The 87,535-nt window shown below is 76.0% G+C and carries 83 protein-coding genes; 58 read left to right on the top strand and 25 right to left on the bottom strand.

What is annotated here, in order from left to right:
• The first annotated feature begins 910 nt into the window (after window positions 1-910).
• Window positions 911-1,762, top strand: coding sequence for a Fic family protein (locus AAHH18_RS10650; protein ID WP_343301599.1), 852 nt, complete (start codon window positions 911-913; stop codon window positions 1,760-1,762).
• A 21-nt stretch (window positions 1,763-1,783) separates the two neighbouring features.
• Here AAHH18_RS10650 and AAHH18_RS10645 read toward each other — a convergent pair whose 3' ends face one another.
• Window positions 1,784-2,167: an ArsR/SmtB family transcription factor gene (locus AAHH18_RS10645; RefSeq protein ID WP_283321746.1), complete on the bottom strand. Its 384-nt coding sequence runs from the start codon at window positions 2,165-2,167 to the stop codon at window positions 1,784-1,786.
• Between the two features lie 106 nt (window positions 2,168-2,273).
• On the opposite strand from AAHH18_RS10645, the gene arsM reads away from it, so the two are divergent.
• Complete coding sequence (gene arsM / locus AAHH18_RS10640; protein ID WP_343301598.1) at window positions 2,274-3,101, top strand: arsenite methyltransferase; 828 nt, start codon at window positions 2,274-2,276, stop codon at window positions 3,099-3,101.
• Complete coding sequence (locus AAHH18_RS10635) at window positions 3,101-3,298, top strand: hypothetical protein (RefSeq protein ID WP_343301597.1); 198 nt, start codon at window positions 3,101-3,103, stop codon at window positions 3,296-3,298. The genes arsM and AAHH18_RS10635 overlap by 1 nt, the downstream gene beginning before the upstream one ends.
• 64 nt (window positions 3,299-3,362) lie before the next feature.
• On the opposite strand, the gene AAHH18_RS10630 is transcribed toward AAHH18_RS10635, so the two are convergent.
• From AAHH18_RS10630 to AAHH18_RS10605, 6 genes are all read right to left on the bottom strand, one after another.
• Window positions 3,363-3,782, bottom strand: a complete 420-nt coding sequence (locus AAHH18_RS10630; RefSeq protein WP_283321733.1) for an arsenate reductase ArsC — start codon at window positions 3,780-3,782, stop codon at window positions 3,363-3,365.
• 18 nt (window positions 3,783-3,800) lie between these two features.
• Window positions 3,801-4,826, bottom strand: coding sequence for a metalloregulator ArsR/SmtB family transcription factor (locus AAHH18_RS10625; RefSeq protein ID WP_343301596.1), 1,026 nt, complete (start codon window positions 4,824-4,826; stop codon window positions 3,801-3,803).
• Entirely contained in the window at window positions 4,823-5,932 is a 1,110-nt protein-coding gene (arsB, locus tag AAHH18_RS10620; RefSeq protein WP_343301595.1) for an ACR3 family arsenite efflux transporter, read from the bottom strand. The genes AAHH18_RS10625 and arsB overlap by 4 nt, the downstream gene beginning before the upstream one ends.
• 165 nt (window positions 5,933-6,097) lie before the next feature.
• Window positions 6,098-7,690 carry a class I adenylate-forming enzyme family protein gene (locus AAHH18_RS10615; RefSeq protein WP_343301594.1) on the bottom strand — a complete coding sequence of 531 codons (1,593 nt, stop codon included), beginning with the start codon at window positions 7,688-7,690 and terminating at the stop codon, window positions 6,098-6,100.
• A 70-nt stretch (window positions 7,691-7,760) separates the two neighbouring features.
• Entirely contained in the window at window positions 7,761-9,035 is a 1,275-nt protein-coding gene (locus AAHH18_RS10610) for an L-lactate MFS transporter (protein WP_283321729.1), read from the bottom strand.
• A gap of 82 nt (window positions 9,036-9,117) precedes the next feature.
• Window positions 9,118-10,674 carry an acyl CoA:acetate/3-ketoacid CoA transferase gene (locus AAHH18_RS10605; protein ID WP_283321728.1) on the bottom strand — a complete coding sequence of 519 codons (1,557 nt, stop codon included), beginning with the start codon at window positions 10,672-10,674 and terminating at the stop codon, window positions 9,118-9,120.
• A gap of 243 nt (window positions 10,675-10,917) precedes the next feature.
• On the opposite strand from AAHH18_RS10605, the gene AAHH18_RS10600 reads away from it, so the two are divergent.
• The 5 genes from AAHH18_RS10600 to AAHH18_RS10580 are packed head-to-tail and all read left to right on the top strand — an operon-like array spanning window position 10,918 to window position 15,459.
• The gene (locus AAHH18_RS10600) at window positions 10,918-12,060 is read left to right on the top strand and encodes an acyl-CoA dehydrogenase family protein (protein WP_343301593.1); all 1,143 of its coding nucleotides are present in this window, start codon (window positions 10,918-10,920) and stop codon (window positions 12,058-12,060) included.
• A 45-nt stretch (window positions 12,061-12,105) separates the two neighbouring features.
• The gene (locus AAHH18_RS10595) at window positions 12,106-12,882 is read left to right on the top strand and encodes an electron transfer flavoprotein subunit beta/FixA family protein (protein ID WP_343301592.1); all 777 of its coding nucleotides are present in this window, start codon (window positions 12,106-12,108) and stop codon (window positions 12,880-12,882) included.
• Window positions 12,883-12,917: 35 nt separating this feature from the next.
• On the top strand, window positions 12,918-13,859 hold the full coding sequence (locus AAHH18_RS10590; RefSeq protein WP_343301591.1) for an electron transfer flavoprotein subunit alpha/FixB family protein: 942 nt from the start codon (window positions 12,918-12,920) through the stop codon (window positions 13,857-13,859).
• A gap of 5 nt (window positions 13,860-13,864) precedes the next feature.
• Window positions 13,865-15,178 carry an FAD-dependent oxidoreductase gene (locus AAHH18_RS10585; RefSeq protein WP_343301590.1) on the top strand — a complete coding sequence of 438 codons (1,314 nt, stop codon included), beginning with the start codon at window positions 13,865-13,867 and terminating at the stop codon, window positions 15,176-15,178.
• Window positions 15,175-15,459: a ferredoxin family protein gene (locus tag AAHH18_RS10580; RefSeq protein ID WP_343301589.1), complete on the top strand. Its 285-nt coding sequence runs from the start codon at window positions 15,175-15,177 to the stop codon at window positions 15,457-15,459. Before AAHH18_RS10585 ends, AAHH18_RS10580 begins: the two co-directional genes overlap by 4 nt.
• Before the next feature lie 60 nt (window positions 15,460-15,519).
• On the opposite strand, the gene AAHH18_RS10575 is transcribed toward AAHH18_RS10580, so the two are convergent.
• Window positions 15,520-16,344, bottom strand: coding sequence for a TetR/AcrR family transcriptional regulator (locus AAHH18_RS10575; protein WP_343301588.1), 825 nt, complete (start codon window positions 16,342-16,344; stop codon window positions 15,520-15,522).
• Window positions 16,345-16,650: 306 nt separating this feature from the next.
• Window positions 16,651-17,604 (bottom strand): HAD family hydrolase, encoded by a 954-nt coding sequence (locus AAHH18_RS10570; protein ID WP_343301587.1) that lies wholly within the window; start codon window positions 17,602-17,604, stop codon window positions 16,651-16,653.
• Between the two features lie 141 nt (window positions 17,605-17,745).
• On the opposite strand from AAHH18_RS10570, the gene AAHH18_RS10565 reads away from it, so the two are divergent.
• The 8 genes from AAHH18_RS10565 to AAHH18_RS10530 all read left to right on the top strand — a co-directional run bounded on the left by AAHH18_RS10565 (window position 17,746) and on the right by AAHH18_RS10530 (window position 23,905).
• Window positions 17,746-18,576: a CpaE-like family protein gene (locus tag AAHH18_RS10565; protein WP_343301586.1), complete on the top strand. Its 831-nt coding sequence runs from the start codon at window positions 17,746-17,748 to the stop codon at window positions 18,574-18,576.
• On the top strand, window positions 18,573-19,919 hold the full coding sequence (locus AAHH18_RS10560) for a TadA family conjugal transfer-associated ATPase (protein ID WP_343301585.1): 1,347 nt from the start codon (window positions 18,573-18,575) through the stop codon (window positions 19,917-19,919). Before AAHH18_RS10565 ends, AAHH18_RS10560 begins: the two co-directional genes overlap by 4 nt.
• Window positions 19,920-20,482: 563 nt before the next feature.
• Window positions 20,483-20,896, top strand: a complete 414-nt coding sequence (locus AAHH18_RS10555; protein WP_343301584.1) for a type II secretion system F family protein — start codon at window positions 20,483-20,485, stop codon at window positions 20,894-20,896.
• Window positions 20,893-21,426 (top strand): type II secretion system F family protein, encoded by a 534-nt coding sequence (locus tag AAHH18_RS10550; RefSeq protein WP_343301583.1) that lies wholly within the window; start codon window positions 20,893-20,895, stop codon window positions 21,424-21,426. Before AAHH18_RS10555 ends, AAHH18_RS10550 begins: the two co-directional genes overlap by 4 nt.
• A gap of 178 nt (window positions 21,427-21,604) precedes the next feature.
• Window positions 21,605-21,928 carry a DUF4244 domain-containing protein gene (locus AAHH18_RS10545; RefSeq protein WP_343301582.1) on the top strand — a complete coding sequence of 108 codons (324 nt, stop codon included), beginning with the start codon at window positions 21,605-21,607 and terminating at the stop codon, window positions 21,926-21,928.
• Window positions 21,925-22,503: a TadE family type IV pilus minor pilin gene (locus tag AAHH18_RS10540; protein ID WP_343301581.1), complete on the top strand. Its 579-nt coding sequence runs from the start codon at window positions 21,925-21,927 to the stop codon at window positions 22,501-22,503. Before AAHH18_RS10545 ends, AAHH18_RS10540 begins: the two co-directional genes overlap by 4 nt.
• Window positions 22,404-22,958: an Rv3654c family TadE-like protein gene (locus AAHH18_RS10535; RefSeq protein ID WP_343301580.1), complete on the top strand. Its 555-nt coding sequence runs from the start codon at window positions 22,404-22,406 to the stop codon at window positions 22,956-22,958. Before AAHH18_RS10540 ends, AAHH18_RS10535 begins: the two co-directional genes overlap by 100 nt.
• Window positions 22,959-23,071: 113 nt before the next feature.
• On the top strand, window positions 23,072-23,905 hold the full coding sequence (locus AAHH18_RS10530) for a MerR family transcriptional regulator (protein ID WP_343301579.1): 834 nt from the start codon (window positions 23,072-23,074) through the stop codon (window positions 23,903-23,905).
• A 14-nt stretch (window positions 23,906-23,919) separates the two neighbouring features.
• Here AAHH18_RS10530 and AAHH18_RS10525 read toward each other — a convergent pair whose 3' ends face one another.
• Entirely contained in the window at window positions 23,920-26,547 is a 2,628-nt protein-coding gene (locus tag AAHH18_RS10525; protein ID WP_343301578.1) for a DEAD/DEAH box helicase, read from the bottom strand.
• Between the two features lie 102 nt (window positions 26,548-26,649).
• Here AAHH18_RS10525 and AAHH18_RS10520 point away from each other — a divergent pair, with 102 nt between their 5' ends.
• The 3 genes from AAHH18_RS10520 (at window position 26,650) to AAHH18_RS10510 (ending at window position 29,569) form a co-directional block, all read left to right on the top strand.
• Window positions 26,650-27,417, top strand: a complete 768-nt coding sequence (locus AAHH18_RS10520) for a LamB/YcsF family protein (protein WP_343301577.1) — start codon at window positions 26,650-26,652, stop codon at window positions 27,415-27,417.
• Between the two features lie 124 nt (window positions 27,418-27,541).
• Entirely contained in the window at window positions 27,542-29,134 is a 1,593-nt protein-coding gene (locus tag AAHH18_RS10515; RefSeq protein ID WP_343301576.1) for a 5-oxoprolinase subunit B/C family protein, read from the top strand.
• A 96-nt stretch (window positions 29,135-29,230) separates the two neighbouring features.
• A complete protein-coding gene (locus tag AAHH18_RS10510; protein ID WP_459349113.1) occupies window positions 29,231-29,569 on the top strand; it encodes an STAS domain-containing protein in 339 nt (112 codons plus the stop codon).
• A 9-nt stretch (window positions 29,570-29,578) separates the two neighbouring features.
• On the opposite strand, the gene AAHH18_RS10505 is transcribed toward AAHH18_RS10510, so the two are convergent.
• The 4 genes from AAHH18_RS10505 to AAHH18_RS10490 all read right to left on the bottom strand — a co-directional run bounded on the left by AAHH18_RS10505 (window position 29,579) and on the right by AAHH18_RS10490 (window position 33,476).
• Window positions 29,579-30,790 carry a hypothetical protein gene (locus tag AAHH18_RS10505; protein WP_343301574.1) on the bottom strand — a complete coding sequence of 404 codons (1,212 nt, stop codon included), beginning with the start codon at window positions 30,788-30,790 and terminating at the stop codon, window positions 29,579-29,581.
• Window positions 30,787-31,308, bottom strand: a complete 522-nt coding sequence (locus AAHH18_RS10500) for a sigma-70 family RNA polymerase sigma factor (RefSeq protein WP_283321708.1) — start codon at window positions 31,306-31,308, stop codon at window positions 30,787-30,789. Before AAHH18_RS10500 ends, AAHH18_RS10505 begins: the two co-directional genes overlap by 4 nt.
• Before the next feature lie 255 nt (window positions 31,309-31,563).
• The gene (locus tag AAHH18_RS10495) at window positions 31,564-32,949 is read right to left on the bottom strand and encodes a hypothetical protein (RefSeq protein WP_343301573.1); all 1,386 of its coding nucleotides are present in this window, start codon (window positions 32,947-32,949) and stop codon (window positions 31,564-31,566) included.
• On the bottom strand, window positions 32,946-33,476 hold the full coding sequence (locus AAHH18_RS10490) for a SigE family RNA polymerase sigma factor (RefSeq protein WP_343301572.1): 531 nt from the start codon (window positions 33,474-33,476) through the stop codon (window positions 32,946-32,948). The genes AAHH18_RS10495 and AAHH18_RS10490 overlap by 4 nt, the downstream gene beginning before the upstream one ends.
• Before the next feature lie 244 nt (window positions 33,477-33,720).
• Between AAHH18_RS10490 and AAHH18_RS10485 the strand changes: the two genes are divergently transcribed.
• From AAHH18_RS10485 to mmsB, 18 genes are all read left to right on the top strand, one after another.
• The gene (locus AAHH18_RS10485; RefSeq protein ID WP_343301571.1) at window positions 33,721-36,018 is read left to right on the top strand and encodes a sodium-translocating pyrophosphatase; all 2,298 of its coding nucleotides are present in this window, start codon (window positions 33,721-33,723) and stop codon (window positions 36,016-36,018) included.
• A 61-nt stretch (window positions 36,019-36,079) separates the two neighbouring features.
• Complete coding sequence (locus AAHH18_RS10480; RefSeq protein ID WP_343301570.1) at window positions 36,080-36,511, top strand: hypothetical protein; 432 nt, start codon at window positions 36,080-36,082, stop codon at window positions 36,509-36,511.
• Window positions 36,511-37,164: a histidine phosphatase family protein gene (locus tag AAHH18_RS10475; protein ID WP_283321906.1), complete on the top strand. Its 654-nt coding sequence runs from the start codon at window positions 36,511-36,513 to the stop codon at window positions 37,162-37,164. The genes AAHH18_RS10480 and AAHH18_RS10475 overlap by 1 nt, the downstream gene beginning before the upstream one ends.
• 231 nt (window positions 37,165-37,395) lie before the next feature.
• Window positions 37,396-39,606, top strand: a complete 2,211-nt coding sequence (locus AAHH18_RS10470) for an Ig-like domain-containing protein (protein WP_343301569.1) — start codon at window positions 37,396-37,398, stop codon at window positions 39,604-39,606.
• A gap of 26 nt (window positions 39,607-39,632) precedes the next feature.
• Window positions 39,633-41,180, top strand: a complete 1,548-nt coding sequence (locus AAHH18_RS10465) for a DUF7059 domain-containing protein (RefSeq protein WP_343301568.1) — start codon at window positions 39,633-39,635, stop codon at window positions 41,178-41,180.
• A 139-nt stretch (window positions 41,181-41,319) separates the two neighbouring features.
• Window positions 41,320-42,609: an efflux RND transporter periplasmic adaptor subunit gene (locus tag AAHH18_RS10460; RefSeq protein ID WP_343301567.1), complete on the top strand. Its 1,290-nt coding sequence runs from the start codon at window positions 41,320-41,322 to the stop codon at window positions 42,607-42,609.
• Window positions 42,602-43,339, top strand: a complete 738-nt coding sequence (locus tag AAHH18_RS10455) for an ABC transporter ATP-binding protein (protein WP_343301566.1) — start codon at window positions 42,602-42,604, stop codon at window positions 43,337-43,339. Before AAHH18_RS10460 ends, AAHH18_RS10455 begins: the two co-directional genes overlap by 8 nt.
• A complete protein-coding gene (locus tag AAHH18_RS10450; protein ID WP_343301565.1) occupies window positions 43,336-44,568 on the top strand; it encodes an ABC transporter permease in 1,233 nt (410 codons plus the stop codon). Before AAHH18_RS10455 ends, AAHH18_RS10450 begins: the two co-directional genes overlap by 4 nt.
• Window positions 44,569-44,594: 26 nt before the next feature.
• Window positions 44,595-45,530: a hypothetical protein gene (locus AAHH18_RS10445; protein ID WP_343301564.1), complete on the top strand. Its 936-nt coding sequence runs from the start codon at window positions 44,595-44,597 to the stop codon at window positions 45,528-45,530.
• Window positions 45,531-45,642: 112 nt separating this feature from the next.
• Window positions 45,643-47,814, top strand: coding sequence for an HlyD family efflux transporter periplasmic adaptor subunit (locus tag AAHH18_RS10440; RefSeq protein ID WP_343301563.1), 2,172 nt, complete (start codon window positions 45,643-45,645; stop codon window positions 47,812-47,814).
• A gap of 152 nt (window positions 47,815-47,966) precedes the next feature.
• On the top strand, window positions 47,967-48,815 hold the full coding sequence (proC, locus tag AAHH18_RS10435) for a pyrroline-5-carboxylate reductase (protein WP_343301562.1): 849 nt from the start codon (window positions 47,967-47,969) through the stop codon (window positions 48,813-48,815).
• A gap of 40 nt (window positions 48,816-48,855) precedes the next feature.
• Window positions 48,856-49,854, top strand: a complete 999-nt coding sequence (locus tag AAHH18_RS10430; RefSeq protein WP_343301561.1) for a LacI family DNA-binding transcriptional regulator — start codon at window positions 48,856-48,858, stop codon at window positions 49,852-49,854.
• A 131-nt stretch (window positions 49,855-49,985) separates the two neighbouring features.
• On the top strand, window positions 49,986-51,587 hold the full coding sequence (locus AAHH18_RS10425; protein WP_343301560.1) for a xylulokinase: 1,602 nt from the start codon (window positions 49,986-49,988) through the stop codon (window positions 51,585-51,587).
• 31 nt (window positions 51,588-51,618) lie between these two features.
• Entirely contained in the window at window positions 51,619-52,374 is a 756-nt protein-coding gene (locus AAHH18_RS10420; protein ID WP_222171165.1) for an L-ribulose-5-phosphate 4-epimerase, read from the top strand.
• Complete coding sequence (gene araA, locus AAHH18_RS10415; RefSeq protein WP_283321691.1) at window positions 52,371-53,876, top strand: L-arabinose isomerase; 1,506 nt, start codon at window positions 52,371-52,373, stop codon at window positions 53,874-53,876. Before AAHH18_RS10420 ends, araA begins: the two co-directional genes overlap by 4 nt.
• A gap of 429 nt (window positions 53,877-54,305) precedes the next feature.
• Window positions 54,306-55,454 (top strand): multiple monosaccharide ABC transporter substrate-binding protein, encoded by a 1,149-nt coding sequence (chvE, locus tag AAHH18_RS10410; protein WP_222172518.1) that lies wholly within the window; start codon window positions 54,306-54,308, stop codon window positions 55,452-55,454.
• A gap of 104 nt (window positions 55,455-55,558) precedes the next feature.
• Entirely contained in the window at window positions 55,559-57,097 is a 1,539-nt protein-coding gene (gene mmsA / locus AAHH18_RS10405; RefSeq protein ID WP_222171167.1) for a multiple monosaccharide ABC transporter ATP-binding protein, read from the top strand.
• Window positions 57,094-58,275 (top strand): multiple monosaccharide ABC transporter permease, encoded by a 1,182-nt coding sequence (mmsB, locus tag AAHH18_RS10400; RefSeq protein WP_222171168.1) that lies wholly within the window; start codon window positions 57,094-57,096, stop codon window positions 58,273-58,275. Before mmsA ends, mmsB begins: the two co-directional genes overlap by 4 nt.
• Window positions 58,276-58,416: 141 nt before the next feature.
• Here the strand turns inward: mmsB and AAHH18_RS10395 are convergent, their stop codons facing one another.
• From AAHH18_RS10395 to AAHH18_RS10380, 4 genes are all read right to left on the bottom strand, one after another.
• On the bottom strand, window positions 58,417-59,637 hold the full coding sequence (locus AAHH18_RS10395) for a PP2C family protein-serine/threonine phosphatase (RefSeq protein WP_343301559.1): 1,221 nt from the start codon (window positions 59,635-59,637) through the stop codon (window positions 58,417-58,419).
• A 157-nt stretch (window positions 59,638-59,794) separates the two neighbouring features.
• Entirely contained in the window at window positions 59,795-60,964 is a 1,170-nt protein-coding gene (locus AAHH18_RS10390; RefSeq protein WP_343301558.1) for an ROK family transcriptional regulator, read from the bottom strand.
• The gene (locus AAHH18_RS10385) at window positions 60,961-61,674 is read right to left on the bottom strand and encodes a potassium channel family protein (RefSeq protein WP_459349115.1); all 714 of its coding nucleotides are present in this window, start codon (window positions 61,672-61,674) and stop codon (window positions 60,961-60,963) included. The genes AAHH18_RS10390 and AAHH18_RS10385 overlap by 4 nt, the downstream gene beginning before the upstream one ends.
• A gap of 25 nt (window positions 61,675-61,699) precedes the next feature.
• Entirely contained in the window at window positions 61,700-63,076 is a 1,377-nt protein-coding gene (locus AAHH18_RS10380; protein WP_343301557.1) for a TrkH family potassium uptake protein, read from the bottom strand.
• A gap of 111 nt (window positions 63,077-63,187) precedes the next feature.
• Between AAHH18_RS10380 and AAHH18_RS10375 the strand changes: the two genes are divergently transcribed.
• From AAHH18_RS10375 to arfA, 8 genes are all read left to right on the top strand, one after another.
• Window positions 63,188-64,366, top strand: coding sequence for an acetoin utilization protein AcuC (locus AAHH18_RS10375; RefSeq protein WP_343301556.1), 1,179 nt, complete (start codon window positions 63,188-63,190; stop codon window positions 64,364-64,366).
• 203 nt (window positions 64,367-64,569) lie between these two features.
• The gene (locus AAHH18_RS10370) at window positions 64,570-64,815 is read left to right on the top strand and encodes a helix-turn-helix domain-containing protein (RefSeq protein ID WP_222171172.1); all 246 of its coding nucleotides are present in this window, start codon (window positions 64,570-64,572) and stop codon (window positions 64,813-64,815) included.
• Window positions 64,816-65,010: 195 nt separating this feature from the next.
• Window positions 65,011-65,109 (top strand): 30S ribosomal protein bS22, encoded by a 99-nt coding sequence (locus AAHH18_RS10365; RefSeq protein ID WP_003792170.1) that lies wholly within the window; start codon window positions 65,011-65,013, stop codon window positions 65,107-65,109.
• A 389-nt stretch (window positions 65,110-65,498) separates the two neighbouring features.
• Window positions 65,499-66,845 (top strand): extracellular solute-binding protein, encoded by a 1,347-nt coding sequence (locus tag AAHH18_RS10360; RefSeq protein WP_343301555.1) that lies wholly within the window; start codon window positions 65,499-65,501, stop codon window positions 66,843-66,845.
• 16 nt (window positions 66,846-66,861) lie between these two features.
• The gene (locus AAHH18_RS10355) at window positions 66,862-67,836 is read left to right on the top strand and encodes a carbohydrate ABC transporter permease (protein ID WP_343301554.1); all 975 of its coding nucleotides are present in this window, start codon (window positions 66,862-66,864) and stop codon (window positions 67,834-67,836) included.
• The gene (locus AAHH18_RS10350; protein ID WP_283321684.1) at window positions 67,826-68,749 is read left to right on the top strand and encodes a carbohydrate ABC transporter permease; all 924 of its coding nucleotides are present in this window, start codon (window positions 67,826-67,828) and stop codon (window positions 68,747-68,749) included. The genes AAHH18_RS10355 and AAHH18_RS10350 overlap by 11 nt, the downstream gene beginning before the upstream one ends.
• Window positions 68,750-68,897: 148 nt before the next feature.
• Window positions 68,898-69,908, top strand: coding sequence for a LacI family DNA-binding transcriptional regulator (locus AAHH18_RS10345; RefSeq protein WP_343301600.1), 1,011 nt, complete (start codon window positions 68,898-68,900; stop codon window positions 69,906-69,908).
• Window positions 69,909-70,001: 93 nt separating this feature from the next.
• Window positions 70,002-71,507: an arabinosylfuranosidase ArfA gene (arfA, locus tag AAHH18_RS10340; protein ID WP_283321683.1), complete on the top strand. Its 1,506-nt coding sequence runs from the start codon at window positions 70,002-70,004 to the stop codon at window positions 71,505-71,507.
• A gap of 50 nt (window positions 71,508-71,557) precedes the next feature.
• Here the strand turns inward: arfA and AAHH18_RS10335 are convergent, their stop codons facing one another.
• Together AAHH18_RS10335 and AAHH18_RS10330 are read right to left on the bottom strand one after the other, a co-directional pair.
• Window positions 71,558-72,118 (bottom strand): GNAT family N-acetyltransferase, encoded by a 561-nt coding sequence (locus tag AAHH18_RS10335; RefSeq protein WP_343301553.1) that lies wholly within the window; start codon window positions 72,116-72,118, stop codon window positions 71,558-71,560.
• A complete protein-coding gene (locus AAHH18_RS10330; protein WP_283321681.1) occupies window positions 72,115-72,942 on the bottom strand; it encodes an HAD family hydrolase in 828 nt (275 codons plus the stop codon). The genes AAHH18_RS10335 and AAHH18_RS10330 overlap by 4 nt, the downstream gene beginning before the upstream one ends.
• 34 nt (window positions 72,943-72,976) lie before the next feature.
• On the opposite strand from AAHH18_RS10330, the gene AAHH18_RS10325 reads away from it, so the two are divergent.
• Window positions 72,977-73,282: a glutaredoxin family protein gene (locus tag AAHH18_RS10325; RefSeq protein ID WP_343301552.1), complete on the top strand. Its 306-nt coding sequence runs from the start codon at window positions 72,977-72,979 to the stop codon at window positions 73,280-73,282.
• Window positions 73,283-73,291: 9 nt separating this feature from the next.
• Window positions 73,292-73,966, top strand: coding sequence for a redox-sensing transcriptional repressor Rex (locus AAHH18_RS10320; protein ID WP_283321679.1), 675 nt, complete (start codon window positions 73,292-73,294; stop codon window positions 73,964-73,966).
• Window positions 73,967-74,054: 88 nt separating this feature from the next.
• On the opposite strand, the gene AAHH18_RS10315 is transcribed toward AAHH18_RS10320, so the two are convergent.
• Window positions 74,055-74,609, bottom strand: a complete 555-nt coding sequence (locus tag AAHH18_RS10315) for a YceI family protein (protein WP_283321678.1) — start codon at window positions 74,607-74,609, stop codon at window positions 74,055-74,057.
• Between the two features lie 164 nt (window positions 74,610-74,773).
• On the opposite strand from AAHH18_RS10315, the gene AAHH18_RS10310 reads away from it, so the two are divergent.
• The 6 genes from AAHH18_RS10310 (at window position 74,774) to ccsB (ending at window position 80,349) form a co-directional block, all read left to right on the top strand.
• Entirely contained in the window at window positions 74,774-75,307 is a 534-nt protein-coding gene (locus tag AAHH18_RS10310) for a MarR family winged helix-turn-helix transcriptional regulator (RefSeq protein WP_343301551.1), read from the top strand.
• A gap of 61 nt (window positions 75,308-75,368) precedes the next feature.
• Window positions 75,369-76,025, top strand: coding sequence for a histidine phosphatase family protein (locus tag AAHH18_RS10305; RefSeq protein WP_283321676.1), 657 nt, complete (start codon window positions 75,369-75,371; stop codon window positions 76,023-76,025).
• Window positions 76,022-76,633 carry a TlpA family protein disulfide reductase gene (locus AAHH18_RS10300; RefSeq protein ID WP_343301550.1) on the top strand — a complete coding sequence of 204 codons (612 nt, stop codon included), beginning with the start codon at window positions 76,022-76,024 and terminating at the stop codon, window positions 76,631-76,633. Before AAHH18_RS10305 ends, AAHH18_RS10300 begins: the two co-directional genes overlap by 4 nt.
• Before the next feature lie 50 nt (window positions 76,634-76,683).
• On the top strand, window positions 76,684-77,505 hold the full coding sequence (locus AAHH18_RS10295) for a cytochrome c biogenesis CcdA family protein (protein WP_459349114.1): 822 nt from the start codon (window positions 76,684-76,686) through the stop codon (window positions 77,503-77,505).
• Window position 77,506: 1 nt separating this feature from the next.
• Window positions 77,507-79,213, top strand: a complete 1,707-nt coding sequence (gene resB, locus AAHH18_RS10290; RefSeq protein WP_343301548.1) for a cytochrome c biogenesis protein ResB — start codon at window positions 77,507-77,509, stop codon at window positions 79,211-79,213.
• Between the two features lie 17 nt (window positions 79,214-79,230).
• A complete protein-coding gene (gene ccsB, locus AAHH18_RS10285) occupies window positions 79,231-80,349 on the top strand; it encodes a c-type cytochrome biogenesis protein CcsB (protein ID WP_343301547.1) in 1,119 nt (372 codons plus the stop codon).
• 31 nt (window positions 80,350-80,380) lie between these two features.
• Here the strand turns inward: ccsB and AAHH18_RS10280 are convergent, their stop codons facing one another.
• Window positions 80,381-80,791: a PLD nuclease N-terminal domain-containing protein gene (locus tag AAHH18_RS10280; RefSeq protein WP_343301546.1), complete on the bottom strand. Its 411-nt coding sequence runs from the start codon at window positions 80,789-80,791 to the stop codon at window positions 80,381-80,383.
• A gap of 76 nt (window positions 80,792-80,867) precedes the next feature.
• On the opposite strand from AAHH18_RS10280, the gene AAHH18_RS10275 reads away from it, so the two are divergent.
• On the top strand, window positions 80,868-81,209 hold the full coding sequence (locus tag AAHH18_RS10275; RefSeq protein ID WP_343301545.1) for a DUF4229 domain-containing protein: 342 nt from the start codon (window positions 80,868-80,870) through the stop codon (window positions 81,207-81,209).
• A gap of 29 nt (window positions 81,210-81,238) precedes the next feature.
• On the opposite strand, the gene AAHH18_RS10270 is transcribed toward AAHH18_RS10275, so the two are convergent.
• Both AAHH18_RS10270 and menE read right to left on the bottom strand, forming a co-directional pair.
• Entirely contained in the window at window positions 81,239-82,108 is an 870-nt protein-coding gene (locus AAHH18_RS10270; RefSeq protein WP_343301544.1) for a 1,4-dihydroxy-2-naphthoate polyprenyltransferase, read from the bottom strand.
• Window positions 82,109-82,186: 78 nt separating this feature from the next.
• Window positions 82,187-83,371, bottom strand: coding sequence for an o-succinylbenzoate--CoA ligase (gene menE, locus AAHH18_RS10265; RefSeq protein ID WP_343301543.1), 1,185 nt, complete (start codon window positions 83,369-83,371; stop codon window positions 82,187-82,189).
• A gap of 68 nt (window positions 83,372-83,439) precedes the next feature.
• On the opposite strand from menE, the gene AAHH18_RS10260 reads away from it, so the two are divergent.
• Window positions 83,440-84,504, top strand: a complete 1,065-nt coding sequence (locus AAHH18_RS10260) for a DUF3048 domain-containing protein (protein ID WP_283321668.1) — start codon at window positions 83,440-83,442, stop codon at window positions 84,502-84,504.
• 27 nt (window positions 84,505-84,531) lie between these two features.
• On the opposite strand, the gene AAHH18_RS10255 is transcribed toward AAHH18_RS10260, so the two are convergent.
• Window positions 84,532-85,512: a 1,4-dihydroxy-2-naphthoyl-CoA synthase gene (locus tag AAHH18_RS10255; protein ID WP_343301542.1), complete on the bottom strand. Its 981-nt coding sequence runs from the start codon at window positions 85,510-85,512 to the stop codon at window positions 84,532-84,534.
• A 108-nt stretch (window positions 85,513-85,620) separates the two neighbouring features.
• On the opposite strand from AAHH18_RS10255, the gene AAHH18_RS10250 reads away from it, so the two are divergent.
• From AAHH18_RS10250 to AAHH18_RS10240, 3 genes are read left to right on the top strand one after another with little or no spacing between them, the layout of a single operon-like run.
• Window positions 85,621-85,944, top strand: coding sequence for a DMT family transporter (locus AAHH18_RS10250; protein WP_343301541.1), 324 nt, complete (start codon window positions 85,621-85,623; stop codon window positions 85,942-85,944).
• Window positions 85,941-86,555: a TetR/AcrR family transcriptional regulator gene (locus tag AAHH18_RS10245; protein ID WP_343301540.1), complete on the top strand. Its 615-nt coding sequence runs from the start codon at window positions 85,941-85,943 to the stop codon at window positions 86,553-86,555. The genes AAHH18_RS10250 and AAHH18_RS10245 overlap by 4 nt, the downstream gene beginning before the upstream one ends.
• A gap of 5 nt (window positions 86,556-86,560) precedes the next feature.
• Window positions 86,561-87,511: an o-succinylbenzoate synthase gene (locus AAHH18_RS10240; RefSeq protein WP_343301539.1), complete on the top strand. Its 951-nt coding sequence runs from the start codon at window positions 86,561-86,563 to the stop codon at window positions 87,509-87,511.
• Window positions 87,512-87,535: the final 24 nt, after the last annotated feature.

Below are 87,535 nucleotides of genomic sequence, written 5' to 3'. Positions count from 1 at the left end.
CACCCGCGCCCCGAGGCCTCCCTCGCGCTCTCCGCGCGCTCCCCGCGCAGCCCCTCTCGCACTCTCGTCGCGCCGAGATGCCAGGACACGCCCGGGGTCGCGGCCGGCCACCCGGCGTGTCCTGGTTTCTCGGTGGCGGAGGGTTCGCGCGGGAGGGGCCTGCGGGCGCGCGTGCCCCCGCGCTCCTCGCGCTCCTCGCGCCCTCGCGCTCCTCGCGCCCTCGCGCTCCTCGCGCTCCCCGCGTAGTCCCCTCTCGCGCTCTCGTCGCGCTGAGATGTCAGGACACGCCCGGGGGCGCGGCCGGTCGCCCCGCGTGTCCTGGTATCTCGGTGGCGGAGCGCGCGCGTGGGAGGGGGCTGCGGGCGTGCGTGCCCCCGTGCTCCCGGCGCTCCCCGCGCTCCTCGCGTGGGCCGCTCTCGCGCTCTCGTCGCGCTGAGATGTCAGGGCACGCCCGGGGGCGCGGCCGGTCGCCCGGCGTGTCCTGGTATCTCGGTGGCGGAGGGCGCGCGTGGGAGGGGGCTGCGGGCGTGCGTGCCCCCGCGCTCCCGGCGCTCCCCGCGCTCCTCGCGTGGTCCGCTCTCGCGCTCTCGTCGCGCTGAGATGTCAGGACACGCCCGGGGGCGCGGCCGCCCGCCCGGCGTGTCCTGGTATCTCGGTGGCGCAGCGTGCGCGTGGGAGGGGGCTGCGGGCGCGCGGGACAGTCGGTGGTCACGCGCGGGCCCTGCGTGGTGCGGGCGAGCGGGTGCGGCGCGGGGTGCGGGGCGCGGCGCGGGTGCGGGGCGCTGCGCGGGCGGGCGCGGCGCGGGTGCGGGGGCGCGGCGCGGGTGGACGGGCGGTCCGCCCAGCGGTCCCCGCGCCCCGGCCCCCGGCCCGGGCCGAGGTCCCGTCCGGGGGTTCGTAGGGTGGCCCCGTGACCGGCGACCTCCTCGTGCCCCTGCTGGACCTGCCCGGCGTGCGGGACGCCGTGGACCGGGCGCGGGTCGCGTGCGAGGAGCTGCGCTGGCACGAGGCGTTCCGGCGCCGGTGGCGCGAGGTGCGGGCGGAGGCGGACCTGCGGGCGGCGCGTGCGAGCGCGGCGGTGGACGGCGCCCCGGTCCCGCTCAGCGCGGTGCGCGCGCTGGCGACGGGGTCCGGGGCGGACGCCGGCGACGGGGCGCTGCGGCTCGCGGGCGGCTCGCTGCGGGCCACGGTGCTGGCGGCGACGTGGCGCCCCGACCTCGGCGGCCCGTCGGCGGCGACGCTGCCGCCGCTCGGTCACGTCCTGGCGCGCCTGCACGCCGCGGCGGGGGCCGGGTGGCTGCCCGACGAGGACCTGGGGCGGGTGCGCGGGGCCGGGGTCGCGCCGCGGGACCTGGGCGGTCTCGGACCGGCACCCGACGGGGGCGAGGTCGCCGAGCGGCTCGCCCTGCTGACGCGCACCGTCACCGCGACCCGCGCGCCGGGGCTCGTGGTCGCCGCGGTCGCGCACGGGGAGCTCCTCGCACTGCGGCCGTTCGCGGCGGGCAACGGGGTGGTCGCCCGCGCGGCGGCCCGGCTGCTGCTGACGACCCGCGGCCTCGACCCGACGGGAGCCGTGGTGCCCGAGGTCGTCTGCGAGGCGGGTCTGCAGCCCTACCTGGCGGCGGCGGCGCGGTTCGCGACGGGGACGCCCGACGGGGTCGCCGCCTGGCTGGTCGGCTGCGCCGACGCGGTCGTGCGCGGGGCGGACGAGGGGCGCGCGGTCGCCGACGCGGTGCTGGCGGGGCGGCTCGGGGCGGTCTGAGCCCGGCGTCCTCGAGTCGTCTCAGGCGGCCGGCGCGCCCGCCAGGTGCGCCCCGAGGTGCCCGGTGAGGTCGGTGACCGCCTCCGGGACCAGCGTGTAGTACGCCCAGACGCCGCGCTTCTCGCGGGTGACGAAGCCCGCCTCGGTCAGCACCTTCAGGTGGTGCGACACGGTCGGCTGCGACAGCCCGACGGGCTCGGTGAGGTCGCAGACGCACGCCTCGCCGCCCTCGTGCGCGGCGATGATCGACAGCAGCCGCAGGCGGGCCGGGTCGGCGAGCGCCTTGAGGGTGCGGGCGGTGCGCTCCGCGTCCTCGGCGTCCATCGGCGCGCCGGTGACCGGGGTGCAGCACGCGCCCGCGCGGGTGGTGGGGCCGGCGGCGACGGGGAGCAGGTCCAGGGCCATGCCCCGATCGTAGTTCACCGATCGACCGACGTCGATATTGACAGTGGTCGATCTCTCGCGCCACACTCCAGCCATCGACACACGTCGATGGGACGGAGGAGGAGTCATGGTGCAGGACATCCGGGAGCAGGTGCGGGCGCGGTACGCGCTCGCGGCGATGCAGGGCAGCGGGGACGCCGGTTGCTGCGGGGGCGCGACGGGCGCGACGACCGCGACGGGCGCAACGGCCGCGACGGCCGCGACGGACGCGGTCGGGTGCTGCGGGCCGCAGGACGTCGTCGTCGACGACAGGTTCGGCTCGGCGCTCTACGCCGCCGAGGACGCCGCCGCGGTGCCGCCGGAGGCGCTCGCGGCCTCGCTCGGCTGCGGGAACCCGCTGGTCGTGGCCGAGCTGCGCGAGGGCGAGCGGGTGCTGGACCTCGGGTCGGGCGGCGGCATCGACGTGCTGCTCTCCGCCCGGCGCGTCGGGCCCACCGGCTTCGCCTACGGCGTCGACATGACCGACGAGATGCTCGCGCTGGCCCGCGCCAACGCCGAGAGGGCCGGGGCGACCAACGTCGAGTTCCGCCGCGGCACGATCGAGGACCTGCCGCTCGACGACGCGTCGGTGGACGTCGTCATCTCCAACTGCGTGGTCAACCTGTCGCCCGACAAGCCCGCGGTGCTGGCGGAGGCGTTCCGCGTGCTCGCGCCCGGTGGGCGGGTCGGCATCTCCGACGTCGTCGCCGAGGACCACCTCACGCCCGAGCAGCGCGCGGAGCGAGGGTCGTACGTCGGCTGCATCGCCGGTGCCCTCTCCCGTGCGGAGTACCTGAGCGGCCTGGCGGCGGCGGGCTTCGTCGACGCCGAGGTCACGTTCACGCACCCGGTGGCGGACGGCATGCACGGCGCCGTGGTGCGCGCCCGCAAGCCCGAGCAGCCCGGGGAGGCGTGATGCACCCCGACCTGTCCCTGACCGCCTACCGCCAGCACGAGCGGGAGGTCGTGCGCGACGCCGAGCTGCGGCGCCGGGCGCGGGAGTGCCCGGGCTGCGTGGTGCGCGCCCGGCGGCGGCTGCGGGCCGCGGCGACCCTGCTGGCGGAGCGGGTGGCCGGGCGCGGGCGCCCGGCGGCAGCCTGCTGCCCCGCGTGACGGACGGAGCGGGCCGGGCACCGGGCCGGACGCGCCCGGTCCCCGGCTCCGCGCCGGGCCTGCGTCAGGCGACCGGCTGCACGCCGAGCTCGTCGAGCAGCACGAGGACGCGGCGGCGGATCTCGTCGCGGATCGGGCGGACCGACTCGATGCCCTGACCGGCCGGGTCCTCCAGCGCCCAGTCCTCGTAGCGCTTGCCGGGGAAGATCGGGCAGGCGTCGCCGCAGCCCATCGTGATGACGACGTCGGACGCCTTCACCGCGTCCGTCGTGAGGACCTTGGGGCGCTCGGCGCGGATGTCGATGCCCTCCTCGAGCATCGCCTCCACGGCGACCGGGTTGATCTGCTCGGCGGGCATCGAGCCGGCGGAGCGGACCTCGACGGCGCCGCCGGACAGGTGCCGCAGGTAGCCGGCGGCCATCTGGGAGCGGCCGGCGTTGTGCACGCAGACGAACAGGGCGGAGGGCTTGGTGGCGTCGTTCACGGGGGTCTCCTCGGAGGGTCAGGCGGGGACGGTCAGGTCGGGCAGCAGGTCGGCGAGCAGGGCGCGCACGCGGCGGTCGATCTCGTCGCGGATCGCGCGCACCCCGGTGTCGGAGGCCAGGGCCGGGTCGCCGACGACCCAGTCCTCGTAGCGCTTGCCGGGCAGGACCGGGCAGGTGTCGCCGCAGCCCATGGTGATGACGACGTCGGCGGCGCGGACGGCGTCGTCGGTCAGCGGCTTCGGGAACGCCTCCGCGTCGGCCTCGAGCTCGGCGAGCAGCGGGCGGACCCCGGGGTGCACCTCGCCGGCGGGTGCCGAGCCCGCGGACCGCACGACGACGGCGTCGCCGGCGTAGTGGTGCAGGAGGGCGGCGGCCAGCTGGGACCGTCCGGCGTTGGCGACGCACACGAACAGGACCTGGGGGCGGTGCGAGGTCTGCGCCGCGGCCAGGGCGCGGGCGGCGTCGGTGAGGCGCTGCCGGGCGAACCGCTCGGTGTTGACCACCAGGTGCGACCGGACCGCGGAGGACCGCGCCAGGGCGGTGTAGGACTCGCGGACGACGGTCAGCACCGCCGCGGGGTCGCGGTCGGGGAACGCGGCGGCCAGCCGGTCCGCGATCCGGGTCAGGGCGGTCTCGGCGTCGGTCAGCCCGGTCAGCGGTGCGAGGCGCGCCGCCTCGGCCGCCGCGGGTGCGAACGAGTCCAGCAGGGTGGTGACGGCGCCGCGCAGCGCGGGCTGCACCCGGTAGTAGACCCAGGTCCCGCGCCGCTCGGAGGTCAGCAGCCCGACGTCCTTGAGCAGCTTCAGGTGGTGCGACACGGTCGGCTGGGAGACGTCGGCGACCGTCGCCAGGTCGCACACGCACGCCTCGCCGGTCGGGGAGGTCGCGATCAGCGACAGCATCCGCAGGCGCAGCGGGTCCCCGAGGACCTTGAGCGTGCCGGCGACCTGCGTCGCGGCGTCCAGGCCCATCGCGTGGTCGGCAGGCGAGGGCTGCGGGGCGCAGTCCTCGTCGGCGGCGGCGCGGGGTGTCGTCGTGGTCATGAGCGGACCTCCTGCGGTGCGGTGGTGGTGGCGGGACGAGCCGTTCCGGTGAACCAGCGCCGGCCGGCCCACAGGCTGACGTAGACGAGGCCGACCAGGACCGGGACCTCGATGAGCGGGCCGACGACCCCGGCCAGCGCCTGGCCGGAGGTGGCGCCGAACGTGCCGATCGCGACGGCGATCGCGAGCTCGAAGTTGTTGCCCGCCGCGGTGAAGGCCAGCGTGGTCGAGCGGGCGTACCCCAGGCCGAGGCTGCGGCCCGCGACCATGCCGACGCCCCACATCACGGCGAAGTACACGAGCAGGGGCAGCGCGATCCGCGCCACGTCCAGCGGCCGCGAGGTCACGGCGTCGCCCTGCAGCGCGAAGAGCAGCACGATCGTGAACAGCAACCCGTAGAGCGCCCACGGCCCGATGCGCGGCACGAAGCGCTCCTCGTACCAGTCGCGCCCGCGGCTGCGCTCGCCGATCCGCCGCGACGCGAACCCGGCGGCCAGCGGGACGCCGAGGAACACCAGCACGTTGACGGCGATCTGCCCGATCGAGACGTCCAGCCCGTCGGTGTCCAGGCCGAGCCAGCCCGGCAGCACGCCCAGGTAGAACCAGCCGAGCAGCGAGAACGCCACGACCTGGAACACCGAGTTGATCGCGACCAGCACCGCGGCCGCCTCGCGGTCCCCGCACGCGAGGTCGTTCCAGATGACGACCATCGCGATGCAGCGCGCCAGGCCCACGACGATCAGCCCGGTGCGGTACTCGGGCAGGTCGGGCAGGAAGACCCACGCCAGGGCGAACATCAGCGCCGGCCCGACCACCCAGTTCAGCGCGAGCGAGCTCACCAGGAGCCGCGTGTCACCGGTGACCGCGGCGACGCGGTCGTAGCGGACCTTGGCCAGCACCGGGTACATCATCACCAGCAGGCCGAGCGCGATCGGCAGGGAGATCCCGCCGACCTCCAGGTCGGCCAGCAGGTCGCCCAGCGCCGGGACGAACCGCCCGAGCGCGAGACCGCCGACCATGGCGAGGCCGATCCACGCCGGCAGCCACCGGTCGAGCGTCGACAGCCGGCCCCGCGTCGCCGTCAGGTCGGGCTGCGGCGCGCTCATCGGGTGGCCGCCGCGGCGGCGGTGAGGACGCGGACGCTCTGGTTCGACATGTCTCTATGTTGACACATGTCGATACAAGAGGGAACCGGCGGGACGCGCGCGTGCGGAGCAGACGTGCGCAGGCCCCGGGCGGTCAGCGCTCCCGGCGGTCAGTGCTCCCGGCGGTCAGTGCTCCCGCTGCGTGTACGCCGGCACCTGCTCGGCGTCCGCGACGGACGCCAGGGCGCGGACCTGCGCCCGGTCCACCTTGCCGGTGCCCGTCGTCGGCAGCTCCGCCACCAGCACCAGCCGCCGCGGCAGCTTGTGCCGGCCGATGACGCGCGCCGCGTGCTCCCGCAGCTCCGCCAGGTCCGGGACGGTGCCCGGCGCCGGGACGACGACGGCGGTGACCGTCTCGCCCCACACGTCGTCCGGCAGGCCGACGACCGCGCACGCCCCGACGCCCGGACCGCCCTCGAGCGCGGCCTCGACCTCGGCGGGGTGCACCTTCTCGCCGCCGGTGTTGATGACGTCGCCGATCCGGCCGCGGATGCGGTAGCTGCCGTCGGCGTCCCGGACCGCCACGTCACCGGTGCGCAGCCAGCCGGGCTCCGGGAACGCCCGCGCCGTCGCGTCGGGGTCGCGCCAGTAGCCGCTCGTGACCTGCGGCCCGGACACCCAGAGCTCCCCGGGGGCGCCGGGCTCGTCGACGTCGGCGCCCGTGGCCGGGTCGACCAGCCGCAGCCGGATGTGCGCGAGGGGCAGCCCGACGGTGGTGCCGCGGTCACGGACCCGGTCGCGCGGCACGCACGTGCACGCCGGCGCGGTCTCGGTCATGCCCCACGACTGCTGGAGCGGGACGCCGCGGTCGAGGAACCGGCGCAGCAGCGACCCGGGGAGCGGGGCGCCGCCGACCAGCGCCGTGCGCAGGCTGGTCAGGTCGAGGGAGTCGAACCACGGCGAGCGGGCCAGCGCCGCGTACATCGCCGGGACCCCGAACAGCGACGCGACGCGGTGGCGTGCGATGTCGTGCAGCACGTCGTCGGCGTCGAAGGCCCGGCGGACGACCGCCCGGCCACCGGTGGCGAGCGTGCGGAGCGTGAGGCCGTTCAGCCCGCCGATGTGCGACATCGGGGCGACCGCGAGCGTCGTGCCGCCGCGGCCCGTCCGGAACGCGGCGTCCGCGCCGACGGCGCTCCACCACAGGTTGGCGTGCGTGAGGACGACGCCCTTGGGCCGGCCCGAGGAGCCGGAGGTGAACAGCAGCAGCGCGGCGTCATCGGGGCGGGCCCCGCCGGTCGTGCCGGGGTCGTCGCCCGCGAGCAGCGCCGACCACCGCTGCCAGGAGCCGTCCACCGCGACCGGGGTGCCGGCGAGGGGGTCGTCGTCGACCTGCACGCGCACGACGTCCGGGCCGCCCCGCCAGGCCACCACGGCCTCGACGTGGGCCGGCTCGGCGACCACGGCGCGGGGCTCGCACCGGTCGAGCAGCACCGCGAGCTCGGCGGGTGCGCTGCGGAAGCCGAGCGGGACGGCCACCGCGCGCAGCGGTGCGCACGCCAGGACGGTCAGCAGCAGCGAGGCGCTGTTGCGGCCGACGTGCACCACCCGGTCGCCCGGCGCGACCCCGGCCCGGGCGAGCGCCGCCGCGAGCGTGCGGACCTGCCGCGCGAGGTCGCCGGCGGAGGTGGTCACCGTGCCGTAGACGAGGCTCGGCGTGGCGGGCTGGTGCGCAGCGACCTGCTCGAGCGCCGCGGCGGTGCTCAGGTCGACGTGCATCGGTCCTCCGGGTGCGGGACGGCCGGCCCGGCCCACGGGGGTGGGGGCCGGGCCGGCCGGGTCCATCAGGTCAGCGGGCCACGGCGGGGGCGGGCGCCGGGGCCGGGGTGGCCGCGGACATCCGCTCGAGGTGGCTGCGCTGGATGCGGCGGAACAGGGTGGCCAGTCCGACGCCGATCACGGCGAGGACGATGGCGATGACGAACGGGACGGTGAAGTCGCCGTCGCGCTCGGCCGCCATGCCCGACGCCAGGCGCGGCGCGAAGAACGCCGACACCGAGTAGGCGACGAAGACCATCGCGTAGTTCACGCCCTGGTACCGCGGGCCGAAGTTGGTCATCGTCAGTGCCGGGAAGACGCCCATGACACCACCGAAGCACAGACCCAGGCCGATGATGCCGATCGCGAAGCCGACGGTCGAGCCGACGGTCACGAGGACCAGCAGGCAGAGCGCCACGACGCCGTAGATGATCGTCAGCGCGGTGGTGTAGCCGAGGCGGTCGGAGACGGCGCCCCACACCACGCGGCCCAGGGCGTTGCAGGCGGAGTAGACCGACACGAACACGGCGGCGGTCGCCGCGGTGAGGCCGAACATGTTCTGGCCGATCGGCGACGCGTTGGACGCGATCATGAGGCCGGAGAACGCGCCGAACGCCATCATGACGAAGATCGCCCAGAACGCCGGCGTGGCCAGCGTGCGCTTCCAGGTCACCGCGAGCGCGGGGCGGCCGGCGGGCGGCGTCCAGCCGGCGGGGGCGTACCCGACGGGCGCGGCCCGCAGGAAGAACGACGCGATGACGACGACGACCGCGTAGACGGCGCCCATCCACACGAACGCCGAGCGCACGCCCGGGCCGGCGATGATCGCGTTGGCGACGGGCGCCGCGATCACGGACGCCGCGCCCATGCCGCCGGTGATGAGGCCGGCCGCCATGCCGCGGCGGTCCGGGAACAGCTTCATCGTGTTGCCGAGGCAGCCGGAGTACGCCAGGCCCTGGCCGAGGCCGGCGAGCACGCCGTAGGACAGGTACAGGGCGGTGAGCGAGGTGGCCGCGCCGGTCAGCGCGAAGCCGGAGGCGAACATGAGGCCGCCGACCAGCACGAGCCAGCGGGTCCAGCCGCGGTCGGTGAGGATGCCGCCCACGATCATCGGGATCGGGCCGACGGCCGCGTTGATGGTGAAGGCCATCATCACCTGCGGCATGGTCCAGCCGTGCGCCGCGCTGAGCGGGCCGGCGAGCACGGAGAACGCGTAGATCGCGCCGGTGCACATGAGCACGGCGACGGAGGACCAGAGCACGGCCCAGCGGTTGATGGTGGGGGGCGACGACGTCGTCGAGGTCATGGGGGGTGTGCCTTTCCGGCGAGAGCGGTTGACGCGGGAGAGGTGGTGCGGGTGGTGCGGGGGCGTGGTGCCCGGGGCCGGGTCAGCCGACGATGTCGGCCAGCCCGCCCCACTTCTCGGAGAACAGGCCGGCGGGCATGGTCCGCAGGTCCTCGGCGACGTCGGGGACGAAGTCCATCTGGTCGAGCACGTCGCGCTGCAGGTCGATCCCGGGGGCGACCTCGGTGACCGTCATGCGCCCGTCGCGCAGCTCGAGCACGGCGCGCTCGGTCACGTACAGCACGCGCTGCCCGGCCTTCGCGGCGACCTGCCCGGAGAACGTGATCTGCTCGACGTCGGCCAGGAACTTGCGGGCCCGGCCCTCGGTGACGATGCGCAGGGTGCCGTCGACGACCTCGGTCTCGAGGCCCCCGGCCGTGAACGTGCCGGCGAACACCAGCGTGCGGGCGGACTGCGAGATGTTGATGAACCCGCCGCAGCCCGCGACGCGGCTGCCGAACTTGGAGACGTTGACGTTGCCGTGCGCATCGGTCTGCGCGAGGCCGAGCACGGCGACGTCGAGGCCGCCGCCGTCGTAGAAGTCGAACTGCGCGTGGTGGTCGACCAGGGCCTCGGGGTTCCAGGAGTGGCCGAAGTCCTTGAGGCCCGCGGGCACGCCGCCGACCGCGCCGGCCTCGGTGGTCCCCAGGATCAGGTCGCTGACGCCCTCCTCGGCGGTGACCGAGCCGACGTCGCAGGGGATGCCGACGCCGAGGTTGAGCACGGCGCCGCGGCGCAGCTCCATGGCCGCGCGGCGCGCGATCACCTTGCGCTCGCCGAGGGGGATCGACGCGACGCTCGACAGCGGCACGCGCAGCTGGCCCGAGAACGACGGGTTGTAGTGGGTGTTCTCGGTCTGGAAGTGGTTCTCCGGCTCCGAGACCACGAGGTAGTCGACGAGCAGGCCGGGGACCTTGACGTCGTTGGGGTCGAGCGAGCCGGCCTCGGCCACGGACTCGACCTGCGCGATCACGATGCCGCCGGAGTTGTGCACGGCCTGCGCGATGGGCAGGACCTCCATCTTGAGGCCCTCCTTGCTCATCGTGAGGTTGCCGTGGGTGTCCGCCACGGTGCCGCGGATCAGGCCGACCTGGATCGGGAAGGAGGGGTAGAACAGCCACTCCTCGCCTGCGAGCTCGACCACCTGGACGTAGTCCTCGGTGGTGCAGGCGGACATCCGCGCGCCCTCGACCCGCGGGTCGACGAACGTGCCCAGGCCGACCTTCGTGACGACGCCCGGGCGGTGCGCGGCGATCTCGCGGTAGAGCTGGGTGATGACGCCCTGCGGGAGGTTGTAGGCCTCGACGGCGTCCTCGGAGATGAGCTGCGCGAACGCGGGGGAGGCGATCGCGATGCCGCCCATCCAGCGCTTCACCAGGCCGCGGTGGCCCCAGTGGCTCATGCCCTTGTCGCGGCGGTTGCCGACCGCGCTGGCGTGCACGACGTGCAGGGCGCTCGGCGCCCCGGTCGCGAGGAACCGCCGCTCGACGGCGGCCATCGTCTCCTCGTTCACGCACGACAGGCCGAAGCCGGACAGGGCGACGGTCGCGCCGTCCGGGATCAGGGCGGCGGCTTCCTCGGCAGTGATGATCTGGGCCACGGGCGGACTCCTTCGTCGGCAGGACGCTGCATCGCCGACTATTTCGGACCGGGGCAGTCGGTAATTGGGACCATCGTCCCCGCGGCCGTCGGACAGTTTCGGACGGCAGCAGTCGGTAATTGGGACGATGGTCCCCGGACGGGGGACCGCGCCCGGCCCACGATGGATCCAGCGCGGGCCGCGAGCCCGTCCATCCCCGGTCGCGACGACGCGCCGGCGCCACCACCAGGAGGGTGCAGCACCATGGACTTCGGCCTGACGGACGAGCAGGAGCTCCTGCTCTCGAGCCTCGACGACCTGCTCGAGCGCGAGTGCCCCGAGTCGTACATCGCGGAGCTCGACGCGACGCACACGCCGCCGACGTCGTTCCGCAAGGCCCTGCACGAGGCCGGCTTCGCCTCGCTGGGCTTCCCCGAGGAGTACGGCGGCACCCCCGTCGACGCCACCACGCTCGTGCTGCTCGCCGCGCGCGTCGCCCGCCAGGGCTTCAACAACGGCTACGGCCTCGAGCTGCTCCAGGCCATGGACATCCTCGAGTTCGGCAACGAGGAGCAGAAGCAGGAGATCCTCGGCCTGCTGGCCGACGGCGACGTGCCGTTCGCGCTCGGGTTCACCGAGCCGGGCGCCGGCTCGGACAACTCCGCGATGGCGACCACCGCCGTCCACCACGACGGCATGGTGACCTTCAACGGCACCAAGACCCTCATCACCAACGCCCTGCAGTCCAAGTACCTGCTGCTCATGGCGAAGGACCCGTCGGTGCCGGACCCGCGCGCCGCGATCTCGATGTACCTGGTGCCGATGGACGCGCCGGGCGTCTCCACGAACCGGCTCGAGAAGATCGTCTGGCACATCTCCGACTCCTGCGAGATCTTCCTCGACGACGTCACGCTGCCCGAGTCCTGCCTGGTCGGCGTCAAGGGCGCCGGCTTCAAGCAGCTCATGCGCAACTTCGAGATGGAGCGCCTCGTCATCGCCTCGCAGTGCTGGGGCCTGGCGGAGTGCGCGTTCGAGGACGCCGCCACCTACGCCGCCCAGCGCGTGCAGTTCGGCAAGCCGATCGGCCAGTTCCAGCTCATCCAGCAGAAGCTGACCGACATGGCGATCAAGATCGAGAACATGCGGAACTTCGTGCTGAAGACCGCGTGGATGCTCGACCAGGACGTGCCGCTCAAGAGCCAGGGCGCGCTGTGCAAGCGCTACTGCGCGATGGCCGCGTTCGAGGTCGCCGACGAGGCGATGCAGATCTTCGGCGGCGTCGGCGTCACCGTCGGCACCCGCGTCTCGCGCCTGTGGCGGGACATCCGCGGCCACCGGTTCGGCGGCGGCACCGACGAGATCATGGTCCACATCGCCGGCCGGCAGATCGTCAAGGACCACAGCTGAGCACCCGCTGACCCCACCGACCACCGCCTGCCGGAGGAGAACCCCATGAAGATCGTCGTCGCCTACAAGTGGGCGCCGAACCCCCAGGACGCCGAGGTGCGCCCGGACGGCACCGTCGACTGGAGCCGCGCCAAGGGCGCCGTGAGCGAGCACGACCCCGTCGCGTTCGAGGTCGCCCGCCGCCTCGCGGACGCCACCGGCGGCGAGGTCGTCGCGCTGTCCGTCGGCCCGGCGTCGTCCGACACCCCGCTGGCCCGCAAGGCCGCCCTGTCCCGCGGGCCGGAGCGCCTCGCGCTGGTCGCCGACGACGCCCTCGCCGGCGCCGGCAGCACGGCCACCGCCGCGGTGCTCGCCGCCGCCGTGCGCGCCATCGGGGACGTCGACGTCGTCGTCACCGGCCCGGAGTCCGTCGACAACGGCGACCGCCAGGTCCCGATGACGCTGGCCGGGCACCTCGGCTGGCCGGGGATCGGCAACGTCGGCGACGTGCAGGCCGCCGACGGCGGGCTCGTCGTCGAGCGCGCCACCGACCGCGGCGTGCAGGTGCTCGACGTCACCGGCCCGGCCGTGCTGGCCGTCGCCGCCGACGCCGTCGTGCCGCGCGTCCCCGGGATGAAGGACATCCTCGGCGCCGCCAAGAAGCCGACCGACGTGCTCGCGCTGGCCGACCTCGACGTGCCCGCCCCGGGTGCCGTCACCGAGGTCGTCGGCTCCTCCCGGCCGGCGCCCAGCGCGCGCGGCCGGAACGTCATCACCACCGCCGACCCGGCTGCCGCGGCCGCCGAGCTGGTCGACGCGCTGCGCGCCGCCGGCGCGCTGTGACCGCCGGACGCTTGCAGCCAGAAGGAGCAGAGACGATGAACGAGAGCACGCAGGACGTCCTGGTGCTGGTGGACGGCGACGCGGCGGTCGCGGGCCCTGTCGCGGTGGCCCGTGCCGCCGCGTCGCAGACCCCGGGCGCCACGGTCACCGCCGTGGTGGTCGGTGCGCGGCCGGTGGCCGACGCGGTCGCCGCGTCCGGCGTCGACCGGGTGCTGTGGCTGGGCGACGCCGAGGGCGCGCCCGCCGAGGCGTGGGCCGGCGCGGTGGCCGACGCGGTCGCGCAGGCCGCGCCGCGGCTGGTCGTGGCCCCGGCCCGTGACGGCGGGCGCGCGCTCGCCGGCGCGGTCGCCGCCCGCTGCGGCGCGCCGGTCCTCACCGGCGTCACCGAGGTGACGCTCGAGGACGGCGCGGTCGTCGTGCAGCGCGACGTGCACGGCGGCATCGCGGTGCGCACCGAGCGCGTCACGGGCGGCCCGGCCGTCCTGACCGTCGCGGCCGGCGGGTCCTCCGAGCCGGTCGCACCCGTCGCCGTCGAGGAGGCCGGTGCGGCCCCGTCGGCCGCCGTGCGGGTCCGCGAGGAGCGCGCCTCCGGGCGCGAGGCCGTCGACCTGGGCGGCGCCCGCGTGGTCGTCGGCATCGGCCGCGGCCTCAAGGCCCGCGAGGACCTCGCGATCGTGGAGCGGCTCGCCGCGGCGCTCGGCGGCGAGGTCGCGTGCTCGCGGCCGCTCGCCGAGGGCCACGACTGGCTGACCAAGGACCGCTACATCGGCATCTCCGGGCAGCACGTCGCCCCCGACCTGTACGTGGCCGCGGGCATCTCCGGCCAGGTGCAGCACATGGTCGGCGTCGCCGGCGCCAAGGTCGTCGTCGCGATCAACTCCGACCCGGACGCCCCGGTGTTCGCCCAGTGCGACCACGGCGTCGTCGGCGACCTCTACGCCGTCCTGCCCGCGCTCGCCGCGGCGCTGGAGGCCTGAGCACCATGGCCGACGAGCCCGACTTCGACGTCGTGGTGGTGGGGGCCGGCCCGGCCGGCTCCGTCACCGCGCACCAGCTGGCGTCCGAGGGGCTGTCCGTCGCGCTCATCGAGCGCGGCGAGGCCCCCGGGGCCAAGAACCTGTCCGGCGGCGTGCTCTACGGGCGCGTCCTCGACCAGGTGTTCCCCGGGTTCGCCGACCAGGCGCCCGTGGAGCGCCGGATCACCCGGCACGTCACGACGTTCCTCACCCCGGACTCCGCCGTGTCGCTCGACTACTCGTCGCAGCGCCTGTCCGAGCCCGTGAACGCCGTCACCGTGCTCCGCGCGAAGTTCGACCCGTGGCTCGCCGAGCGCGCCGAGGAGGCCGGGGCCTACGTCATGCCCGGCGTCCGGGTCGACGAGCTGCTCACCGAGCCCGGCACCGGGCCCGGCGGCAAGCGCGTCGTCGGCGTCCGCGCCGGCGAGGACGAGCTGCGCGCCCGCGTGGTCGTGGCGGCGGACGGGGTCAACTCGTTCCTCGCCCGCGAGGCCGGCCTGCGGGACAAGGAGCCGCTCAACCACCTCGCGGTCGGCGTCAAGGCGGTCGTCCGGCTGCCGCGTACCGTCATCGAGGACCGGTTCGGCCTCACCGGCGACGAGGGCGCCGCCCACGCGCTGGTCGGCGACTGCACCCGCGGCGTCGGCGGCGGGGCGTTCCTCTACACGAACGCCGAGTCGCTGTCCGTCGGCGTCGTGCTCCGGCTCGACGACCTCGTGGCGTCCGGCCACACGGCGGCCGGGATCTTCGACCACCTCGTGGAGCACCCCGGTCTCGCGCCCTACCTGCGGGACGGGGAGATCGTGGAGTACGGCTCCCACCTGGTGGCCGAGGGCGGGCTCGACATGCTCGGCACGCTCGCGGCCGACGGCCTCGTCGTCGTCGGCGACGCCGCGGGGCTGACGATCAACTCCGGGCTCACCGTCCGCGGCATGGACCTGGCCATCGGCTCCGGCATCGCCGCGGGCGCGGCCGTCGCGGAGGCGATCCGGTCGGGCGACGTCAGCGCCGGAGGGCTGGCCGGCTACCGGCGGCGCCTCGACGAGGGCTTCGTCGGCAAGGACCTGCGGACCTACGCGAAGGCGCCGAAGTTCCTCGAGCGCCCCCGCATGTACGGGGCGTACGGCGAGCTCGCCGCCGACCTGTTCCACGACGTGTTCAGCCTCGACACCACGCCGCGCAAGCACCTCGCGGCCGTCGCCCGGACCGCCCTCGGGCGCTCCGGGATCGGGCTCAAGGCGGTGCTCAGCGACGGATGGGCGGGGGTGCGTGCCCTGTGAAGGCGCAGACGATCCCGGAGCGGCTCGGAGCCAACCGGTACGAGGTCGACGAGGAGGAGTCCCACATCGTCGTCGACCAGGAGCTCTGCCGGACCACCGGCACGGGCAAGCGGATCATCGCGGTCTGCCCCGCCGGGGTGTACTCGGAGCGGGACGGGCAGATCGACGTCGAGTACGCCGCCTGCCTGGAGTGCGGCACCTGCCTGGCCGTCGCGGCCCCCGGCGCGCTCATGTGGCGCTACCCGCGCGGCGGGTTCGGGGTGTCCTTCCGGGAGGGCTGACGGTCCGCCGCCTCCCGGGGCGGCGGCAGGGGTGCCGCCCCGGAGGGCGGTGCCGGACGATCACGCAGCGGGCGCGGGTCCTGGTCCAGGGCCCGCGCCCGCTGCTGCGAGCTGCAGGTCCACCATGCGCTCCAGGTACGCCGGCAGCGTCGACCGGACCCGGTCGATGAGGTGCGGCGGCGTGACCAGCACGTGCATGAGCACCGACCCCTCGATGGCGTCCAGCAGGTGCACCACGGAGGTGCCCGGCGGCAGCTCCTCCTCGTCGATGGCCTGCTCGACGCGCTGCCGCTCGCTCAGCACGAACCGGGTGATCGCCTCGTGGCGCACCTCCGCCAGCGGCACCGGGAACGCGCGCGCCTCGACGTAGAGGCGCAGCATCGCCAGGCCGTCCTTACCGAGGTAGAGGTCCGCGCGGCGCTGGGCGTGCGCGACGAGGTAGTCGCGCAGGGAGCCCGGGACGGCGTCGGGCGCGGCGGCACCGGGGGGCGTCGTCGCGGGGGACGTGGCGGCGCGGTCGTCGGGGGTCGCGTCGGGTGCCGGGTCAAGGGTTGCGTCGGGCGCGGGGGTCGCGTGGCCCGCCGGCGGGTCCGCGAGTGGCGCGGCGTCGGGGGCGGTCGTCCCGGCGGCGCCCGGGGCGTCGGCACCCGGGGCGTGCGGGGTGTCCTGGACCTGGCGGAGCGCGTCCGCGAGCAGGGCGGTCTTGTTCGGCCAGCGCAGGTACAGCGAGGACTTGCCCACGCGGGCGCGCGCCGCGACCTCGGCGATCGAGAGCCCGGTCCAGCCCTTCTCGGCGAACACGTCGAGCACGGCAGCGAGCGCGCGCTGCTCGAGGTCGGGCGACCGGGGGCGCCCCGGCGGGCGCTGGTCGTCCTGGTCGGTCACCCCAGGAGGGTAGTCCTCCCGTGACGCCGGATGGCGCGGGGGTCCACGTGCTCGACGGGGGCCGGACCGGACAACGGCGCCCCGGAGGACGCCGTTGCCGAACGAGCGACCGCGAGGGGTATCAGGCGTGCAGGGTGTCAGTCGAGGCGGGTCCAGCCCGTTCGACGCGTCCTATGCGTGGACGGATCGCGCGTGGGTTCCCTCGGGTCGTTCAGTTGTGACGCCATCACACCTCACGGTGCGGTCCGGGGGAAGGCCCGGCGGCGAAGTCCCAGGTCGGAGCGCCAGGGCGCCCGCATCGCGAGATCAGCGTCCGGGAGCCGGACGCCGGGCGCGTCGGAGGACCCACTGCCCCGCCACGGCGGCGACCAGGAGCACCCCGGCCAGGAGGACCCCGACGAGCTCCGCACGCGGGCCGGCGGCCCCCGTGAGCTGGCGCAGCACCACCGGCCGGCGCCGGGCCCCCACCGGCACGTGGCGCCGGAAGCGCAGCGCCGTCCAGCCCTCGGCGGCCGCCAGGCGCGCCAGCGCCCGGTCGGGGTTCACCACGGCGCCGTGGCCCACGGCGGCGAGCATCGGGGCGTCCGTCGCGGAGTCCGTGTAGGCGGACGACCGCTCGAGGTCGTACCCCCGGCGGGCCGCCAGGTCGCGCATCGCGTCCGCCTTCGCCGCCCCGTAGGCGTAGAAGGCGATCTCACCGGTGTACCGCCCGTCCCGCACGGCCATCCGGCTGGCGATCACCTCGTCGGCGCCCACGAGCGCGGCGACCGGGCGCACCAGCTCCTCGCTCGAGGCGGACACCACCACGACGTCGTGGCCCGCCGCGTGGTGCTGCTCGATCAGCTCCAGCGCCTCGGCGTAGAGCACCGGGTCGATCGCGTCGTGCACGGACGCGGCGACGATCGCCGACACCTGCGCCACGTCCCAGCCGGCCACCATCGCGGAGAGCTGCGCGCGGACCTTCTCCGTGCGGCCCTCCGTGGCGCTGCCCAGCAGGAACGCGATCTGCGCGCCGGCGGACCGGAGCATCGCGCCGCGGCTGAGCAGCCCACCGGCCAGGAACGGCCGGGCGAACGCGGTGGCCGCGGACGTCGCGATGATCGTCTTGTCCAGGTCGAAGAACGCGGCGGGGCGCAGGCCCGGGGCGCTCCCGCGCTCCGTCGTCCGGGCCTCGGGCCTGTCGGGCAGGGGCGTGTCGTCCGGTGGGGCACCGCCCGGCGCGGGGGCGTCGGGCTCCGGTGCCGCGTGGTCCTCGCTCATCGGGTGGGGCCTCCTCGCCCGAGCCTAACCAGGCGCCGGGCCCTCCACAGGACGGCGCGGGCTGCGCCGTCCCCAGCGCGTCGGCTCGACCCCGCCGGGCCGCGCCTCCCCGACGACACCCTGGCCCCGAGGAGGTGGCAGGTGACGGTCGTGCAGGAGGTCGGGCCACGGGGAGCGCCGCCGGGCGGGCGCGCCCGGGTGCTGTCGCGCCGGCGGGGTGAGGCGGTGCCGGCCGGCCGGGCGGGGCCACCGCCGGGCGGGCAGCGCGGGGCCGGGGTGGTGGGCGTGCTCGGTGCCCGGGGCGGAGCCGGGGCGACCGTGCTCGCCGCGGCCCTCGCGCGGCGCCTGGCCCGGCGCGCACCGGCCGTCCTGGTCCAGGCGGGGCCGGGGCCGTCGGTCGACACGGTGCTCGGCGTCGAGGCCGCCCCCGGGCTGCGGTGGCCCGACCTGGCCGGCGCCCGCGGGGCCGTCGACCCGGGACCGCTGGCCGCCGGCCTCGTCCGGTGGGGCCGGTGCGCCGTGCTGGCCGCCGACGACGCGCGCCCCGGCGCCCCGGCGCCCGGTGTGCTGCTCGACGTGCTCGACGCGCTGGCACGCGCGTTCCCGTCGGTGGTGCTGGACCTCGACAGGGCGGCGCTCCTCGGCGCGGGACCGGGGGGCGAGCCGGCCGGCGCCCTCGATGTGTGCGACCGCGTGCTGCTCGCCGTCCCGCGCGACGTGCCCGGAGCCGCTGGCGCCCGCCTGCTGCACCTGGTGCTGCGGGACCGCGTCCCGCGCGTCGGGCTCGTCGCGTGCGGCCGGGCCCCGGGGGGTCTCGGCGCCACGGAGCTCGCCGCAGCCGTCGGGCTGCCGCTGGTCGGGACGCTGCCGCACGTCAGGAGCCTGGCCGCCGCGGTCGACCACGGTGCCGGGCCGGTGCTCGGCCGGTCCGCGGAGCGGGCGGTCGCCCGGGTGCTGGCGCGACTCCCGTGACCGGACCCGCGGCGCCCGCAGCCGTCGACCTCGCCGGCCTGGTGGCCGCCGTGCGGCGACGGCTCGCCGAGACCGGCGCACCGGTGGACCCCGCCGCGGTGGACCGCGCGCTGCGGGACTGCGGGCGCGTCCTCGGCAGCGCCGCGCTCGCGGAGCTGGGGCCCGTGGTGCGCGCCGAGATCCTCGGGGCCGGCGCCCTGCAGCCGCTGCTCGACGACCCCGACGTGACCGACGTGCTCGTCAACGGACCCGAGGAGGTCTGGGTCGAGCGCCGCGGGCACCTCGTGCGCGTCCCGCTGTCGCTGGGCGACCCCGGCCGGGTGCGGGAGCTCGCCGTGCGCCTCGCGGCGGCGGGCGGCCAGCGCCTCGACGACGCGCGCCCTGCTGTGGACGCGCGGCTGCCCGACGGGACGCGGCTCCACGCGGTGCTGCCCCCGGTCGCGGACGGCTGCACGCTGCTGTCCCTGCGCACGGTGCGTCCGCGGGCGTTCACCCTGCCGGAGCTGGTGGCGTCCGGCACGGTGGCCGCGCCCGTGGGCGAGCTGCTCCACCGCCTCGTGCGGGTGCGGGCCAACCTGCTCGTGTCCGGCGCGACGGGCACGGGCAAGACGACCCTGCTGTCGACGCTGCTCTCGCTGGCCGACCACGGCGAGCGGATCGTGTGCGTCGAGGAGGCCGGCGAGCTCGCGCCCCGCCACCCGCACGTGGTCCGCCTGCTCGCCCGCCGTCCGAACGTCGAGCACGCCGGTGGGGTCGACCTCGCCGACCTGGTCCGCGAGTCGCTGCGCATGCGGCCGGACCGCGTCGTGCTGGGGGAGTGCCGGGGCGTCGAGATCCGCGAGGTGCTCAGCGCGCTCAACACCGGGCACGACGGCGGCTGCACCACCGTGCACGCCAACACGGCGGCGGATGTGCCCGCCCGGCTCGAGGCGCTCGGTGCGTCCGCCGGGCTCGGGCGCGCCGCCCTCGCGGCCCAGGCTGTCAGCGCGTTCCACGCCGTGGTGCACCTGCGGCGCGACGCCGGCCGGCGCCGGGTCGCGGAGATCGGGGTGGTCGAGAGGGAGGGCGCCGAGGGGCTGGTGGTGCGGACCGCGGTCCTCGTCGACCCGGACGGGGCCGTGAGCGCCGGTCCCGGGTGGGAGGCGCTCGCGGCACGCGTGGCCGCCCGGTCGTCGGCAGCGGGCGCGGGTCGGGCGCCCGTGCCGGTAGCGCCCGAGCCGTCGCCGCCCCCGCCGCCTGCGCCCGTGCCGGCAGCGCTCGTGCCGTCGCCGCCCGCTCCGGCACCGCCCTCGGCGCACCTCGGCCCCGAGGGGACCCTGCGCGCGCGCCGGCGGCCGTCGTGATCTCGCGGGCGGCGGCACCCGCGCTCCTCGTGCTCCTCGCGGTGGTCCTCGTGACGCCCCCCGCGGGACGGACGCGCCGCCGTGCACTGCCGCGCGCAGCGGCGGCACCGCGGCGACCCGTGGGGCGGCCGGCGTGGTGGTCGCGGGTGGGCGGTGCCGGTGACCGCGACCCGTCGGAGGCGCTGGCGGCGACCGTCGTCGCGGTCGCCGCGGAGCTGCGTGCAGGACGCTCGCCGGCCGAGGCGTGGCGCCTGGGCGCGCACGTCCCCGTCGCGGCGGACGGAGTGCCGACGCAGCGGGATCTCCTGGCCGCTGTCGGGGCGCCGGGTGCGGGTCGCGGCCGGGACGGCTCCGCTGGCTTGGGCCTGGGCCTGGGCCTGGGTCCGGGTCCGGGTCCAGGTCCTCCGGGTCCTCTGGGAGCGTCGGGCACAGCGGGCGTACCGGGCTCACCAGGCACGTCGGGCTCACCAGGTGCGCCTGGCGCACCAGGTGCACCGGGAGTGCCTGGCGCACAGAGAGCACCGGGCGTACCGGGCGCACCGGGTCCACCGGGCCCGGGCAGCGTGCGGCGGACGCGGGGGCGCCCGCTCCCGGCGGCGCGGCGTCGAGCGGTCCTGCGTCGGGTCCACGCGGTCCTCGCCGCCACCCGGCTCGCGGGCGACCTGGGCGCGCCGCTCGCCGGCGTCCTCGAGGAGTGCGCCCGGTCGATGCAGGCGGACGCGGACGCCGAGACCGAGGTCCGGGCAGCGCTCGCGGGGCCGGAGCACACCACCCGGTTGCTGACGTGGCTCCCGGTGCTCGGCCTCGTGACCGGGGTCCTGCTCGGCGCCCGACCGCACGCCGTGCTGCTCGACGGCGGTGCCGGCTCGCTCGCGGCCGGGACGGGGGTGCTCCTGACACTCGCGGGGCGGGTGTGGGTGGCCCGGATCGTCGCGGCTGCGCGGGAGCCCGGTCCCGGTTCCGAGGGAGCGCGGTGACCGAGGTGCTGCTCGTCGCGCTGGTCGCGGCGGCCTGGCTGCTGGCACGGCCGGGCGCGCGACGCGTCTCCCCGCCCCGCACGAGCGACCCGGCCGTCGTCGAGGTCGAGGTGGACCTCGCGACGGCGGTGGACCTCGTCGCGGTCGCCGTCGAGGCCGGCGCCAGCGTCCCGCACGCGCTCCGGTCCGTCGGGGCCGCGATCGGCGGCAGGCGCGGCGACGACCTGGCGCGCGCTGGTGCGGCGGTCCTGCTGGGCGCGTCGTGGCCGACGGCCTGGGCCCACGCCCCGGTCCTCGGCGCGACGCTGGACGGGCTCGGCGCCGCGTGGGCGGGCGGGACAGCACCAGGACCGGCGCTGCGGACGGCCGCGGACGAGCTGCGTCGGCGTCGGGCGCGGGCGGCGCGCGACGCGGCCGGACGCCTCGGGGTGCGGCTGGTGCTGCCGCTCGGGCTGTGCTTCCTGCCGGCCTTCGTGCTCCTGGGGCTGGTCCCGGTGCTGGCGTCCTTCCTGTCACGGCTGCTCGGCTGACGTGGCCACGGTGTGCGGTCGTCGACCGCCCCGGGCGGGACGCGAGTCCTCCACAGGTCTCGCGGGATCCGGCGGTCCCCAGGTCAGGCGCGAGGGTCGGGCGGGGACGCGGGAGGGCGGACCAGAGTCGGGGACACCCCGCAGGCACCGGGTCGGCGGGGAGAACGGGAGGTACGTCATGGTGCAGAGTGGCAGGGGCCCCGGGTCGGGCGCGGAGGGCCCGGCGGGCGTGACGGGCGGGCCGCAGCAGGTCGCCGTTGCCGGGGGGCGGTGGGCGCGCGGGCAGGGGGCGTCGGCCGCGGGTCAGGGCCGACGGGTGGCGCGGGTCCTTGCCCGCCTGCGGCCGGACGGGCGCCCCGGAGACGCCGGGATGGCGACGGCCGAGTACGCGGTCGTGATGATCGCCGCAGTGGGGTTCGCCGGTCTGCTGGTGCTCATCCTCAGCAGCGCCGAGGTGCGGGAGGCGCTGCTCGGGCTCGTGCGCGACGCGCTGTCGGTGTGACCGTGCTCCGCCCCCGCCTGCGGCTCTCGCTTCGGCTCCCGCTCCCGCTCCGGCTTCGGCTCCCACGTCAGCTCCGGCTCCCGCTCCGGTACCGGTACCGGTACCGACTCCCGTCCCGGCTCCCGATCCGGCCCAGGATCGGGGCGAGACCGTGGCCGTGGAGGGTGGCCGCGTGCACCGCCGGCCTCTCGCGGCCCAGGGGCGGCCCGCCTGTCCCCGGTCGCCCAGCGCGGCGCGCCACCGCCGAGCGCGGGTCCGTCACGGCGGAGTTCGCGGTCCTGCTGCCCGTCGTGGTGCTGCTGCTCGGCGGTGTCGTCGCCGTGACGTCCACGGCCGCCACACACCTCCGGTGCGCCGACGCCGCCCGTGCCGCCGCGCGTGCCGCGGCGCTCGGCCAGTCGGACGGGGAGGTCGCCGCCGTGGCCCGACGCGTCGCTGGGCCCGGCGCCGCGGTCGCCGTCCGGCACGACAGCGGGTGGGTCGAGGTCGTCGTCGAGTCGGGGGTCGGACCGGCCCTGCCGCTCGTCGGAGGGCTGACGGTACGGGGCGCCGCGACCTCGAGGGCCGAGCCGTGACCGCCCCCGGCGCGACGCCCCGGGGAGCGGTGATCGCCGTCGGCGGCGGGTCGGCGCTCGGTGGACGTCGCGGAGCGCCGCGGGGCGGACCGCACACCGACCGCGAACGGGTCCGTGGGCTTGGTCGCGACCGCGGGTCCGCGTCGGTCCTCGTCCTCGCCCTCGTGGCCGTCACGGTGGCGCTCGCGACCCTGCTCGGTCTGCTGGCGTCCGCGCACGCGGCGCGCGGACGTGCGCAGGCTGCGGCCGACCTCGCCGCGCTCGCGGGCGCGCAGCGCGCCCTGACGGGAGGTGCCGCGTGCGGTCTCGCGCGCGAGGTCGCCGCACGGAACGGGGCCGTCCTCGACCGGTGCCACGAACTCCCCGGCGCGGTGGTCGAGGTCGCAGCCAGCGTGCCCGGGGTCTGGGGCGTCGCCACGGCTGCGGCACGCGCCGGGCCTCGGACCACGACCTGACGGGCCCTGACCGGGGGCCGGAGCGGTGCGGGCCCGGACGAGGACCCTCGTCGCCGACCCGCGGACACGCGGCCCTGGACCCTCCCACGGTGTCAGGGTGTGGAGTCGTGGACATGACCCGATCCGAGCCCCGGCTGTTCAGCATCGGGGAGTTCTCCCGGCTGGCGCGCATCAGCGTGCGGATGCTCCGGCACTACGACGACCGCGGGCTGCTCGCCCCGGCCGCCGTCGACCCGTTCACGGGATACCGCTGGTATGCACCCGACCAGCTGCGGACCGCGGCGCGCATCTGCGCGCTCCGGGACGCCGGGCTCCCCGTCGCGCAGATCGCCCGGCTCCTGCCGGTGCACGACCAGCCCGAGGTCGTGCGGCAGGTGCTCAGCGAGCAGCGGGATCGGCTGCTGTCGGACGCCGAGGACGTCCGACGGCGGATCGATCGGGTCGACCACCTCCTCGCCACCCTGAAGGAGACAGCCATGTCCATCGACGTCCGACGCACCACCGTCCCGGCCGCCACGGTCGCGGCCCTGCGGGACGTGATCCCCACCTACGCCGACGAGGGCCGGCTGTGGGAGCGCCTCATGCCCGCCCTCGGCGCGTCCGGCGCCGTCCCCGCCCCGGACGGAGCCGCGGGCGCGACCTTCCACGACGAGGGCTTCCAGGAGCACGACGTCGACGTGGAGATCTGGGTGGAGGTCGCGGCCCCCTTCGCCGGCGCCGACGGCGTCCGCTGCGTCGACCTGCCCGCGCGTGACGTGGTCGCGGCCACGTTCACCGGCCCCTACGACCAGGTCACCGCGGTCACGACCGCGCTCGGCGACTGGATCGCGGAGCACGACCTCGAGCTCGCGGGACCGATGTTCGACATCTACCGCGTCGGGCCGGGGCAGGAACCCGATCCCGCCCGGTGGGTCACCGAGGTGTGCCAGCCGGTGCGCGACCGCTGACGGAGGCGCCGCGGTCAGTCCGCCGGCGCGTGCGCCAGGACGGCGTCGAGCAGGCGGACGGCCGCGGCCTTCTCCAACGGGTTGTTGCCGTTCCCGCACTTCGGGGACTGCACGCACGCCGGGCAGCCGCTGCGGCACGGGCAGGTGGCGATCGCCTCGCGCGTCGCGCGCAACCACGTCGCGCCCAGGGCGTAGCCGCGCTCGGCGAACCCTGCGCCCCCGGGGTACGCGTCGTGGACGAACACGGTGGCCTGCTCCGTGTCGGCGTGCAGGGCGGTCGACACCCCGCCGAGATCCCAGCGGTCGCAGGTGGCGAGCAGCGGGAGCAGGCCGATCGACGCGTGCTCGGCGGCGTGCAGGGCCCCGGGCGCCGTCTCGACGGTGATGCCGGCCCGCTCGAGGACCTCCACCGGCGCCGTCCACCACACGGCGGTCGTCGGCAGCGTGCGGGCGGGGAGGTCGAGCGTCTCGGACCCCAGCACCTCCATGCCCGGGATGCGCTTGCGCTGGAAGCCCAGCACCTGGGTGGTGACGTCGACGGCCCCGAACCCCCACGTCACGGGCCCCCAGCGGCGTTCCGCGGTGGTCGACCGGATCTCGGTGCTGGTCACCCACCGGGCCCACGTCCCGAAGTCGACGTCCCTCCGGTCGACCAGCGCCACACCGTCGTCCAGGTGCAGCTCCCCGACGACGTAGGTCGCGCCCTGGTGGACGTACACGGCCCCCTCGTGGACTGTCGAGTCCGCTGCCGCCGCGTCGACCGTCCCCAGCAGGCGGCCGGTCACCGACTCGACGACGCGGACCGGGTCGCCCCCGGTACCCCGCAGGTCGGTCAGGCGGGCCGCCTGCTCGGCGTGCGTCCAGTACCAGCCGGACGGCCGGCGGCGCAGCGCCCCGCGGGCCACCAGCACGTCGAGCAGCTCGCGCGTCGCCGGCCCGAACAGGTCGAGCTCCTCCGCCCGGATCGGGGTCTCCGCCGCCGCGGCGCACAGGTGGGGCGCGAGCACGTACGGGTTCCCCGGGTCGAACACCGTGGCCTCGACCGGGGCGTCCAGCGCCGCCTCGGGGTGGTGCACGAGGAACGTGTCGAGCGGGTCCTCGCGGGCCACCAGGACGACGAGCCCGTCGGCCCCCGCGCGCCCTGCCCGCCCGGCCTGCTGCCACAGGGACACGCGCGTGCCCGGCCAGCCCGCGATGACGACGGCGTCGAGCCCCGAGATGTCCACCCCGAGCTCCAGGGCGTTCGTGGTCGCGAGCGCGCGCAGCCGACCGGTCCGGATCGCCTCCTCCAGCGCCCGGCGCTCCTCCGGCAGGTAGCCCCCGCGGTACGCGGCCACGGCGCCCGCGAGGCCGGGGTCGACCTCCCGCAGGTGCTCCCGCGTGACGGTCGCGACCGACTCGGCGGCCCGGCGCGAGCGCGTGAACGCCAGGGTCCGGGCGCCGGCGGCGGTGAGGTCGGCGAGCAGGTCCGCGACCTCCGCGGTCGCCGAGCGACGAGGCCGGTCGGGGTCCTCCGCGACGAGGTCCTCCCCGGTGCCGAGAGGACCCGATCCCTCCCGGGTGGGTCCGACCGACCCGGCGTCCGGACCCGGCGCGGGGGCCACGTCGTGCGTCGGCGCGCCGTCCGACCGTCCGTCGGGCGCGGGTCCGTCCTGCCCGACGCCGCCGTCCTGCCCGACCCCGCCGTCCTGCCCGACCCCGCCGTCCCGGTCGACGTCGACGGGGGGCTCGTCCAGCGGCAGCGCCCACGGGTCGTCCTCGGGGAGGAGCCCGCTCCACGGGCCCTCGGCCGGGGGCACCTCGGCCGGCTGCCACAGGGCCACGGTCTTGCGCCCGGCGGGGGAGGCGTCGTCCGCGACGGACACGACCTCCTCGGCGGGCACGCCGATGAGCCGCCCGGCGCTCGCGGCGGGTTCGGCGGTCGTGGCGGACGCGAGCAGGAAGACGGGCTCGGACCCGTAGACCGCCGCGACCCGACGCAGGCGCCGGAGGACGGCCGCCACGTGGGCCCCGAACACCCCGCGGAAGGCGTGGCACTCGTCGAGCACGACGTACCGCAGCGACCCGAGCAGCCTGGCCCACCGCCGGTGCTGGGGCAGCAGGGCGAAGTGCAGGAAGTCGGGGTTGCTGAGGACGACGTCCGCGTGCTCCTGGACCCAGCGGCGTTCCTCCAGGGCGGTGTCGCCGTCGCAGGTCGACACCCGCACGTCCCGCAGGTGCGCCGCGTCCAGCAGGCGGTCGAGCGCGTGCCGCTGATCGGCCGCGAGGGCCTTCGTCGGGCACAGGTACAGCACGGAGCCGCGCCGGGTGACGGACTCGATGCGCCCGGGGTCGAGGATGCCGGCCTGGGCGCGGACCGCGGACAGCGACGGCAGCCAGAACGCGAGCGACTTGCCGGACCCGGTGGACGTGGACAGCACGGTGTGCCGGCCGGACCAGGCCGCCTCGGCCGCCTCCGCCTGGTGCACCCAGGGCCGGTCCACGCCGAGCGCCCGGTAGCCGGCCACCAGGTCGGGGTCGGACCAGGCCGGCCAGTCGGCGGTGCGGCCCTGGCGTGCCGGGAGGTGGCGGACGTGCGTGAGGCGGTCCGCGCGCCGCCCTCCGGCGAGCAGCACGTCGAGCAGCCCGCCGGTGTCCGTCACGCCTCCATCCTCGCCCTTCCGCCGGCAGGACGCGGCCACGCGACGGGGCCGGGTGGCCGGGTCGCCCGGTGGCGCGGGTGGCTCGCGCGGCAGGATGGGTCCGTGCACATCGACCTGAACTGCGACCTCGGCGAAGGGCTGGGGGTCTGGACGCTCGGCGAGCCGGGGACGGACGACGCCCTGCTCGAGGTCGTCACGAGCGCGAACGTCGCGTGCGGGTTCCACGCGGGAGACCCGGCGATCATGGCGGCGCGCTGCTCGACGGCGGTGGCGCGGGGGGTCGCCGTCGGCGCGCACGTGGGGTACCGCGACCTCGTGGGCTTCGGCCGGCGGGCGCTGGACGTCCCGCCGGACGTGCTGCTGCAGGAGGTCGCGTACCAGGTGGGCGCCCTGCAGGCCGTCGCGCGGACGGTGGGCGCGCGCGTCGGGTACGTGAAGCCGCACGGCGCGCTGTACAACCGCGTCGTCGGCGACGACGTGCAGGCGCTCGCGGTCGCGGCGGCGGTGGCGCAGGTCGACCCGGGGCTGGCCGTCGTGGGGCTGCCCGGGTCGGCGGTGCTGGTGCGGGCGCGCGAGCTGGGGCTGCGGACGGTCGAGGAGGCCTTCGTCGACCGCGGCTACCGGGCGGACGGGACGCTCGTGCCGCGCGGGCGGCCGGGGGCGCTCGTGACCGACCCGCAGGAGGCCGCCGCCCGGGCGGTGCGCATGGTCCGGGAGCGACGGGTCGCGAGCGTCGACGGCGGGGACGTCGAGGTCACGGCCGCGTCGCTGTGCGTGCACTCGGACACCCCGGGGGCGGTCCCGGTCGCGCGGGCGGTGCGCGCGGCCCTGGAGGCGGCGGGGGTCGAGCTGCGGCCGGTCGCGCCGTGAGGCACGGCGCGCGCCGGGGCCGGGACGGGGCCGCGCTCCCGCGACGGAGGACGTGGTGACCGGGACGCCGAGCCCTGCGGGAGGCCCGGCGCGCGCCGGCGGAGCGGTGCCCGGCGGAGGAGCGGTGCCCGGGGACGGCGCCGTCCGCGTGGTGCGGTACGGACCGGACGCGCTGCTCGTCGACCTGGCGGGCGCCGGTCAGGTCCGGGCGCTGGACGACGCGCTGCGGTCCGCGCCGCCCGCGGGGGCGGTGGACGTGGTCCCCGCGGCGCGGACCGTGCTGCTCCGGTTCGGGTCGTCGTCCGCGGCCGACGCGGCGGTCGACGCCGTGGCGGCGGCTGCGCGGGCCGCGTCGCGGGCCACCGGGAGGCCCGGGTCGGCGGACCGGCGGCCGGCCGACGCGATGGAGCTGCCGGTGCGGTACGACGGCCCTGACCTCGCCGAGGTCGCGCGGCTGACCGGCCTGACACCCGAGGAGGTCGTGCGCCGGCACGCCGCGTCGACGTACACGGTGGCCTTCGGCGGCTTCATACCCGGCTTCGCGTACCTCACGGGCCTCGACCCCGCGCTGCACGTCCCGCGCCGCGCCACCCCGCGCGAGCGGGTCCCGGCCGGTGCGGTGGCGGTCGCCGGCGAGTACGCGGCCGTCTACCCGGCGGCGACACCGGGCGGCTGGCGGCTGCTCGGTACCTGCGACGTGCCGCTCTTCGACGTGGACCGCGACCCGCCCGCGCTGCTGCGGCCGGGCACGCGCGTGCGGTTCGTCCCCGCCGACGACGCCCCGCCCAGCACCCCTGTCGCCGCCCCCGCCCCGGTCGCACCCCCCACCCCCGCCCCGGCGGGCGTCGAGGTCCTCGCCACCGGCCCCCTCGCCCTCGTCGAGGACGCCGGCCGCTCGGGTCTCGCGGCGGTGGGCGTGGGCCGCTCGGGCGCCGCGGACGCCGGGGCCAGGCGGCTCGCGAACCGCCTGGTCGGCAACCGCGCGGACGCGGCGGTGCTGGAGGTGCTGCTGGGCGGCCTCGAGCTCGCGTTCCCGGGCGGCGGCGTGGTCGCGCTCGCGGGCGCGGAGGTGCCGGCGACGGTCGACGGTGTGCCGGTCGCCCCGCACACCGCGACGCGGGTCCCGGCGGGGGCGGTGCTGCGCACGGGGTCCGCCACGCACGGTCTGCGGCTCACGGTCGCGGTGCGCGGGGGTGTCGACGTCGCGCCGGTGCTGGGCTCCCGCGCGACGGACCGGCTCGCCGGCATCGGGCCGGCGCCGCTGCGGCCGGGGGACGTGCTGGCCGTGGGCTCCGCGGTCGGGGCCGCCGCGCAGCCGTGGCCGGACCCGCCGCGCGCGTGGCCGTCGGCGTCGTCGCCGGCCGTGCTGCGCGTGCTGCCGGGGCCGCGGGCCGACTGGTTCCCGGACGGTGCGCTCGACGCCCTGGTGGCGGCGGCGTGGACGGTCGCCCCGGCGAGCGACCGGGTCGCCGTGCGGCTCGCCGGTCCGGCGCTGCCGCGCCTGGACCGGGGCGAGCTCCCGTCCGAGGGGCTCGTGCCGGGCGCGGTGCAGGTGCCTCCCGACGGGCTGCCGGTGGTGTTCGGACCCGACCACCCGGTGACCGGCGGCTACCCGGTGCTCGCGGTGCTCGACGCGCCGTCCCGCGACGTCGCCGCGCAGCTCCGTCCCGGCGACGCCGTCCGATTCGTCCCGGTCCCGGGCCGGACGGGTCGGTGACAGCCCCGGACACGCCTGCGGGGGGACGCCCCGCCCGGTGAGCGGCGTCTGTTTGAATGGCCGCGACAGCCGAGGGGAGCCCTAGTGGACGTGAGCGTGGCCAGCAGGACCGTCGACGGCCGCACGGTCGTCGACGTCACGGGTGAGATCGACGTGTACACCGCTCCTGCGCTGCGGGAACGGCTGACGTCCCTCGTGGACGCCGGGCACACCGACCTCGTCGTGAACCTCACCGATGTGCGGTTCATGGACTCCACAGGCCTCGGCCTGCTCGTGGGCGTGCTCAAGCGGGTGCGGGGGCTCGACGGCCGGCTGCAGCTCGTCATCGACTCGGAGCGGCTGCTCAAGGTCTTCCGGATCACCGCCCTGACCCAGGTGTTCACGATCCGCGAGACCGTGGCCGAGGCGCTCGCGGACGCCCCGGCCACGGACTGAGGGACTCCCTCAGGACATGAACTGCCCCACGAGCTGGACGACCTGACCGCCCCGGACGTCCACCCAGAACCAGCTCTGCTGCTCGACGGTGATGTCGCTGGGGTACGCGTCCTCGCCGACGCACGCCGTGGACGTGCGCGGCCCGGCGACCTGCTCGAGCGTCAGGGTCTCCCGCCACGGAGCGCTGCCGCACGCGCCGGTCACGACCACGTCGGCCGCCACCGGCAGGGTGCGCAGGCGCGTCGACTCGTTCAGCCACTCGACCGCGGGCGCCTCGTGCTCGGCCTCCTCGCGGGTCATGCCGAGCGTCGCCATCCGGTGCTCGACCGTCTCCTGCGGCGTCAGCACCTGCGCGACGTCGACGGTGATCGTCCGGGCGGCGGGGTCGACCGCCGTGAGCATCGCGAAGTAGTCGCCGTCGGCGAGCGTCTCGGAGCCGTCGGCCTCGTCCGGGTCGTACCCCTCGACCTCGACCATCTCCATGCGGTTGCGGTTCGGGTCGATCAGGGGGCGCCCGCTGCCCGAGCCGCCGCCGGACGACGCGTCGTCCGCCGCTCCCGTCGGCGCCTCGCCGGGGTCGAGGCGGACCTCGACCGGGTCCGAGACGGCGGTGCCACCGGCGGTCCGCACGGCCACCGCACCGGTGTAGGTGCCGGCGGCCAGCGGGGCACCGCAGTCGTCGAGCGGGCCGCTCAGCGCGAGCTGCACCCCGTCGGCGGTCACGGTCCACGCGGGCTCGCCGGTGGTCGGCAGCAGCGCGGCGACCCGGCCGTCGCGCAGCACGGCGAGCGCGGCACCGCCGCCCGCCAGGTCCGGCAGCTCGGCGGCTCCCGGCCCGTCGACGGCGACCTGCACGCTGACGGGCCCGGCGGCCGTGCCCTGCGCGGGGGAGAGCGCGGTCACCGCGAGGTCGCCGGCGCCCTCGGGCAGCGGCTCGCCGCACACGGGCCACGCCGCGGTGCCGGGTGCGGCCGAGGTCGTGGGGGTGGGGTCGGGCAGTGCCGGTGCGCCGCGGTCGGGGAACCAGCCCGCCACGCTCGTGCCGGCGAGGGCGACCGCCGCGACGCCGGCGACGAGGCCCCCGGCCGACGCACCGCGGATCGCGGCACGGCGCCGGCGACGCCGGTGCACGATCGCCTCGACCGGGAGGGCACGTGCGCCGTGGTGCTGGGCGTCCGCGACGATGTCGGCGAGCGCCTCGGACAGGTCGTGGTCGTTCACAGCAGGTGCTCCATCTCGTCTCGGTCCTCGCGGGTCGACCCGTCCGGGGCGTTCCCCAGCGACAGGCCGAGCCGGCCGCGGGCGTCGGCCAGGTAGCGCTTCACCGCCCCGGTGCTCAGGTCGAGCACGTCGGCGATGTCGGCGACGGGGAGGTCGTCGAGGTAGCGCAGCACGGTGCAGGCGCGCTGGCGTGCGGGGAGCTCGGCGAGCGCGGCACGGACCTCCTGCCGCACCGTGACCCCGTCGGCGAGGTCGGGCAGCGTCTCCTCGGGGCCCGCGAGCCGCGGCAGCAGGTCCCGCCACCGCCGGGCCCGGCGCCGGCCGTCCACGAACGTCGTGAGGATCGTGCGGCGCACGTACCCCTCGACGGTCTGCAGGTCGACGCCCGTGCGCGTGCGCACGACCGTCTTGACCAGCGCGTCCTGCACCAGGTCCTCCGCGTCGCGGAGGTCGCCTGTGAGCAGGTACGCGTAGGCCACCAGCGCCCGCCCGCGGTCGCGGGCCAGTGCTGCGATCATCTCGTCCCCGTGCGGCACGGTCGTCCTCTCCTCGTCTTGCCCCTCACCTGCTGAGACGACCCGCGGGCCCCGGAGGTTGTGCGCCGCCGCCGGGCAGATCCGGCACGTCCGGGACGGGCGGGCGCGACCTCCCGACATCGCACCGCCGCGCCGTGCGTGGCGTCCGGGACGAGTGTCCTGCCCGGTGGACGGTCCGCGTGCCCCGTCGACGGTCCCCGTGCGCGCCCGACGCCGACCCGGCGGCGCGGCGCGGGCTCACCGGATGACGATCTCGAACGGCTCCCCGGCGACGACGACCACGGGCCCCTCGGGGACGGCGAGCGGGGTGGCGCCCTCCGGCGTCCGCAGCTCGGCGGCGGTCACCGGCACGACCGGGTGCACGGTGTAGGTGCCCGGGGGCAGCGCCTCCTCCGTGGCGGAGCCCGCCGCGTCGCACCGCTCCAGGTCGGTGCGGTCGGGGACCGGGAGCACCGACCCGGTGTCGAGGTCGACCGAGGCCCACAGGTCCGCGGAGGCGGGGCGGCTGCTCCCGACGACCACCCCGTCCTGCTCGAGCCAGTACCGGACACCGGTCCGCAGGTAGGCGCGCAGGCGTGACGGCCCCCGGTAGGTCAGGGTCGCGGGGGCGTCGAGCTCCTGACCCGCGACGACCGAGGCGACGGGGGCGGCGTCGAGGTCGAAGGCGCCGCCGGTCGTGAGATCCGGGACGGCGGCACCGCACGCGGGCTCGGCGGCCAGGCGCACGTCCTCCGAGGGAGGAGCCGGCGTCGTGACGGCCCCGTCCGCCGCGATCGTCACCGTGGCGGGCTCGCTCAGGACGCGTCGCCAGTCCTGCGGGTGCTCGGCGGCGACGGCCGCCGCGGCAGCGGTCGTCCCGTCCCCGATCGCCGACGGGTCGGGACCCAGGGGCATCACGCGCGCGGCGGCGACCACCTGGTACTCCCCGGCAGGGAGGTCACCGCCGTCGAGGCAGGAGGTCAGGGGGACGTGGGTCCGGTAGACGGACGAGGTCGTCGACGCCTCGACGTCGTACGCCGTGATCACGGGCCACGTGCCGCCGTAGGAGTCCGTCGCTGCGACGACGATCCCGTCGTGGACGACCAGCAGGTCCGGTCCGCGGTCCTCGTAGAGCCCGAAGTGCGCGCTGCGCGGTTCCCAGTCCGGTGTCAGGGCGAGCGAGGTGCGGGTCACGACCGGCACCGGCTCCCCGGGCCGGACGACCTCGGCGAGTACGGCGAGCACCGTGTCCCACCGGTCGTCCACGGGGTCGGCGGGCGGGGTGGTGACCAGGGAGCCGCAGGCCCCGAACGGCAGGCCGGGGTCGCCGGTCGGCAGCGTGGTCGTGGGTGCGGCCGGGTCGTCCGCCGTGGGCGCCGTCGAGGGGCGGGGTGCGGGCGTGGTCGTGTGCGCGGGCGGTGCGGGTGCGGGCGCCTGGTCGGGCAGCAGCGCGAGGGTGCCGCCGGTCAGGGCGAGGACGGCGCAGGTCGCCGCGGCCGTGGTCAGGGCTGCTCGGCGGGTACGCCCCCGGCGGGTGCGGGCGATGAGGTCGGCGAGGGGAAGGCCTGCGTCGGGGAGGTCGCGGTGCGCGGTCGCGACACCGTCGACCAGGTCGTCGAGCGCGCGGTGCAGGTGGTCGCTCATCGTCCGCCTCCGTTCGTGGTGGACAGGTCCTCGGTGTCGAGGTCGGGCATGCCGAGCAGGGTGCTGAGACGGGAGGCGGCGTCGGAGAGGTAGCGCTTGACGGCGCCCTCGGACAGGTCGAGCCTGCGGGCGATCTCGGGGACGGTGAGGTCGTCGTAGTGCCGCAGGACGGTGCAGGCGCGTTGCCGTGGCGACAGGGTGTCGAGGGCGGCGGCGACGCTGACCTGGTCGACCACGGTGCTCTCGGCGGAGGGGCTGGTGGCGGCGGGCGCGACGAGGTGGGCGTTGTCGCGCGAGACGCGGTCGTGGCGGTGCTGGTCGATCCAGCCGGTGAGGACGGCGCGGCGGACGTAGGCCTCGGTCCAGGTGATGTCGTGGCCGGCGCGGCGGCGGGTCCAGGCGCGCACGACGGCGTCCTGGACGAGGTCCTCGGCGCTCGCGGTGTCGCCGGTCAGCAGCCTCGCGTAGCCGATGAGGGCCGGTCCGCGGTCGCGGACGAACGCCGCGAGGTCGTCCTGCCAGCTCACCGTGCCGCTCCGTCCCGGTCGGGCAGCCGTCCGCCGACCCGTCCTCCGAGTGTCATGGCTGGTCGACGGTCCGCGGGGGGCGTTCCGTTGGGGGGCGGGTCCGGATGTCACCCGGACGGAGCAGCGCCCCTCCACCCCGCCGGCCGGGGGTTTGGTGGCTACAGTGGCGTCCTCCACGCGGCAACGGGGCGGCGTGAGGTCGGGGGCGGTCGGGGGAGGCCGTGCCCGTGTCCGAGGAGGATGCATGGTCGATCTCGGTCCGGCGAGTCTCGTGGTGGTCTGGGTCATCGCCGCCGTCGCGGTCGCGGCGCTGGTCGTGGCGGTGGTGCTGCGGCGTCAGGTGCTCGCGGCGGACGAGGGGTCCGCGGCCATGCGGTCCATCGCCGCGGCGGTGCAGGAGGGCGCGGCGGCGTACCTGTCGCGGCAGCTCAGGACGCTGGTGCTGTTCGCGGTGGTGGTGTTCGCGCTGCTGTTCCTGCTGCCGGGCGACGCGGGGGTGAAGATCGGCCGGTCGGTGTTCTTCCTGGTCGGCGCGGGGTTCTCCGCCTCGATCGGCTACCTGGGCATGTGGTTGGCGACGCGCGCGAACGTGCGTGTCGCGGCGGCCGCGTCGCTGCCGGGGGGCCGGGCGGAGGGCGCGCGGATCGCGCTGCGGACGGGTGGCGTGGTCGGCATGTCGGTGGTGGGCCTGGGCCTGCTCGGCGCGGCGGTCGTGGTGCTGCTGTACCGGGGCGACGCGCCGGCGGTGCTCGAGGGCTTCGGGTTCGGCGCCGCGCTGCTCGCGATGTTCATGCGGGTCGGCGGCGGCATCTTCACCAAGGCGGCGGACGTGGGCGCGGACCTCGTCGGCAAGGTCGAGCAGGGCATCCCCGAGGACGACCCGCGCAACGCCGCGACGATCGCGGACAACGTGGGCGACAACGTCGGGGACTGCGCGGGCATGGCGGCGGACCTGTTCGAGTCGTACGCGGTGACGCTGGTCGCGGCGCTGATCCTCGGCCGGGCGGCGTTCGGCGAGGAGGGCCTGGTGTTCCCGCTGATCGTCACCGCGATCGGCGCGCTGGTGGCGGCGCTCGGCGTGCTCGTCACCCGGGTCCGGGGCGAGGAGAGCGGGCTGACGGCCATCAACCGCGGGTTCGCCGTGGCGGCGGTCGCCGGCGCGGTGCTCGCGGCCGTGGCGGCGTTCGCGTACCTGCCGTCGTCGTTCTCGGCGCTCGCGGGCACCGCGGGTCTGGGGGACCACGGCGGCGACCCGCGGCTGGTGGCCGCCGGCGCGGTGGCGATCGGCGTCGTGCTGGCCGGCCTGATCCTGTGGGTCACCGGCTACTTCACGGGCACGACGTCCAAGCCGACCATCCACGTGGCGCGGACCTCCCAGACGGGGGCGGCGACGGTCGTGCTGTCGGGCATCGGGGTGGGCTTCGAGTCGGCCGTGTACACGGCGGGCATCATCGCGGCGGCGATCTGCGGCGTGTTCCTGCTGGCGGGCGGGTCCATCTCGCTCTCGCTGTTCCTGGTGGCGCTCGCGGGCTGCGGCCTGCTGACGACGGTCGGCGTGATCGTCGCGATGGACACCTTCGGACCGGTGAGCGACAACGCCCAGGGCATCGCGGAGATGTCCGGCGACGTCACCGAGGAGGGCGCGCAGATCCTCACGGACCTCGACGCCGTCGGGAACACCACGAAGGCCGTGACCAAGGGCATCGCGATCGCGACGGCCGTGCTCGCGGCGACCGCCCTGTTCGGCTCGTACGCCGACGCGGTGGCCGGGGCGGTCGCGGACCTGCGGATGTCGCAGGCGCCGGGCGACATCGTCCTGGCGATGACGGACTACCAGGTGATCAGCCCCGTGACCCTGGTCGGGGTGATCCTGGGCGGGGCGACGGTGTTCCTGTTCTCCGGCCTGGCGATCGACGCGGTGACCCGCGCGGCCGGTGCGATCGTGTTCGAGGTGCGCCGCCAGTTCCGCGAGCACCCCGGGATCATGACCGGCGCGGAGCGCCCCGAGTACGGCAAGGTCGTCGACATCTGCACCCGGGACTCGTTGCGTGAGCTCGCGACGCCCGGCCTGCTCGCGGCGTCCGCGCCGGTCGCGGTCGGGTTCGGCCTGGGCATCGGGCCGCTCGCGGGGTTCCTGGCCGGGGCGATCGGATCGGGCGTGCTGATGGCCGTCTTCCTGGCGAACTCCGGCGGCACGTGGGACAACGCCAAGAAGCTGGTCGAGGACGGCCGGTACGGCGGGAAGGGGTCGGACGCGCACGCCGCCGTCGTCATCGGGGACACCGTCGGCGACCCGTTCAAGGACACGGCGGGCCCGGCCATCAACCCCCTGATCAAGGTGATGAACCTCGTCGCGCTGCTCGTCGCGCCGGCGGTCGTCGCCGTGTCGCTGGGGGACGACGCGAACCCCGTGCTGCGGCTGACGATCGCGGTGCTGGCCGCCGGCGTCGCGTTCGGCGCGGTCATCGCCTCGCGGCTGCGCGCCGCCCGCGTGGACGAGGAGGCGCGCCTGGAGCGGGAGGTCCGGCTGCCGGCGTCGTGACGGCGCCCGGGGCGTGCGCTCCCGCCTCGACCGCCCGGCGGACGTCGGGCAGGCTGTCGGTATGACCCGGACCCGCCGCCCCGGCCGCCGCCTGCCCCGCACCGCCTCCCTGCTCGTGCTGCTCCCGCTGTCCCTGGCCGCCTGCTCGGGCGGCGACGACGCCGAGCGGTTCTGCTCGGAGGCCGAGGACGCCCTCGCCGGCATCGACGCCTCGGGCGCGCTCGGCGACGACCCGCAGGCGTTCGCCGACGCGATCGCGCAGCAGCGCGAGGGGTTCGAGTCGATCGACCCCCCGTCGGAGATCGCCGACGACTGGCGGACGTTCGCGACGGCGTTCGCGGAGCTGGACGACGCGCTGCAGTCCGTGGACACCACGGACCAGGCGGCCCTGGACCAGGCGCTCACCGAGTTCTCCGGCTCGGCGGACGCCGAGGGGCTCGCGGACGCGTCCGACCGCATCGGCACCTACCTGACCGAGAACTGCGAGGCGTGATGCGGCTGCACCTCGTCCGCCACGGCCAGACCGGCTCGAACCTGCGGCACGCGCTCGACACGGGGGCGCCCGGCGCCGCGCTGACCCCCGAGGGCGAGCGGCAGGCCCGCGCCGTCGGGGAGGTGCTCGCCGCCGAGCGGCTCGACGCGGTGTACGCCTCCCACCTGGACCGGGCCCGGGCGACGGCCGCGGAGGTCGCGCGCCCCCACGGGCTGGACGTCACCGTCCGCGAGGGACTGCGCGAGGTGCTCGCCGGTGACCTGGAGATGCGGACGGACGCCGACGCGGTGGAGCGGTACCTCGGCACGATGCTCGCGTGGGCGGGCGGGGACCTCGACGCCCGGATGCCCGGCGGCGAGACGGGCCGCGCCACGCTCGAGCGGTTCGACGCGGTCGTCGAGGAGATGCTCGCGACCGGGGCGGGCACCGTCGCGGCGGTCAGCCACGGCGCGGTGATCCGGCTGTGGGCGATCACGCGGGCCGCCAACCTCCACACGCGGTCGGACGTCGTGCAGGTGCTGGACAACACCGGCGTCGTGACGCTCGAGACCGGCGGCCCGACCGGCTGGTACGCGACGCGCTGGCAGGACGAGACCGTGCCGCACGACGCCCCGGCGGGCGACGGCCCGGGCGGGGAGCCGCTGCCGGTCTGACGCCGGGCGTCGCACCCCGGCGCCGCACACTACTGAGTAGCGGCCACTCAGGTCCGCGCGACGGCCACCTCAATCCGCACCCGCTCCCGCGACGGCACGGGTCGGTACCGCGGCCGGCACCACTCAGTGGCACGGGAGGTACCGGGGCCGCGTCGACGCTGGAGGCGTCCGTCGAGCCCGTCGAACCCGGTGCGTCGCCGTGCGGACCGGTGCGCTCCGTAGGACCCTCCCGTGATCCCGACCCGCCTGGTCGCCACCGCCGTCGTGGCCGCGCTCGCCGCGCCCGTCGGCGTGCTGCTCGCCCCCGCCGCCGTCGCCGCCCCGCCCTCGCTCGAGGAGACCCGGACGTTCACCGTCCCCGACCCCCGTGCGACCGGGTACGGGCTCGACCTCGACGGCGACCTCGCCGTCTACACCGGGCGCTACGACTCGCGCGGCGCGGCCGGGACCGGCCTGGTCCAGGTCGCGCGCCGGACCGGCCCCGCCGCCACCGACTGGACGACCACCGACCTGCCCGTCCCCGCGGACGTGCGGGGCTACGGCGTCTCCGTGGCGGTCGACGCCGACGCGGGACGGGTCGTCGTCGGGGCGATCACCTCGCAGCACGTCGTGGTCTACACCCGGACCGGTCCGGACGAGTGGGCGGTCGACCGCGTGCTCGAGGCCCCGGCGGACCCCCGGGTGGGCCTGGTCCGCACGTTCGGGGAGACCGTCGCGCTGGACGGCGGCACGCTCGTCGTCGGCGCGCCGAACTCGACGGTCGACGGGCGGGCGAACGCCGGCCTCGCGTACCTGTTCGACCTCGACGCGGGCACGTCGCGGCCGCTGCTGCCGGCGCCGGAGCTCGTCGTCGGCGACTCGATCGCGGGACAGGCGGTCGACGTCGCGGACGGGCGGGTCGCCGTCGGGGCCCCCCAGCTGCGGCGCACGCTGGACTTCTACGGCGGCCAGTTCCGGGTCGGCGGGGTGTACCTGTGGGACACGGCGGCGCTCGACGCGGGGCCGTCCCTGACCTCCCAGCCGGTCGGGGAGGAGATGCGCTCCGTGCCGCCCGGCAACGGCGGTGGGCCGGCGTTCGGCTACGCGCTCGCCCTGGCGGGCGGCCGGCTCTACGTCGGCTCGCCGCTCGAGGTGAACTACACCGCCGAGGACCCGGCCGACCCGGTCGGCGGCTACAACGTCTCCTCGATCGACTCGGGCACCACGACCCAGGGCGCGGTGTACGTCTACGACCCGTCCGACGCGGCGGCCCCCGCCCGGGTGGGCGGCAAGCTCATGCCGCCGGCCCACTCGTACGGGTTCGGGTACCGCGTCGACGCGACCACGGACGCGCTGCTCGCCTCGGCCTACAGCGCCGCGGACGGGCTGCGGGGCGAGGTGCACGTCCTGGACCCGGCGGCGGTCGACCCGACGGTCCCGGACGACGGCGGGCTGCTGCGGCAGACGGTGGAGCCGGTGCAGACGCTGCGCGGTTCCGACATGGAGCCCGGGGCGCGGTTCGGGAGCAGCGACATCGGCGGCGGGGTGGCCGTCTCCGGGGGCCGGGCCCTCGTGGCCGCCTTCGCGACCGGTGCGAGCGCCAGCGGCAAGGTCTACCTGTTCGACGCGGTGGTGCCGGAGCCCGTCGAGGTGGCCGTGCCGGACGTCACCGTCACCTACGGCCTGCCCGCGACCCTGACGGCGACCGTGTCCGGGCTGGTGCCGGCCGGTGCCTCCGTCGCGGTCGACGGGGTGGAGCTCGGCGGCGTCACCAGCGACGGCGCCACGGTCACGGCGTCGGTCGCCGCCGCGGCGTACGACGTGGGCGACCACGAGGTGGCGGTCGGGGTGCGGCGCGAGGCCGGCGGCGAGGTCGTCGCGACGGCGACCGCGCTCCTGCGGGTGCTGCCGGCCGCCACCACCACGACGGTCGACCCGGGGCCGGGTGCCTCACGCCCCGCGGGCGAGGCCCTGCCCGTCACCGGGACCGTCGCGGGCGAGCACGGCACGGTGCCCGGCGGCTCCGTCGAGCTGCTCGCCGCCGGCGAGGTCGTCGCGACCGCGGACCTCGGGGCGGACGGCTCGTACGCGACCGAGGTCCCCGCCCCGGCGGTCGTGCCCGGCGAGCTCGCCCTCGAGGCCCGGTACGCCGGAGACACGAACCACCTCGCCTCGTCCGCGTCGGCGAGCGTCCAGGTCCGTGCCTCCGACCCGCCGGTCCCGACGCCCGGGCCGACGGAGCCGGTCGAGCCCGTGGACCCGGTCGACCCGGTGGACCCGGTGGAACCCGTCGACCCGGTGGACCCGCCCGCCCCGGCCGACCCGGCGGGTGAGGCCGCGCCGAGCGGTCCCGCCTCGGCGGTCCTGGCGGTGACCGGGCCCGGCGGCCTCGCGGCCCTGCTCGCGGCGGCTGTCCTCGTCATCGCGCTCGGTGTCGTCCTCGTCCGGAGACGGCGCGCCTGACGACGGCGATCGGGGAGGATGGGCGGGTGCAGCCCCCCACCTCCCCGGACGCAGCCCCCGCCGACCTGCTGGACGCCCTGCGCGCCGACCTCACGGGCGCGGGCTTCACGGTCGCGGGCGTCGCCGACCTGCTCGGCCCGGTGGCGTCGGCGGCGCTGCACCGGGAGGAGGCGGTCCCGGCGCTGCGGGTCACGGCCGCCGCCACCGACCCGCGGGCCACGCTCGTCCGCGCGCTGGTGCTCGGGGTCCCCGTCCCGGCGTCCCGCCTGGCTGCCGCCCTGCCCACCCTCGGCGTCGACGGTGCGCGGCGCCTCGGGCTCGTGTCCGCCGCGGGCTCGGCCCCGGACGACGAGGTGCGGGCGCTGGTCGACCTGCGGCCCTACGAGGCCGAGGACGGCGCCGGCGCCGTGGACTGGTGGATCGCGTCGGACCTGGGTGAGCTGGCGACCGGCGGCGCGCTGCGCACCGACCACGTGCTCGGCGTCGGGGGCGCGTCCACGACGCTGGCCCAGGTGACGGCGCGCGACCCGCGCGGCCGGACGCTCGACCTCGGCACGGGCTGCGGCATCCAGGCGCTGCACGCGTCGCGGCACTCGGCGTCCGTGGTCGGCACCGACATCTCCGCGCGGGCGCTGGCGTTCGCCCGGTTCAACGCCGCGCTGGCGGGGGTGGGCGCGCTCGACCTGCGGCTCGGGTCGATGCTGGAGCCGGTCGCCGGGGAGCGGTTCGACCTGGTGGTGAGCAACCCGCCGTTCGTGATCACGCCGCGGGCGGCCGGGGAGGTGCCCACGTACGAGTACCGCGACGCGGGCCGCACCGGGGACGCCGTCGTGGCGGACCTCGTGACGTCCGTCGGCGGCGTGCTCGCGCCCGGCGGCGTCGCGCAGCTGCTCGGCAACTGGGAGGTCCGCCGGGGCGAGCGGTGGGACGAGCGGGTGGGCGCGTGGCTCGACGCGTCCGGGCTGGACGGCTGGGTGGTGCAGCGCGAGCTCCAGGACCCCGCGCAGTACGCCGAGACGTGGATCCGCGACGGCGGGACGACGCCGGACCGGGACCCGGAGGCGTGGCGCACCCGGTACGCCGCGTGGCTCGACGACTTCGCGTCGCGCGACGTCGAGGCGATCGGCTTCGGGATCGTCGTCCTGCGCCGGCCCGGGTCGCAGGGCCCCCTGCTGCGCCGGCTCGAGGAGGTCACCGGCACCGTGCGGCAGCCTCTCGGCCCGGCCATCGGGGCGAGCCTGGCCGCGCAGGAGCTGCTGCGCGGGCAGGACGACGCGGCGCTCGCGGCGGCACGGCTGCGCGTCGCGCCGGACGTGACGGAGGAGCGGTACCTGCGGCCCGGCGACGTCGACCCGCAGGTGGTGCTGCTGCGGCAGGGCGGCGGCTTCGGGCGCACCGTGCGCGCGGGCACCGCGCTCGCCGGATTCGTCGGCGCCTGCGACGGGGAGCTGACCGTCGGGCAGATCGTCGGTGCGCTCGGTGCGCTGCTCGGCGTGGACGCCGCGGGCGTGGCGGCCGAGGTGCTGCCCGCGGCGCGCGGCCTGCTCGCGGACGGCCTGCTGCTGCCCGCCTGACCGGCCGGCCGGCATCCGGCCACGGCCTCCTGACGGCCGCCCACAGCCTCGGCACAGGTGGGTGATACGACCGCTCCAGGCACCTTCCCTACGGTCCTGACCAGCCGCGACACCGCGCGGGACCGTCGTGAGGGAGAACATGCTGAGGCTGTGGAGACGCACCCGCGCCTGGGTGCGCGTGGTGGGCGTGGTGCTGCTGGTCGGTGTGGCGGGGGCGGGCGGGTACCTGCTCGCGCTGCGGGAGGAGCCGGCGCAGGCCGCGGCCCCGGCGTCGACGACGAGCGCCGTCGCCGCGAGCCTGTCGACCATCGAGCAGTCCGTCTCGGCCAGCGGCACGCTGACGCCGGCCGTGCAGGAGGACGTCGCGTTCGCCGTGAGCGGGACCGTGCAGTCGGTCGACGTCGCGGCGGGGGACACCGTCACCGCCGGGCAGCAGCTCGCCACGGTCGACACCCTGCAGCTCGACGCGGCGCTGCTGTCCGCGAAGGCCGACCTGGCGTCCGCCCAGGCGTCGCTCGCGGACGCCGAGGACGAGGCGGACGGCTCGGACGCCTCCGACGCGCAGGTCGCCGCCCTCGCCGCGCAGGTCGAGGTCGCGCAGGCGGCCGTCGACGCGGCGCAGGAGGACCTGGCCGGGGCGACGCTGACGGCACCGGTGGCGGGTCTCGTGACCTCGGTGGACCTGGAGGTCGGCGACGTCGTCGCCGGGAGCTCGGGGTCGAGCGGGTCGTCGACGAGCGGCTCGGCGGGTTCCGGTGCCTCCGGCGGGGCCGTCGGGGCCTCCCAGGGGTCCAGCGCGTCCAGCGCGTCCACGAGCAGCTCCACCGCGCAGTTCGTGATCGTCGGCACGGACGCCTGGCAGGTGTCCGTGTCGGTCGGGGAGTCCGACGTCGCGCTGGTCGACGTCGGCGACCAGGTGGAGCTGACCGTCGACGACGTGGCGGACACCGTCTACGGCACGGTCGGGGAGGTCGGGCTCGTCCCGTCGAGCTCCTCGGGCGTCGCCACCTACCCGGTGACGGTCGACGTCACCGGGTCCCCGGAGGGCCTGCACGACGGCGTGTCCGCGGACGTCTCGATCATCTACGAGCGCCGCACCGACGTGCTGACCGTGCCCGCGGCGGCGGTGACCACCGTGGACGGCCGCTCCGTCGTCACGCAGGAGGGTGCGGACGGCGAGCAGGTCACCACGGAGGTCACCGTCGGCGAGACCTCCGGCACCCTGGTGGAGATCACCGACGGGCTGACCGAGGGCGACGAGGTGCTGGTCACGGCGTTCACGCCGCGCGCCGGCACGGGCTCCGACGACGAGCAGCAGGGCGGCGGCCAGGTGCCGGACTTCTCGGGCGGGATGCCGGACTTCTCCGGGGGGATGCCGGACTTCTCCGGCGGGTTCCCGGACGGGTTCCCGGGCGGCGGCAATGGCTGAGGCCGTGCTGGAGCGCCGGCCGCCGGACCCGTCCCCGGAGGGCGCCCCGGTCATCGAGCTCGCCGGCGCCCGCAAGACTTACCGCACCGGCAGCATCGAGTTCGAGGCGCTGCGCGGGGTGGACCTCGGCATCGCGACCGGCGAGTACGTGGCGATCATGGGCCCGTCGGGCTCGGGCAAGTCCACCCTGATGAACATCGTCGGGTGCCTGGACGTCCTGACCGCCGGGACGTACCGGCTCGCGGGCGAGGACGTGGGCGACCTGGACGAGGAGGAGCTCGCGGAGGTCCGCAACCGGCGCCTGGGGTTCGTGTTCCAGCAGTTCCACCTGCTGCCGTCCCTGCCGGCCTGGCGGAACGTCGAGCTGCCGCTGGTGTACGGCCGGGTGCCGGCCGCCGAGCGGCGCGACCGGGCGGTGGCCGCTCTCGAGCGGGTGGGGCTCGGTGACCGGCTCGAGAACCGCCCGGGCGAGCTGTCCGGCGGTCAGCAGCAGCGCGTCGCGGTCGCCCGCGCCCTCGTCGGGGAGCCGGCGCTGATCCTCGCGGACGAGCCGACGGGCAACCTCGACTCGGCCTCCACCGAGGACGTGCTCGCGCTGCTGGACGACCTGCACGCGCAGGGCCGCACGATCGTGCTCATCACGCACGAGCTGGAGGTGGCGCAGCACGCGCGGCGCATCGTCTTCGTGCGGGACGGCGTCATCCAGTCCGACGAGGTGAACCCGCGATGACGTGGTCCGAGACCCTGCGCACCGGCTGGTCGGCGGTGCGCGGGCACAAGCTCCGCTCGCTGCTGACCGTGCTCGGCATCCTCATCGGCATCGCCGCGGTGATCCTCACCGTCGGCCTCGGCCTGGGCACCCAGAAGGACGTGAGCGAGCAGATCAGCGCGCTCGGGTCGAACCTGCTCATCGTGACGCCCGGGTCCTCGACGGACTCCGACGGGCTGCGCGGCGGGTTCGGCACCGGGGCGACGCTCACCCGCTCGGACGCCGAGGCGCTCGCCTCGCCGGTGAACGCCCCCGACATCGGGGCGGTGGCGCCGGAGAAGGAGTCGTCGCTGTCGGTCGAGGCGAACGACACGAACTGGACGACGAGCGTCGTCGGGACGACCGTCGACTGGCCGTCGGTGCGCTCGCGGACCGTCGCGTCCGGGGAGTTCTTCACGGCGGAGGACGACGCGTCGGGTGCCGCCGTCGCCGTGGTCGGCGCGACGACGGCCACCGAGCTGTTCGGCACCACCCGCGTCGTCGGGCAGCAGCTCACGATCGCCGACACCCCGTTCACCATCGTCGGCGTGCTGGCGGAGGCCGGGTCGAGCACGGACAGCGACCTGGACGACGTCGTCGTCGTGCCGCTGACGACCGCGGCCGACACGGTCTCCGGCAGCCTGACGCGCAGCTCCCTCACCACCGTGTACGTGCAGGCGGCGTCGGCCGACCAGCTCTCGGCCGCCTACCAGGAGGCGCAGACGCTGCTGCTCAACCTGCACGGCATCACCGACGCGGACAGCGCCGACTTCAGCATCGACAGCCAGGACGCCCTGGTCAGCACCGCCACGTCCGTGTACCGGACGCTCACGGTCCTGCTCACCGGCATCGCGGCGCTGTCGCTGCTGGTCGGCGGGATCGGCGTCATGAACATCATGCTGGTGTCCGTCACGGAGCGGACCCGTGAGATCGGCCTGCGCAAGGCGCTCGGCGCCCCGCCGTGGGCGATCCGCCGGCAGTTCCTCGTCGAGGCCGCCGTGCTCGGCCTGGCCGGCGGCCTGCTCGGCGCCGTGCTCGGCGTCGTCGCGGCCGCCGTGCTGCCCGGCCTGCTCGGCACGTCGGTCGTCGTGTCCGGCGCCGCCGTCGCCGGTTCCGTCGCCGTGGCCCTCGCGATCGGACTCGTGTTCGGCGTCTACCCCGCCACCCGGGCCGCCCGGCTCGCCCCCATCGACGCGCTGCGGTCCGAGTGACCCCCGCCCGCACCCCGAGGAGAGACATGACCACCACCACGCGCACCCGCCGGACGCTGCGACCCCGCGCCGGCAGGTCCGGCGCCGTCGGCGCGATCGGCACCGTGGCGCTGCTGACCCTGGTCGGCGCGTGCTCGTCCGGCACCGCCGCGTCCGAGGCGGCTCCGGCCGCGACCTCGGGGACCGCCCAGGACCCCGCCGCCGCGGCGGGCACGGGCCGCGGGCCGGGCGGCGGCACCAGCGGCGAGATCGCCGCCGTGTCGGACGCGCTGATGCAGGTGCAGGGCGACGACGGGCAGACCGCGGTGACGTGGGACGACGGCACGACGATCACGCAGACGGTCGCGGCGTCGCTCGCGGACGTGACCGTCGGGTCGTGCGTCGTCGTGCTCGGCGCGGGCGACGACACGGCGGCGACGAGCGTCGCCGTGAGCGCGGCGACCGACGGCGCGTGCACGGCGGGCCCCGGCGGCTCCGGCGGCGGCGCGTGGGGGGACGGCGAGCGGCCCTCGGGCATGCCGACGGACATGCCCGACGCGCCCGCGGACGGCGAGCGGCCCGACGGGGCCCCGACGGGCATGCCCGACGGGATGGTGCCCGGCGGCGGTCTGACCGCCGGGCTCGTCACCGAGGTGTCCGGCAGCACGATCACCGTGGAGAGCACCGGCATCCCGACGGGCGACGACGACGGCACGGCGGCAGGCGGCGACGCGACCACCACGACGGTCACCGTCGACGACGCGACGGCCTACACGACGACCGTCGCGACCGACGCGTCGGCCATCGCGGTCGGGCTCTGCGTGCTCGCGCAGGGCGAGGCCGACGACTCCGGGCAGGTCGCCGCCACGAGCCTGACGCTGTCCGAGCCGGGCGACGACGGCTGCACCAGCGGGTTCGGCGGCGGGTTCGGCGGGATGCCGGGCCGTCCCGGCGCCGAGGACGGGGAGGCCGCCGGTGCGTGACAGCCTGCGCCGTGTCCGCCCCCGGGTCCCGCGGCGGTGGCGGGACGGACCCGCGCGGCCGCCGCGCCCCTCGCGCCGCCCCCGCCGGCACCGGCGCGTCGTCGCGGGCGGCGTGGCCGGTGCGCTCGCCCTGCTGCTGGCGGGCGGCGGGGTGGCCCTCGCGCTGACCCGGACGTCCGGCCCGGGCTACCGGACCGCGACCGCGGAGCCCGGGACGGTGGACCAGACGGTCGACACCACCGGGACGGTCGCCTCCGCGACCCGCTCGGACCGGGCGTTCCCGGTCGCCGGGACGGTGGCGGACGTCGCCGTGGCGGTCGGCGACACCGTCACCGCGGGGCAGGTGCTGGCCTCGCTGGACCCGACCTCCCTGGAGGACGCCGTGACCGACGCGGAGCAGGCGCTCGCGGACGCGCAGCAGCAGCTCGAGGACGACATCGAGTCGCAGACCTCGAGCAGCAGCACCTCGGCCGACGCGTCGAGCGGGGCGTCGTCGGCCGGTGCCTCGGGCGCCGGGGATGCGACGGCCGCCGACGGCGCGGCCACCCCGTCCGCGCCCGCCGCGCAGACCTCGACGGGGTCGGGCAGCGGGGGCTCGGGCTCGTCGGGACAGGGCTCGGGCTCGTCGGACCCGGGCGGGTCGGGCGGCTCGGGCGGGTCGGACCAGGGCGCCGCCGCGGCTGCCGTCGCCGCGGTGACGGCGGCGCAGCGCGCGCTGCTGGCGCAGTACGAGACCGCGCAGGGGCTGCTGGTCACCGCCTCGGACGCGGTCACCACGGCCCGGGACACCTGCCAGCCGTTCCTCGACCTCGACGGGACCACGGACGGCGGGGGCGGGGACACGGGCGGCACGGACGGCGACGACGGGTCCGGCGGCACCGGCGGGTCCGGCGGCACCGGCGGGTCCGGCGACGGCGGCGCGGACGAGGCGGGCGGGACCGCGGGCTCGACCGACGGCGCCACCACCGAGGACGGCACGACCGAGGACGGCACCGCCACCGACGGCACCGCCACCGAGGACTCGACCACCGCGCAGACCAGTGCGCTCACCACCGGGTCGACCCCCGCGGTGGTCCTGGCGGCGGCCGTCACGACGGACGCCACGGGCACCGCCGACGCGCAGGAGCAGCTCGTCGCGTGCCAGGACGCGACCGCCGCGGTGCTCGACGCGCAGACCGCGGTGGACGAGGCGCAGAGCGCGCTGCAGCAGCTCGCCGCCGACCTGGACGAGGCCGTCACCGACGCGCTCGCGGCCCTGTCCTCCGGCACCGGCGGCACCGGCGGCACCGGCGGCACCGACGGCTCCGGCGGGTCGGGCACGGACGGCACCGACGGCACGGGCACCGACGGCACGGGCACGGGCACGGACGGCACGGGCACCGCGCCCACCACGGGTACGGGCGGGCAGGACGCCGGCGCGGAGGCTCCCGCCGGCACCACGTCGGGATCGGGTGCGTCCGCCTCCGGGACGTCCGCGGCCGGGGCCACGGGCGGCGGCGTGGTCGCGAGCGCCGCCGACCTGCTGGCCGACCAGGCCCGGATCGACGAGGCGGAGGCCGACCTGGCGGTGGCGCAGAGCCGGCTCGCCCTGGTGGACCTCACCACGCCGGTCGCCGGCACGGTGGCGGCGGTGTCGATCGCGGCGGGCGACACGGTCGAGGCCGGGTCGACGTCGGCGGTCATCACCGTCCTGGGCGACGACGGCTGGACCGTGTCGACCACGGTGCCGCTCACCCAGGTGGACCTGCTCGAGGTCGGGCAGTCCGCGGACGTCTCCGTGGCGACCTCGGACGCGGACCTCACGGGGACGGTGACCGCGATCGGCGTGCTGAACGCGTCGACCTCGTCCGCGGACCCGTCGTACACCGTGGACATCGCCCTGGACGTGCAGGACGCGGCCCTGTTCGACGGGTCGTCCGCGCAGGTGTCGGTCGCGGTGGCGTCGTCGGAGGACACGCTGACGGTGCCGTCCTCCGCGGTGCACCTGGACGGCACGACGGCGACGGTGCAGGTGCTGCGCGACGGCGTGGTGCAGGACGTCGAGGTGGAGCGCGGGGCGGTCGGCGCGGAGCGCACGGAGATCGTCGAGGGGCTGTCCGCGGGCGACGAGGTCGTCCTGGCGGACCTCGGCGTGGAGCTGGACCCCGGCGACGACGCGTCGAGCTCGGGGCTGACGGGCCTGTCCGGGTCGTCGAACGACAACCGGCAGCAGGTCGGAGGCGGCATGATGGGTCCGGGTGGTGCAGCCGGCGGCGCCCAGGGGATGGCCCCGCCGGGCTCCTGAGCCGCTCCCACGGACGGCGTCCGGTCCGACCCGCCTCCCCCTGCGCCGGTCGGGCCGGGCGCCCCGCGTCCCGCCCGGGGTCCGCGTGCCGGACTAGGCTCGCCCACCGACGGCCGGTGCGCGCGGCCGCGTCCCCGGCACGAGGAGCGTCCATGTCCGACAGCACGGCTCGACCGCACACGGCGGTCCTCGGCGGCGGCGTCATGGGCGAGGCCCTGGTCACCGCCCTCCTCGCGGCGGGCTGGACGGCGGACGACGTCGACGTCACGGAGCGCTCGGCGGCGCGGGCGACCGAGCTGTCGGGCCGCTACGGCGTGCGGGCGGCGGACCCGAACGCGAAGGCCGCCCGCCGGGCCGGCCTGGTGCTGGTGGCGGTCAAGCCGCAGGTGGTGCCGGAGGTGCTGGCGGAGATCGCGCCGGCGCTGCGCCCGGGGACGCTCGTGGTGTCCGTCGCGGCGGGCGTGCCGCTGGCGGTGTACGAGGACGCCCTGCCCGAGGGCACCCCGGTCGTGCGGGTCATGCCGAACACGCCGGCGCTGGTCGGCAAGGGGGCGAGCGCGATCGCCGCCGGGACGCACGCGACCGAGGAGCACCTGGCGCTGACGGAGACCGCGCTCGCGGCGACCGGCCTCGTGGTGCGGGTCGCGGAGAAGGACCTCGACGCGGTGACGGCGGTGTCCGGCTCCGGCCCGGCGTACGCCCTGTACCTGGTGGACGCCATGGCCGAGGCCGGCGTGCTGCTCGGGCTGACCCGCGAGCTCGCGACCCGGCTGGCGGTCGCCACCGTGGAGGGTGCCGGTGCGCTCGCGGCGTCCACGGGCGACCACCCGGTGGTGCTGCGCGAGCGCGTCTCGTCGCCCGGCGGGACCACGGTGGCGGCGGTGGCGCAGCTCGACGCCCACGGCGTGCGGGCGGGCGTCGTCGCGGCGGCGCGTGCGGCGTACGACCGGTCCCGGGAGCTGGGCGCGGCCGCCCGGCCCGCCCCCGGCGCGGAGCGGTAGGCCCGTCGTGGCCGGCGTCCCGGCCCGCCGCCCGCCGGCGATGAGCGACGTCGCCGCGCTCGCGGGCGTCTCGCACCAGACGGTGTCCCGGGTGCTGAACGAGCACCCGAGCGTCCGCCCGGAGACCCGCGAGCGGGTGCAGCGGGCCATCGCCGAGCTCGGGTACCGGCGCAACAGCGCGGCGCGGGCCCTGGTCACGCGTCGCTCGGGCGCCCTGGGGGTCGTCACGACGTCGTCGGCGCACCACGGGCCGACGAGCACGCTGCTCGGCCTGGAGAGCGCCGCCCGGGAGGTCGGCTACTACGTGAGCGTCGCCGCGATCGACCGGTTCGACGCCGGCACCCTGCGCGGGGCGCTCGAGCACTTCCTCGACCAGGGCGTCGAGGGCATCGCGATCATCGCGCCGCAGGTCGACGTGGCGGACGCGGTGGCGGAGGCTGCCGCCCCGGTGCCCGTGGTGACGGTGACGTCGGGGCCGCTGGTCGAGCCCGCCGCGCAGCACGCGCGCATCGTGGCGGTGGGCGTCGACCAGCGCGACGGCGCCCGCTCCGCGACCCGTCACCTCGCGGGGCTCGGCCACCGGGAGGTCGTGCACCTGGCGGGACCGCAGGACTGGTTCGACGCGCGCGAGCGCCTGGCGGGCTGGCGGGAGGCGTGCGCGGCGGCTGGTGTCGCGGCACCGGACCCGGTGGAGGTCGACTGGTCGGCGGAGTCGGGCTACCGCCAGGGGCTGCGGATGGTCGAGGAGGGGCTGCCGACGGCGGTGTTCGCGGCGAACGACCAGCTCGCGCTCGGCCTGCTGCGGGCGTTCTGGGAGCGGGGCCTGCGGGTGCCGCAGGACGTCTCGGTGGTGGGGTTCGACGACGAGGCGGGCGCGGCGTACTTCGTGCCGCCGCTGACGACCGTGCGGCAGGACTTCCCCGCGCTGGGGCGGTCGGCGATCGCCGCCCTGGTGCGGGCGCTCGCCGGCGAGGACGTCCCGCGCACCCTGCTCCCGGCCACGCTGGTGGTCCGCGCGAGCTCCGCCGCGCCGCGCTGACCGGCACGGTTGGCGAGGCCGTGTGTGAGCGCTAACATCGTGCGCGGTGACCGGCGCCGCGGACGGGTGAGCGCCGGCCGGGCACGCCACGCCCCGGGCAGAGCAGCCCGCACGAGGGACGGAGCACCGCCATGGCGCAGGAGCACGACGACGTCGCACGCGCGGCGATCACGCAGGGACGCACGTCGCTGGGCATCGAGCTCGGCTCGACCCGCATCAAGGCCTGCCTCATCGGGCCGGACCACGCGCCGCTCGCCACGGGCAGCCACGCGTGGGAGAACCAGCTCGTCGACGGGGTCTGGACCTACTCGCTCGACGCGGTGTGGGAGGGCCTGCGGGCCGCGGTGGCCGACCTGCACGCCGACGTCGAGCGCCGCCACGGCGTCCGCCTCGGGTCGGTCGGCGCGCTCGGCGTCTCGGCGATGATGCACGGCTACCTCCCGTTCGACGCGCACGGCGAGCTGCTCGTCCCGTTCCGCACGTGGCGCAACACCTCGACGGGCCCGGCCGCCGCCGCGCTGACCGAGCTGCTCGGGTCCAACATCCCGCTGCGCTGGTCGGTCGCCCACCTCTACCAGGCCGTGCTGGACGACGAGCCGCACGTCCCGCAGATCGCCTCGTTCACCACGCTGGCCGGCTACGTGCACCGGCGCCTCACGGGGCGCCACGTGCTGGGCGTCGGCGACGCCTCGGGCATGTTCCCGGTGGACCCCGCGACCCGCGACTACGACGCGCGGATGCTGGCGCAGGCCGACGAGCTGATCGCCGCGCGCCGGCCCGGGACGTCGCTGCGCGACCTGCTGCCGGAGGTGCTGGTCGCCGGCCAGGACGCGGGCCGGCTGACCGAGGAGGGCGCCGCCCTGCTCGACCCGTCGGGGGCGCTGCGCCCCGGCACGCCGCTCTGCCCGCCCGAGGGCGACGCCGGCACCGGCATGGTCGCGACCTGCTCCGTGGCGCCCCGCACCGGCAACGTCAGCGCGGGCACCAGCATCTTCGCGATGGTCGTGCTCGAGCAGCCGCTGGAGCGGGTGCACCACGAGCTCGACCTCGTCACGACGCCAGCGGGCGACCTGGTCGCGATGGTGCACTGCAACAACGGCGCCTCCGAGCTGGACGCGTGGGCCGGCCTGTTCGGCGAGTTCGCGACCGCGCTGGGCGCCCCCGCGGGTCCCGACGCGGTGTTCGGCGCGCTGTTCCGCGCGGCGCTCGACGGGGAGGCGGACGGCGGCGGCCTGCTGGCGTACAACTACCTCGCCGGCGAGCCGATCACCGGTCTGGAGGAGGGGCGGCCGCTGGTGGTCCGGACGCCGGGCAGCCGCCTGACGCTCGCGAACTTCATGCGCACCCAGATCTCCTCGGCGTTCGGCACGCTCGCGCTGGGCATGCGCGTGCTGTCCGGCGAGGGCGTCGCCATCGACTCGATGTTCGCGCACGGCGGCATGTTCAAGACCGCCGGCGTGGCGCAGCGCCTGCTGGCCGCCGCCGTCGACGCGCCCGTCGCCGTCGGCGAGACCGCGGCGGAGGGCGGCGCGTGGGGCATCGCGGTGCTCGCGGCCTACCTCGACGCGGCGGGCGACACCGACCTGGGCACCTACCTGGCCGAGCGGGTGTTCGGGGACGTCGTCCTCGACACCGTGACGCCGGACGCCGCCGACGTGGCGGGCTTCGCCGCGTTCCTCGACCGCTACGAGGCGGGGCTGGCCGTCGAGCGCGCCGCCACCACCGCCCTGTGACCCGCTCCCCGACCCTGGAGGCAGACCCGCGATGACCACGACCCTGGCCGACTACCCGCAGGAGGTGCGTGACGCCGTCGCGCGCACCCGCGAGGTCGTCTCGGCCCTGCACGCCGAGCTGCCCCGCTGGGGCCTGATCGTCTGGACCGCCGGCAACGTCTCGCAGCGCGTGCCGGTGTCGCCCGACGGCACGCCGTCCGAGGCCGACCTGTTCGTCATCAAGCCGTCGGGCGTGACCTACGACGAGCTCACCCCGGAGTCGATGGTGGTGTGCGACCTCGACGGGAACCTCGTGGAGGGCACCCGCTCGCCGTCGTCGGACACGGCCGCGCACGCGTACGTCTACCGCCACATGCCGCGCGTCGGCGGCGTCGTGCACACCCACTCCACCTACGCGACCGCCTGGGCCGCCCGGGCGGAGCCGGTGCCGTGCGTGCTGACGATGATGGCGGACGAGTTCGGCGGCGACATCCCGATCGGCCCGTTCGCGCTGATCGGCGACGACTCCATCGGCCGCGGCATCGTCGAGACGCTGCGGGACTCCCGCAGCCCCGCGGTGCTCATGCAGAACCACGGCCCGTTCACGATCGGCAGGGACGGCAAGGCCGCGGTGAAGGCGGCCGCCATGGTCGAGGAGGTCGCGCGCACCGTGCACGTCTCCCGCCAGCTCGGGGAGCCGCTGCCGATCCCGCAGGAGCAGGTCGACTCGCTGTACGCCCGGTACCAGAACGTCTACGGCCAGGGCAGCACCGGTGCTGCCGCCACCACGAAGGAGCAGGACGCATGACCAAGCCCTACGCACGCGAGATCTGGTTCTTCACGGGGAGCCAGGACCTGTACGGGGAGGACACCCTCCGCCAGGTGGCCGAGCAGTCGCAGGAGGTCGCGCGCCTGCTGGACGCGTCCCCGGACGTGCCGGCGACGGTCGTCTGGAAGCCGGTGCTCAAGGACTCCGTGTCGATCCGCCGGGCGATGCTCGACGCGAACTCGGACGACCGGGTGCTCGGCGTGATCACGTGGATGCACACGTTCAGCCCGGCGAAGATGTGGATCGCGGGCCTCGACGCCCTGCGCAAGCCCCTGCTGCACCTGCACACCCAGGCCGGCGTCGAGCTGCCGTGGTCCACCATCGACATGGACTTCATGAACCTCAACCAGGCCGCGCACGGCGACCGGGAGTACGCGTACATCGCGTCCCGCCTGGGCGTCGCCCGCACGACCGTCGTCGGCCACGCGTCGAACCCGGCCGTGACGAAGCGCGTCGGCACCTGGGCCCGCGCCGCGGCCGGCTGGGCGGCGACGCACGAGCTGAAGCTCGCCCGGTTCGGGGACAACATGCGCAACGTCGCGGTCACCGAGGGCGACAAGACCGAGGCCGAGCTGCGGTTCGGCGTCTCGGTCAACACCTGGGGCGTCAACGACCTGGTCGCGGCCGTCGACGCGGTCGCGGACTCCGACGTCGACCGCGTCGTGGCCGAGTACGAGGACCTGTACGACGTCGTGGCGGAGCTGCGCCGCGGCGGCGAGCGGCACGAGTCGCTGCGGTACGCGGCCCGGCAGGAGGTCGCGCTCGAGACGTTCCTGACCGGGCTGGGCGCGAAGGCGTTCACGACGAACTTCGAGGACCTCGGCGCGCTGCGCCAGCTCCCCGGCATCGCCGTGCAGCGCCTCATGGCGAAGGGCTACGGCTTCGGGGCGGAGGGCGACTGGAAGACGGCCGTCCTGGTGCGCGCGGCGAAGGTCATGGGCGAGGGCCTGCCCGGCGGCGCGTCGCTGATGGAGGACTACACCTACGACCTCACGCCGGGCGCGGAGAAGATCCTCGGCGCCCACATGCTCGAGATCTGCCCCTCCCTGACCACGTCGACGCCGAAGGTGGAGATCCACCCGCTCGGCATCGGCGGCAAGGAGGACCCGGTCCGCATGGTGTTCGACGCGGACCCGGGCGAGGCCGTCGTGGTGTCCCTGGCGGACATGCGGGACCGGTTCCGCATGACCGCGAACGTCGTGGACGTCGTGCCCCCGACGCACGAGCTGCCGAACCTGCCCGTGGCCCGCGCGGTGTGGGAGCCGCGGCCGGACTTCGCGACGTCGGCCGAGGCGTGGCTGACGGCGGGCGGCGCGCACCACACGGTGATGTCGACGGCGGCCGGCGTCGAGGCGTTCGAGATCTACGCGGACATCGCCGGCACCGAGCTGCTGGTGATCGACGAGCACACCACGCGGCGCGGCTTCCGCGACCAGGTGCGGTGGAACCAGGTGTACTACCGCCTCGCCCAGGGGCTCTGAGCCCGCAGCGCGAGCCGCGACGGCCCGTCCCGCACCCCGCGGGGCGGGCCGTTGCTGTGTTCAGGGCCGGCGGGGCGCGGACCGTCGTGGAGCCGATCATGCGGGAGAAACCGACCGCATGAGTTCGGCAGCCAAACTCAGCATCGGCAGACGAGTGTGGGCCGAACGGGGGTCCGCGGGCGCGGAAGTGAGCGCGCACAAACGCCCTGACCAGCACGAATACCGGTGGTGATCGACCGTTATCCATCTGCAACCTTCGAGCCCGAACCTTGGCTTGACTTCCCGAACTCAAGCCCGGGAGAGTGTGCTCCGTGCTCGCCGACGACGGGGGTCCGTGACCCCCCAGGGCGGAGCAGGGCAGGACGGGCGACGGCGCATGACGTGCCCGCAGACGACGAGGTCAGCAACCCTCTCGAGGAGGAGAAGGACATGAAGAGCATCCGGTTCGCCGCGCTCGGCGGCGCGCTCGTGCTCGCTCTCGCGGCATGCTCCGGCGGTGGCGCCGGCAGCAGCGAGGGCGGCGACGGCGGCGGCAGCACCGCGGAGCCCAGCGACCAGACGATCGGCGTCGCGATGCCGACCGAGACCTCGGAGCGCTGGATCGCCGACGGCAACGCCGTCAAGAGCCAGCTCGAGGACCTCGGGTACTCGGTCGACCTGCAGTACGCGGCCGACGACATCCCGACGCAGTCGCAGCAGATCGAGCAGATGATCACGAAGGGCGTCGACCTGCTGATCGTCGCCTCCATCGACGGCACCGCGCTGGCCAACCAGCTGCAGTCCGCCGCCGACGCCGGCATCCCGGTCATCGCGTACGACCGCCTGATCCGCGACACCGAGAACGTCGACTTCTACGTCACGTTCGACAACTACAACGTGGGTGTCCAGCAGGCCACCTCGCTGCTCGTGGGCCTCGGCCTGCTCACCGAGGACGGCTCCGAGGGCGACGCCACCGGCCCGTTCAACATCGAGCTGTTCGCCGGCTCGCTGGACGACAACAACGCGCACTTCTTCTTCCAGGGCGCGATGGACACCCTCCAGCCGTACATCGACGAGGGCACCCTCGTCGTGAAGTCCGGCCAGACCGACATCGAGCAGGTCGCCACGCTCCGCTGGCTGCAGGAGACCGCGCAGAAGCGCATGGAGGACCTCCTGACCTCCACGTACGCGGACGGCTCGAAGGTCGACGGCGTGCTGTCGCCCTACGACGGCATCTCCCGCGGCATCATCACGGCGCTGCAGAACGCGGGCTACGGCCCGGGCATCGACGCCGGCCTGCCGATCGTGACCGGCCAGGACGCCGAGATCGCCTCCGTCAAGCTCATCAACGACGGCGTGCAGTTCTCGACGATCTTCAAGGACACCCGCAAGCTCGCCGAGCAGGCCGTCGTCTCCGCGCAGGCGTTCCTCGCCGGCGAGGAGCCGGAGGCCAACGACACCGAGACGTACGAGAACGGCGTCAAGGTCGTCCCGTCCTACCTGCTGGAGTCGGACATCGTCTACGCCGGCAACATCCAGTCGCTCCTGATCGACTCGGGCTACTGGACCGAGGAGCAGGTCGCGAGCGGCCAGGCCTGATCGCCTGACAGCACCCGCGTCACCCCTGGCCGGCCGGCACGAGCCCGGCCGGCCAGGGCCGCGGCGCCCCCCATCGCCCGACGAACGAGGACGGTCGAGGCCGCATGAGCGACCACATCCTGGAAATGCACTCCATCACCAAGACCTTTCCCGGGGTCAAGGCTCTGCAGGACGTCAACCTGAGCGTCAAGCGGGGGGAGATCCACGCCATCTGCGGCGAGAACGGGGCCGGCAAGTCCACCCTCATGAAGGTGCTGTCGGGCGTGTACCCGCACGGCACCTACGACGGTGAGATCCGCTTCGACGGGGAGACGGTCGAGTTCGGCTCGATCAACGACTCCGAGCACAAGGGGATCGTGATCATCCACCAGGAGCTCGCCCTGGTGCCCTACCTGTCCGTCGCCGAGAACATCTTCCTCGGCAACGAGCGCGAGAGCCGCGGCTTCATCGACTGGAACCGGGCGAACTCCGAGTCGGCGGCGCTGCTCGCGCGGGTCGGCCTCGACGAGAACCCGACCACCCCGATCGGCCAGCTCGGCGTCGGCAAGCAGCAGCTCGTGGAGATCGCCAAGGCGCTCTCCAAGAAGGTGAAGCTGCTCATCCTCGACGAGCCGACCGCGGCCCTGAACGACTCGGACTCCGAGCACCTGCTCGACCTGCTCCGGCACCTCAAGGGCCAGGGCATCACCTGCATCATGATCTCGCACAAGCTCAACGAGATCGCCGAGATCGCCGACTCCACGACGATCATCCGGGACGGCCGCACCATCGAGACGCTCGACATGGTGGCCGACCAGGTGACGCAGGAGCGGATCATCAAGGGCATGGTCGGCCGCGACCTCGAGCACCGGTACCCGGAGCACGTGTCGCACGTCGGCGAGGAGGTCTTCCGCGTGGAGGACTGGCACGTCGAGCACCCGACGCAGCCCGGCCGCGTGGTCGTCGACGGCGCGTCGTTCGAGGTCAAGGCCGGCGAGATCGTCGGCATCGCGGGCCTCATGGGCGCCGGGCGCACCGAGCTCGCGATGAGCGTCTTCGGCCGCTCCTACGGCCGGAACATCTCCGGGAAGGTCTTCCTGCACGGCAAGGAGATCTCCACCCGCAGCGTGGCCGAGGCCATCAAGCACGGCCTGGCCTACGCCACGGAGGACCGCAAGACCTACGGCCTCAACCTCATCGAGGACATCCGCCGCAACATCTCGGCCGCCGCGCTCGGCAAGCTGTCGAAGGGCGGCTGGGTCAACGGCAACGAGGAGATCAAGGTCGCCGAGGAGTACCGGCGGTCGATGAACATCAAGTCGCCGACGGTCATGGCCCTGGCGGGCAAGCTGTCCGGCGGCAACCAGCAGAAGGTCGTCCTGTCCAAGTGGATCTACACCGACCCCGAGGTGCTGATCCTGGACGAGCCGACCCGCGGCATCGACGTCGGTGCCAAGTACGAGATCTACACGATCATCAACAAGCTCGCTGACTCCGGGAAGGCCGTCGTGGTCATCTCCTCCGAGCTGCCCGAGCTGCTCGGCATCTGCGACCGCATCTACACCCTGGCCTTCGGCCGGATCACGGGTGTGCTGCCGCGTGCCGAGGCGACCCAGGAACGGCTCATGGAGCTCATGACGAAGGAAAGGGAGACGGTCCGATGACGGCGGTCGACGGCCTGCGGGACATCTTCACGAAGAACCTGCGGACGAGTGGTATCTACATCGCGTTCGTCGCGATCATCGCGCTGTTCGCGTTCCTGACGGACGGCCTGCTCCTGGCGCCGAACAACGTCACGAACATCGTGCTGCAGTACTCGTACATCCTGATCCTCGCGATCGGCATGGTGATCGTCATCATCGGCGGGCACATCGACCTGTCGGTCGGGTCGGTCGTGGCGCTCACCGGTGCGGTCTCCGCGATCCTCGTGATCAAGAACGGCCAGCCGTGGTGGGTCGGCATCCTCGCCGCGCTCGTGGTGGGCGTCCTGGTCGGTGCGTGGCAGGGCTTCTGGGTCGCGTACGTCGGCATCCCGGCGTTCATCGTGACGCTGGCCGGCATGCTCCTGTTCCGTGGCCTCACCTACGAGGTGCTGGACAACATCTCCCTGTCGCCGTTCCCGCAGACCTACCAGAAGGTGGCCGGCGGGTTCCTCAACGGGCTGTTCGGCGGTCCGGGCTACGACGTGTTCACGCTGGTCGTCGCGGCGCTCGCCGTGGTCGCCTTCGCGATCAGCTCGTGGCGGTCCCGCATGGGCCGGATCCGGTACCAGCAGGCCGTCGAGGCGATGCCGCTGTTCGTGCTCCGCATCGTCCTGGTCGCCGCGGTCGTCATGGCGTTCGCCTGGCAGCTCGCGCACTCCCGCGGCCTGCCGATCGTGCTCATCATCCTCGCGGTGCTGATCCTCGCCTACAACGTCGTGACGAACCGGACGGTGTTCGGCCGCCACGTGTACGCCATCGGCGGCAACCTCAACGCCGCGCAGCTGTCCGGCGTGAAGGTCAAGCAGGTCAACTTCTGGATCTTCGTCAACATGGGCCTGCTCGCCGGTGTCGCGGGTGCGATCTACTCGTCCCGCTCCAACGGTGCCCAGCCCGGCGCGGGCAACATGTTCGAGCTCGACGCCATCGCCGCCTGCTTCATCGGCGGCGCGTCGACGACCGGTGGTGTCGGCCGCGTGACCGGCGCCATGGTCGGTGGTCTGATCATGGCCGTCATGTCGAACGGCATGCAGCTGATGGGCGTGCCGCAGTCGACGCAGCAGATCGTCAAGGGCCTCGTGCTCCTGCTGGCCGTCGCGTTCGACATCTTCAACAAGCGCCGCGCGGGCGCCGCTCGCTGAGCACGCCGCGCAGCACGGCCGGGGGCCGGGACGGAGCGATCCGTCCCGGCCCCCGTCGCGTGTGCACGGGCGGGCGCGGGGCGGGCGCAGGGCGGGCGCGCGGCGGGCGCAGGGCGGGCGCTTGGTGCGCCCGGGACGGGGTCAGGCCGGCGTGCGGCGCAGCGCGACGACCGTGATGTCGTCCGGCCGCGGGTCCGCCACGGCGGCGAGGCGCAGCAGGCGCTGCACGGCCTCGTCGGCGGACGGGCAGTCCAGCAGCTCGCCGGCGATGAGCGGCAGGCACCGCAGGGACCCGTCGAACAGGTCGAGCACCCCGTCGCTGAACGTCACCAGCAGGTCGCCGCGTTCGAGGGTCGTCCGCCCGAGCGCCCGAGCGGCCTCGTCGGAGGCTCCGAGCGGGAGGCCGAGCGCGTCGAGCCGCTCCCACGTCCCGTCCGCCCGGACCACGAGGGTCAGGCCGTGGCCGGCGTCGGCGTACGCGAGGTCGCCCGTGGCCGGGTCGAGGCGCGCGTGGAACGCGGTCGCGAACAGCCCGGAGTCCGACAGGTCGGTCTGGAGCACCGCCCCCGCGTGCAGCATCGCCCGGTCGACGGGCTCGCCGTGGGCGGACTCGCGCAGCAGCTCGCGCACCGCGGCGGCCAGCACGGCGGCGGCGGGCCCGCGGCCCATGACGTCCGCCAGGGTCACCACGAGCCCGTCGCCGGCCGCGTACCAGTCGTAGAAGTCGCCGCCGACGGTGCGGCTCGGCAGGCACGCGCCGGCCAGCTCGTACCCCGGGACCCGGGGGGTCTCGCGCGGGAGCAGCCCCATCTGCACCTGCTGCGCCCGGCCGAGCTCGGCGTCCACCCCGAGCTCGTGCGCGACCCAGCCCGCGAGGTCGCGCAGGAGCGCCGTCTGGTCGGCCGTGAACGTGCGCGGCCGGGTGTCGGCGATGCACAGCGTGCCCATCGTGCGGCCGTCGGCGCCGAGCAGCGGGTGCTCGGCGTAGAACCGCAGGCGGACGTCGGGGCCGCGGTCCTCGAGCACGGCCGGTGCCGCGGCGTCCCGCGGCGCGTCCGCCCCGATCAGCGACACCGTCGCGGTCGGGACGTCGAAGACCAGCCGCGCCAGGCGCACCACGCGGTCGAACCGGGGCTCCGGCCCGGCGGTCACCGCCCCCAGGCGCTCGAGGGCCTCCAGCCGGCGGGCGATCGCCGACGGTCCTGGCCCGACGCCGTCGGCGTCCTGCGCGATGGCCTCGGCCGGCGACCCGGCCGCGCCCGGCTGCCGCGGCACCCCGGCCGGCCCGGGGGAGCCCGGGGTCGCCTGGTCGCCGCCGCGGGGTCCGGGCGCCGGCGATCCGGCGGTCACCGGTGCGGACACCTGGCACCTCCGGTCCCTGCCGCGCCACCTCCGGCGGAGATGGTCCTACATGCGACGGTATCGGCAGATCCGGGGCCGACCTGAGCCCTTCCCGCCCGTCCCACCAGGCACGCCGCGCCCCGGCGGACACCGGTCGGCCCGCCCCGGCGGCCGCGGGTCACCCCGCTGCGGCGTGACCCGCCAGCACCGCGTCGCGCGCGAGCAGCAGCGCGCCGCGCGCGGGGGCGGCGGCGCCGAGGTGCCCCGCGACGACGTCCACGACGGCGCCGGACGTGACAGCGGTGCGCTCGGCCAGGACCTCGCGCAGCGGGTCGAGCAGCAGGTCACCCGCCTCGGCGAGCACGCCGCCGACCACCAGCACGTCCGGATCGAGCACGGTGCAGACCGACGCGAGCGCGGTGCCCAGGTGCCGGCCGACGTCGGACAGCACCCGCCGGCAGCCGGGGTCGCCCTCGGCCGCGCGTGCCAGGACGTCGCCCAGCGTCATCGGGCCGTGGCTGGCGAGCAGCAGGTCCAGCACCCCGGCCGACCCGGCGTAGACCTGGAGGCAGCCGCGGTTCCCGCACGAGCAGACGGGCCCGTCGGGGTCGATGGTCAGGTGGCCCAGCTCGCCGGCGGTGCCGGTGCGGCCGTGCACGACCTCCCCGCCGACCACGATGCCGCCGGAGACCCCCTCGCTGAGCGCGACGTGCACGACGGTGCCGCAGCCGCGCCCGGCGCCCAGCCGGGCCTCCGCCAGCGCCCCGAGGTTGCCGTCGTTGTCGAACACCACGGGCACCCCGGGCGCCGGGGCGAGGAGGCCCGGGGCCGCGACCATGCCGCCCCACCCGGTGCGCACGCCCGAGCCGGCGACGCGGCCGGTGCGGACCTCCACCGGCGCGGGCACGCCGACGCCCACCGCCGCGACGGCCGCCGGGTCGGTCCCGGTCTCCGCGAGCAGCGCGTCCAGCGCCGCCCGGGCCTCTCGGACGGCGCGCTCCGCCCGGTGGCCGCCGGGCAGCGGCACGGACCGTTCCACCGGCACGCCGTCGCCGAGGTCCAGCAGCACCCGGGCCTCGTCGAGGTAGCAGTGGACGCCCGCGAGCACGCCCCCGGGCGTCGCCAGCCAGACCGCCCGCGCGCGCCGCCCGGACCGCGTGGTCGGCGCGACCCGCACCAGGCCCTCCGCGTGCAGCGCCGCCACCGCGGTCGACACGGTGCCCGGCGACAGGCCCGTCGCCGCGACCAGCTCCACCTGGGTGAGCGCGTCCGCCCGGCGCAGCGCGTCCACCAGCAGCGCGCGGCTGTCCCGCGGTCCGGGGCCGGCCGGGCCGCCCCGCCGGTTCACGGCCGGGCCGCGAACCGCTCGAGCAGGTCCGCGTGCCCCGACACGATCAGCAGGTCGTTCGCGGAGATCCGGGTGTCGGGCGTCGCGTACACGAAGTCGACCCCCGGGCTCTTCACGCCGATCACCGTCACGCCGTACCGCTCCCGGATCCGCGACTGCCCGATCGTGAAGCCCTGCGTCTCGCGCGGCGGCTTCATCTTGACGATCGTGAAGCCGTCCTCGACCTCGATGTAGTCGAGCATCTTCCCCGAGACCAGGTGCGCGACGCGGGACCCGGCGTCCGCCTCCGGCAGCACGACGTGGTGCGCGCCGATGCGCTGCAGGATGCGTGCGTGCTCGGTGCTGATCGCCTTGGCCCAGATCTGCGGGGTGCCGAGGTCCACGAGGTTGCCCGTGATGAGCACCGACGCCTCGAGGTAGGACCCGACGCCGACCACGGCGACCGCGAACTCGCGCGCGCCGAGCTGCTCGAGGGCCTCCGGGTTCGTCGCGTCCGCCTCGACCAGCGGGATCCGCCCGGTCCACTGCGCCACGAGCTCCGGGTCGCGCTCGACGGCCAGCACGTCCTGCCCCAGCCGGTCCAGGGTGCCGGCGATCGCCGAGCCGAACCGGCCCAGCCCGATGACGAGGATGCCCGCGTCCCGCTTCGGCTCCTTGCCGGGGCGCGCCTCGTCGCGGGCACGGGGCTGCGCGCCGCCGAGCGGACGCAGCCCGGTCGCCCCGGTCCGCTTCAGGTCATCCAATGATCGGCCTCTCCTCGGGCAGCCGGATGACCCGACGACGGCTGCGCAGCGCGAGCGCCGCGGCCAGCGTCATCGTGCCGGTCCGGCCGATGAACATCAGGACGGTGAGCACGTACTTCCCGGCGTCGGGCAGGTCGCCGGTGATCCCGGTGGACAGACCGACCGTCGCGAACGCCGAGATCACCTCGAACAGCACCACGTCGAGCGTCAGCCCGGTGATCGCGAGCAGCAGCAGGCAGGCCACCAGGACGATCGTCGCACTGACGAGCGACACCGCGATGGCGACCTGCAGCGCCTCGCGCGGGATGCGGCGCCCGAACGCCTCCACGTCGCGGTCGCCCCGGGCCTCCGCGACGATCGCGAGGAGCATCACGGCCAGCGTCGTGACCTTGATGCCGCCGGCCGTGGACGCCGAGCCGCCGCCGACGAACATCAGCGCGTCGTTGAGCAGCCACGTGCCCTCGTGCATCGATCCGACGTCCACCGTGGAGAACCCGCCGGACCGCGGCATGACCCCCGCGAACAGGGCCGCGAGCAGCGTCTCGCTCCAGCTCAGCGGCGCGAGCGTGCGCGGGTTCGTCCACTCGAACGCCGCCACCACGACGGAGCCGAACACCACGAGCGCGGCGCTGGTCGTGATCGTCAGCTTCGAGTGCAGGCTCCACCGGCGGGGACGCCGCCACGTGCGCGCGACGTTGAGGATCACGGGGAACCCGAGCGACCCGATGAACACGCCGACGATGATGGGCAGCAGCACCCACCAGTCCGAGGCGTACGGGGCCAGGCCCTGCTCGGTGGGGATGAAGCCGGCGTTGTTGAACGCGGACACGGCGTAGAAGCCCGCGTGCCAGACGGCCTCGGCCCAGGAGTCGCCGAGCATCCGCAGCCGCGGCAGCAGCACGAGCGCGATCACGACCTCGAGCAGCGTCGAGGTCATGATGACGGTCTTCACCAGGGAGCCGACCTCGCCGAGCCGCGTGGTCTTCGTCTCCGAGCTGACCAGCAGCTTCTGGGTCAGCCCGATCCGCCGCGACACCGCCAGCCCGAGGATCGACGCGAGGGTCATGACGCCCAGCCCGCCGATCTTGATGCCGACGAGGATCGTCGCCTGGCCCGCGCCCGACCAGTACGTGCCGGTGTCGACGGTGACCAGGCCCGTCACGCAGACCGCCGAGGTGGCGGTGAACAGGGCGTCGACGAACGGCGCGCGCTCCCCGCTCGCGGTGGCCCACGGCATCGACAGCAGCACCGTGAACAGGGCGACGACCGACGCGAAGACGCCGAGCGCGAGCCGGGCCGGCGACTGCCGGGCGAGGCGGTCGACGAGCTCGCGCCCCGACCACAGCACCCCGGGGAGACCCCCAGCCATCCGCCCTCCCGCCCGCCGTCCGACCCCGGTCGCCCGGCCTCCGGGCCGCGCGCGGCCTCCACTGTGGCACGCCCGCGCTGTCCCCGGCGTGCAGCGGCTACGGTGTGGGTCATGACCGGGGTGCGCGTGGTGTGGACCCCCGAGCTCCTGGACTACGACTTCGGACCCGGGCACCCGATGGCGCCCCTGCGCCTCGACCTCACGGTGCGGCTCGCGCGGGCGCTCGGCCTGCTGGACCTGCCGGGCGTCGAGGTCGTCGGAGCCGACCCGGCGTCGGACGCGCAGCTCGAGACCGTCCACGAGGCCGCGTACGTCGAGGCCGTCCGGCGGGCGTCCGACGGCGGACGGGGTGACGCGTCGCGCGGCATCGGCACCGAGGACGACCCGGTGTTCCCGCGGATGCACGAGGCCGCCGCCCGGATCGTCGGCGGCAGCCGGGAGGCGGCGCTCGCGGTGTGGCGTGGCGAGGCCGACCACGCCGTGAACCTCACGGGCGGGATGCACCACGCGATGCCCGGCGCGGCGTCCGGGTTCTGCCTCTACAACGACGCCGCCGTCGCGATCCGGGCGCTGCTGGCGGACGGCGCCGAGCGGGTCGCGTACGTCGACGTCGACGCCCACCACGGGGACGGGGTCCAGCGGGCGTTCTGGGACGACCCGCGCGTGCTGACCGTGTCGGTGCACGAGAGCGGAGCGACGCTGTTCCCCGGCACCGGGTTCCCGGACGAGACCGGCGGGCCCGGCGCCCCGGGGTCGGCCGTCAACGTCGCGCTGCCGTCCCACACGCAGGACGCCGCGTGGCTGCGCGCGATCGACGCGGTGGTGCCGCCGGTGCTGCGCGCCTTCGCGCCGCAGGTCATGGTGACGCAGCACGGCTGCGACGCGCACGTCGAGGACCCGATCGCGAACCTCGACGTCTCCGTCGACGCCGAGCGCCTGGCGTCGTCGTGGCTGCACGACCTCGCGCACGAGGTGTCCGGCGGCCGGTGGCTCGCGCTGGGCGGCGGGGGCTACGCGGTCGTCGACGTCGTGCCGCGGGCGTGGACGCACCTGCTCGCGATCGCGGCGCACCACCCCCTCGACCCCGCGACCCGGATGCCGCAGGAGTGGCGCGCGCAGGTCGTCGAGCTCTACGGCCGGGAGGGCCCGGGGTCGATGTCCGACGGCGCCGACCTGCGGTGGACCCCGTGGTCGGCGGGGTTCGACCCCGCCGACGACGTGGACCGGGCGGTGCGGGCGACGCGGTCGGCCGTGTTCCCGCTCCTGGGCCTCGACCCCCTGCACGACTGACCGCGGCCGGCCCGGGGGTCGCACCGGTGCCGCCCGCGCCGTGCGTCCGTGGCGTGCGTCCGTGGCGTGGCACCGACCCGCACGGGTGGTCACACCCGTCTCCTCTTTCACAGCAGCCCCACCAGGCTCTAGGGTGTCAGCGCGGCGAACCGTCGCCGCACCCCGTCCCGCGCCCCGAGCGCGCACGAACGAGAAGAGCGGCCATGACGAGCGAGCAGCCCGGGCGCGTGCGGTTCCTCACCGTGGCCGAGGTCGCCGAGGTCATGCGGGTCTCGAAGATGACCGTCTACCGGCTGCTGCACTCCGGCGAGATGCCGGCGGTGCGCGTGGGGCGCTCGTTCCGCGTGCCGCAGGACGCGCTCGACCACTACCTCGCGACCGCCCGGCTCGACCAGGACGTGGACGGCGACGCCGGCGAGGGCCCCCGGGCCGGGCGGCTGTCGTCCTGAAGCAGGTCCTCCCGGTCGTTTCGGCGGCGACCCGCCGGATCGCGTAAGGTGGGGGGCGGACTTTCCCGTGCGTGGGCGTTCCGCGGCAGCCGGGCCGAGGTGATCGGACCGGCTCCCCGGCCGGTCGTGCCGCGCGTCGAACGACCAGAACTGGCGGACGCCCGAGCGCTCGCCACCGGAAGCGAGTGAGGACCCATGGGCTCCGTCATCAAGAAGCGCCGCAAGCGCATGGCGAAGAAGAAGCACCGCAAGCTGCTGCGCAAGACGCGCCACCAGCGCCGCAACAAGAAGTGACCCGCCGCCGCTGACGCGGCGCGGGGACGAGGGCCCGGCCACCCGAGCGGTGGCCGGGCCCTCGCGCGTCCGTCGCTCGCGCGTCCGCCCACCTCGCGCGTCCGCCCACCGCGCGTGCGTCGAGATTGCCGTCGTTGCGGGGTTCCCGGCTCCGAACCCCGCGTCTGCTGCAACCTCGTCGGGCCGCCTCGGGCCTGAACGGGTCGCGAGAGGCCAGGACCGGGCCGTTCGCGGGCGGGTGGACGCCCGGGTGGTGGCCTCTCGGCGCACGCACGCGGCGCCGCGCGCGGGCGCCCCGCCTTGACGGGTCCGCGTGGCCTTGATTCACTCGCAAGCGTTCTTCAACGATGAAGATCCCGGTGCGCGCACCGGGGCGAGGGGGTCGGGCGATGATCTCAGCAGCGCGCGGCGGACCCGGGGGCACGGCGTTCAGCCGGCGTTCGGTGCTCCGCGGGGCGGTCGCCGGCGCGGGTGCGCTGGCGGGGGCGTGGGCGTTGAGCGGGTGCGGGGGGAGTGCGTCGGCGGCGTCCGCGGACACCCGGATCCAGCTCTGGCACCTGTTCTCCGGCGGCGACGGCGGCATCTTCCAGCAGATGCTCACGGAGGTGCAGCAGGAGGACCCGACGGTCGGCATCGACCCCGTGGTCCTCACCTGGGGCGCCCCGTACTACACCAAGCTCGTCATGGCGTCGGTCGGCGGCCGGTCCCCGGACCTCGCGGCCATGCACCTCACGCGGGTGGCGGGCTGGGTGCCGGGCGGGGTGCTCGACCCGTGGGACCTGGACCGGCTCGCGGACCACGGCGTGACCGAGGACCTGTTCGCGCCGGCCCTGTGGGAGCGGGCGGTGGTCGACGGCCGGTTGTGGGCGGTCCCGCTGGACTTCCACGCGTTCCTGCTGTTCTACGACCGGGGGCTCGCCGACCGGGCGGGTCTGCTGGGCGGCGACGGGAAGCTCGTCGGCGTGGACTCCCCGGACGGCTTCGTCGAGGCCGGCCGGGCGATGGCCGAGGTCACGGGCTACGCGGGCGTCGGGTACGGCTACACGGGCGACGGCGCGCAGATGTCCCGGATGCTGTGGGGCCTGTACGCGCAGACCGGCTCGGAGGTCGTCCTCGACCCCGGCGAGAGGGCCCAGGTCGACCGCGACGCGATGGTCGAGGTCGTCAGCTGGGTGCAGTCGTGGATGGACGACACCGTGGCGATCGCGAACAGCGACTACCCGTCGGCCGTCGCGAACTTCTCGACCGGCCGCGTCGGCATGTGCTTCAACGGCAACTGGGAGCTGCAGTCGTTCCTCACCGCGGGCGTCGACGTGGACGCGATGCCCATGCCGACGGTCTTCGGCTCGCCCGCGACGTACGGCGACTCGCACGTGTTCGTGCTGCCGCACCAGGCGGACCCCGACCCGGACCGCCGCGAGGCGGCCTACGCGACCGTGGCGGCGATGCTCCGCAAGTCGCTGCTGTGGTCGGACGGCGGGCACATCCCGGCCAACCGGGAGGTCACCGCGTCCGCGGAGTACCAGCAGAAGGTGCCGCAGTCGCACTACGCGGTCGCCGCGGAGCAGGCCGTCTTCGACCCCCAGGCGTGGTTCACGGGCTCGGGGTCGGACTTCCAGGCGCGGGTCGGGGAGGCGCTCCAGGGCGCCTGGCTCGACAAGTCGTCGCCCGAGGCGGCGGTCGACCGGCTGATCGCCGCGCTCGACGCCGCCCTGCAGACCAAGCCGCCGGCGTGACAGGGGGGACGCAGCCATGAGCACGGTCACCACACCGCAGCAGTCGCAGGCCGCCACCGGCCCCGTCCAGCCGCCGCGCACGCCGGAGCCCCCGGTGCGTCGCGGCAGGTCCCGCCGCGAGGGCAGCGGCTGGCCGTTCGTCGTCCCGTTCGTCGTCGTCGCCGTGCTGTTCCTGGTGGTGCCGACGCTGTGGGGCCTGGGCCTGAGCTTCACCGAGCAGTCGCTGATGGGCAACGGCGGCTGGGTCGGCGTCGACAACTACGCGGAGGCGTTCGGCGACGCGACCATGTGGTCCACCCTGGGCAACACCGTCGCGTTCACGCTGATGAGCACCGTCCCGCTCGTGCTGGTGGCGCTCGCGATGGCGCTGCTGGTCTACACGGGGCTGCCCGGGCAGTGGGTCTGGCGGCTGGCGTTCTTCGCGCCGTACATGCTGCCGGTCGCGGTCGTCGTGCAGATCTGGGTGTGGCTGTACCAGCCGGAGATCGGCTTCTTCAACTACTGGCTCGACCGGCTGGGGCTGGAGAAGGTCGGCTGGCTGACGGACCCGTCCGTGGCGATGTGGTCGATGGCCCTGCTGACGCTCTGGTGGACGGTCGGCTTCAACTTCCTGCTGTACCTGTCGGCGCTGCAGGCGATCCCCGACCAGATGTACGAGGCGGCGGCGCTGGACGGCGCGGGCTCGTGGCGCCGGCTGTGGTCGATCACGCTGCCGCAGCTGCGGGCCACGACGGTGCTGATCACCGTGCTGCAGGTGCTGGCGTCGCTGAAGGTCTTCGACCAGATGTTCATCGCCTTCAACGGCGGCAGCGGCCCGGACGGCGTGACCCGCCCGATCCTGCAGTACATCTACGACACCGGCTTCACGGGCTACCGCATGGGCTACGCCTCGGCCATGTCGTACATCTACTTCGCCCTCATCATCGTGGTCGCCGTGGGGTTCCAGGTGCTGACCACGGCCCGCCGGAAGGAGCAGGCCCGTGGCCGCTGAGACGATCTCCGCCCCGGCCGGGGGGTTCCGCCGGGCGTACGCCGAGCGCCGGGACGAGAACCGGCGCACCCGGGCCCTCGTGCTGGGCCGCAGCCGGGTCGCGACGGTCCTGGCGGTGGTGCTGCTGGTGGTGATGGCCGCGACGTGGCTGCTGCCGCTGCTGTGGGCGGTCGACACGTCGTTCAAGACAGAGGCCCAGGCGCAGGCCGTCCCCCTGCGCTGGTTCCCGGAGGGCGGCTTCACGCTCGAGAACTACCGGACCGTGTTCGAGCGCGGCGAGGTGGGGCGCTGGATGGTCAACACCCTGCTGGTCGCCGGGTCGGTGACGGTCCTGACGGTCGCGGTGTGCGCGCTCGCGGGGTACGGGTTCGCCCGGACGCGGTTCCGCGGCAAGAACCTGCTGTTCGCGGCGACGATCGCCCTGATCGCGGTCCCGGGGCAGATCCTCATCGTCCCGCTGTTCCGGCAGATGGAGGCGCTGGGGGCGGTCGACACGTACCAGGGCGTGATCCTGCCGCAGCTCGTCGCTCCGGTGATGGTCTACATCTTCTCGAGGTTCTTCGCGGAGGTGCCGCAGGAGATCGAGGACGCCGCCCGGGTCGACGGCGCCGGGCACTGGCGGACGTTCTGGTCGATCGTGCTGCCGATCTCGCGGCCGATCGTGTCGGCGGTCGCGATCTTCGTGTTCATCGGGGCGTGGAACAACTTCCTGTGGCCGTTCATCGTCACGAACAACCCCGACCTCATGACCCTGCCCGTCGGGCTCTCGACGGTGAAGAACGCGTACGGCACCATCTACGCGCAGACGATGGCGTCGGCCGTGATCGCCGCCCTGCCGCTGATCCTGCTGTTCATGCTGTTCCAGCGGCAGATCGTCAAGGCGGTCGCGACGACCGGGCTCGGGGGCCGCTGACGCGGGTCGCCGGCGGGTCCGCCGCGCGCACCCGACCCGGCCGCCGCGCGGCGGGCCCCTACGCTGGGCTCGCGCGGCGCCGGGGAGGTGCCGGGCGGGCAGGACGGGAGGTCAGGACGTGGCCGGGAAGCGCCAGGGCGCCGCGACGATGCACGACGTCGCGGCGGTGGCCGGCGTGTCCATCAAGACCGTCTCGAACGTCATCAACGGGTACCCGTACATCCGGGCGGAGACGCGCGCGCGGGTCGAGGCGGCGATCGAGCAGCTCGGCTACCGCGTGAACCTCACGGCACGGAGCCTGCGCCGGGGCCGCACGGGGATGATCGGGCTGGCCGTGCCGGAGCTGCGGCTGCCGTACTTCGCGGAGCTCGCGGACTCCGTGATCCGGGCGGCGGACGTGCGGGGCGTGGTCGTGCTGATCGAGCAGACCAGCGGCAGCCGGGAGCGCGAGCTCGAGGTGCTGCACGGTCCGCGGCGGCACCTCACGGACGGGCTGATCTTCTCCCCGCTGGCCCTGGGCCCGCAGGACCACGACGAGTTCGCGGTCGACGTCCCGATCGTGCTGCTCGGCGAGCGGATCTTCGGGGGGCCGGCCGACCACGTGACGATGGACAACGTGGCGGCGGCCCGCGCCGCCACCCGGCACCTGCTGGGGCTGGGCCGCCGCCGCATCGCGGTGGTCGGCGCGCACGAGGGCGAGGACATGGGGTCGTCGGCGCTCCGCCTGCGCGGCTACCGCGAGGCGCTGGCGGAGGCGGGCGTGCCGTACGACCCGGCGCTGGTCGCGGAGGCGGGGACGTGGCACCGGGCGACCGGTGCGGAGGCGATGCGCCGCGTGCTGGACTCGGGGGTGGCGGTCGACGCCGTGTTCGGCCTGAACGACGCCCTGGCCCTGGGGGCCCTGCACGAGCTGCGCCTGCAGGGGTACGCGGTGCCGGACGACGTGGCCGTGGTGGGCTTCGACGACGTGGACGACGCGGCGTTCGCGTCCCCGGCCCTGACGTCCGTCGCACCGGGGCGCGAGCAGATCGCGCAGACCGCCGTGGACCTGCTGCTGGCGCGCGTCGCCGGCACCGCGCCCGGTGAGCCGGTGCAGGTCGTGGCGGACTTCGAGCTGGTCGTGCGGGAGTCGACGGCGGGCTCCGCCGCCCTCGTCTGACGCGGGCAGGGCCGCCGGTTGACGCGGTGGGTCCCGGCTCGGCAGGATGGGTAGTACAACGATGAAGAGACGTCAGCGAAGGAGCTGCGCCGCATGCCGACCGTCACCCTCACCCTCGACCCCGCGTTCCGCGTCGGTCCCGTCCGCCGCGGCACCTTCGGCGCCTTCGTGGAGCACCTGGGCCGCTGCGTGTACACGGGCATCCACGACCCGGGCCACCCCACCGCGGACGCCGACGGGTTCCGCGGCGACGTCATCGAGCTCACCCGCGAGCTCGGCGTCTCCACGGTCCGCTACCCCGGCGGCAACTTCGTCTCCGGCTACCGCTGGGAGGACGGCGTCGGCCCGCGCGAGCAGCGTCCCCGCCGGCTCGACCTGGCGTGGCACTCCACGGAGCCGAACCTCGTGGGCGTCGACGAGTTCATGCGCTGGACGAAGGCCTCCGGCACCGAGGCGATGATGGCCGTCAACCTCGGCACCCGCGGCGTCCAGGAGGCGCTCGACCTGCTGGAGTACTGCAACGTCAAGGGCGGCACCGCGCTGTCCGACCAGCGCCGCGCGAACGGCGCGCCCGACCCGTACGGCATCCGCATGTGGTGCCTCGGCAACGAGATGGACGGCCCCTGGCAGGTCGGCCACAAGACCGCCCTCGAGTACGGCCGGCTCGCCGCCGAGACGGCGCGGGCCATGCGGATGGTCGACCCCGGCCTCACCCTCGTGGCCTGCGGGTCCTCGGGCGTCGGCATCCCGACGTTCGGCGAGTGGGAGCAGATCGTGCTGAGCGAGACCTACGAGGAGGTCGACCTCATCAGCGCCCACGCGTACTACGCCGAGGAGGACGGCGACCTCGGGTCGTTCCTGGCGTCCGCGATGGACATGGACCACTTCATCGAGTCCGTGACCGCGGTCGCGGACGGCGTGCGGGCGCACAAGAAGCTGTCCAAGCGGATCCACATCTCGTTCGACGAGTGGAACGTCTGGTACCAGAAGCGCGCGGAGTCGGTCCCGCCCTCGGGCGACGACTGGCCCGTCGCCCCGGTGCTGCTCGAGGACAAGTACAACGTCGCGGACGCCGTCGTGGTCGGCAACCTGCTGATCTCGCTGCTGCGGCACACCGACCGCGTGCACTCCGCGTCGCTCGCCCAGCTCGTCAACGTGATCGCGCCGATCATGACCGAGCCCGGCGGGCGCGTGTGGCGGCAGACGACGTTCCACCCGTTCGCGCAGGCGTCCCGGTACGCCGCGGGCGACGTGCTGCAGGTGGCCGTCGAGGCGCCGACGTACGAGACCGCGAAGTTCGGGGACGCGCCGCTGGTCGACGCCGTCGCGACGCGGGACCCGGACACCGGTGCCGTCGCGCTGTTCGCGGTGAACCGCTCGACCACGCAGACCGTGACCCTGGAGGTCGACACCCGCGCGATCCCCGGCCTGCAGGTGGTCGAGGCCACGAGCCTGTCGAACCCCGACCACACGTGGGTGGCGACGGCGGACGACGACACGTCCGTCGCGCCGCGGCCCAACGCGACGGCGGCCGTCGACGGCGGCCGGCTCACCGTCCAGGTGCCGCCGGTGTCGTGGAACGTGGTGCGCCTGGCCTGAGCCGGGACGACGCGGGGCGCGGCCGGCACGCCGGCGGCGCCCCGCGTCGGTCAGAACGGCCGGTGCAGCACCAGGTCGTCGTGCCGCTGGTCGCCGACCTGGAACGTCCGCGTCCCGACGACGACGAACCCGGAGCGCCGGTAGAACGCCTGCGCCCGCAGGTTCTCCCCGTTGACGCCCAGCCAGACGCCGGCGGCGCCCCGGGCGCGAGCGACGTCCAGGCTCGCGGCCATGAGCTCACGGGCGACGCCGCCGCCGTGCCGGCCCGCCAGCACGTAGCACTTGCTGAGCTCGACCGTCGGGCGCAGCGGGACGACGGCGGCGACCTCCGGCGCGTACGGCTCGCCGGCCACCAGCAGCGTGTAGCCGACCAGCTCGCCGTCGTCGTCCGCGACGAGCACGTCGCGCGCCGGGTCGGCCAGGTGGTCCGCGAAGTGGGCGGTCGTCAGGTGCGCCGCGACGAAGGCGGCGTGGTCCGCCGGGGCGGACGACGGCGGGCACGCGAGCGGGAACGTCGCGGCGGCGAGCCCGGCCACCGCGGCGGCCTCGTCCGGGCGGGCCCGGCGCACGGTCGCGCCGGGACGGTCCGGCGCCGGACCGACGGCGCTCACCGGCCGGCCCAGCGGGCCCGCAGCGCGCGGCGGACGGCGCGCACGACCAGCCCGACCACCCACACGGACCCGGCGACGGTCGCCGCGTCGACGCCGCGCCGGGTGGCGTTGCGGCGGCCGCGGAACTCCCGCACCGGCCAGCCGACCTCGGCCGCGTGCCGCCGGAGCCGCCCGTCGGGGTTGATGGCGCACGGGAAGCCGACCTCGGACAGGATCGGCACGTCGTTGGTGGAGTCGCCGTACGCGAACGACTGCGACAGGTCCACGCCCTCCCGCTCGGCGAGCGCGCGCACCGCGGACGCCTTCGCCTTGCCGTGGAGCAGGTCGCCGACCAGGCGGCCGGTGTAGAAGCCCTCGCGGTGCTCCGCCACGGTGCCGATCGCCCCGGTGGCGCCCAGGCGCCGCGCGATGAGGTCGGCGATCTCCACGGGGGTCGCGGTCACGAGCCACACCTGGTGGCCGGCGCGCAGGTGCTGGTCGAGCAGCCGCTGGGTGCCGGGGAAGATGCGCAGCGCCAGCACCTCGTCGTAGATGTCCTCCGCGATCGCGACGACCTCCGCCACGGACCGGCCCTGCATGATCTCGAGCGCCCGCTCCCGGACCTCGTCGATCTGCTGCCGGTTCTCCCCGAACGCGAGGTAGCGCGCCTGGTGCCCGGCGAACCGCACGATGTCGGAGCTGCGGAAGAACCCGCGCCGGTACAGGCCGACCGCCAGGTGGAACGAGCTGGCGCCCCGGATGATCGTGTTGTCGACGTCGAAGAAGGCGGCCACCCGGCCCGGCTGCACGGCGGCGCCGGTGTCGGGCTCGGAGGGCTCGGGCACGCCGCCACTGTAGCCAGATGCCTACGCTCGTGCCGTGCAGCCCACCGGCCCTCTCGTCCCCGTCAGCCCCGTCCCCGCGCGCGTGGTGCTCTACGTCCGCGCGGGCTGCCACCTGTGCGACGACGCCCGCGCGGTGGTCGCCGCCGTGGCCGCCGAGCGCGGCGCGACGTGGGCCGAGGTCGACGTCGACGCCGGGGGCGTGGTGCCCGACGGCCGGTCCCTCGCGGACGTCCACGGCGAGCTGGTGCCGGTGGTCGAGGTGGACGGCGCGCGGGTGGGCTACTGGCAGATCGACGCCGACCGCCTGCGGGACGCGCTGGCAGCGCCGCCGACCGCCTAACCTGGGGGGGTGCGAGCCCTGCCGCCGACCACCGTCGCCCGCCTCCCCGGATACCTGCGCTCCCTGGGTGGCCTCGCCTCGGAGGGCGTGACCACCACCTCGTCCGACCAGCTCGCGGAGCTGGTGGGCGCCTCGCCCGCGCAGCTGCGCAAGGACCTGTCCTACCTCGGGGCGGGCGGGCGCCGCGGCGTGGGGTACGAGGTCGACCACCTGCGCAAGCAGATCGCCGGCGCGCTCGGCATGGCCGAGGAGCGCCAGCTCGTCATCGTCGGCATCGGCAACCTGGGTCACGCGCTCGCCACGTACTCCGGGTTCGCGGACCGCGGGTTCGTGCTCGTCGGCCTGTTCGACACGCACGCGGACCTGGTGGGGACGCGCGTCGGCGGCCACGTGGTCCAGCACGTCGACGAGCTGGAGCGCGTCATCGACGAGACGGAGGCCAGCGTCGCGGTCGTGGCGACGCCGGGCTCCGCCGCCCAGGCGACCACCGACCGGCTCGTCGCGGCCGGCATCACCGGCATCCTCAACTTCGCGCCCCGCACCGTGCGGGTGCCCGACGGCGTGGACGTGCGGGAGGTGGACCTGGGGTCGGAGCTGCAGATCCTCGGGTTCCACGCGCGGCAGCGGGCCCGTCGTCCCGCCGCGGCTCCCGCCGCCGAGCCGGAGCCGGTCGCGGCGGACTGATCCCGGCACCGCACGGGACCCCGGACGTGCACGAGGGCCCGGTCGCGGCAGGGGGTGCGCGACCGGGCCCTCGTGGACCAGGGGGAGGTCAGGCCTGCTTGATGGCCGAGACCTCGAGGGAGATGACGACCTTGTCGCTCACCAGGACGCCGCCGGCCTCGAGGGCCGCGTTCCAGGTGATGCCGAAGTCCTTGCGGGAGATCGTCGTGGTGGCGGAGAAGCCGGCGCGCTGGTTGCCGAACGGGTCGGTGGCCGCGCCGCCGAACTCGACGGCCAGGTCGACGGACTGCGTCACGCCGTGGATGGTCAGGTCGCCGGTGACGACGTAGTCGTCGCCGTCGGGGCGCACGGCGGTGGAGGTGAAGGTCCACTCGCCGAAGGTCTCGACGTCGAAGAAGTCGGCGCTCTTGAGGTGGCCGTCGCGGCCGGCGTCGTTGGTGTTGATCGTCGTCGGGTCGAGCGTCGCGGTCACGGCGGACAGCGTGAGGTCCTCGGCGACGGTGATCGCGCCGGAGGTCACCGCGACGGTGCCGCGGACCTTGGAGATGCCCGCGTGGCGGACCGTGAAGGACGCCTCGGTGTGCGAGGGGTCGAGGGTCCAGGTGCCGGCGGTGAGACCGGTGGGCAGCGTGGTGACGGACATGGTGCCTCCTGCATTGGTTGAAGCGTCAACTGCGGTTAGTTGAGATTTCTACTACACTGCGGACGAGGGCGCAACACCTGTGGGACGATCAGCGACCGACGTCACAGTGCGGGCCCGTGCGACCGCGGCAGCCCGCCGGGGACGCCCCGGGAGGAGGACCGGCGATGAGCAGCGCCACGGAGCAGACCACGCGCGCGACGCGCGCCCACGACGACGTCCGCTGGCTGTCGGCGGACGAGCAGCAGGCCTGGCGCGCGTACCGCGACGGCACGGCCCGGCTGATGGACGTCCTCGCGCACGACCTCGAGGAGCAGACCGGGCTGTCGCTCGGCGAGTACGAGGTCCTGGTCCGGCTGTCCGAGGCGCCCGGACGCACGCTGCGCATGTCCGAGCTGGCCGGCGAGCTCGCCCACTCCCGCAGCCGGCTCACGCACACCGTGCGCCGCATGGAGGCCGACGGGCTCGTCGAGCGCGCGCCGTGCCTCGAGGACGCGCGGGGCGTGAACTGCACCATGACGGACACGGGCTGGCGCCGGCTCGTCGAGGCCGCCCCCGCGCACGTCGAGTCCGTGCGCGAGCGCCTGGTCGACGTGCTCACCCCGCAGCAGCTCCAGGCGCTCGGCGACGCGATGGCCGCCGTCGGCGCCGCGCTGCAGGCCGGGTGCGCGGCCGCCCTGGCGGACGCCGGGCGCGCGTAGCCGGCGGACGGCGGCCACCGGCCCGGCCCGAGCACCCAGCCGGGTTTGCGAGACTGACCCCATGGTCGCGACCACCATCCACCTCATGCGCCACGGCGAGGTCCACAACCCCACCGGCGTCCTGTACGGGCGGCTGCCCGGCTACCACCTGTCCGCGCGCGGGCAGCAGATGGCCGAGCGGGTGGCGGCGTACCTGGCGGGCGACCTCGGCTCGCCGCGCCGCGACGTGACCGTGCTGGTCGCCTCCCCGCTGCAGCGCGCGCAGGAGACCGTCGCGCCGATCGCCGCGGCCCTCGACCTGCCCGTCACGACCGACGAGGGCCTGCTCGAGGCCGAGAACCGCTTCGAGGGGCTGACCTTCGGCGTCGGCGACGGCTCCCTGCGACACCCGCGGCACTGGCCGCTGCTCGTCAACCCGTTCCGGCCGTCCTGGGGCGAGCCGTACCGGCAGCAGGTCGCGCGCGTGCTCGGCGTCGTCGACCGCGCCCGCGAGGCCGCGCGGGGCCACGAGGCGGTGCTCGTCAGCCACCAGCTGCCGATCTGGGTCACGCGGCTCGCGCTCGAGGACCGTCGCCTGTGGCACGACCCCCGCCGGCGCCAGTGCTCTCTGGCCTCCCTGACGTCCCTCGTCTACGAGGACGACCGCCTCGTGCGCGTGGGCTACACCGAGCCGGCGGCCGACCTGCTGCCGGGCGCCTCCGCCGTGGCGGGCGCATGAGGGTCCCCGCCAGGCCGCGCGCCGCCGCGCTCGCCGCCGCCGTCGCCGTCGCCGTCGTCGCGCTCGCGGGCTGCTCCGCGGGCGGCGGCACCGGCACGGGGTCCGGCGACGACGTGCCCGACCAGGGCTACGTCTCCGGCGACGGCTCGGTGACCCAGTGGGAGCCGGGGGACCGCCAGGGCCCGGTCGAGGTCGCCGGGTCGGACTTCGCCGGGGACCCGGTCGACACCGCGGACTGGCGGGGCGACGTCGTGGTGCTCAACACCTGGTACGCGCAGTGCCCGCCCTGCCGCGAGGAGGCGCCGGACCTCGTGGCGGTCGCCGAGGACTACGCCGACCAGGGTGTGCACGTGCTCGGCATCAACGGGGTGGACGACGCCGGGGCGGCCGAGTCGTTCCAGGACGCCTTCGACGTCCCGTACCCGAGCATCGACGACCGGGAGAAGCGGGCCGTCGCCGCGCTCCAGGGCGTCGTGCCGATCCAGGCGACCCCGACCACGGTCGTGCTCGACCGCGAGGGGCACGTCGCCGCGCGGGTCGTGGGCCTCGTGGAGGGCTCGACGCTGCGGGCCCTGGTCGACGAGGTGCTGGCCGAGGACGCGCCGTGATCGCCGCCGACGTGGGGGACGCGTTCGCGCAGACCGCCGCCTCCGGGTCGCTGCTCGCGGCGGTGCCGGTCGCGCTGCTGGCCGGCCTGGTGTCCTTCGCGTCGCCGTGCGTGCTCCCGCTCGTCCCCGCCTACGTCGGCTACCTCGGCGGGATGTCCGCCGCGACCGCGCCGCGCCCGGCCCCCGCCCCGCGGGCCGTCGCGACCGCCGCCGGACCCGCCCCGCTGGACCTCGCGGCCCATCTGCCCGCGCAGCCCGCGCTCGCCGGGACCCCGGCCCCGCCCTCGCGGAGCCGCGTCGTGCTGGGCGTGCTGCTGTTCGTCGCCGGGTTCACCGCGGTGTTCCTCGCGTACGGCTCGCTGGCCGGGACGCTCGGCTCGTTCCTGCTGCGCTGGCAGGACCCGCTGTCGCGCGTGCTCGGCGTCCTGACGGTCGTCATGGGCCTGGCGTTCCTCGGGCTGCTGCCGTTCCTGCAGCAGGACCGGCGCACGCTCGTCGCCCCGCGCGCCGGGCTGTGGGGCGCGCCCGTGCTCGGGGTGACGTTCGGCATCGGGTGGACGCCGTGCATCGGCCCGACGCTGGCCGCGATCCTGCTGCTCTCGCTCGACGGCGGGTCGCCGGGCCGCGGGGCGCTGCTCGCGCTCGCGTTCTGCGCCGGGCTCGGGCTGCCGTTCGTCGCCGTCGCGCTCGGCCTGCAGCGCAGCCGCCGCGCCCTCGACTGGCTCGCCCGGCACCGCCTGGCGATCATGCGCGTCGGCGGCGGCCTGCTCATCCTGCTCGGCGTGGCGCTGGTCACCGGGCTCTGGTCCGCGTGGGCGAGCTGGCTGCAGGGCCTGCTCACCGGCGCCCAGCCGTTCGTCCCGGCGGTGTGACGTGACCGAGCGACCGACCACCGGCTACCGGCCCGAGGGGCTCGAGGACGCGTTCGTCGACGGCGCCCCGCCCGCGCCACCCGCCCCGCCCGCGGCCGCCGGCACCCCGCCCGGCGGCGAGGCCCCGCAGCTCCCGGCCCTCGGCCTCGTCGGGTGGCTCCGCTGGGGCTGGCGGCAGCTCACGTCCATGCGCGTCGCGCTGCTGCTGCTCATGCTGCTCGCCGTCGCGGCCGTCCCCGGCACCGTCTTCCCGCAGCGGCCGCAGGACCCGGCCCGCGTGGCGACCTACCTGAGCGACCACCCCGACGTGGGGCCGCTGCTGGACCGGCTCGGGTTCTTCGACGTGTACGCGTCGGTCTGGTTCTCCGCGATCTACCTGCTGCTGTTCGTGTCGCTCGTGGGCTGCATCCTGCCCCGCAGCCGCACCCACCTGCGGGCGCTCCGGGGGCGGCCGCCGCGGGCGCCGCGCCGGTTCGACCGGTTCCCGGCGCAGGCGGCGCTCGCCCTGGACGCCTCGCCGCAGGAGGTCGCCGAGCGGGCCGCCGCCGCGCTGCGCGGGCCCCGCTGGTGGCGCCGGTTCCGGGTGGACGTCCGCGACGAGGGCGCCGGCGTGTGGAGCGTCGCCGCCGAGCGGGGCTACCTCCGCGAGACCGGCAACCTCGTGTTCCACCTCGCGCTCGTCGGCCTGCTCGTCGCGATCGCGACCGGCCAGCTCCTGCACTACCGCGGCCAGGCGATCGTCGTCGAGGGCCGCGCGTTCGCCAACACCCAGAGCGACTACGACAGCTTCGAGGCCGGCAGTGCGTTCCGCCCGTCCTCCCTCGAGCCGTTCGCGCTGCGCCTCGACTCGTTCGAGTCCCGGTTCGACCCCGACACGCTCCAGTCGCGCGACTTCACCGCCCGGGTCACCGTCACCGAGCCGGGCGCCGACCCGGTGGCCGACACGATCAAGGTGAACCACCCGCTCGAGGTCGGCGGCGCCAAGGTGTACCTGCAGGGCAACGGCTACGCGCCGCAGGTCACCGTGCGCGACGCCACGGGTGCGGTGGCGTTCGAAGGGGCCGTGCCGTTCCTGCCGCAGGACACCGTCTACACCTCCCAGGGCGTCATCAAGGTGCCGGACGTGACCACCGGGCCGCAGATCGGCCTGCAGGGCGTCCTGCTCCCCACCGCGCAGCAGCTCTCCGACGACATCTGGCGCTCCGTCGACCCGCAGCCCACCGACCCGCTGCTCGCGCTCGCCGTGTGGACCGGGGACCTCGGGCTGGACGACGGCATCCCCCAGAACGTGTACCAGCTGGACGAGTCCGGGCTGACGCAGGCCACCGGGGAGGACGGCCGGCCGCTCACGCTCTACGTGCGCCCCGGCGAGACGGTGGACCTCCCCGACGGCCTGGGGACGCTGACGTTCGACGCCCTGCCGCGGTTCGTCGCGCTGGACCTTCGCCACGACCCGTCGCTCGCGTGGGTGCTGACCTTCGCGCTGCTGGCGTTCGCCGGCCTCGCGGCCTCGCTGTTCGCCCCGCGGCGGCGCGTGTGGCTGCGGGCGTCGCCCGCCCCCGAGGGGGACGAAGGTCCCGGGTCAGGTCGTACAGTGGTCACCGCCGCGGCCCTCGCGCGCGGCGACGACGTCGGACTGCAGGCGGAGCTCGACCGGGCGGTGGACCGGCTCCGACCGGCCGGGCGCGACCTGCCCGCCGCCGGCTGACCCGGAAGGTGGAGGACATGGCACTGGGCGACATCAGCACCCTGCTCGTGTGGGGTGCGGCGACGGCGTTCACGATCGCCCTGGTCGCGTACTCGGTCGCGCTCGCCCGGGTGGCCGACGCCGCCTCCCGCGAGCACCGCGCCGCCCGGCAGGCCCGCGTGGCCGCCGCCCGGCAGGCCCGCGTGGCCGCCCGGGAGGCCGTGGGCGCCGGCGGGCCGTCGTCGCTCGTCCTGCCGGCCGACGCGCCCGCGGAGGTGCCCGCCGCCGCCGAGCCGCCCGCGTCCGGCGCCGGGGACGAGGGCTCCGGCGCCACCGCGGCGCCCTCGGCCGCCACCGGCATCGCCCGCTCCACCACCGCGCTCGGCATCGTCCTGCTGCTCGTCGGCATCGTGCTGCGCGGCGCCGCCGCCGGGCGCTGGCCCACCGCGAACATGTACGAGTTCACGCTCGTCGGGACCCTCGTGGCGTCCGTCGTCCTCGCCGTCGTGCAGCGCCGCCGCGTCGTGCCGTTCCTCGGCGTCGTCGTCATGGGCATCGCCGTGCTGGCGCTCGTGCTCGGCCTGAACGCGTTCTACGTGCAGGCCGACGCCGTCCAGCCCGCGCTCCAGAACTACTGGCTCGTCATCCACGTCGGCGTCGCGATCATCGCCACCGGCATCTTCACCGTCGCGTTCGCGACCGCCGTGCTCCAGGTGCTCCAGGACGGCCGCGAGACCGGGCGCTCCCACCTCGACCACCCGTGGAGCCGCCTCGACGGTCTGCGCCGGCCGCTCGCGCGCTGGCGCGTCACCGGGCCGGCCTGGTCCTGGCTGCGGACGGTCCCGCCGGCGCGGCAGCTCGAGGCGCTGTCCTTCCGGCTGAACGCCATCGGGTTCGTGCTCTGGACGCTCACGCTGATCGGCGGGGCCATCTGGGCCGAGCAGGCCTGGGGACGGTACTGGGGCTGGGACCCCAAGGAGGTCGGCACCTTCGTGGCGTGGGTCGTGTACGCCGCGTACCTGCACGCGCGGACCACGCGCGGCTGGGCGGGTCGTCGCGCCGCCTACTTCGTGTACGTGGGCTACGCGGTGGTGCTGGCGAACTTCACCGTGGTGAACCTGTTCGTCTCCGGCAAGCACTCGTACTCCGGCCTCTGACCGGCTGCCCCCGCCGGGGGCTCAGCGGGGCTCAGCCGCGGGCGTCGCCCGGGAGGTCGCCGTCGGGCTGCTGCGGCTGGTCGTCGCGCCGGGGAGGCGCGCCGTCGTCCGGCCGCCCCTGGGCCTCGCGCTCGCGGCGGAGGCGCTCCTGCTCGAGACGCCAGAGGAACTCCGGGTCGTCGTCGGGTGCCACCGGGCCGCCGCGGCGCGGTCCGGGCCGGCCGGACGGGCCCGCTCCGGTGCTCCCGCCGCCCGCGCGCCGCGCGCGCTGGGACCGGCGGACGAGGATCCACGCGACCGGACCCACGAAGGGGACGAGCGCCACCAGCACCCACGGCAGCCGCGGGACCCCGAGGCGGTCCTCGTCGTCGCTCGAGACGATGTCGGCGACGGCGTACACCGTCAGTCCGATCATCGCGAGGAGGAGCAGCGCGCGGGCCATGCGCCCCACCCTAACCAGCGCGGCGCCGGGGTACCGAGCCGGGCGGTCCGTCCCTGCCGCGGCCTACGCTGGGCGGGTGCCCGTGGTGACGTACTCCCTGCTCCGCCTCGCCCTGTTCGTGGTCTGCCTGGCCGGCCTCGTGCTCGCCGGGACGGGCTGGCTGCTCGGTGTGGTGCTCGCCGCGGTGCTCGCGGCGCTGCTGTCGTACCTGCTGCTCGCCGGCCCGCGCGACCGTGCGGCGCTCTGGCTGCAGGCCCGCTCGGAGGCGCGCGGCGACCGGCCGCGCCTGTCGCGCCGGGCCACGGAGGACGCCGCCGCCGAGGACGCGGCCGTCGACGCGGCGACCGACGGGCCCGCCGCGCCCGCCGGGCCCGACTCGCCCCGCCCGGACGGCCCGACCCCGGGCCGCCTGTTCTGACCGGCGTCAGAGCGCTGTTCTGACCGGCGTCAGAGTGCCAGGCCGAGCCCCAGCAGCACGCCGAACGCGAGCTCGTACATCCCGGTCCCGGCGAGCACCGGCACCAGCGCGATCCCGCGGGCGCCGACCAGCACCGTGAACGCGAGCAGCCCGGCCGGCAGCGCCAGCAGCATGACGAGCAGCGCCCACGGGTTCGCCAGGGCGCAGGCGACGCCGAGCAGGACGGGCAGCACCACCATGACGGCGTAGGCCACGCGGGCGCGCCGCTCCCCGATCCGCACGGCGAGCGTGCGCTTGCCGACCAGGGCGTCCGTGGGGACGTCCCGCAGGTTGTTGACCATGAGCAGCGCGCACGCGATCAGCCCGACGGCGACCGCCCCCACCCAGGCGGGCCAGGTGAGCCGCCCGGCCTGGGTGTACGTGGTGCCGAGCACCGCGACGAGCCCGAAGAACAGGAACACGCCGACCTCGCCGAGGCCCAGGTACCCGTACGGCCGCCGCCCGCCGGTGTAGAACCACGCCGCCAGGACGCACAGCGCGCCGACCGCGAGCAGCCACCACTGCCCGGACAGGGCGACCAGGGCGAGGCCCAGCACCCCCGCCACGCCGAACGCGGCGAAGGCCGCCCCGCGCACCGCCCGCGGCCGTGCGGCACCGCTGGCCGTGAGCCGCATCGGGCCGACCCGCTCGGTGTCGGTCCCGCGCACCCCGTCGGAGTAGTCGTTCGCGTAGTTCACGCCGACCTGCAGGGCCAGGGCCACCCCCGCGGCGAGCAGGGCCCGGCCGAGGTGCGGCGCGTCGACCTGCGCGGCGGCGCCGGTGCCGACCAGCACGGGCGCCACGGCGGCGGGCAGGGTGCGCGGGCGGGCGCCGGCGATCCACTCGGACGAGGTGGCCATGGTGCTCCTGGGGTCGGGGTGCGGGCGGGTCGGGTGCGGCGGGCGGGAGCCGGGTGCGACCGTACCTCGCCGGCCCGCTCAGGCCGGTGGCGGGGCCGCGCGGGCGAGGGAGCGACCCGCCAGGTCGGCGGCCGCCCTCCGGTCGGGCTTGCCCGGCCCGCGCAGCGGCAGGGCGTCGACCAGGACGAGGTGCCGGGGCGCGGCGGGCGCGGTGAGCCGCTCGGTCACGGCGCGGCGCAGCGGGGCGAGCTCCGGCACCGGCGCGGCGGGGTCCGGGACGACGACGGCGACGAGCGCCTGCCCCCACTCGGCGTCGGGGACGCCGACGACCAGCACCTCGACGACGCCCTCCTGCGTCGCGAGCACCCGCTCGACCGCGGCGGGCGCGACCTTCACGCCCCCGGTGACCAGGACGTCGTCCGCCCGGCCGAGCACCTCGAGGCGCGCGGGGCCGTCGCCGGTCGGGGCGGCCCACCGGCCGAGGTCGCTGGTGCGCAGCCACCGGACGCCGTCGCGCCGCTCGAACAGCTCCGCATCCAGGTCGGGCCGTCCGCGGTAGCCCGCGGCGAGCACGGGCCCGGCCAGCCGGATCCGGCCGTCGTCCTCCAGCGCGACGGAGACGCCCTCGAGCGGCTCGCCGTCGTACACGCAGCCGCCGCAGGTCTCCGACATGCCGTACGTGGTGACGACCCGGGCGCCCGCGTCACGGGCGCGACCGACGAGACCGGGCGGGCTCGCCGCGCCGCCCAGCAGCACCGCGTCGTAGGAGGCCAGCGCCGCCCGGCCCTCGGCGTCGGCGAGCAGGCGGTGCACCTGCGTGGGCACCAGCGACGTGTAGCGGCGGGTCGGGCCCGGCAGCGCGCGGGTGGCCGCCGCGAAGGCGTCCGGGCGGAACGGCCCGCCGAGCACGGCGGGCTCGGTGCCGGCGACCAGCGACCGGACGAGCACCTGCAGCCCGGCGACGTGCGCGGGCGGCAGCGGCAGCAGCCACCGGCCCGGGCCGCCGAGCCGGCGGTGCGTCGCCTCCGCGGACGCCCGCAGCGCCGCGGCGGTCAGCATCACCTCGCGGGGCGCCCCGGTCGACCCGGAGGTCCGCACGAGCAGCGCGACGTCGTCGGGCACGGTGCCGCCGTCCCCGTCCGGCGCGGCGTCCTCGACGGGCAGCACCGCCGGGCCCGTCCCGTCGAGCGCGCCGGCGAGCGCCTCGCGCAGCGCGGGGACCCCGGCGGCGGTGGCGGTCACGGCGCGGACGGGTCGGCTCACCCGGCCAGGGTAGGTCCGCCCGTAGAGTGTCGCGGAACGCACGACGGCGGCACGGAGGTCCGGAAGAGATGGTCCACACCACGACGCGGCGGCTGCGGCGCGCAGGCGCGCTGGCGGTCGCGGCGACGCTGCTCGTCGCCGGGTGCTCCCAGCAGGAGGCGCCCGCGCCCGAGGCCACCACGGTGGCGCCGGTGCTCGACCCGCACAAGACGGCGGCGCCCGAGCCCGTCGTGCCCGCCACCTGGCCGCTCACCGGCGTGGCCGGGGAGATCGCGAACCGCCCGGCGCTCGCGGTGAAGGTCGAGAACACGGCGACCGCCCGCCCGCAGTCGGGGCTCCAGCAGGCCGACGTGGTCTGGGAGACGATCGTCGAGTTCGACGTCTCGCGCCTGGTCGCGGTGTTCCACTCGCAGATCCCCTCGGAGATCGGCCCGATCCGCTCGGTGCGCCCGATGGACCCGGACATCGTGGCCCCGCTCAACGGCCTGCTGACGTTCTCCGGCGGCCAGCCCGGCATCCTCGCCCTCGTGGACGCCAGCCCCGTGCAGCCGATCAGCCACGACGCCGGCGCCGCGGGCCTGTACCGCGTCAGCAGCCGCAGCGCGCCGCACAACGTCTACGGCGACCCGAACGCCCTGTGGGCGCAGGCCGACGCCAACCACCAGAACAGCCCGGGGCAGCAGTTCGACTTCGCCCGCACGCCGGAGCGCGCGACGGCGGTCACCGACGGCACCCCGGCGACGACTCTGGCCTTCGACCTGTCCAGCCAGTCGAAGCCGTCCTGGACGTGGAACGGCACCGTCTGGGAGCGCTCGGAGGGGACCACCCCGGCGACCGACGCGACCGGCGCGCGCCTCACGGCGACCAACGTCGTCTCCATCGTGGCGGACCACCCGGGCACCGGGTTCGGCGCGCAGAACGGCGCGACGGTGCCGACGTACGTGCTCGGCGGCGGCTCCGGCGAGGGCACGCTGGCCACGGGCGGCAGGACGGTCGCGGTCCGCTGGCAGAAGGAGTCGCGCGACGCGCCCCTGGTGCTGACGACCGCGGACGGGAAGACCGCGGAGCTCGCCCCGGGCAACACCTGGGTGGAGCTGGTGCCGAACGGCTCCGGGTCGCTGACCGTCTCCTGACGGCCCCGGCGCCCCGGCGCCCCGGCATCAGTAGGCGTACGGGAACCGGCTCCAGTCGGGGTCGCGGCGCTCCAGGAACGCGTCGCGGCCCTCGACGGCCTCGTCGGTCATGTACGCGAGCCGGGTCGCCTCGCCCGCGAAGACCTGCTGCCCGGCGAGGCCGTCGTCCGCGAGGTTGAACGCGAACTTCAGCATCCGCACCGCCTGCGGGGACTTCGTGGCGATGATCCGCGCGTACTCCAGCGCGGCGTCCTCGAGGTGCTCGTGGTCGACCACGTCGTTGACGGCGCCCCAGGCGTAGGCCTGCTCCGCGGAGTACTCGCGGGCGAGGAAGAAGATCTCCCGGGCGCGCTTCTGGCCCACCTGGCGGGCGAGCAGGGCGGAGCCGTACCCGCCGTCGAACGAGCCCACGTTCGCGTCGGTCTGCATGAACCGCGCGTGCTGCCGGGAGGCGATCGTCAGGTCGGCCACGACGTGCAGCGAGTGGCCGCCGCCGGCGGCCCAGCCGTTCACCACGGCCACGACGACCTTCGGCATCGTGCGGATGAGGCGCTGCACCTCGAGGATGTGCAGCCGCCCGGCGCGCGCGGGGTCGATGTGGTCGGCCGTCGCCGCGTCGGGGGAGTCGGTGTAGCGGTAGCCGTCGCGCCCGCGGATGCGCTGGTCGCCGCCCGAGCAGAACGCGTACCCGCCGTCCTTGGGGCTGGGCCCGTTGCCGGTGAGCAGCACCGTCCCCACGTCCGACGTCATGCGCGCGTGGTCGAGCACCCGGTACAGCTCGTCGACGGTGTGCGGCCGGAACGCGTTGCGGACCTCGGGCCGGTCGAACGCCACGCGCACGACGGGCAGGTCGCGCACGGTGCCGTCCGCCGCCCGGGCGACCCCGCGGTGGTACGTCAGGTCGGTGAGCTCGCCGACGCCGGTGACGGTCCGCCACCGGGAGGGGTCGAAGGTGTCGGAGACGCGCGGGGGCACCGGCGGCGCAGCGGGGCGGGTGGGCTCGGTCACCCGCCCAGCGTAGGGCGCCCGGCACTCTGGTACGGTCGTACCAGAAAGGTGGGCGCGGGACGGCGGACGAGGCCACCCGGCGCGCCCGCCGCGAAGGGTGCGTGCCGCATGGCGTGGGTCGTCCTGGTCCTGTCCGGGCTGCTCGAGGCCGGCTGGGCCCTCAGCCTCAAGGCGTCCGACGGCTTCAGCAGGCTCTGGCCCAGCGTCGCGTTCGTGGTGCTCGCCGTCGCGTCGTTCGCCGGCCTGAGCTGGGCGCTGCGTGAGCTGCCCGTCGGCGCGGCGTACGCGGTCTGGGTCGGCGTGGGTGCGGCCACCACCGCGATCCTCGCCGTCGTCCTGCTGGACGAGCCGCTCTCGGTGCTCAAGGTGGTGTCGCTGGTGCTCATCGTCGCCGGCGTCATCGGGCTGAACCTGTCGGGCGGGCACGGGTGACGACCGCCGCCCGCCCGGCCGGCACGGCCAAGGGGGAGCGCCGCCGCGAGCAGCTCGCCCGCGCGGCGGCCGACCTGGTGCGCGAGCAGGGGCCGGCCGCGCTCAGCCACCGGGCGGTGGCGGCCCGGGCGGGGCTCCCGCTCGCCGCCACCACGTACTACTACCGCGGTCTCGACGACCTGGCGGCCGCGGCCGGCAGCGCGCTGGTGACGGACTGGGTCGCCCACGCGGACGGCGTGCTGCGGCGCGTGCGGTCCGCTCCGGCGCCCGACCCCGTCGCCGCGGTGGTGGAGGCGGTGCTGCCGCCCGGCGACGACGCCGCCGTCCGCGCGCACTACGAGCAGCTCCTCGCGGCCGCTCGGGTGCCGGCGCTCGCGGCGGCGATCGGTGCCGGCCGCGCCCGGCTCGACGCGGTGCTGGAGCGGCTGCTCGACGCGCTCGGGCTGGGCGACGTGGCCGCGGCGACCGCCCTCGCGGTGGTGGACGGCGCCGTGGTCGCCGCCGCGAGCGAGGGCCGCCCGGTCCGGGAGACGGCCCGCGCCCTGCTGGCGGGAGCGCTGCCCGGAGGTGCGCCGGCGCCCCGTGGCGCGGGCGCCGACGCCGTACGCTGAGGCGCGTGCACGTCTACGCGATCCCGCTGCGCACGCGCTTCCGCCGGATCACGGTGCGCGAGGGCGTCCTGCTGCGCGGCGACGCCGGGTGGGGCGAGTTCAGCCCGTTCTGGGACTACGACGCCGCCGAGTCCGCGGCGTGGTGGCGGGCGGCGCGCGAGGGCGCGGACCGGGGCTGGCCGGAGCCCGTCCGCGACCGGGTGCCCGTCAACGTGACCGTCCCGGCCGTCGGGCCGGACGCCGCGCGACGGATCGTGCTCGCCTCCGGCGGCTGCACCACCGCCAAGGTGAAGGTCGCCGAACCCGGCCAGGGCGCCGCCGAGGAGGCCGACCGGCTCGCCGCCGTCCGCGAGGCGCTCGGCCCCCGCGGGTCCATCCGGGTCGACGCGAACGCCGCCTGGGACGTCGAGACCGCCGTCGACCGGCTCGCGCTGCTGGACCGCGCCGCCCGGGGGCTCGAGTACGCCGAGCAGCCCGTCGCATCGGTCGACGACCTCGCGCGCGTCCGCCGGGCGACGCACGTGCCCATCGCCGCGGACGAGTCCATCCGCCGGGCCGAGGACCCGCTGGCGGTGGTGCGGGCCGAGGCCGCCGACGTCGTGGTGCTCAAGGTGCAGCCCCTCGGCGGGGTGCGCGCCTGCCTCGAGCTCGCCGAGCGCGTCGGGCTGCCGGTGGTCGTGTCCTCCGCGCTCGAGTCCTCCGTGGGCCTGGCCGCCGGGGTCGCGCTGGCGGCCGCGCTGCCGGAGCTGCCGTTCGCCTGCGGGCTGGCGACCGCGCAGCTGCTGACCGCCGACGTGGCCGCGCCGCCGCTGCTGCCCGTCGACGGCGCGCTGCGCGTCGCGGACGCCCTCGCCGTGGCCCCCGACCCCGAGCGGCTCGCCGCGACGGCCGCCGACGCCGCGACGGCGCAGCGGTGGGCGGACCGGGTCGCGGCGGTGCGGGCGGTGGCCGCGTGACCGGGGAGGCCGCCGCGACCGGCC

It is taken from the genome of Cellulomonas olei (assembly GCF_039548315.1).
Classification (GTDB): domain Bacteria; phylum Actinomycetota; class Actinomycetes; order Actinomycetales; family Cellulomonadaceae; genus Cellulomonas.
Note: the sequence above shows the minus strand (reverse complement) of the source record. Positions and strands in the feature narration are given on the sequence as shown.

Bases quoted from the DNA above. Each gene is read 5' to 3' on its own strand.
- AAHH18_RS10645 (WP_283321746.1), bottom strand. From the start codon at position 2,167: ATGGCCCTGGACCTGCTCCCCGTCGCCGCCGGCCCCACCACCCGCGCG.
- arsM (WP_343301598.1), top strand. From the start codon at position 2,274: ATGGTGCAGGACATCCGGGAGCAGGTGCGGGCGCGGTACGCGCTCGCG.
- AAHH18_RS10635 (WP_343301597.1), top strand. From the start codon at position 3,101: ATGCACCCCGACCTGTCCCTGACCGCCTACCGCCAGCACGAGCGGGAG.
- AAHH18_RS10625 (WP_343301596.1), bottom strand. From the start codon at position 4,826: ATGACCACGACGACACCCCGCGCCGCCGCCGACGAGGACTGCGCCCCG.
- arsB (WP_343301595.1), bottom strand. From the start codon at position 5,932: ATGAGCGCGCCGCAGCCCGACCTGACGGCGACGCGGGGCCGGCTGTCG.
- AAHH18_RS10615 (WP_343301594.1), bottom strand. From the start codon at position 7,690: ATGCACGTCGACCTGAGCACCGCCGCGGCGCTCGAGCAGGTCGCTGCG.
- AAHH18_RS10610 (WP_283321729.1), bottom strand. From the start codon at position 9,035: ATGACCTCGACGACGTCGTCGCCCCCCACCATCAACCGCTGGGCCGTG.
- AAHH18_RS10600 (WP_343301593.1), top strand. From the start codon at position 10,918: ATGGACTTCGGCCTGACGGACGAGCAGGAGCTCCTGCTCTCGAGCCTC.
- AAHH18_RS10595 (WP_343301592.1), top strand. From the start codon at position 12,106: ATGAAGATCGTCGTCGCCTACAAGTGGGCGCCGAACCCCCAGGACGCC.
- AAHH18_RS10590 (WP_343301591.1), top strand. From the start codon at position 12,918: ATGAACGAGAGCACGCAGGACGTCCTGGTGCTGGTGGACGGCGACGCG.
- AAHH18_RS10585 (WP_343301590.1), top strand. From the start codon at position 13,865: ATGGCCGACGAGCCCGACTTCGACGTCGTGGTGGTGGGGGCCGGCCCG.
- AAHH18_RS10570 (WP_343301587.1), bottom strand. From the start codon at position 17,604: ATGAGCGAGGACCACGCGGCACCGGAGCCCGACGCCCCCGCGCCGGGC.
- AAHH18_RS10545 (WP_343301582.1), top strand. From the start codon at position 21,605: ATGGTGCAGAGTGGCAGGGGCCCCGGGTCGGGCGCGGAGGGCCCGGCG.
- AAHH18_RS10530 (WP_343301579.1), top strand. From the start codon at position 23,072: ATGACCCGATCCGAGCCCCGGCTGTTCAGCATCGGGGAGTTCTCCCGG.
- AAHH18_RS10500 (WP_283321708.1), bottom strand. From the start codon at position 31,308: ATGATCGCAGCACTGGCCCGCGACCGCGGGCGGGCGCTGGTGGCCTAC.
- AAHH18_RS10495 (WP_343301573.1), bottom strand. From the start codon at position 32,949: ATGAGCGACCACCTGCACCGCGCGCTCGACGACCTGGTCGACGGTGTC.
- AAHH18_RS10485 (WP_343301571.1), top strand. From the start codon at position 33,721: ATGGTCGATCTCGGTCCGGCGAGTCTCGTGGTGGTCTGGGTCATCGCC.
- AAHH18_RS10480 (WP_343301570.1), top strand. From the start codon at position 36,080: ATGACCCGGACCCGCCGCCCCGGCCGCCGCCTGCCCCGCACCGCCTCC.
- AAHH18_RS10475 (WP_283321906.1), top strand. From the start codon at position 36,511: ATGCGGCTGCACCTCGTCCGCCACGGCCAGACCGGCTCGAACCTGCGG.
- AAHH18_RS10460 (WP_343301567.1), top strand. From the start codon at position 41,320: ATGCTGAGGCTGTGGAGACGCACCCGCGCCTGGGTGCGCGTGGTGGGC.
- AAHH18_RS10455 (WP_343301566.1), top strand. From the start codon at position 42,602: ATGGCTGAGGCCGTGCTGGAGCGCCGGCCGCCGGACCCGTCCCCGGAG.
- AAHH18_RS10450 (WP_343301565.1), top strand. From the start codon at position 43,336: ATGACGTGGTCCGAGACCCTGCGCACCGGCTGGTCGGCGGTGCGCGGG.
- AAHH18_RS10445 (WP_343301564.1), top strand. From the start codon at position 44,595: ATGACCACCACCACGCGCACCCGCCGGACGCTGCGACCCCGCGCCGGC.
- proC (WP_343301562.1), top strand. From the start codon at position 47,967: ATGTCCGACAGCACGGCTCGACCGCACACGGCGGTCCTCGGCGGCGGC.
- AAHH18_RS10430 (WP_343301561.1), top strand. From the start codon at position 48,856: ATGAGCGACGTCGCCGCGCTCGCGGGCGTCTCGCACCAGACGGTGTCC.
- AAHH18_RS10425 (WP_343301560.1), top strand. From the start codon at position 49,986: ATGGCGCAGGAGCACGACGACGTCGCACGCGCGGCGATCACGCAGGGA.
- AAHH18_RS10420 (WP_222171165.1), top strand. From the start codon at position 51,619: ATGACCACGACCCTGGCCGACTACCCGCAGGAGGTGCGTGACGCCGTC.
- araA (WP_283321691.1), top strand. From the start codon at position 52,371: ATGACCAAGCCCTACGCACGCGAGATCTGGTTCTTCACGGGGAGCCAG.
- chvE (WP_222172518.1), top strand. From the start codon at position 54,306: ATGAAGAGCATCCGGTTCGCCGCGCTCGGCGGCGCGCTCGTGCTCGCT.
- mmsA (WP_222171167.1), top strand. From the start codon at position 55,559: ATGAGCGACCACATCCTGGAAATGCACTCCATCACCAAGACCTTTCCC.
- mmsB (WP_222171168.1), top strand. From the start codon at position 57,094: ATGACGGCGGTCGACGGCCTGCGGGACATCTTCACGAAGAACCTGCGG.
- AAHH18_RS10380 (WP_343301557.1), bottom strand. From the start codon at position 63,076: ATGGCTGGGGGTCTCCCCGGGGTGCTGTGGTCGGGGCGCGAGCTCGTC.
- AAHH18_RS10375 (WP_343301556.1), top strand. From the start codon at position 63,188: ATGACCGGGGTGCGCGTGGTGTGGACCCCCGAGCTCCTGGACTACGAC.
- AAHH18_RS10370 (WP_222171172.1), top strand. From the start codon at position 64,570: ATGACGAGCGAGCAGCCCGGGCGCGTGCGGTTCCTCACCGTGGCCGAG.
- AAHH18_RS10365 (WP_003792170.1), top strand. From the start codon at position 65,011: ATGGGCTCCGTCATCAAGAAGCGCCGCAAGCGCATGGCGAAGAAGAAG.
- AAHH18_RS10360 (WP_343301555.1), top strand. From the start codon at position 65,499: ATGATCTCAGCAGCGCGCGGCGGACCCGGGGGCACGGCGTTCAGCCGG.
- AAHH18_RS10355 (WP_343301554.1), top strand. From the start codon at position 66,862: ATGAGCACGGTCACCACACCGCAGCAGTCGCAGGCCGCCACCGGCCCC.
- AAHH18_RS10345 (WP_343301600.1), top strand. From the start codon at position 68,898: ATGCACGACGTCGCGGCGGTGGCCGGCGTGTCCATCAAGACCGTCTCG.
- arfA (WP_283321683.1), top strand. From the start codon at position 70,002: ATGCCGACCGTCACCCTCACCCTCGACCCCGCGTTCCGCGTCGGTCCC.
- AAHH18_RS10315 (WP_283321678.1), bottom strand. From the start codon at position 74,609: ATGTCCGTCACCACGCTGCCCACCGGTCTCACCGCCGGCACCTGGACC.
- AAHH18_RS10310 (WP_343301551.1), top strand. From the start codon at position 74,774: ATGAGCAGCGCCACGGAGCAGACCACGCGCGCGACGCGCGCCCACGAC.
- AAHH18_RS10305 (WP_283321676.1), top strand. From the start codon at position 75,369: ATGGTCGCGACCACCATCCACCTCATGCGCCACGGCGAGGTCCACAAC.
- AAHH18_RS10300 (WP_343301550.1), top strand. From the start codon at position 76,022: ATGAGGGTCCCCGCCAGGCCGCGCGCCGCCGCGCTCGCCGCCGCCGTC.
- ccsB (WP_343301547.1), top strand. From the start codon at position 79,231: ATGGCACTGGGCGACATCAGCACCCTGCTCGTGTGGGGTGCGGCGACG.
- AAHH18_RS10280 (WP_343301546.1), bottom strand. From the start codon at position 80,791: ATGGCCCGCGCGCTGCTCCTCCTCGCGATGATCGGACTGACGGTGTAC.
- AAHH18_RS10270 (WP_343301544.1), bottom strand. From the start codon at position 82,108: ATGGCCACCTCGTCCGAGTGGATCGCCGGCGCCCGCCCGCGCACCCTG.
- AAHH18_RS10260 (WP_283321668.1), top strand. From the start codon at position 83,440: ATGGTCCACACCACGACGCGGCGGCTGCGGCGCGCAGGCGCGCTGGCG.
- AAHH18_RS10250 (WP_343301541.1), top strand. From the start codon at position 85,621: ATGGCGTGGGTCGTCCTGGTCCTGTCCGGGCTGCTCGAGGCCGGCTGG.